Here is a 115,343-nt window from a genome sequence, read left to right on the forward strand (position 1 = left end):
ACGTATAGGGTGTGACGCCTGCCCGGTGCCGGAAGGTTAATTGATGGGGTTAGCTTCGGCGAAGCTCTTGATCGAAGCCCCGGTAAACGGCGGCCGTAACTATAACGGTCCTAAGGTAGCGAAATTCCTTGTCGGGTAAGTTCCGACCTGCACGAATGGCGTAACGATGGCCACGCTGTCTCCACCAGAGACTCAGTGAAATTGAAATCGCTGTTAAGATGCAGTGTACCCGCGGCTAGACGGAAAGACCCCGTGAACCTTTACTACAGCTTTGCACTGAACTTTGAGCCTACTTGTGTAGGATAGGTGGGAGGCTTTGAAGCTGTGACGCCAGTTGCAGTGGAGCCGTCCTTGAAATACCACCCTGGTATGTTTGAGGTTCTAACTCTGGTCCGTAATCCGGATCGAGGACAGTGTATGGTGGGTAGTTTGACTGGGGCGGTCTCCTCCCAAAGAGTAACGGAGGAGTACGAAGGTGCACTCAGCATGGTCGGAAATCATGCAATGAGCATAATGGTATAAGTGCGCTTGACTGCGAGTCAGACATGACGAGCAGGTACGAAAGTAGGTCATAGTGATCCGGTGGTTCTGTATGGAAGGGCCATCGCTCAACGGATAAAAGGTACTCCGGGGATAACAGGCTGATACCGCCCAAGAGTTCACATCGACGGCGGTGTTTGGCACCTCGATGTCGGCTCATCACATCCTGGGGCTGAAGCCGGTCCCAAGGGTATGGCTGTTCGCCATTTAAAGTGGTACGCGAGCTGGGTTTAGAACGTCGTGAGACAGTTCGGTCCCTATCTGCCGTGGGCGTTGGAAATTTGAGAAGAGTTGCTCCTAGTACGAGAGGACCGGAGTGAACGAACCTCTGGTGTTCGGGTTGTCACGCCAGTGGCATTGCCCGGTAGCTATGTTCGGACGGGATAACCGCTGAAAGCATCTAAGCGGGAAGCCTCCTTCAAGATTAGATTTCCCTGACTCCTTGAGAGTCCTAAAGGGCCGTGGAAGACTACCACGTTGATAGGCTGGGTGTGGAAGCGTTGTGAGGCGTTGAGCTAACCAGTACTAATTGCCCGTGCGGCTTGACCATACAACAGAGATGGTTACTAACGATTACTGATTGATCGAATGAGAGGTCAGTGGATTGTGAGCCGAGAGACGCAGAGATCGATTGATCGACTTGCGGTGTATTACTACAGAATGTTTCGCCGACTTATTTGGGGTTATCGCCGGTCCGTAGTGACCGAGGCAAACAAGCGATAACAGGCAGCGCAGGGCACTAAGCCCATAAGACCAGACCAACCCAAGCCAGTTTGCCTGACGACAATAGAGTTGTGGAACCACCTGATCCCTTGCCGAACTCAGAAGTGAAACGCAACATCGCCGATGGTAGTGTGGGGTTTCCCCATGTGAGAGTAGGTCATCGTCAGGCTTCTATCCCAAAAGCCCTGATCGCTAACGCGGTCAGGGCTTTTTCTTGTGCGTAAAAAAGGGCCTCCCATTTGGGTCGCCCTTTTTTGTTCTGGGTTGGCTAAATTGCTGCCACTACTTCGCAGCACAAGATTTTCCGTGCCAAACAAAAAAGCCCTGAGCGCGTTAGCGATCAGGGCTTTTTTGTTTGTTTGGTACCAGAGGCCGGACTCGAACCGGCACACCCGTTAAGGCGGGGGATTTTGAATCCCCTGTGTCTACCAATTTCACCACTCTGGCAGTATCGCGAGCACATTTTGAAGTGTGTTCGGAGAGGACGATGATTATAGCGATGGGCCAGTTGCGGTCAACCGGATTTGGCTGTGAGAGTGGTTTCCGTTACTCTTCGCGGCCGATGAATAACCACCTAGACTGAACTGATGCAACGCCAGGATTTCTATTTCGATTTACCGGAATCGCTGATTGCCAAAGCGCCTACCGAAGAGCGTCGGGGCAGCAGGTTGCTGTGCCTGGACGGCGTGAGTGGCGATTTGGCCCACCGCCAGTTCGCTGACCTGCCCGACCTCGTGGAACCAGGTGATCTGCTTGTATTCAATGATACGCGGGTGATCCCAGCGCGGCTTTTCGCGCAAAAGCCCAGCGGTGGAAAACTGGAGATATTGATCGAGCGGGTGCTGGATGAGTATCGCGCACTGGCGCATATCCGGTCGAGCAAGTCCCCCAAGCCCGGCACTGACATCCTGTTGGAAGATGGCACCGTATTGAAGATGGTTGCACGCCACGACGCCTTGTTTGAGCTGGAATTTCCTCAGGAAGGCGCGCTCGCAGTACTGGATCGCCTCGGGCATATGCCTTTGCCTCCATATATCGATCGCGCTGATACGGATAGCGACAAGGAGCGCTATCAGACGGTATATAGCCGCAACGCAGGAGCAGTTGCGGCTCCCACGGCGGGGCTGCATTTCGATGATGAGATGATTGCGTCACTCCGGGACAAAGGCGTTGATACGGCGTTTGTTACATTGCATGTGGGTGCCGGTACATTCCAGCCTGTCCGTGTGGATGACATCCATACCCACAAGATGCATACCGAAATCCTGAATGTGCCCGAGTCCGTGTGCCGCGCAGTCGCGGCGTGTAAAGACCGCGGGGGGCGGGTGATTGCCGTTGGCACAACCAGTGTCCGGGCTCTGGAAAGTGCGGCGGCGTCCGGTGAGCTGAAACCGACACAGGGCGAAACGGATATATTCATCTATCCCGGCTATTCCTTCAAAGTGGTAGACCGTCTGATTACCAACTTCCATTTGCCAGAATCCACGCTACTTATGTTGGTGAGTGCCTTTGCCGGGTATCGCAATACCATGCGGGCCTACGCGGCGGCCGTGGAAAACAAATACCGGTTCTTCAGCTATGGCGATGCCATGCTGATCGAACGGAATCCGGCGGTAGATCCTGCCGAGGTCGGTAGCAAGTAACTTATCATCTGCGTTAATAGCGCATGTAATGACACTGTACGAGGAGATCGCCTTGAGCCGCGCGTGTTTTATGAAGTTTGAATTGGACACTACGGACGGCAAAGCCCGCCGCGGGCGGCTGCATTTTCCTCGCGGCGTAGTGGAGACTCCGGCGTTCATGCCGGTAGGCACTTACGGTACCGTGAAAGGGATGCTGCCGCGGGATGTGGAGGAGATCGGTGCTCATATTATTCTGGGCAATACGTTCCACCTGATGCTGCGCCCGGGGACCGAGGTCATCAAGGAGCACGGAGACCTGCATGAATTTATGCAGTGGCAGGGCCCGATTCTCACGGACTCCGGTGGTTTTCAGGTGTTCAGTCTGGGCAAGATGCGCAAGATCAGTGAAGAGGGTGTTTCCTTCAAGTCTCCTGTCGATGGCAGCCCCGTATTCGTCGGGCCGGAAGAGTCCATGCAGGTGCAGCGAGATCTGGGCTCGGACGTGGTGATGATTTTTGACGAGTGTACGCCCTATCCGGCAACTCCGGACGAGGCGCGCAAGTCCATGGAACTGTCGCTGCGCTGGGCCAAGCGCTCCAAAGAAGCCCATGGAGACAGTCCTTCGGCTCTGTTTGGCATCGTGCAGGGGGGGATGTACCCGGAACTGAGGGATATCTCTCTGGCGGGGCTCACGGATATCGGCTTCGACGGGTATGCCATTGGCGGGCTGTCTGTGGGTGAGCCGAAAGAGGAGATGATCAAGGTGCTCGACCACCTTGCGCATCGGATGCCCGAGGATAAACCCCGCTACTTGATGGGAGTCGGTAAGCCCGAAGACCTGGTGGAAGGGGTCCGTCGCGGCGTGGATATGTTTGATTGTGTGATGCCCACACGGAATGCGCGTAATGGACACCTGTTCACGTTCGCTGGCGTGGTCAAAATCCGCAACGCCAAGCACCGTCATGACACCGGGCCGCTGGAGGAGGGGTGTGACTGCTATACCTGCGAAAACTTCTCCCGCAGTTACCTCCACCATCTGGACAAATGCGGTGAAATCCTCGGCTCCCAGTTGAACACGATCCACAACCTCCGCCACTACCAGCGGCTGATGCAGCAGTTGCGTGATGCCATTGAGGCCGGTGGGCTGGACGCGTATGTGGCGTCCTTCTATGAAGGTTTGGGGCGGGAGGTGCCACCCCTGGGGTAAACGGGGTTAGTGCTGATTTGTGCCACCTGTCTATCCCCGTATAATCAGCCCCCAAATTTGGATCCCTGTGCCCGCTGGCTTGTAATCACCCGGTCGCGTCCGCATATCGTCAGTTATCGAAAAAAATGTGCCCGTGGAGCGGGCCATTCCAACAATGAGAACAGCATGAATCGCTTCCCCCTCTGGAAATATCTCCTGATCCTGATCATTACCGGGTTGGGGCTGTTGTACGCAGCGCCGAATCTGTATCCCCCCGACCCCGCTGTACAGGTGTCCGGCCAGTCCAGCGCCCTGAAAATTGATCAAAATGTGCTCAGTGAAGTGCAAAAGGCACTGGACGACGCCGGTATCGCCTATTTTGGCGGTGAGGTGCAGGACAAGTCGGTGTTGATTCGTCTGAAGGCCATTGAAGAGCAGTTGCCGGCCAAGCGGGCTATCCAGGAGGCTCTTGGGCACAGTGACTATGTCGTGGCACTGAACCTCGCGCCCACGACACCGGAGTGGCTGCAGAGCATGGGGGCGAGCCCGATGAAGCTTGGCCTGGACCTCGCCGGCGGTGTGCACTTCCTGATGGAAGTGGATACAAACTCCATCGTGAAAACAAACATGGAAGGCTATGTCTCCGACGTGAAGTCCAAGCTGCGGGCCGCCAAGGCGCGCTATCGCGGTGTGGACCTCAAGGACGACCGTGAGATCGTTGCCAAATTCCGTGACGAGGAGCTTCGCAGCCTGGGTATGCGCACCCTGCGCAAAGAGTTTCCCACCCTGCAGCTCAATGAAGCGGGCAGTGGCAGCAATCTTGAGATTCGCGCGACCCTTGCCGAGCAGGAGATCAAGCAGCTGGAAGATTATGCGGTCACCCAGAACCTCACTACGCTGAGAAACCGGGTAAACGAGCTGGGGGTTGCGGAACCGATCGTGCAGCGCCAGGGGCGCAACCGTATTGTGGTCGAACTGCCGGGCGTCCAGGATACCGCTGAAGCAAAGCGTATTATCGGTAAAACGGCGAACCTTGAGTACCGCATGGAAGCCAAATCCGATGCGCTGGTGACCAGCAAAGAGTACTTCGAGTACCGGGATGAGCAGGAGCGCGCCGCTTACGGTGGTGCCTGGCTCGAGCGCAAGATCATCATCTCCGGTGAGCGCGTCACCGATGCCCGGGTCGGCTACGACGAGAGTGGTTTCCCCCAGGTGAATATCACCCTGGATTCCCGCGGCGGTGAAATGATGCACCGCGCGACCTGGAAGAATGTCGGGCGCCGCATGGGCACGCTGTTTGTAGAGAGTCGCTTCACTCCTGAAAAGCAGGTTGATGCCGAAGGGAACGAGGTAATTGTCCAGAAGCGTACCGATGACAAGAAGATCATCAGCCTTGCCACCGTGCAGAGCCCGCTCGGCCGGCAGTTCCGTACCACCGGGCTGGGTAGCCCCGCTGAGGCCCAGGAGCTGGCACTGCTGCTGCGCTCCGGCGCCCTGGCGGCACCCATGTATTTCGTGGAAGAGCGCGTAATTGGCCCGTCCCTCGGCGCGGACAATATCAAGGTCGGGGTTACCTCGGTTCAGATCGGCCTGCTCGCAGTGGTCATCTGTATGCTGGTTTTCTACCGGGTATTTGGCCTGGCTGCAAACATCGCACTGGCGGTCAACCTGATTCTGCTGGTAGCGGTGATGTCCATTCTCGGCGCAACCCTGACCCTGCCAGGTATTGCCGGTATGGTGCTGACCATCGGTATGGCGGTGGACGCCAACGTGCTGATTTTCTCGCGAATACGTGAGGAGCTGCGCAACGGGCTGCCGCCCCAGTCGGCGATCAACGCGGGTTTCGACAACGCTTACAGCGCGATCGTGGATGCAAATATCACTACCCTGATCGTGGCAGTAATCCTGTACGCGATTGGCTCCGGTCCGGTCCAGGGCTTTGCGGTGACACTGTCCATCGGCATTCTCACCTCCATGTTCAGTGCCATTATGGGTACGCGGGCATTGATCAACTTGTTCTACGGCGGCCGCCGTGTTCAGAAACTGTGGATTTAAGGGGACGGTGATGAGCAATACCAAAGAAGAAAACGGAAAAATCACCGAGTACATGGGCAAGCGCGTGTACGACTTCATGCGCTGGCGCAAACTGGCTGCCGCGGCATCCCTGATACTGGTGGTCGCTTCGATTGCGGCACTGGCCATCAATGGCCTGAAGCTGGGGCTGGACTTTACCGGCGGTACCCAGATTGAAGTGGGTTACCAGAATGCACCGAAAATTGAAGATGTTCGCAATCAGCTGACTGACGCCGGGTTCGAGGGCGCTGCTGTGGTGCGCTTTGGGTCCGATAGCGAAGTGTTGATCAAGCTGCCGCCGGAAGTCGCCGAAGAACAGACGCAGCAGAATGCGCGTGACGCCGAGGCGACCAATTCCATTGGTGACAAGGTGGTCGGTGTGCTACGTCAGCACAGCGACGGCCAGGTCGATCTGCGCCGGGTCGAAATGGTTGGTCCGCAGATTGGTGAAGAGCTGCGGGATGACGGCGGCCTCGGTATGCTGTTTGCGCTGGCCGTGGTGATGGCGTACGTGGCGTTGCGCTTCCAGTATAAATTTGCGGTTGGTGCCGTGGTGGCCCTGATCCACGACGTGATTATCGTGCTCGGCTTTTTCGCAATCTTGCGCCTGGACTTCGATCTCACCGTACTGGCGGCGGTGCTGGCGGTGATCGGTTACTCGATCAACGACACCATCGTGGTGTATGACCGGGTGCGGGAGAATTTCCGCAAGGTGCGTCAGGCGGATCCCGCCGAAGTGATCAACATTTCCATGAGTCAGACCCTGAGCCGGACGTTCATGACCTCGTTCACCACCTTGCTGGTGCTCTGGGCATTGCAGTTCTTTGGCGGCGAGCTGATCCACAACTTCTCGCTGGCGCTGATCGTCGGTGTGATCATCGGTACCTTCTCATCGGTGTACGTGGCAGCCAATATTCTGATGGCCATGAATACCACGAAAGAAGACCTGATGCCGCCTGTGAAAGAGGGTGCAGAACTGGATGAAATGCCCTGATTATAGGGACTCTGACAGGCATAAAAAAAGGCGGGTTCTACCCGCCTTTTTTGTGCCTTCAGGTCTCGCCTGAACGTGTAGCGCTCGTCTGCCCGCGTGGTGCCACAGCGGTTGGTGCCAAGTGGCTGGCGTCCCTGTGGGGGGCTGGATGCGACTTTTACGCGCGAGGCTTTTTCCCGAGGGTGATGTGCTTGGGGCCGGAAGTGTTGGTCTGGCCGCTGACGCCTTTAGGTACTTGCTCGATCTCTCCGCCATTGGCGAGGAAAGCCTGAATCTGGGCTTCGATTGCTTCGCGTGACTCGGTTGATACAGTTTCCTTCCCGCGTTTCGCGCTGGATGCTTTTTTAGCCACTATTCTGTCCACTTTTATGTATGAGCGGTACATATTACCGCAATTTGTGCAAAAAATCACCCGCCATCGAGTTCCTCTTTCAGGGGAGGGGGAAATCGACGGTTCCCGCGTCGCTATAGCGCTGGCGTGGGGTATTGCCAGAAACCAAAAAAGCCTGCAAATACAGGCTCTTAGGGCGAATTGACGGTGTTGCAAAGAGGGCGGTCTGGTCAAGTAAGGCCGCCGATGACAGGGGTTTCTCACCGTCTCCGAGGGGGATATGTTTCAGCTGACCAGTCGGTCCCGCCTAAGTTGCCGAGCCTGCTTCAGCCTGTGTCGAACCGTGCCTGCGCGCGGCGCCATGGATGCAACGTGTCCCGGGGCGGGTCTTGGCCTGTGCCGATCCGGTGTTACTGGCCAGGGCCTTTATTGCGCTTAACGCGCGCGTTGTTCTCGGTGAAATACTCCCCGAGGTATCGCGCGTAATTGATGCCCTCGGCACTGACAAAACTGCCACTGGCCTCCTCCCCGCCCGACCAGGTATGTCCCACGCCGTTTAGCCACAGCATGGAAACGCGTCCATCCTGCCACAGGGTTTCCGTTGCCGTGCGGCTACCTTCGCTGAGGGTATTGGTGTCGGGAAGCTGAGTTACGCCGTAAACCCCGGCCATCCCTTCGGCATTCTGGGTGTTGTAACAATCGTCCACGACGGTGTCGCTCGAACCGTGGGCGATGGAGGCGAGCTGGGTGTCGAAATGGCTCGCCTGGTCGCCAGCGTAACTTTTGCAGCGACTGGTGACATCGGCAATTTCACAGGAGCCAATAGCGCCACTGGCACTGGTGCCGATACTCGGGCCGGCACTGATGCCCATGCCGGCGAACACGTCGGGTGCGATACAGGCCGTGGTATTGGCGAACACCGCGCCGGACGACAGGCCGGCAATGTACACCTGGTCCGGGTCGATGTTGCGGTTGGCGTCGCCACTCATGGCGTTGGCCAGGTCAATCAGGTTTTTGTAGTCGCCGGAAGAGCGGGACTTGGCGCCCTGCCAGTAGGACCAGCAGCTGAAGCCTGCCTTGTTCATGGCATCCGGCACTGCGACCACCATGCCAAACTCTTCCGCAGCATCTTCCAGGTTGGCGGTCAAATAGGCATCGATGGACTGGGTGCAGCCGTGCAGAACCACCAGTAAGGATTGACCGCTACCGATGGGGGAGGTGCTGTCGGGTGTGTATACATGCACCTTGTTGAACCCGCCGATAGACTCATTCTGCTGCCAGCTGCCAGCTTGGGAGAGGCCGGCGCTCATGAAAATCGCCGCACCCAAGCTCGCGCCCAGGAGCTTGCGCTTTTGAGCCATGATCATGGTTTCCACCGTTATTTTTATCGAAAAGGCTGCAGCCTAGCGAGGAGGCTTTATCGTGGGTATGCGACCTAAGTATTAGGGGGGCGGCGGTAAAATTTCAGGTCAATGGGGCCCTTCAGCCTGCGGCGGGATCGTCGCCAGCAGACAGGTCTTGCTCTTCGGAGGCGGGCACCTGAAGAGGCCAGCCACCAAGGTCGCGCCAGCGATTGACGATACCGCAGAACAGCTCTGCGGTTTTCTCCGCGTCGTATTCCGCCGAGTGTGCGCTGCTGTTGTCGAACGTGATACCTGCGGTCTGGCAGGCCTTGGCGAGTACGGTCTGGCCGTAGGCCAGGCCCGCGAGCGTTGCGGTATCCATACAGGAAAAGGGGTGGAAGGGATTGCGCTTGAGTCCGCAGCGCTCCACCGCGGCATTGATAAAGCCGAGGTCGAAGTGGGCGTTGTGGGCCACCATGATTGCGCGTGTACAGCTGTGGGTTTTGATCGCGCTGCGGATCTTGCGGAACATTTCCGGGAGGGCGATTTCTTCGGGCCAGGCGTCGCGATCGGGAGACTCCAGGTCGACGCCGATAAAATCCAGCGCCGACTGCTCAATATTCGCACCCTCGAAGGGCTCGATATGAAAGCTGTGGGTCTCCTCCGCAAACAGGGTCCCGTCTTCATCCATATTCAGGATGACAGCGGACACCTCCAGCAGGGCGTCGGTACGGGCGTTGAAGCCGGCCGTTTCGAGGTCCAGTACCACGGGAAGAAAGCCGCGGAATCGCTGTGCCAAGAGACTTTTGGGGCCGGAGGGCTCTTCTGCTGGGGTCACGGAATATCCTGGTGTCTGCGTATCGGTCAATTAATTATCGGCGGTTAGCTGAGGCACTGCTTGTGCACACGGCACTCAGGCCAGGCGCCAGTTCAATGTTTCGCCTGCCGCAAGAGGGATCAGCGAGTCAGGCCCCATCTGCAGTCCGGAGGGGAGTGTCCAGGGTTCCCTCACCAGGGTGATGGTACCGGTGTTGCGGGGTAAACCGTAGAAGTCCGGACCAAACTCACTGGCGAAGCCCTCCAGGCGTTCCAACTTTCCTGCCTGCTCGAAGGCTTCCGCATAGAGTTCGATGGCGCTGAACGCGGTGTAGCAGCCGGCACAGCCGCACGCGGTTTCTTTCTTGCCCTGGGTGTGAGGTGCAGAATCCGTGCCGAGGAAAAACTTCGGACTGCCACTGGTCGCCGCCTCGATCAATGCCGACTGATGGTAACCGCGTTTTAGGATCGGCAGGCAGTAGAAGTGAGGGCGGATTCCACCCACCAGCATGTGATTGCGATTGTACAGCAGGTGGTGGGCAGTGATGGTTGCGGCGACACCGTCCCGCGCGTTGGCGACAAATTCCGCCGCATGCGCGGTAGTGATGTGCTCAAGCACGATCTTCAGGCTCGGGAAGTCACCGACTACGGGCCCCAGGATGTTCTCGATAAACACCCGCTCGCGGTCAAAGATATCAATATCGCTGGTGGTTACTTCCCCGTGCAGCAATAGCTTCATGCCGCAGGATTGCATGGCCTCCAGCGCGGGGTAGATATTGGTGATATCGGTAACACCGGAATCGGAGTTGGTCGTGGCGCCTGCCGGATACAGTTTGGCGGCGACCACGCCGGCCGCGTGGGCCTGCTGTACCACTTCGGGCGTGGTGTTGTCGGTCAGGTAAATCACCATCAGGGGGGTAAAGTCGCCATTCTCTGGCACTTCCGCCTCAATGCGCGCCTTGTAGGCGAGAGCGGCTTCGGCATTCACCACCGGTGGCACCAGGTTGGGCATGATGATGGCGCGCCGAAACTGCCTGGCGGCGTCGCCGACGGTGCGAGCAAGCGCTGCCCCGTCGCGTAAATGAATGTGCCAGTCGTCAGGTGCGCGCAGGGTAATTTGCTGCTTGGAGTCCACCGAATATCTCCTCCCGGATTGATCGCGGCGCCGATGCTACCCGAAGCGCCAATAAATTGCGAAAACTGCGGTGAGTGCCTCATTGTTCGCCGGATTGAATGTAAAGTAGACAGAGGCTGCTGTCTGCTTTTTGGGCAATTTTCCGACTCATTGTCTGGTGCTAGTCGTACGCGCTTCTAGGCGCTACAATCGCGCCCCGAAAAAAGCGGGCGATCCGCAATTCCTGGGCACAAATCCAAAATAACCCCCCCAGACCGAGACTTTTTACAGGTGCGCAGCCCCGCTACGGTGCTGGCGTCCCCGTATTGACGGCTTGCCCGAGCATACGGGCCCACTATACAGAGGATAGTAATGAGTAAGATCGATAAGGTGGTATTGGCGTATTCCGGTGGGCTCGATACTTCGGTGATCGTCCGCTGGCTCCAGGATACCTATGGTTGTGAGGTTGTTACCTTTACCGCCGATATCGGTCAGGGTGAGGAGGTGGAACCCGCGCGCGCCAAGGCGGAAGCCCTGGGTGTCAAAGAGATCTATATTGACGATCTGCGCGAAGAGTTCGTGCGCGACTTCGTGTTCCCGATGTTCCGCGCCAATACCATCTACGAAGGGGAGTACCTGCTGGGCACCTCCATCGCCCGTCCCCTGATTGCCAAGCGCCTGATCGAAATTGCCAACGAGACCGGCGCCGATGCCATCTCCCACGGCGCTACCGGTAAAGGTAACGACCAGGTGCGCTTTGAGCTGGGCGCCTATGCGCTGAAGCCCGGAATCCAGGTTATCGCGCCGTGGCGCGAGTGGGACCTGAATTCCCGCGAAAAGTTGATGGAGTACTGCGAGCAGCACAAGATCCCCGTGGACTTTTCCAACAAGAAGAAAAAGTCCCCTTACTCCATGGATGCCAACCTGCTGCACATCTCCTACGAGGGTGGCGTTCTTGAAGAGCCCTGGGCCGAGGCCGAAGAAGACATGTGGCGCTGGAGTGTCAGCCCAGAGGCCGCACCGGACAAACCCACCTACATCACCCTGCAGTATGAGAAAGGCGATCCGGTTGCCATCGATGGCGAGCGACTGAGCCCTGCGACCCTGCTGGAAAAACTCAACAAGCTGGGTGGTGCCAATGGTATCGGCCGCCTGGATATCGTAGAAAACCGCTATGTAGGCATGAAGTCCCGCGGCTGTTACGAAACGCCTGGTGGCACCATCCTGATGAAAGCGCACCGTGCGATCGAGTCCATCACCCTGGATCGCGAAGTGGCCCACCTGAAAGATGAGCTGATGCCGCGTTACGCAAAGCTCATTTACAACGGATACTGGTGGTCCCCGGAGCGTGAAATGCTGCAGGCGGCGATTGATCAGTCCCAATCTGTGGTAAACGGGGAAGTGCGCCTGAAGCTCTACAAAGGCAGCGTGTCCGCAGTGGGGCGTCGCTCTGAAGACAGCCTTTTTGATGAAAAAATCGCCACGTTTGAGGACGATGCCGGTGCCTACAATCAGAAGGACGCCGAAGGTTTCATCAAACTGAACGCCTTGCGTCTGCGGATTGCCGCGGGTAAAGGCCGAGACTTGATCTAAATCAGCCAGTAACGACGATAGAAGCGTTTAAATCGTCGTTTCTGTGCCCTCCCGGTCTAACGTGAAGGGTATAGCCGCTATTGTATTGGCGGGTTCTTCGCGCTTGACGGAAACGAATCTTAAAAAGCAACGGAAGTTACACAATGACGACAACGGTGGCAGAGGCCGGCAAGTTGCCGGACTATGACTACAACATCGTGCGCCAGTTCACCATCATGTCGGTGGTCTGGGGCATTGTTGGAATGGGCGTCGGCGTTCTGATCGCCGCACAGTTGGCCTGGCCGGCACTGAATGATCTCTGGCAGCCGTTTACGCATTTCGGGCGTCTGCGTCCACTGCATACCAATGCGGTGATTTTCGCTTTCGGCGGCAGTGTACTGTTCGCGACCTCCTATTATGTGGTCCAGCGCACCTGTCAGACGCGCCTGTGGGGTGGCTGGCTGATCCCGTTTACCTTCTGGGGCTGGCAGGTCGTCATCATTGCCGCGGCGATCACCCTGCCGCAGGGCCTTACCTCCAGTAAAGAGTACGCGGAGCTGGAGTGGCCGATTGATATCCTGATCGCGCTGGTCTGGATAGCCTACGCACTGGTGTTCTTTGGCACCATCGTCAAGCGCCGCACTTCGCACATTTATGTCGCCAACTGGTTCTTCGGCGCCTACATCATCACCATTGCGGTGCTGCATATCGTCAACAACCTGGCGATCCCGGTCAGTGCGTTCAAGTCCTACTCGGTGTACGCCGGGACCACGGATGCGATGATCCAGTGGTGGTATGGCCACAACGCGGTGGGCTTCTTCCTGACTGCGGCCTTCCTCGGCATCATGTACTACTTCGTGCCCAAGCAGGCAGGGCGTCCGGTGTATTCCTACCAGCTGTCCATCGTGCACTTCTGGGCACTGATCTCCATCTACGTCTGGGCCGGTGGCCACCACCTGCACTATTCCGCGCTGCCAGACTGGACCCAGAGCCTCGCGATGATCATGTCCATCATCCTGCTGGCGCCCTCCTGGGGCGGCATGATCAACGGCATCATGACCCTGTCCGGTGCCTGGCACAAACTGCGTACCGACCCGACCCTGCGCTTTCTGGTTGTGTCCCTGTCGTTCTACGGCATGTCCACCTTCGAAGGGCCGATGATGTCCATCAAGACGGTGAACGCGCTGTCGCACAACACCGACTGGACTGTGGGCCACGTGCATTCCGGTGCGCTGGGCTGGGTTGCGATGATCTCTATCGGCGCCCTCTACCACCTGGTGCCGGTTCTGTGGAACCGCAAGGAAATGTTCAGCGTGAAGCTGATCAATGCGCACTTCTGGCTGGCTACCATCGGCACGGTGCTGTACATCGCCTCCATGTGGGTGAATGGTATTACCCAGGGTCTCATGTGGCGCGCCTTTAACGCTGACGGCACTCTGACTTACAGCTTTGTGGAAAGTGTGATTGCCAGCCACCCGGGCTACGTTGTCCGCTGGATCGGTGGCGCTTTCTTCCTGATCGGTATGTTCCTGATGGCGTATAACGTGTTCCGCACTGTCACCGATGAGCCGACAGAGGGCGAAGTGCGCCACGACGAAAACCTGCCGATTGCGAAGAATGCTTAAGGGGAATCGATCGTGAAGAATCATGACATCGTAGAAAAGAACATCGGTTTGATGATCGTTCTGGTCGTTATCGCGATCAGCTTTGGCGCCCTGGTGGAAATCGTTCCCCAGTTTTTTGTCACGAACAATAAAGAGCCCATCGCCGGCCTCAAGCCGCTGGGCCCCGTCGAGCTGGAGGGGCGTGATATCTATATCCGTGAGGGCTGTCATGTGTGCCATACACAGATGGTGCGCCCACTGCGTGCGGAAGTAGAGCGTTACGGTCACTATTCCATGGCGCAGGAGCACGTTTACGAGCACCCGTTCCTGTGGGGCTCCAAGCGTACTGGCCCGGATCTGGCGCGTGTGGGCGGTCGTTACTCCGACGAGTGGCACCGGTCGCACCTTTACAATCCGCGAAACGTGGTGCCGGAATCCATCATGCCGTCATACCCCTGGCTGTTTGATAATGTGGTGAACGGTGAGCATACCGCGGCAAAAATGCGCGCAATGCGTGCCGTGGGTGTTCCCTATACCGACGAAGATATCGCTAACGCCAGCAAGCCGTTTATCGGTGGTCGTGTTACCGAGATTGATGCGCTGGTCGCTTATCTGCAGCAGCTGGGCACTCTTGTTCAGCAGAAACGTTAAGGGCAGGGCGCAGCTTGGATATCGACATTTTGCGGCAGATTGGCGTGGTGCTTGGCTCCATAGCCTTTCTGGCAATTTGCTGGTGGGCCTTCTCCCCCAAGCGCAAAAAGCGCTTCGAGGAAGACGCCAAATTGCCATTTGCCGACGAGCAAGAAACTTCTGACAAGGCCGCTCGTGAGAGCGAAACCAGTACCGGCGAAAAGGCCGGTGAGAAACAGGAACAGGGGCAGGACAAATGAGTACATTCTGGAGTGTTTGGGTAATTGTGCTCACCCTCGCCAATCTCGCATTGGTAACTTGGGTTCTTTTCGCCAACCGCAAAGTTGCGGTGGACGACCAGGAAGATCCGGAAAACCGCACTACCGGCCATATCTACGATGGCATTGAGGAGTACGACAACCCACTGCCCAAGTGGTGGTTCCTGTTGTTCGTACTGACACTGGTGTTTTCCGCCATTTATCTGGTGATTTACCCGGGCATGGGTAACTTCAAGGGCGTCGGTGGTTGGACGTCTGTTGGTGCATTGAAGGCCGACCAGGCCAAGGCGCAGGCGGAGTTCAAGGAAACCTTCGGGCAGTACGTGGACATGCCGATCCAGAATATTGCCGAGAGCCGCGAAGCGCTGAAAATGGGCGCGCGGATTTTCGCCAACAACTGCGCGGTGTGTCACGGTGCCGATGGCGGCGGCAACTACGGTTTCCCGAACCTGACCGACAGCGATTGGTTGTATGGCGGCACGCCGGAAAAAATCCTGGAAACGCTGCACAACGGCCGTCAGGGGTTGATGCCACCGCAAGGGCCGGTCATCGGAGAAGAAGGTGTTCGCAACACCGCGGAGTACGTTCTGAGTCTGAATGGGCTGGAGCACGATGCGGCGATGGCGGCCGAGGGGCAGAAAGTTTTCGGTACCGTTTGTATGGCGTGTCACGGAATGGATGCCAAGGGCAACCAGGCGCTGGGTGCGCCTAACCTTACCGACAACATCTGGCTCTACGGTGGAAACCGCGAGGAGATCCAGCACACCATCCGCGGTGGTCGTAGCAATAATATGCCGTCGCAGAAAGACAAACTGCGCGAAGACAAGATCCGTCTTGTCGCCGCCTATGTCTACAGTCTGTCTCGTCAGGAAGACGTGCAGCAATAATCGGGATTAGCGCAAGACTGATTGCGCTGATTCAGGAAATGGGTGGCGGTCTCGTGCCGCCACCCAGATCGCCGGGAAGGGCACCGCAGGGAAGAATAACAAGCCTCATTGCATGGTCACTGCAGTTACCGTCCCGAGCACGTTTTCGGGTAAGTGAGGTTTTGTGAGCGATAGAATTCCAACCCGTGAAGAGCAGGAAGGTGATGGCGAAGTTCGCTATCGCATGCTCTACGAGTCTGAAGACAAGGTTTATATCCGCCATATTCGGGGTGTCTATACCCGGATCCGGAAGTACACCGGCCTGCCGTTGTTGCTGGCATTTTTCTTTATCCCCTGGCTGAATATCGATGGCCACCAGGCGGTGCACTTCGACCTGCCCGCGCGCCAGTTTCATATCTTCTGGACAACCTTCGGTCCCCAGGATGGCTTTCTGCTTGCCTGGCTCCTGATCATAGCCGCGTTTGCGCTGTTTGCGATCACCACCTGGCTTGGGCGTGTCTGGTGTGGTTTCACCTGCCCGCAAACCGTCTGGACCCTGATGTTTATCTGGGCCGAGCGGGTATGCGAGGGCGACCGCAGCAAGCGTATGAAGCTCGACGCCGCGCCCTGGAGCGTTGAGAAAGTCGTGCGCAAAGGTGGTACCCACGCCATCTGGCTGATTATTTCCCTCGCAACCGCACTGGCGTTTGTTGGCTATTTTTACGGCATCCGCGACCTGGTGCTGGATCTTGCCACCTTTAGCGCGCACCCTCAGGGGGCTTTCTGGGTGGCATTTTTCACCTTTGCGACCTACATGAACGCTGGCTTCCTGCGCGAGCAGGTATGCAAGTACATGTGTCCATACGCGCGCTTCCAGTCGGTGATGTACGACAAGGACACCCTTGCGGTGTACTACGATGCGCGGCGGGGCGAGGCGCGTGGTCCACGCAAGAAAAATGTCGATTACAAGTCCCAGGGCATGGGTGACTGCATTGACTGTTACTGGTGTGTCCAGGTCTGCCCAGTGGATATCGATATCCGCGATGGCATGCAGTACGAGTGCATCAACTGCGGGCTGTGTGTGGACGCCTGCAACAGTGTGATGGACAAGATGGAGTACCCCCGCGGGCTGATTCGTTTTACGTCCGAGGACGAGCTGGAAACCGGTAAAACCCAGTTCGCGCGGCCGCGGTTGTTCGGTTACGCGGCGGTGCTGCTGCTGATGTTTGGCCTGTTTACGCAGCAGGTACTTACCCGTTCCCCGGTTCAGGTCGAAGTGCAGCGGGATCGCGGTGCGCGAATGTACCGGCTTTCCCAGGGCTTGGTGCAGAATGTGTATACGGTCAAAATCAACAACATGGACCAGAAGCCGCACCAGTTCAGCATCGCTATCGAGGGTAATCCGGATTACGACTATTCGCTGCGCATGCAGAGGGGCATCCAGTTGAGCCCCGGCGAGATATACTCCGTCCCCATTCGGGTGAGTGTGCCCAAAGCGCAGCTCAAGGATTACAAGCACGATATCGAGATTGTGATCCGGGCAAAGGACGCACCAGAACTTGAAGACCGTCACAAGACGGTGTTTATTGGCCCCAAATAGATGGTTGAACAGTCAGTGACACGCAGAGTTGAAAAGAAGGCGCCGGGCCCCTGGTATCGTGAACCCTGGTTCTGGATGGTGATGTCGCCACTGATACTGGTGGTGGTTGTCTCAATGACGATGGTTTCCATTGCCGTGCGTCACGGCGACGATGTGGTGAGTGATACCTACTACAAAGACAGCCGTATGTATCACTACAGCGCCGAGCAGGATCAGCGTGCCAGGGCGTTGAACCTGGCGGGAATGCTGCTGTTTTCTCCCCAGGACAAAACCATCTCGCTCGACCTGCGTGGCGACATAGAATTTCCCGAGAAGCTGCTGCTGACGCTGAGTCACCCGGTAGAGGCGGATATGGATGAGCACGTCGTGCTGGAGCAGATTTCCATTGGCCGGTATCGCGGTAACGTGGACGCGCCGTTGCAGCACCGCTGGTACCTCGAGGTGATGCCGGAACTCGATCCGGAAGAGTTTCGCAATGCGCCATGGCGTCTCAAAGGCGAGATCGATTTCAACCTAGGCAACGGAGTGCCCCTGAAGCCTATCGAGCCGTGAGGCCATGACAGACCCGCTCACCTCCGCACCACCAACCCGCGCTCCCGCCTGTTCAGTCAGCAGTGCCGCAGACTGCTTTCACTGCGGCCTGCCTGTCGCCGAGGGCAGCCAGTACTCGGTACTGATCGACGGCGTCCGGCAGCCCATGTGCTGCCCCGGGTGCGAAGCGGTGGCCGGCGCCATCGTCGCCGGAGGGCTGGACAATTTTTATCGCTTCCGTGAACAGAGCAGTGAACGCCCGGATTCGGGCGTGCAAAACAATCGCTGGAGCGCTTACGACCTGCCCGAAGTACAGGGTGAATTCGTGCGTGATTTCGAGGACGCGAAGGCGGGCGCGGAGTCGGGGGTACGGTTGCGGGTCGCGAGCCTTCTGGTCAGCGGCATAACCTGTGCCGCCTGTGTCTGGCTGATTGAAAAGCATCTGGCGCGTCTCGCCGGCGTGGAGCGGGTCTCTGTCAACGCCAGTACCCACCGGGCGCAGGTGGTTTTCGACCCGGAGCAGGTTCCCCTCAGTCTTCTGTTTTCCTCTCTGGCGTCCATTGGCTATCGCCCGGCGCCGGCTACTGCTGCCAACAGTGAGCGGCTAATCCAGCAGGAACGCCGCGCGGCGATGCGCCGCCTGGGTGTGGCCGGGCTCGGCACCATGCAGGTGATGATGTTTGCCATCGCCCTGTATTTCGGCGGCAGTAAAGGGATCGACAGCCAGTTCGAACAGTTTTTCCGTTGGGTATCACTGGTGGTGGCGACACCGGTGGTGTGTTACGCGGCGCAACCGTTCTTTGCCGCGGCCTGGCGCGCCCTGCGCAGTGGGCAACTGGTGATGGATGTCCCCGTTTCGCTCGCCATTGGCCTCGCCTATGGTGCCAGTGTTTACGCCACGGTATTTGAGACCGGAGAGGTCTACTTCGAATCGGTTTCCATGTTCACCTTTTTCCTGTTGCTTGGGCGTTCTGTGGAAATGCGTGCGCGCCACCGGGCCGGGTTGGCCAGTGGTGGACTGGCGCAGCTATTGCCGCTGGCGGCAACGCGCCTTAAGCAGGGAACGGACGCGCTCGAGTCCGTGCCGGTAACGGCATTGGCGGTGGGCGACCGAATACTGCTGCGTCCTGGGGATACCATTCCTGCAGACGGCGCCGTGATTGATGGCGCCAGTGGTGTGGATGAATCGATTCTTACTGGCGAATCCGCGCTGCAACAAAAGGAGCAGGGGAGCCCGGTGTTTGCCGGCAGCGTCAACGGTGACTCCTCACTTACCGTGCGCGTGATTGCGGCGGGCAGTAGCACCCGCTTGTCGGCGATCGAAAAGCTGGTAGAGCAGGCGCAGCTGGACAAACCGACCCAGGTGGCGCTGGCGGACCGGTTGGCAGGGCGGTTTATTGCCGCAGTGCTGTGTATCGCGGCGGCCGCTTTCGTATTCTGGTGGCAGCAGGCGCCGGAAAGGGCGTTCTGGGTGGCGCTGTCTGTGCTGGTGGTGACCTGTCCCTGTGCGTTGTCGCTGGCGACGCCCGCTGCACTGGCAGCGGCGACGCTGCGACTGCAACAGTTGGGCCTGTTGGTGGCGCGCGGGCACGTACTGGAAACCCTGCCGCGGCTGACGCGGGTGATCTTCGACAAGACCGGTACCCTGACAGAGGGCGAGCCCCGTCTGCGCGCCATTCACCGGCTGCGTGAGGACGTGGGCGAGGGCGAGGTGCGGGATATCGCTGCGGCCCTTGAAAGCCACAACAATCACCCGCTGGCCCGGGCATTCCGCGCCTGGTTCGGCAATCGCTCGGTACGGGATTTACGCTCGGTCACCGGGCGCGGCGTGGCCGGCACCTGCGGGGAAACCGCTTACCGTCTGGGACGGCCGGATTTTGTCTGCGAGCTGTCCACCGGTTCCGGGCAGTCAGCGCCGGCCTCCCTCCAGCCACCGCAGGTCTCTGGAGAAGAGGGACAGTGGTTATTGCTGGGGGACAGCGATGGCCCTGTCGCCTGGTTGTGCCTGGGTGACGAGATGCGGCAAAGCGCCGTGGAAGCCGTTGCTGGCCTGCGGCGACAGGGGTTGGAGGCAGAGCTTCTGAGCGGCGACCAGTCGGCGGAGGTTCCGCGTCTGGCGGCGGCCAGTGGCATCACCGAGTTTCACGGGGGGGCATCACCGGAGCAGAAGCTGTCCCGCCTGCGCACCCTGCAGTCCGGGGGGCAGCGGCTGCTGATGGTGGGCGACGGAATCAATGATGTTCCGGTGTTGTCGGGCGCGGATGTGTCGGTGGCCATGATGTCGGCGGCCGACCTGGCACAGTCCCGTGCAGACGCGATCTTGTTGCAGGGCGACCTGCGCGCCCTCCCCAGGGCCTTTGAATTGGCGCAAAAGTGCCGCACAATTATTCGCCAGAATCTGGCCTGGGCTGTTCTCTACAATGCGCTGGCGCTACCGCTGGCGTTTCTCGGCCTGGTGCCGCCCTGGGCGGCGGCCATTGGCATGTCGCTGAGTTCGCTACTGGTGGTGGTTAACGCCCTGCGCCTGTCTCGCTGGCAGCCGTCGATATAAACCGCCAGCGACTGAATATTCCGAAATAGGTTTTCTGAGGTAATAAGTGGACAGTATTTTTCTACTGGTTCCCATCGTCATTTTCTTTGTCGCCTGCGCGGTGAAGCTGTTCTTCTGGGCGGTGAATAGCGGCCAGTACGATGACCTCGAGACCGAGGGACGCCGAATCCTGTTCGATGAGGATGAGCCGCGGCGCCCCAAAGAAGGTGAGCAATCGCGGTGTTCTTCCGGTGAGGATGACGCCGGGGAGTCCCGCTAATGGCTGACTGGGGCACTTTGGGTGCGGCACTCGCCATCGGTTTTTTTGGCAGTAGCCATTGTATCGGCATGTGCGGCGGGATCTCTGGAGCCCTGGGGCTTGCGGTACCCGGCCAGAAGCCTGCGTGGCCGCGCCTGATCGGCTATTCCACTGGCCGCGTGGCCAGTTATGCCGTGATGGGATTGCTGGTGGGTTTTCTGGGGGCTTACCTGGCCACGGATATTGCCGCGGGCCTGGCGCCGCTGCGCGTGATTGCGGGCTTGATGCTGATCGCCATGGCCCTCTACCTGGCCGATTGGTGGCGTGGCCTGGTGTGGCTCGAGCGCGGTGGTGCTGTGTTGTGGAGAGGGCTGCAGCCCTTGTCGCGCAAACTGCTGCCGGTAAATTCGACCCCGCAGGCCATCGCCCTGGGCGCGCTGTGGGGGTGGCTGCCGTGTGGCCTGGTATACAGCGCGCTGGCATTCGCCCTCGCGCAGGGCAGTGGCCCGCAGGCAGCCCTCGCCATGCTCGCTTTTGGTCTCGGAACCGTACCCGCGGTACTGGCTACCGGAGCGGCTGCCGCTCGCCTGCGCACCCTGGTGCAGAAGCCCGGGGTTCGCCTTGGTATGGCGCTGCTGGTATGTGTTTTTGGCGTCTGGACCCTGTGGGGCGCGGCCGGGCACGGGGCGCACGGCTCGCATGCGAACCACAAGTCCGGGGGCGGAACTGGCGCGCATGAAGCACACCCTGCCGACCACTCTAGTCACATGCACGACGCCCGTCCCACCGATCACCCGGTGCCGAACTCTGCGATTGAGCCGTCACACAGTGAAGGCGGAGATTCCACCGCAGCTGAGGGTGGCTCCGGTGATGTGCAGGGTCATGACTCTCGCCATATGCAGCACTCCCAGCACGGAGACCGGCCGCCCGGCGAACAACAAAACAGCCATCACCAACACGCCCATCACCAGCATGGTTCCGAGTCTGGGGCAGAGCATGGTCACGAAGGTTCACCGGCAGTTGAGGAAACGGGCGCCGGGACTGAGGACTGATTCCCGTCGCCGGGTATTGTGCCTCGACGCATCGTGGCAGCCACGCATGGATAGGGGTAAACTGGCGCAATTCTGACCTCTGGTCTGACCACCTTGGTTGTGATTGAGTGGCGGCCGGCAAGTCGTGTTGTACCAGTTGGACTCAGTATGAAAAAAATAAAAAACAGATCGGCCGGTGCCAACCGGTCTACCGGCATGGCCCGAAACAAATCCGCCAATCGAGCGGCGGCTCAACCCGCAGCGGGCGTCAACTGTCCCGCGGCGCCCACGAGTGTCTGGATCAACCTGTTCGCCCTGGCCGTTTCCCTGGGGGCAGTGATCTGGCTGCGCGAGTATGGCCAGCACCTGGCGGTGAAAACACAGTCGCTTGTGGTGGTTGCGGTGGCGCTGGCGCTGCCAATCATCCTGCTCGAATGGCTGTTTCTCAAACCCTACCGCAACCCGTCCGCTGGGCTCGATTTCCGCCGGAAGAACCACAGCCTGCGCCGCACCGCGGTAAAACTGCTCGGCTTTTACCTGTCGGTAGGCACCGTGGCATTTGTGTACTGGCTGTTTCCGGAGTACCACGGTTCCTTCTACGACAACTACTTCTCGGTAGTGCGGGCAGTGCTGCCCTGGTGGATGCTGCTGGCAGTACCGTATTTTTACCTGCTCGATGGGGCCATGACAGAGCCCAAAGACAGCTACTGGCAGTTGGGCAGCTGGGTGCTGGGGCAGCGTAAGGGGGTGTCGGGCAAGGCGATAGGCCAGTTGTACCTGGGGTGGCTGGTGAAGCTTTTCTTCCTGCCACTGATGTTCGTCTATCTGGGCAACAACCTGAATACCCTACTGAACTTTGATCTTGAGCGTCTGTTTGGCAGTTTCAAGGCGGTGTTTGATTTCACGTTCAATTTTCTTTTTTACATCGACCTGCTGTTCGTCACGGTAGGGTATGTGTGCACCCTGCGCTTGTTTGACTCCCACATTCGCACGGCGGAGCCGAGCTTCCTCGGTTGGGGCGTGGCGCTGATCGGCTACCAGCCGTTCTGGAGCCTGTTCTCCGGTACCTATCTGAAATACGACGACGCGCCCGCCTGGGGCTACTGGTTCTGGGATACGCCGGCGATGTACGGCATCTGGGGTACCGGCATCCTGCTGCTGATCGCCATCTATGTGTGGGCGAGTATCCCGTTCGGTATCCGCTTCTCGAACCTCACGCACCGCGGAATTCTCACCAATGGCCCATACCGTTTCACCAAGCATCCGGCGTATATCAGCAAAAACATCTCCTGGTGGATGATTTCGATGCCGTTCATGGTCAGTGCCAGTGGCCCCGAGGCGTTGCGGCACTCGCTGTTGCTGCTGATGGTGAATTTCATCTATTTCATGCGTGCGCGTACGGAAGAGCGGCACCTTTCCTGGGACCCGACCTATGTAAGTTACGCACGGTATATCGAGCAACGTGGCACCTTTGCCTTCCTCGGGCGTTGGTTCCCGGTGCTGCGCTTTGGCCACGGGCGCCTGTTCAATCGTGGCGATGATGTCGCGCCGCCCGCACCATTGGTGTCTGGCGCTTCAACCGCACAACCGAATGCGACCGGTCCGGCCGGCGCCTGAGGTCGCTGAGTGATGGCCTGGGAGCAACTGCGATGCGGGACGGTTTAGTGAGCTCGGGCTCGATGGCGATGAAGCTGCGGCACTGGTGGCAGTTTACGGTTGCAGACCTGCGCGGGCCGCGAGGATTTCGCGGGACGCTGCTCGACCGGATCCCGGCCGGGGCGAAGCGGGTTGATCGCCGCTGGTGGATCTACGCCGCACTTTATCTATTGATCGCCGTGGGTATCTGGCTTCGGGTGGAGCATATTTTTTCCCACAACCCGATGGACCACATCTGGAGCGATCCGCAGCGCCACTGGGAGCAGGGCACGGAAACCCTGCGGCGCGACCCAATGACAATGACAGACCCGGTGATGTACCAGGTCTATATCGGTGTGCTCGCCAAGCTGACGCTGGGTGAGCCATTTCTCGTCGCGCTCTACACGGCACTTCTCGCCTGCCTGACGCCGTGGATCTGGTACCGGTTTGCACGGGAACTGATGCCGGGTCGCCTGCAGGCCACAGCGGTCTGGGCTGCGCTGTCGCTACTGCCTTCATGGATAGCGATCTACAGCTATTTCATGCAGGAGACGCTGTTGCTACCGTTGCTGGGAGCATCCCTTTATGCCAGCTGGCGATGTCGGCGCAAACAGACGCTGTCGAGCTTCCTGCTGATGGTGACGCTGTGGACATTCGCCGGGTTGACGCGTGGTATAGCGATTCCACTGGCGGCAGTAGTGACAACCTGGCTATGGCTGGTACAGCCACGCAAACTCGCCAAGGCAGGCTATAGCCTGGCATTGCTGGCGCTGCTGATGGGGCCGCTGGCCTACCGTAGCCACGCGGCCATGCATATGATCTCCCCCCACGGTATCGGACAGCTGGTAGCGCTGTACCTGCGTTCCGGCAAGCGGGAAATTCATGTTCACTACAGCCGCGAGGGGGCGCAGTGGAATTACTGGTTTGGCTCTCCGTCTACCGGTGAAAAACCGTTGGCGCCTCTCAGTGACTGGACCACTGAACGCGATGGCCAGGTACATGCACGTATCCATATCGAAAACGGCGCTGAGGACTGGGCCAAGGCGCTGGCGCGTTATCCGCTGACACTGGAGCGGTACCTCTCCCTGACCAGGGAAAACCTGATCTATCTTTTCTTCGGATCGTCCTGGCCTGACAACAACCGCGAGCGCCTGCTCGAAAAGATCAGTCACCACAGCCGCTGGTTGTGGGCGCCACTCACCCTGCTGTTGTTGATTGGTACCGCGCTGTACTGGCGCCGACTGCAGGGGGCGCGTCTGTTTGCGGTGGTGCTTGGCACCTGGGTGGTGGTGCAGGGAGTGCTTCCCATTGCCGTCAACGAAGGGCGCTATCGTAAACCGGCGGAGGGCATGCTGCTGGTGCAGGCACTGCTGGTCGCCGCCGCCGTGAGACGGCGCTCTGCTGCCAGCGGCAGGCGAGGTATGCGGGATAGTTTCGATGAGCCCGCCGATGCTCCTTTCGCCATACACACCCCAAATGGGCAGGCTGTGCCACCGGTTTTAACCCAAGTGGAAGTCAGCAGGGAGCAGCGGGAAAAAGACGATGCGCTTGCCTGAGCGAGTAAATAAACTGTTTTCCCGTGCTGCTCGCTTTGCCGCCGTGGGCGGTATCGCCACCGCGATACAGTATGTTTTTCTGGTCCTGTTGGTCGAAGTGGCCGGTACTTTCGAGATATTTGCCTCGGCCCTGTCGTTTACGTTGTCTGCGCTGGTTAATTACCTGCTGAATTATTACCTGACCTTTGGCGGCAGCGTGGCGCATCGCCAGTCACTGCCCAGGTTTACTGTCGTTGCCGTCGTCGGGCTCGCCATCAATACCCTGTGTTTTTCACTGGCTCTGACGTTGCTGCCCTACTTGTTGGCACAGGTGATTGCCACACTGGTCACGCTGGTCAGTAATTTTCTGCTGCATCAATTCTGGATATACCGGGAGCCCGAATGGAATCCTTGACGGAACAGGCCGTACCCACATTGGCGATCGTTGTTCCCTGTTACAACGAAGAAGATGTGATCGCCGATACCACCGCGGAACTGCTGGCAACCCTGGACGAGCTCGCAGCCCGAGACCGCATTGGGGCGGATTCGAAAATTTACTACGTCGACGATGGCAGCCGCGACGCCACCTGGCCGATGCTGCAAAAGCTGGCGAGCGATAACAAGCGCATCGTGGCGGTGGCACTTTCGTGCAACCGCGGGCACCAGAATGCGCTCTATGCGGGGCTTTCGCAGACGTCGGAAGACATGGTGGTGAGTATCGACGCGGACCTGCAGGATGGGCCGGACAATATTGCCGCCATGATTGATGCGTTTCGTGAGGGGCACGAGGTGGTGTTCGGGGTGCGTAAGAAGCGGGATACGGATACCTGGTTCAAGCGAATGACCGCCGAGGGGTACTATCGGCTCATGCAGGCCCTGGGGGTGGATCTGGTATTCAACCACGCGGACTTCCGCCTGATGTCGCGTCGCGCGGTGGATACCCTGCTGCAATACCCGGAGACCAACCTGTTTTTGCGCGGCATGGTGCGCGAACTGGGGTTCTCTTCAACTACGGTATGTTACGCGCGCCGTCCGCGACTGGCGGGGGAGAGCAAGTACCCGCTGCGGCGTATGTTGTCGCTGGCGTGGAAGGGTGTTACTGCCTTTTCTATTGCTCCGCTGCGGGCCATTACCCTGTTGGGACTCATCGCTGGCGGTATCGCACTGGGGCTGATTGTCTGGGTGTTGATCGTGAAGTTGCTGTCCAACAGCGTGGTGCCCGGCTGGGCATCGATCATGGTGCCGGTACTGTTTATTGGCAGTGTGCAGCTGTTGTGTCTTGGAGTGATTGGCGAATACCTCGGCAAGATCTACGAAGAGGTCAAGCGCCGCCCGCGTTTTCACTTGCGCGAGGTGGTTGGTGGTGAAGCGCGCGGACATGAAGACGCTCGCACGCACCATTCTCCACTTGAGATCTCAACCGTGCAGGTAAGGTCTCCGCGCGGCTGCGTCAAGGATTCGCTGGAGTAGTCGGCAGCGGGTAGCCGGCTTACGAATCTGGCAGTAACCGAAGGGAGAGGTCGATCGCCCGCAGGTGTTTGGTCAGGCTGCCGCTGGAAATGTAATCCACCGCCAGTCCGGAAAGCTGCTCCAGTCGCTCTTCGTTCACGCTGCCGGATATCTCGATTTTCGCACGGCCCTGGGCCAGCTTGAGCGCCTCCGCCGTCATCTTGTCGGTAAATTCATCCAGCATGATTACATCGGCGCCGGCATCCAGTGCCTGGGTCAGCTCATCGATACTTTCCACCTCAACCTCCACCAGGGCACCGGGTTTGATCTGCCGTGCCTGGCTAATGGCGCTTTCGATACCTCCGGCCGCGGCGATATGGTTTTCCTTGATCAGAAAGGCGTCGTAGAGGCCGATCCGGTGGTTGGAGCAGCCACCACAGAGCACCGCGTATTTCTGTGCAGTGCGCAGGCCGGGGATGGTTTTACGGGTATCCAGGATCTTGATGTCGGAATTTTTGGCCAGTGCGGCGTAGCTGGCGGCTGTGGTGGCGGTACCCGATAGCGTCTGAACGAAATTCAGCGCGCAGCGCTCGCCGGTAAGGATGGTCCTCGCATTGCCGGACAGTTCAAACAGAGTGCTGTCTGCACGCACGTGTTCGCCGTCTTCAACCTGCCACGTCACCTTCATGGCTGGATCCAGCTGACGAAACACTTCTTCCACCCAGGCCTTGCCGCAGAATACGCAATCTTCCCGGGTGATGACCCTGGCCCTGGCCTCGCGCTCGGGTGGGATCAGCTGCGCAGTAATATCGCCGTCGCCAACATCTTCGGCCAGTGCCTCGCGCACGGCGCGCTTTATATCCTGTAGCAGGTTGGGGATGTTGGCTGTGGACGGCTTCATCGGGGAACCTCGGTGGTGGTGTTGCGCCCGGGTCCTGAGCGCCGCTTCTGGGGTGCGAATACTAGCAAAATGTAGCGCGGTGTCAGCAAGCTTGCCGAGCTGATCGGGCAGGGGCGGCACTTTCGGAGGCTCGTATCACCGGGCAAAACGGCGCTGGCCTTACCTGGCGCCGATTGATGAACGAACTGCCTGTGACGATCGTCGCAAATATATCTGCGCCACTCACGATACGGTTGTGCTATTGGATCGGGAGTCCGTAGAATCTACCGTCGACCAATATCGATCGGTTCGTGTACGGCTTTCCCGGTGGCGCATTGCCCGGGAGTCAGGTTTACCCCGCGTACCAGAACAACAAATAACAGGGTTCGCAAATGGTTTCCCAGGGCCATTTGCGGTTGCATCACCCGGCAGCCCACTTGCATCCGCAATGACAAGGCTGCCGGACAAGGCTATATGGCAATGAAAGACTCCGATAATGTGGTATCCCTGCAGGGTGTGTACAAGGAGCGGAGGGAAGCAAAGCGCGCTTCCAGCCTGCCGGCATCCGTCACCGCGGTAAGAGATAAGGCGCAGGCACTGCTCGCAGAGCAGGCCAAACTGCTATTCGCCAAGGTGGATGACTCACTGTTTGCGATGGCCGAGAAGGCGCATGGCCAGGACGAGCAGGATGGCCTGTTTCAGGCGCTGCGCTTGTTGCGTGTAGAACGACGCAAGGTTGTCGAGCGGTTCGCTGACAATATCGGCCAGGCCTTTCATGTGCGCGAAACTTCCGCTGACGAAAAGGATGATCCTTATTCGGCGGACAACCTGTCGCTGGTGCACAACGACGATCTGGAGCAGCTGGTGGCCGTGGACACCATGGTCGCGAGTGCGAAGCGGGACTTCGCCGAGCCCCTGACCGAAATCTCCCTGCGCCTGAATACCCTGCTTTCGGTAAAAATTTACGACAAGAACAACCCCGTCGGTCCGGATGCCATCTGCGATGCCTTCGTGGAAGCCTGCCGTCCGCTGGAAATGCACGTTCGTGCGCGCCTCACCTTGCTGAAAAAGTTCGAGCAGCATGTCATGGCGAACCTGGGCAATGTTTATGACCATTGCAACGATCTTTTGGTTGAGCATGGAGTTCTGCCATCGCTGAAGCAGCAACGTCGTGCGGCGCGCCAGCAGCGTCCGGTTCCCCAGGGGCCGACTCCGCAAAGCCCCGGCGCGCAGGGTGGCCAGCCTTCAGGCTCCACGCAGGCTACCTATTCCTCCGCTGGTTCCACTCCTGCGAGTGGGCACGGACTGGTACCACTCGGCTCGGGTGTGGCCCCCATGCCGGCACATGACCTGCTTTCCCACCTTGGAGCGCTGCAGAGCCACCTTCCGAATAGCTACGAAGGTGGTGAGATTCAACTGTTGAATATCAACAGCCTTCTGCAGCAGCGCCTGGTGGACGTGCGTCAGTCTGCATCGCTGACAAAGATGGACAGTGACATCATCAAACTGGTGGAAATGCTGTTCTCCTTTATTCTCGAAGACCGCAACCTCGCTGAGCCAATCAAAACCCAACTTGGCCGCCTGCAGTTGCCGCTGTTGAAGGTGGCTATCGCAGACAAGTCGTTTTTCAGCAAGGGCGGGCATCCGGCGCGTAAATTGCTGAATGAACTGGCGGATGCCGCTACCGGTTGGCAGGCCAAAGACCGCTATGAATCAGATCCGCTGTTCAAGAAAACCAGCGAAGTGGTCGCCAGAGTCCTGTCTGAGTTCGACCAGGACATCAATATATTCTCGACGCTGCTCGAATCATTCCGTGAATTTATTCTGCGTGAACGCAAGCGTGCGGAAAAACTGGAGCGGCGGATTGTTGATGAGGCCGACGGTAAAGCGAAAACCCAGGCGGCAAGAGCCCGGGTGGCTGCGGTTATGGACGCTCTGATGGCGGAGCGCGATCTCCCCCCGGTTGTGTCTGAATGGCTGGAGAAAGTCTGGTCCAATATGCTGTTCCTGACCTGTATCAAGGAAGGAACGGATAGCGAAAGCTGGAGTCGCGACGTGCGCACTGCGCGGGACCTGGTGTGGAGTGTGCATGCGCCCATGCCGGATAGCCGTAAGCAATTGCTGGGCCTGTTGCCGACCCTGCAGGAGCGACTGAAGGCGGGCGTCGAGGCTGTCTCGCTCAATACGTTTGACGCGCGACGCATGTTCACTGGCCTGAAAGAGGTGTACCGGGAGCGATTTGCGCTGGCGCAGCGCATTACCGAGGAGCGCAGTCGCAAGGCGCGCGATGAAGTGCGCGAAGAAGTCCGGAGTAAACAGGCCGAGGCGGTCACTTCGCAGGTGGAACGCCCCGCTGCCGAGCGTGCAATTCCTGAGGATACAGCTGCAGAGCAGGTCCAGCGTGCGGAGCCGGTGGTTGAACTGCCCCAGATGGAAGAGCTGGAGCAGGTGGTTGCTGAGGCTGAACTTGCGGTGGAGGCCTCCGGTGACGTGGAAGCGCTGCCCGAAAATGACTTGCACTGGCAGCAGACCTTCCGCCTTGCCCAGGGCAGCTGGTTTGAACTCAAGCGTGGTGACGAGGAGCAGTTCCGCTGTCGTCTCGCTGCAGTTATCAAGGATATCGACCAGTTCATTTTCGTGAACCGTAACGGTGCCAAAGTAGCGGAGTTTACCCGCATCGAGCTCGCGCATGCGCTGCGCAATGCGCAGTTGATGCCGCTGGACGATGGCATGTTGTTCGAGCGTGCGCTGCAGTCGGTTATCGGCACGGTGCGCAAGTCGCGTGGCGAAATGAGCTAGCGCCGCCGTTGGGTGCGGTTCTGCCATTCGCGCAGAACCTGCCCACTGAAGTTTTGCCGGCAAAAACGTGATTTTGTCAGCTAAATCCCTCTTTCGGCGGTAAATTAACCTTGCCGCCGACTGTTCCCCGCAGACGCCCACCTACCTGTCCCGCCCTACCTGACATTTCGTTAAATTCCTACTTTTTTTCAGCGCGATTGGCCCTATTTGGCACTTGCGTGTCGCATTTATTTGCAGGATATTGAGTAATAGTTCTAATTTTTTGCGGTAACCGAGGTGATTGACTCGCTAGTTGTTCTTTTTTTGAGCGAATCGATGCGGTAACGGGTAGCAAGGCAAGGTTCCTGAAGCCGTGCAACACAATTGACTGTGCCAATCTGTTTCTGGTCGCCCCCGTTTTGGATTTCGTGGGCGCCGGCGCAGGCAATCCCGTAGGGCGTACTCTCTGAATCGATGCCAGGAGGGCAAAGAGCAGTGAACAAGGACGATATGGATCAGAATAAAAACGAATTATTTGTTATTACTGGCGGTGCTTCGAATGGGAAAACGCGTGAGTCGGCTTCTCGCCCCGGAGCCTCAAGGCAACTATCCAAAACCGTGAATCTTGTAAATCAGAAAGCAATCCAGTGGCTGCAGTCGCGGGCGGAAGAGGTATTTGCTCAGGTCGACGATTCCCTGTTCACAATGGCCGAAAAGGCGCACCAACAGGAAGAGCAGGATAGGCTATTTCATGCCATCCGCGCCCTGCGGGTGGAGCTCGGTGATCTCGTCGACGGTTTTTGTGATGGTGTGGAAGAGCGCTTCCGCGAACCGCGCAATGATCATCCGGATGAAGAGGGACTGGTCAGTGAAGCTTCCCTGAAGAGCCTTTCACTGTTGAATGATGAGGACCTGGAGCAGCAGGTCGCCATTCGCACCATGATTTCCAACGTCAAGCGTGACCATGCCGAGTCCATCGCCGCGCTGTCGCTGCGCCTGGATACTCTGCTCCCCTGCAAAGTCTACGATGACAACCTGCCCCTGGGTCCCGCCGCGATTTGTGCGGCCTTCGCCGATGCGCTTGAAGACGTAGACATTGCGCTTCACGCCCGCATGACGGTGTTCAAGAAATTTGAACTGCACCTGGTGAACAGGCTGGGTGAACTGTATGACAGCTGTAATGGATTGCTGATCGAGCAGGGTGTTTTGCCCACCATCGAAGACCCGCTTCGCCATCGCAACCGCCCTGGCAGGCGCCCGTCGCGACAGGCTAGCCCCGGCTGGCAAGGCGAAGGCGCGCAGGCGCAGATGTCCCCAGATGGAGATGGCCAGGCTTTTCAGGCTCCCGGTGTCGCGGGAAACCCTGGGGGCGGCTACGGCACCGCTGCTATGGCTGGCGCGGGCACAGGAGGAATGGCGTCCAACGGTAATTTCGCTCCAGGGCTGATGCCCGTCGGTTCCGGCGCAGCACCGATGGCGACGCCGGCTCTGTTTCAGCAGCTGGGGCAGTTCCAGATGTCATTGCCGGTGCAATCTGCGCCGGCGGGACAGCTGATCAATGTAACCGAACTGCTGCAAGAGCACCTGAAAGCCAGCAACCAGAGCGCCTCGCTGCACGAGCTGGACAGCGAAGTAATCCGCCTGGTGGATATGCTGTTTTCCTTCATGCTGGAAGATCGCAACCTGGCGGAGCCCATCAAGGCCCAGCTGATCCGCCTGCAGCTGCCCATGCTCAAGCTGGCCGTTGCCGACAAGGCATTTTTCAGCAAAGGCGGGCATCCCGCGCGGCGATTGCTGAACGAGATGGCCGACGCGGCCATCGGCTGGCAGCCGGGCGAAAACTACCTGAATGATCCGCTGTACCGGGAAGTCAGCGCCATCGTGGATGGTGTGCTGGCAGAATATGACGACGATGATCAGGTGTTCGCCCGCCTGCTGGAGTCCTTCCGGGAGTTTTCAGTACGCGAGCGTAAGCGCGCGGCAGTGATGGAGCGGCGCACGATTGACGAGGCCCAGGGTGCGGCCAGGGTCGAAGCGGCCAAGGCCCGGGTGGCTGCCGTATTCGATGCCCTGACTGCAGAGCGCAAATTGCCGAAGATCGTGCATGAATGGCTGACTCGGGTGTGGAGCAGCATACTCTTCCGCACATGCCTCAAAGAGGGCACCGGCAGTGGCCTGTGGCGTCAGAATGTGCTCACCGCCAGGGACCTGATCTGGAGTGTTGTGGCACCGATGCCAGAGAGCAGTGTCAAGATGCGCCACCTGCTGCCGGATCTCAGAAAGCGCCTGCAGGAGGGAGCGCAATCCCTCGCCTTGAGCGCCGGGGATCAACAGCGTCTTCTGGGCGGATTGGATGTCTTGTATCGCGAGCGCCAGAAGCTCAGTGAGCGCGTCGAATCCGAGCGGGAGCGCCGCACCCGGGAGCGATTGGTGCAGGAACTGCGGCGGGAGGCGGACAATGTTGTGTCCATCCCGGTCGCCGAAGGTATGGAGCTGGAAGTGCTGGACGAGGAGCCCGGCGCGCCAGTGGATGAGGTCCGCGACCTTCCCGCCAACGTGAAGGCGCTGCCCGAAGTGGACGAAATCCAGGAGGTGGTTGCCAAGGCTGCAGTGGGTGACACCGCGAGCGCGAAGGCGGTGCCGCAGGACGACGACCACTGGCAACAGACCTACCATCTTAAAGACAGCTGGTTTTTGTTGCGCCACCCGGAAAAACTCCCGATGCGATGCCGCTTGGCAGCTATCATCAAGGACCTCGACCAGTTCATGTTTGTGAACCGCCAGGGCGCCAAGGTGGGTGTATACTCACGCCAGGAACTGGCCCAGGCACTGCGCAACGAGGAGATGATGCCTCTGGAGCAGGGGCCACTGTTTGAGCGGGCTCTGGAGTATGTGGTCGGTAACTGCGGTGAGAGCAAAATCGCAATCAGCGTCTGAGTCCGTACGGAACAGCCATAGCGTCAGATGAAAAGCCGGGGGAATCCCGGCTTTTCCGTATCTGCCTTTTGCGTAAATGGTGTCGGGCGTGGTGGAATACCCATTATTGGACGCGGCTATTGGCAGTTACTTCTTCGCTTCCATAAAATACCGGTCTGCTCAATTCCTTTGGGGTCGCGTTTGTGAAATATCAGGTTCAATCAGGGTGGCTGTCCGGCGTGCGCCGGGTGCCCAGTCCGCATTGCAACAGTCGTCCCGACGATGCGGATGTGGATCTGTTGGTGATTCACAGTATCAGCCTGCCGCCGGGGCAGTATGGCGGCTCCTACATCGACGAGTTTTTTCTCGGGCACCTGGATATCGATGCCCACCCTTATTTTTCTGAAATCGGTACCCTGCAGGTTTCCGCTCATTTTTTGATCGATCGAAATGGTCGGGTCACGCAGTATGTCCCGATCAACGAGCGTGCCTGGCATGCGGGGCAGTCGGCATTCTGCGGGCGCGAGAACTGCAATGATTTCTCCATCGGTATTGAACTTGAAGGGCTGGACACAGACACCTATACCCCGGCCCAGTATCAATCCCTGGCCGAGGTAACGGTCGCTATCATGGAAGCTTACCCCTCGATCGATCGTTCACGCATCGCTGCACATTCCGATATTGCGCCCGGCAGAAAGCTGGATCCCGGGCCCGGGTTTGACTGGGATTTGTATTTTGAGGAGCTGGACCGGGTAAAGGGGGAGTCCCGCGAAGCCTGAAGGCACCTGTTACGGCTATCGATCGGTGGGGTTGGTTAACAACTCCGCAATAATAAATTGAAAACAAATTGGGGGGCGCTATGGCGCTTTTGATTGTGCTGTTGGCATTGGCGCTGGTGCAGGTATGGGGTTCGGGCGGCCCGCTGCACCGGGATGGCTGGTTTGTCCGCTGGATGGGCTTTATCTATAGCCGCGGGCTGGTTCAGGGAAAGCCGGGTATCGGTTTTGGGCTAGTGGTACTGCTGCCGGTGATGGGAGCGGCTATTTTACTGGCGATTGCAGACGCTGCGCTTGGTTGGTTGGGCGTGTTACTGGTGAGCGTGCCGGTGCTGCTATACAGCTTTGGGCGGGGTAACTTTAATGATTCCCTGGCAGGCTACCTGCGTGCCTGGTATCAGGGAAATCTGGACGACGCGAAAAAAGCCGCAGAGCCATTGCTGGAGCCCGCCGATATCGAGCGTGCACAGAGTATTTCGGATGGCCAGGCATTGCACGGGCTGGTTTTCAAAGCTGCGGCCTACCGCGCTTTTGAGCGGTTGTTTGCCGTTCTTTTCTGGTTTTTGCTGTTGGGCATTCCGGGCGCGATGCTGTACCGGCTCAGCCACCTGGCAAAAACGGCGCTCAGCACTGAAGCGCTCTCTCTGGAAGCCACCACGACGCCGGGCAGCGATGGCGACCGTGCCCTGGCGACGCGCTGGCTGTGGCTGATTGAGTGGCTGCCGGTGCGGGCGATTGGGTTTACCCTGGCGATAGTGGGTAATTTTGCCGGATGCTATCGGGCCTGGCGCGATCACCTGACGTGTAAGGATAGTGGTACCGAGGAGGTGCTGGAGTACTACCTCGAGGGGGCTCTGGGCGGTATCGACAGCAGTGAATGCAGCGCCGGTGTGGCGGTGAGCGAAGGGCAGCGCCTGTGTGGTGCGGAAATTGAGGGTATGCAGGCATTGCTGTCGCGCGCACTGCTGATGTGGGTGACACTTATGGCCCTTTACGGTCTCTTTGCCAGCTAATCTGGATACGGTATATCCGGGTTCAACTCCTTTCTTTTCAATGATACTCGCGCCAAGGCGGTGGTTGTGTGAAAGACGCCAGCTTCGACACTTCATTTAGCAGGTTGGACCTGCCCTCGGCCGCCGATGTGTTTGCGGCTGCCGAGCGTATCTCGGGCCGTATACATCGCACACCGCTGATGACCTCGTCCGGTCTTAACCAGCTGCTGGGCGCTGACCTGTATTTCAAGTGTGAACATCTGCAAAAGGTCGGGGCTTTCAAGGCGCGGGGGGCTGCCAATGCGGTACTGCAGTTACCCGCCGGCACTGACCTGGTGGCGACACATTCCTCCGGCAACCACGGTGCCGCACTGGCGTGGGCCGCCGCCGAGCAAGGGCTGCGCTGCAAGGTGGTGATGCCGGAGAATGCGCCGCAGGTCAAGAAGTCCGCAGTCGCGGCCTATGGTGCAGAAATCGTATTCTGTGAGCCGACGCTACAGGCCCGGGAGTCCACTCTGGAGGCGCTGGTGCAGACTTCCGGTGCCCACGTTGTTCCGCCATTTGACGATGCGCGGATTATTGCCGGGCAGGGCACCGTAGTCCCGGAAATTGTTGCGCAGTGCCGGGAGCGGGGCTTTGCGCCGGACCTCATTGTTGCTCCGGTAGGCGGCGGTGGTCTTCTTGCCGGGGTTGGGCTGGCGGTCTCTGCGCTCGCTCCCGATATGAAAGTGTTGGGGGCGGAGCCTGCTGGGGCCGACGATGCACAGCGTTCGTTTCGCAGTGGAGTCCGTGTTACCGAGCAGGTGCCGAACACGATTGCGGATGGCTTGCGGACAACACTGGGGGAGAGAAACTTCCTGCTGATCCGCGACCATGTGAATGACGTGGTGACGGTTACCGAGGACGCGATTCGCCAGGCGCTGGAATACCTGTGGCAACGAACCAAGCAGTTCGTTGAGCCGTCTGCAGCCGTTGGGCTGGCGGCGGTGATGGCGCACCCGGCCCGGTTTCGCAACAAGCGGGTTGTCGTGGTGCTGACCGGAGGGAATATGGATATTGGGGCCGCAGCGAAACTTGTCGCCGGTAGCCTATAGAGTGTCGAGCGGCGTTTGAGCCCGCGGGAAACCAAAGAACAGGAAATGGGAGTGATGAACAGGGACATGGCGCGGAACAGGATGTACAGCGAGGTTGCAGGTGCGGTCAGGCGGCCTGCTACACTGTTGGCTGCACTCTGGGTGTCGATCGTTTTGACGATGATTTCCACAGTGGCTGCCCCAAATGCGCGTGCAGAAACCTTCCAGTTGGCGTCCAACACGCTGGAGGACGGTGGCCGCATGGCCAGGGCGCAGTTGTTCTACGGGTTCGGCTGCAGTGGCGAAAACATTTCCCCCGAGCTCCACTGGCAGGGGGCACCGCAAGGTACCCGTAGCTTTGCGGTCGTGATGCATGATCCGGATGCCCCCACGGGCAGTGGTTGGTGGCACTGGGTTGTCTTCAATATTCCCGCGGACGTGACGTCCCTTCCCGAGGGTGCGGGTGACCCCAAGTCGGGCCTGATCCCTGAGGCAATACAGAGCCGCACCGATTTTGGGAGCCCCGGGTACGGAGGTGCCTGTCCCCCAGAGGGACATGGCGATCACCGCTATCAATTCCGGGTATATGCACTCAAAGTGGACCAGTTGAAGCTGGATCAAGCTACGCCAGCGGCCATGGTGGCGTATCAAATTAATGCCAATAAACTGGCGGAAGCACAGCTGGAAGTGAAATACGGTCGTTAACCCCGGGTTCTCCCGGGATTGACTCCAGGCAAGCCAATAAAAGGAAGCAAAGCCTGCCCATGCAAGAGCAAAAGCAAAAGGTGACTTGGGGAGAAGCGCTCAAGGTTTACTCCCGGCCGAAAGTGCTGGCGATGTTTTTTCTGGGTTTTTCCGCCGGTTTGCCATTTCTGTTGGTATTTTCGACATTGGCCGCGTGGCTCACCGATTATGGTGTGAGCCGGACCACAATCGGTTTCTTTGCCCTGGTTGGCCTTACTTATTCAATCAAGTTTGCCTGGGCGCCGGTTATCGACCACCTGCGTATTCCGTTCTTTACCGGCAAGCTGGGAAAACGCCGCAGCTGGCTGCTTTTGTCGCAACTGGGAATTGCCCTTTGTCTGCTTTCTCTTGCCAATCTGAATCCACAGCTTGCCCTGACGAAAATTGCCCTGATATCCGTGGCGGTTGCCTTTTGCGCCGCGTCTCAGGATGTCGTGGTTGATGCGTTTCGGATTGAATCCGCCAGTGAAGAGCTCCAAGGCGCCATGGCTGCCAATTATGTATTCGGGTACCGGGTGGCGTTGCTGGTAGCCGGTGGGGGGGCATTGTACATTGCCGACATCGCGGACTGGTCGACCTCGTACCTCAGTATGGCGGCGCTGATGGGGGTGGGTATTATCACCACTCTACTGGTTGCCGAACCGGATCATGCCAAGGCAGCAGAGTTGGCCAAGCCGTTTGAACGTGCCTGGATAGAGCGCATCTGGGGTTCCGGTGAGCACAGTGGCCTCAAAGAGTGGTTTGTAAAAGCGGTCGTCTGCCCAGTCATTGATTTCTTCAAACGCAATGGTCGCTTCGCACTGATCCTGTTGTTGCTGATCGGTATTTATCGCATCAGTGACCTTGCCATGGGCGTAATGGCTAACCCGTTTTACCTGGATCTGGGCTTTTCGAAAACAGACATTTTTCAGATCGTTAAGGTCTTTGGTTTCTTCTTTTCAATTCTCGGGGCTTACCTCGGTGGGTTGCTCGTCGTTCACTACGGTATTTTGCGCCCGTTGATCCTCGGTGCAGTGATGGTTGCGGCGACCAATCTTCTATTTGCATATATGGCCCAGATCGGGCCGGAAAAGAACTGGCTGGCTATCGTGATCAGCGCCGATAACATCAGCGCCGGAATTTCCAATACGGTGTTCATCGCCTACCTGTCGAGCCTGGTCAATCAGGAATACACGGCTACCCAATATGCGCTGTTCAGCTCTCTGATGACACTGCCAGGCAAGTTTATCAGTGCGTTCTCCGGGATCGTGGTGGATACACAGGGGTACTCCATGTTTTTCACCTATGCCGCGGTTCTCGGGATACCGGCGATCCTGTTGGCGGTGTATGTCTGGTGGCGAGATCGCCGCACGACAGCGGAAGGTGAACCGACGACCAGTTAGTAGCACCGCGTCACGGCTGCCAGCGAAATCGTTCCAGGTCGACCTTGCCGCGCACCAGAGTTATCCCCTCGTCCTCCAGTCTGCGTTTCTGTCTCTGGTATCCCGGTTCCGGGATAGAAATCCTCCCCTGCGCATTGACGACCCGGTGCCAGGGAAGCTTGGTGTCTTTGGGGAGCTTCCTCAGGGTCTGGCCAACCAGTCTCGCCGCCCGAGGTAGCCCCGCCAGTTCTGCCAGTCCGCCGTAGGTAACGACTCGTCCCGGTGGGACGTGGGCAAGTGCAAGGCAGATGCGACTTGTGGCATCATGCCCCTCTATTTTTTCATGCTGTAGATGACTCAATTGTAAATCCGGTCTCGCCATGCTTTTTGGTTTATGGGTCGGTTTTCAGTAATAAATCCAGGCTATCGAAAGGTTGTTTCGTGCTTTCTGCTGTACCCAGTACTTTTTCTTTCCGTATTCTCTCGAGTTGGCGCGCTGCGCCCAGGTTCATTGGCGGCCTGGTCGCCGCGGCTCTCGCTGTATCCGCGTCCTATGCCGGCGCCGGTGTATTGAGCCTTACCAACGGTGACCGTATATACGGGGAACTGGTGGTTGTTGAACGGGACAATGTAATCTGGAAGTCAGAAACCTTCGGAGATATTACCGTAGCCAAAGAGAAAATCCTCTCACTGGAGACTGATAAGGACCTGAAGATCGCCGGCCGGGATGAACCCTGCGCGCTTGCGGGTCACCGCCGCCAGCAGTGGGAGCTGTACTGTGACGAAGGCTCCGGTTGGGTGATGGACTTTCCGGCGATTGATCGTGCAGAGCCTTACATCAACTTCGTCGGTAACCCGGTCATCTTCCGCGGCAATGTCGCGGCCTCTGGTGTTTTTGAAGAGGGCAACCGCGAGCGTGAAGACTGGGATATCAACACCAACTTCGACGTGCGCCACGGTGACTTCCACCATCTGATCGGCACCCAGTACCAGAACCAGAACAGTACCGAAGTGGACGATCTGGAAAAATACCGGCTGAGCTACGACCTGCGCTGGATTTTTGCCGAGAAGTGGTTTGCCGCCGGCAACAGCTCTTTGTTGCACGAAGAGGCGCGCAATCTTGATCTCGGCTCCACCGTCGGTCTCGGCCTCGGTTACCTGTTTTTTGATACCGATAAATCAGCCTTTTCCATCCAGGGCGGTGTGAGTAGCCTGAAAGAAGATTATATTGACCCGAGCCTGAGCGAAGATCCCAGCAAGCGCTACGCTGCGGGCCGGACGGCGTGGGACTTCCGGTATAAGTTCAATCTTGGGCCAGAGGTTTATTACAACCAGGAACTGCTGCAATCCCTGGATCGCAGTGAGGACTACCAGAGCAATGCGGAAATTGGTGTTCGCACACCGCTGGTAAAAGGCGTCCTTATGGAAGTCAAATACGCGTGGCAGTACGACAACACGCCGTCTCTGGACAGCGAAAAAGAAGACACCAAACTGACCATCGGCGTTGGTTACTCCTGGTAGCACACAGCCGGTTTTCACCTGACAGATTAAATTTTTGAGGTATTCATGCAGGTTACAGACAGCGTTATCGCGATCACGGGTGCCGGCCAGGGTTTGGGCCGGAGCATGGCCGAGTATCTTGCCGGGCGCGGTGCGCGTCTCGCGCTGATCGATGTCAATCAGGAGCTGCTCGACCAAAGCGTCGCGGCCTGTAGTGGCCTAGGTGCGGAAGCACGCAGCTATGTGATCAATGTTGCCGACGAGGAAGCGGTTGATAACGGCTTTGCCCAGATCGTCGCCGACTTTGGCGGGCTGGATGTACTGGTCAATAACGCCGGCATCATGCGCGATGGCATGTTGCTCAAAGTCAAAGACGGCAAGGTTGCCGAGCGTATGTCGCTGGCCCAGTGGCAATCGGTGATCGACGTAAACCTGACGGGCGTGTTCCTGTGCACGCGAGCCGCCGCTGCCGCCATGGCGGAAAAAGGCACTGGTGGCGTGATCGTCAATATCTCCAGCGTCTCCCGTGCCGGCAATATGGGGCAGACCAACTATTCGGCGTCGAAAGCCGGTGTGGCCACCATGACCGTTACCTGGGCGCGGGAATTGGCACGTTATGGTATCCGGGTCGCGGCCATTGCGCCGGGCTTTATTGGTACCGACATGGTGGCGCAGATGCGCCCGGAAATTCTCGAAGGGCTGGTGAAGCAGGTCCCGCTGCGCCGTATCGGCGAGCCGGACGAGATTGCCAGCACCGTTGCTTTCATTATCGACAACGACTATCTCACGGGGCGGGTAGTGGAAATCGACGGCGGCGCGCGCATGTAGGCCGATCAGGTCCGGCGATCATTGAAAAGGCGAGCCCACGGGCTCGCCTTTTACGTTTCTGGTCGCTGAATCTGTCCGTCCGCTATCAATTCGCCGGGTGCGCTCTCATACTACGCGCTCCACACCGCCCTCCAGCTTCCTCGAGAATATCCACTGCCAGAGCTGGATATGCCGTGCGCGGAAAGCGCCGGCGCAAGACAGCAGGTAGTATCGCCACATGCGATAAAACTGCCGGTCAAACTTTTCCGCAAACCTGTCCCAGTGGTTTTCAAAGTTCCGGTGCCACGCCATGAGTGTCTTGTCGTAGTCGCAGCCGAAATTATGCAGATCTTCCTCGATTAACAGCTGTTCCGCGCTGTCGCAGATCTGACCGGTCGAGGGCAGCTCACCGTTGGGGAAAATGTATTTTTCGATCCAGGCATCGGTGGTTGAGCGGCGTTGGTTCTTGCCGATGGTATGTAGTAGCAGACGCCCATTGTCCTTCAGGCATCGCCGGGCTACCTGCATGAACGTGCGGTGATTCTTGCGGCCAACGTGTTCGAACATACCGACGCTGGCGATACGGTCGAAGGGCTCGTCGAGCGAGCGGTAATCCCTAAGGTGCACGGTAATCGGCAGTTGAGCATAGCGCTCCTCGATATAACGGCACTGCTCACGGGAAACACTTACACCCACGCACTCCACCCCATAATGCTCTGCGGCATAGCTCACCAGGCTGCCCCAGCCACAGCCGATATCCAGTAAGCGCATGCCGGGCTTGAGGTCCAGTTTGCGACAAATCAGGTCCAGCTTGGCAGCCTGAGCCTGTTCCAGGTCCTTCGCCTCTCGCCAGTAACCACAACTGTATGTCATGCGACTGTCGAGCATGCATTGATAGAAATCGTTGCCGAGGTCGTAATGTCGCTCCGCCACCTGAAATGCCCGGCTGCGGCTCTGCAGGTTGACCAGATACGATCGGGCGATACGCCAGAGGTTACGGAGTGGCTGGATTCTGGTGTGCAGGTCCGCGCGAAGGAGATGGAAGAAAAACTGGTCCAGCGCCGGCACTGACCAGTCACCGCGCATGTAGGTCTCGCCGAGGCCGAGGCTGCCCCTGGCGACGATTTCATCGAGCGCACGATTGCGGTGTAGCTGCATGTCCCACGGGCGACTGCCATTGATACGCACATCGGCGGTGGCGAGAAGGTCATCGAGAAAATGCCGCGAACGGGCAATGCTGGCGGTATGCGGCGAACTGCTGTTGCTGTCCATATTGGGCTCCCGGGTAGCTGACGCCGATTTGCGCGTCACATTGGAGAGTGGCTACACTGCGAACCTGAATCCTGCCTGCGGCGGTTGCCGCTTCAGGTCTTTCAACAACTGCTTTATAAGCATTGTTTTGTACAACATCGTCAGTAATCATAATGGAAAAGATCAGTTTTGCCCGAGTGGTGGGTGACATTGGCTGATCCCAACTGCGGAGCCTCCCATGCGCCCATTGCTCATCCTGTTCATCGTCATGCCGATTCTGGAGATGTGGGTTCTGATCAGTGTCGGGCAGCAGATTGGCGCGCTCCCCACGATAGGCCTGGTATTGCTGACCGCCGTTGTTGGCCTCGCGTTGTTGCGCCGGCAGGGGATTTCCACCGTCATGCGTGCGCAACAGAAGATGCAGGCCGGGGAAATGCCCGCGCGGGAAATGGCCGAGGGTATCTTTCTTGCGGTAGGTGGAGCGCTACTGCTGACCCCGGGCTTTGTCACCGACGCCATCGGCTTCGCGTGCCTGATTCCGGGGCTGCGGCAGCTGATCCTCGGCAAGCTGCTGAGCCGGGTCGTGGTGATCCAGACCTCGAGCTACGGTCGGTATACCGGGGCTGGCCAGCATCCGGGGCAGGGGCCCCAGCCGGATCGCCAGCCCGGCGCACACGATGTGATCGAAGGGGATTACGAGCGTGAAGACCGCAAAGACCGTGACTGAGCTCCATGCAGCTGTATAAAAAACAGCCGCGTCTGCCGGTGCCCATTCCTCGCCACCGGCTTCCATCAATCTCACTCCAATCTCCCTTCACTTTTTTCACCTCCCGCTGTTGAAATCCATATTCGCGCCCTCAGATAGGGTTCACATCTGGTTTTTGCCCAGCTTCCTTACGGGGATGCGGGCAGGCTCCCGGGCCACAAGGGCCCAAGCCACTTGTTATTGCAACCCTAAATAACTCAATGGAGAGCAAATCCATGAAAATTCGTCCTTTACACGACCGCGTCGTAGTACGCCGTAAGGAAGAAGAAGCGAAATCCGCTGGCGGTATCGTGCTGCCGGGCGCTGCGAAAGAAAAGCCGAATCAGGGCGAAGTGGTTGCCGTTGGCGAAGGCAAATTGCTGGATAACGGCGATGTGCGCGCACTGTCTGTCAAAGTCGGTGACACCGTGGTATTCGGCCGTTATGCCGACAGCAACACCCTCAAGATGGACGGCGAAGAGCTGATCATCATGAGCGAAGGCGACATCTACGGTGTACTGGAGGGCTAAGGCCCCGGTACAGGACAACCACGAGCAGAATTGAGGAATAAAAGACCATGGCTGCAAAAGACGTTAAATTTGGTGACGACGCTCGCCAGAAAATGCTGAACGGCGTAAACATCCTGGCCGACGCAGTAAAAACCACCCTGGGCCCCAAAGGCCGTAACGTGGTACTGGACAAGTCCTTTGGCGCACCGACCGTCACCAAAGACGGGGTATCTGTCGCCAAAGAGATCGAACTGAAAGACAAGTTCGAAAACATGGGTGCCCAGATGGTGAAAGAGGTTGCCTCCAAGGCTTCCGACACCGCAGGTGACGGCACCACCACTGCGACCGTACTGGCCCAGGCCATCGTGACCGAAGGCCTCAAGTCCGTAGCGGCTGGCTTCAACCCGATGGACCTCAAGCGCGGCATCGACAAAGCGGTTACTGCTGCCGTTGCACACATCGCCAGTCTGGCGACCCCCTGTGCCGACAGCAAGTCTATCGCCCAGGTAGGCACCATCTCTGCGAACAGCGACGAGCACGTTGGCACCATCATCGCCGAAGCGATGGAGAAGGTGGGCAAAGAAGGTGTGATCACCGTTGAAGAAGGCCAGTCCCTGGAAAATGAACTGGACGTTGTAGAAGGTATGCAGTTCGACCGCGGCTACCTGTCTCCGTACTTCATCACCAACCAGGAAAACATGACTGCGGAGCTGGACAGCCCGTTCATCCTGCTGGTTGATAAAAAGATCTCCAACATTCGCGATCTGCTGCCGCTGCTGGAGCAGGTAGCCAAGGCTTCCAAGCCGCTGCTGATTGTCGCCGAAGACGTGGAAGGCGAAGCGCTGGCCACTCTGGTTGTAAACAGCATGCGCGGAATCGTGAAAGTAGCTGCGGTGAAGGCTCCCGGCTTCGGCGACCGTCGTAAAGCCATGCTGCAGGACATTGCCATCCTGACCGGCGGCACCGTGATTTCCGAAGAAGTTGGCCTGGAACTGGAAGCTACCACCCTGGAACACCTGGGCACCGCCAAGCGCGTGACCCTGTCCAAAGAAAACACCGTGATCGTTGATGGCGCTGGTGATGTCGGCGACATCGAAGCGCGTGTTAAGCAGATCCGTGCCCAGATCGAAGAATCTTCTTCCGACTACGATAAAGAGAAACTGCAAGAGCGCGTAGCCAAGCTGGCTGGTGGTGTTGCGGTAATCAAAGTTGGCGCTGCCACCGAAGTCGAAATGAAAGAAAAGAAAGCCCGCGTAGAAGACGCCCTGCATGCTACCCGTGCTGCAGTAGAAGAAGGCGTGGTTCCTGGCGGTGGTACCGCGCTGGTTCGTGCTACCCAGGCGATCTCCGTCACTGGCGACAACGAAGACCAGAACCACGGTATTGCCGCTGCATTGCGTGCGATGGAAATGCCGCTGCGTCAGATCGTTACCAATGCCGGTGACGAAGCTTCCGTTGTTGTAGACAAAGTGAAGCAGGGTAAAGGCAACTTCGGTTACAACGCTGGTACAGGTGAATACGGCGATATGCTGGAAATGGGTATCCTCGACCCCGCCAAAGTAACCCGCTCTGCACTGCAGGCGGCCGCCTCTATCGCTGGCCTGATGATCACCACCGAAGCCATGGTTGCAGACATTCCGGAAGACAAGCCGGCTGCACCTGACATGGGTGGCATGGGCGGAATGGGTGGCATGGGCGGCATGATGTAAGCCGGCCTACCAGCCAATCCAATAAAAAACCCCGCTTCGGCGGGGTTTTTTTATGTCTTGCCAGCTATCACCAGCTATCAAATATACAGGCAGCTAAGACGCGATCCGATAAACCGGTGTGGACTCTCTTATGCTATTGCCAGGATCAAGAGTATCCATAGGGCTGAGTACGCCCTTACTTCCCCGGTTTACCACATGGGTATAGATTTCTGTGATGCTAATATCTGAATGCCCCAATAATTCTTGAATGGTCCGAAGGTCGTATCCTGACTCCAGCAAATGGGTGGCAAAGCTATGCCGAAAAGCATGGGCCCGTGCGGGCTTGTGAATACCTGCAGCCTTCACAGCACGCCGAATCTGCTTTGCCAGAGCGGTTGGATGTAGATGATGCCGCCGGACCACTCCCGTGCGCGGGCAAGGGCCAACCTGGGAAGCGGGGAACAAGTACTGCCACGCTAGCTCCTTTGCGGCATTTGGGAACTTGCGCGCTAGCGCATCAGGGAGGTAAACCTCGCCAACGCCATCTGCCACGTCCTGCTCATGAAGAATACGCACACGCTCGATTTGCCGCCGTATATCCGGAACGAGGCCCTGTGGCAAAATCGTTGTGCGATCTTTGTTTCCTTTACCTGCTCGAACAAAAATATTATTGCTGTCGAAGTCCAGGTCCTTGACTCGCAAAGACAACAGTTCCGCCGAACGAAGCCCTCCACCGTAAAGTAACTGCACGCGTAACCGTGCGGCACCGGACAAGTGGCAAAGAATAGATGCAATTTCTGCACGGCTATATACAACTGGTAATCGTCGTGGCCGCCTCGCCTGGGTAAAAGACAGTCCGCTTAAGTCCTTATTTAGGAAGCGCGTAAACAGATAAACCAGAGCATTAAGCACAATGCGCTGTGTCCCCACCGAGCAATCACGAACCTCAGAGAGGTGCGTTAAAAAGTGCTCGACCTCTGGTGCCCCCATCTCCTGAGGATGTCGCTTCTGATGGAAAAGAATAAAACGCTTAATCCAATGGATGTAAGTTCGCTCAGTCGTATAAGCCAGCCCCGCATCTCGCATGTGTAACCGGAGCTTGTCTAAAAAACGAACGGGTCGTGTGGGAATCCTTTGCCTGATATTGTCCATTTTGCAACCAGCTTAACTGTTTTTATATACAGTAGTGGTCTGTATTTAATGAGTCAATACCGGATTCAGAAGCCTATGGCTTGTGTGCACGGAATAAAGTAGTCTAAGTTATTGATTCTAAAAGGCTTGGAAAAATAACTCAGAGCTAAAAAAATATCGAAAACAAAAGCCATAGGCTTTTTTTACTCGAGAACGTATTTTTTCGAATTACGTAAGCGTTTGATATCTATAGGATTTCTAGATGGCAAGGTTTTTGGCGCCAGTGTACACAAGCCCCGAACAATAGAAGCCTATGGCGTGTGAATAAAACTGTTAGGCGGAAAAATGTGCTTAGCAATGTACCTTTTTACAAATAGCTTACTTCCAGAGTCCAAGTGGAGCGAAGCCTACCCAAAAATGTGGCTGCAGAGAGTTGAGTTACAAAAAGACAAAGCTGTACTTCGCTGGCCTCACGGTCAAAATCACGCTTATTATGTCGGTGGGTATGAGGGATGCGGATGCGGTTGGCGAGCTATTTCTTACTGTGATGAGCCGGAAGAGATTGTACTTAAGAAAAAAGATCGCGAATCACTTCTCTTGTTGATTAAAGAGTTAGATCTTGAATCAACTTGGTTGGTTGTATGTTGGGAGGGGGACCAAGGTGAGCCCTTAGATGGTGTGGAATTGATAAGCATGGCTAATATTTCGGATGCCGAGTTTGAATTCCAAGAGTTACACCGCTATGAAATCGCCTAACAATCAGCGGCAGAGCGACAGCCAACGCTACGCACCTTTTGTGTTACTCGCTGTCGCTCAAACATTAACACAAAAAGTGCTCCGCGCTGGCTGCGCCTGCGCTGGGCGTTATATGAGTACGGATAGATGAAGATACTCAACCGATGTGTAAAAGACTTGACAATGGAAAATCCAAAGCAAGCTGTCTTGCTTCAAGCTGTTTGCTTTATTGGTTTCTGCACAGTAGTTCACTTTTTACTGTCAGTTCTGAATGACCATGACCCTAGTATAATTTTAATTGGAATCTATATTGTTGGGTCATTCTTAGCTGCTGCGCTTAAGGTTTTAATGGACCGGAGCGCCGTTGAATCCGGAGAAAACCCATTCATATAACAATGCCAGGCAGTATGCTACGGGCCTTCGGCCCTTCGCGGGACAGCTTACCTTGTGCACGTTTTGCGCGGGTCGCTGCGCTCCCATTTTTGCGCAAAACGTGCACAAGGTAAGCTGCCCCTGCTGGCGGCGTTAGGCATACGTGAGACTCATGAGATATCTCCTGTTTCTGTATTTTCTATTTTTTGGTACTCCAGTTATAGCTTGTATCGCCGATCCAAGCTCAACGATAGCTGTGGAGCCAAAACGATTCTTAGAAAAGTATGAAATCGTATTTTTCGGAAAAATTGTTTCTTTTGAAGAGGTGGGAGAAAATCATCAAATAATTACATTCGAGGTGCAAAAATCATTTAAAGGCCCTTCTGAAGACTATTTCATGGTGGAAAATAAAATTACTAGTACATGCTCAGACTGGATTGATGAAAATATCAGTCATTATTATGTATTTGGAAACGATTCGGGTTCTCCTAAAGTTATCCAAATCTCGGATTTTGCGTCATTTGTTCCAGCGCCAATGGCCAAAGAATATGGCATGGAGTTGCGGTGAAATGCCTAACAAGGCCGGGCAGTTTGCTCCGGGCCTTCGGCCCTCCGCGGGACAGCTTACCTTGTGCACGTTTTGCGCAGATCGCTGCGCTCCCATTTTTGCGCAAAACGCGCACAAGGTAAGCTGCCCCTGCCGGCGGCGTTATGAGCTAATCGAGCATGCTTAGAAGAAAATGCCCCAATTGCTCTAAGGAATCACTGAAAGTGCCGGTGTTGAGCAACAATTATATTTGCGCGGAGTGTGTATCAATATTCCATCAGCCATGGTGGGCAAACATGCTGGAGGCAGTGGTCGCTTCAACGCTTGGCACAGCTGCATTTCTTTACCTGTTGTTTAACTTTAGCTGGATAGGGCTTGCGGCTGTATTCTTAGCGTTGCCGCTTGTAGTGGATCAGCTTTTTAGGAGATTTGGCCCCATCAAATTGGGTGGAGTAAGAGGTGTGCTCCGTAAGCGCTCATAACAAGGCCGGGCAATTTGCTCCGGGCCTGCGGCCCTCCGCGGGACAGCTTACCTTGTGCACGTTTTGCGCAGGTCGCTGCGCTCCCATTTTTGCGCAAAACGCGCACAAGGTAAGCTGCCCCTGCCGGCGGCGTTAATGGTCGTCTGCACGTAAACCTTCACAAGGAAATTCTATGATTAATAGGTGCCCGGATAACTGTAATGGAGGAAAATCCGATCGCCAAAATGAGGTGACGGCGGCTCAAATTACGAAATTTCAGAGTCAGCTCAGTTGGAAATATCAAAATCTCCAGGCAAAGCCTACAGGTGTAATTACTGTGGTTGTGTATATCTAAGTGAAATTTCTGGTAAGAAAAAATTAGGCGACTTAGATGGCGGAGTCACAGGTATGGGATGGGTTTCAACCAATTACCCGTAGTTTGTGCCTCGGCAACCATTAACAAACGCAGGCAGGTTGCTCCGGCCCTCCGGGCCTCCGCGGGACGCCCAACGCTATGCACATTTTGTGCGGGTCGCTGCGCTCCCAGTTTCGCACAAAATGTGCATAGCATTGGTCTCCCCTGCTGCGGGCGTTAAGCTACGATGAAAAAAATACTACAAGCATTAATTTGTACATCAATAATATTGTTCTTCGGTTGCGCAGAGGACTTAGTGATTGAAGTTGAGCCACGCTATGGTTTCACTTTTGCTCCAGCAACTCACCTTACGGAAAATGACGAAATTTCAATCGAAATTTTAAGGCTTGGCAAGGAAGAAAGGCTCCGGTTCCATAAATGCGGTCCAGATTGTAATACGGCTGTTGAAGTTTCATCAGTTGGTGTAGAAAGCGTAAAAGGGAGCAATATAGTAACTTTTCATGCAAATGAAAATGGTAAATACTATTTCTGGTTAAACAATACCAAAGCCAAAGAACAGAAATCAGCTGTGAAAGTTAAGCGTGTAAAAAATACTTTAAAAGGCGCATTTCTCGAATTTGAATCAGGCTCGGAGATATTCATAATCCGAGGCAAAGCTTAACAAACGCAAGCAGGATGCTCCGGCCCTTCGGGCCTCCGCGGGACGCCCAACGCTATGCACATTTTGTGCGCGTCGCTGCGCTCCTAATTTCGCACAAAACGTGCACAGCATTGGTCGCCCCTGTTGCGGGCGTTATGCCATGAAGCCATGAAAGTAGAAAATATTGATCATCTAAATATTTCCGGGCCAGAGAATCTCATTGAGGAGGTCCGGGAATTTTACGAAGAGATTTTGGGCCTTAAAGTAGGTAAGCGACCCAGCTTCAGGCGCGCGGGGTATTGGCTTTATGCTTCAGAAAAAGCAATCATTCACTTAACTGTGTCTGAAGTTGATAGATCTGGCTCAAATACCTATTTAGATCACTTCGCATTCCGAGTATCTGGGCTTCCTTCGGCCAAAAAATGGTTAGATGAAAAAGGTATTGAATACAAGCAATCGATAGTCCCTGAAATGGATCAAGTGCAACTTTTTCTTTCAGATCCCGCTGGTAACGGGGTAGAGCTTAACTTCGTAGGGGAGCCCGCGGCATAACAAACAGCGGCAGAGCGACAGCCAACGCTACGCACTTTTTGTGTTACTCGCTGGCGCTCAAACATTAACACAAAAAGCGCTCCGCGCTGGCTGCGCCTGCGCTGGGCGTTAAATCTCTATGAATAAATTTGAAGAATTCGTTCCAGAGCTATCCAAGTGGAATAGTGGGGATGGCATTTCTCTGGGAAACTGGATTACTTGCATAGGTAGGTATGATCATTTTCTCGGTTACTTGGAACTTGTCTGGCCAAGATTTATCGTCGAGGATGATACTGTATTTGTTGATAGCCTTTGGGATAAATCAAGGTTTGAATATCTTGCTTTAAATCGTCCCAAAAAGTCTGACATTCAAAAATGCCTTAATATAATTGACATAGCAGGCCTCTTCTTAAACGCAAAAGAGGAAGTGACAGATGAATTTCTATTGTATTTGGCGTGTGCAGTGAGACAAGCTTGGGAGGCGAAATTAAAGAGCGATTTCCCGAACAGGAATTTTCAAGTGGTTATGGAGAACTTCCTCGAAGACCCAGATGATAGTGAGCTAAACGTATATTTCTATGAAGCCGAGATTTAACAAAGCCAGGCAGCGTGCTTCGGGCCTTCGGCCCTCCGCGGGACAGCTTACCTTGTGCACATTTCGCGCAGGTCGCTACGCTCCCATTTTCGCGCAAAACGCGCACAAGGCAATCTGCCCCTGCTGGCGGCGTTATGTGCAGGAAATCCGAGAATGAATAGGGTCATTTTTTTCGTCCTCATTTTGATGTCATTTGGTGTGAATGCGCTTTCTATTAGCTGTGATAACGGGCCAAAAATAGACAGAAATCAACTGTCTGACGCGGTAAAGAACTGGCATGTATCTAGAGAGCAGACAGAAGAAGATGGAATCTGGCTAGTATTTGACGGGGAAATTCAAACTAAGATAAGTGGCTTGGTTATAGCAGAGGCTCTCGCCAACATTACTGACGGCCTGTCTACCGAATACAGCTTTAATTTGGCTGTTCATGAGGCTGGCGACGTATCTTTTACAAGCTTCGTTGCTCGAGAGAGCAACTATAAAAACATAAGCATAATCCTACGTTACTCCGAAGAAGGGGCATGTCCTAGTAAAATGGCGTTTTACCAAGGGCAGGTTACCGCGCTGTGAGGCAGCACATAACAAAGCCGGGCAATATGCTTCGGGCCTGCGGCCCTCCGCGGGACAGCTTACCTTGTGCACATTTTGCGCAGGTCGCTACGCTCCCATTTTTGCACAAAACGCGCACAAGGTAAGCTGCCCCTGCCGGCGGCGTTATGTTTCGGTAGCAGAAAGCCAAGGAAAGCAAAATGTTCAGCTATAAAAATCTCAGAAGCGAAAACCTGAAACCGCTACTTGTAGTCGTCAAAATTTTGCATTTCATTTCCATTGCTGTACTTGCTTTAGTCCCGATCTGCATTATTCCTGGAATGTATATAGGTTTCTCCGTGCCATATATACTTTCTTTTGCCGTCTACGCAGCTTTTGGGATCATTTTGGCCGGGTTGCTAGCGTCGCTGGTAGCATTCGAAGAGAGTTATCGTCAAAGAACTGTACATTTAGAGGGTGCGCGGAGAGATCAAACATAACAATCACGGGCAGTGAAGCTCCGGCCCTTCGGGCCTCCGCGGGACAGCTTACCTTATGCACGTTTTGCGCGGTCGCTTCGCTCCCATTTTCGCGCAAATCGCGCATAAGGTAAGCCGCCCCTGCCGTGGGCGTTAAGTTTCGTCACATGAATAACTATGCGATTGAAGCAGATTATTATTTTTATGGAATCAAGCTAGGGATTCTTGATCCAGAATTAGCTATATCTTGGGCCTACAAAATAATTGAAAAAGAAGATAATCCCTCAGGAGAAATCATAGAAGTCGCGTTGAGTAAGCCTAGGGGGCCTAACGGAATTATGTCAGCCCTGCGTGAAGTTGAAGGTGAGCGTGATTCTCAACGTTCCGGATCCATGCTACTTTCAGAACTCCTCCGGCGCCTAGATAATGGTGCGTCGCCAACATCAATATCAACAAATGCGCTAAGCGTTGTTAGAGAAAGCAAATTTCCAGAAGAAACTGTTTTACAATTCAATGTTGTCGATGACGATGTTTTGCTCGCTGAGCAAGGAATTTACTCTGATTTAGAGCAAACTTACAAAGCGTTAAGGGATTTACTGCGGAAGCCCCAGCTCTGAAAAACTTAACAAGGCCGGGCAGTTTGCTCCGGGCCTGCGGCCCTCCGCGGGACAGCTTACCTTGTGCACCTTTTGCGCGGGTCGCTACGCTCCCATTTTCGCGCAAAATGCGCACAAGGTAAGCTGCCCCTGCCGGCGGCGTTAGTGATTCTATGAGTACAAAGTTATCTATCATACTTTTCACAATTTTGGCTCTTTCTCTATCAGGCAATGTATACCTGTATTCGAGCATGAGTAGCTTTAGAGAGGCATGGATAAATCAATTTATAACTACTGGCGAGATTGAAACGATTCTGAAAGCTTCACAGGGCGACTTCTCCCTGGAGGCACTACATAAAGTTTCAACGGAAAAGTTCGGCAGTGGCAACGTACACATAGTTGATCTAAAAGATAAGGATGCTGAGTTCGGATCTGATAGAGTGGCTTTGGGGGTAAATGACACTCTCATTTTCTTCAAGGACGGAATTTACTATGGTAGTAAGTCTAACCTCCGAAATCACTAACAATCAGCGGCAGAGCGACAGCCAACGCTACGCACCTTTTGTGTTTCTCGCTGGCGCTCAAACATTAACACAAAATGCGCTCCGCGCTGGCTGCGCCTGCGCTGGGCGTTATGAGTAAAATGAAGAAACTGCTATTCGCACTAGGATCTTTACTGTTCGCTCATCAGGTCTTGGCAACAAGTCTTAAGGTTCCAGTTGAGTATCCAGAATACGCGATTCAGAATTGTATTGAAGGTATCGTAAAATTTAGATACACCATTTCAATAGAAAATAAGCCCGAGAAGATCCAAATATTGGATGCCAACCCAAAAGGAATTTTTGAGGAAGCAACCATTAAAAATGTTTCTCGGTGGCACGTTGAAGGTGAGGTTGGCACCGTTCAGGAGAGCCAGTTAACGTATAAGTTGGCGAGTGACCAGGGCTGCAACTCATAACAATCACAGGCAGTATGCTACGGCCCTTCGGGCCTTCGCGGGACGTCTTACTTTGTGCACATTTTGCGCAGGTCGCTACGCTCCCATTTTTGCGCAAAATGTGCACAAAGTAAGCCGCCCCTGCTGTGGGCGTTATGTTCCCGAGTTACCCATGAGGAGAAAAATATCAAAAACGCAGTTAAGTATTTTGGGGTAGTACTATTCGGTGCAATGCTATCTGGATGTCTGTTAGAGCCCCATACTTCTGAGAAGTGGGAGTATAAAAGAATCGTTATAGATCCTCTTAATCGAAAGAGCCCGCTTCATCAGTTAGACCTTGCAAACATCGATGCTGATGAGCTAATTACCTTGTATCATCAAAGGCTAAATGATCTGGGTGCGGAAGGCTGGGAGCTTGTCCATGTCACCGAAGGCGAAGTACATTTCTTTAAACGGCGCCTGGAGTAAGTCCAGAACATAACAATCACGGGCAGTGAAGCTCCGGCCCTTCGGGCCTCCGCGGGACGTCTTACCTTATGCACGTTTTGCGCGGTCGCTTCGCTCCCATTTTCGCGCAAATCGCACATAAGCTAAGCCGCCCCTGCCGTGGGCGTTAACTGTAAAGTAGCCAGAATGAATAAATATATAGTTGCTCTTTTAATGATGCTGATTTTCGTTAACGTCAATGCGGCAATTCCCAGGGAGAAGGAGGTTCCAGGGGTTAAGGAAAATCTCTCTATCCCGGTTCCGGATGGTGAAAGTTTTTCAAACGTGAGGGCGCTTTGGCTGCAACAAGTACAAGAAAAATGTAACTTTAAAGAGTTTAAGATTATTCGGTATGCGGAGCGGCACGAGATGTATGGAGATGCACTTTCACTGAATCCGGCAACCGGAAAGTACGAGGCTCCAAAGTTCCCGGCGTCAGTTTCAGGAATTTACCAGTGCCTCGAAAACAGTTAACAATGCCAGGCAGGCTCGCCAAACCCCTTCGGGGTTGGGCTGGACGTCCTACTTTGTGCACTTTGTTACGCGGGTCGCTTCGCTCCCATTATCGCGCAACAAGGCGCACAAAGTAGGCCGCCCCTGCTGGCGGCGTTAGGGCTATTTCCAAAGGTAGAGCAAAAGGAGATTGATATGGCGAGTATGATTTATAAAGGTCCACAAGGGCGTATCACAAGAAAGGTATTTTTATATTTTGGCGCGATTCCATTCTTTGGAATCATGGCAATCTCAAGTTTTGTGGGCGCCGCAGTAGGATTGAGTGACAAAGAAATTTCCAGAATGCTCGTTTTTATGGTTCTGGTGTTTATCTATCCATGGGCGATGGTTTGCGTTAAGAGATTCCATGATGTTGGATTTCCTGGCTGGGCCTTCGCGGCAATGCTAATCCCATACTTAAACACAATCACGCTTATCTTCCTTGCTTGTTATCCAGGAGACAAAGGAGAGAATAAGTACGGCCCAGATCCCAAGAAGCCTAGGGTTGGCAAACCAGAAGAGGCATGATCCCTAACAATCACAGGCAGTTTGCTACGGCCCTTCGGGCCTCCGCGGGACGGCCTACGCTACGCTACGCTACGCTTCGGCCGCCCCTGCTGTGGGCGTTAAGTGTCAGTAATGTCAGAGCAAGAAATAGCATTTTTACTGGTCGGCTTATTTGTGCTCCTGTGTGTTGCGTTTTACGCTCACAAAAAGAGAAGTAAGCCTTGTGAAAAGTGTGGCGACGGAATGTTTCTTGCCAAGCTTGAAGATCCAGCTGGTATCAATGTAAAACCCAAAATCACTCTGTCGCTATATGCTGGCCCCAGAAAGTACAAAGAAACATGGCAGTGTAAAAATTGTGGAGAGCAAAAGGTTGTGAAGTACTGGGGAAGTTAGTGCGTGCCAGACCCAACACTTAACAAACGCAAGCAAGATGCTCCGGCCCTTCGGGCCTCCGCGGGACGCCCAACGCTATGCACATTTTGTGCGGGTCGCTGCGCTCCCAGTTTCGCACAAAATGTGCATAGCATTGGTCGCCCCTGTTGCGGGCGTTATGAGCCCTTGAAATGAAAACTTATGCAGCGTTAATACTTAGCTTTTTCTCCGCGCTAGCACAGGCTACTGATGCTATGAGAGCGGTTGGTTCCGTTCTTGAAGAAAGGGAGATAAATCTGGCTGCTGGTGAGGAAAGTACAGTTCCGCCTTGCACAAGATGGGTGCTTAAAAATGCACATAATCTTGATGAGTCGTCTTGGTTCAAAATTGATGGCAAAGTGAGAATCGTGTCAACTGCCAGAGAATTTCAAGATGTATATTACACCGCAGAAGGCAGCTTTAAGCTCATTCCTGGTATGGTGCTCGGGCCACAAATGGCCTTGCTAGAGCCTGGAACTAACGTAATCGCATTCTCACAACAGCCCAGTGAAGCATTCTGGTTTGTTGAGCAAAAGCTATATATGGGCATTGGCAAGCGCTGTGCCAATTCCAGCTCATAACAAATGCAAGCAGGATGCTCCGGCCCTGCGGGCCTCCGCGGGACGCCCAACGCTATGCACATTGTGTGCAGGTCGCTGCGCGCCCACTTTCGCACAAAATGTGCATAGCATTGGTCGCCCCTGTTGCGGGCGTTAAGTGATCACCATGGATCTAGCAATTGGAGTTATCTTTCTAGCGGTTTCGGGATACTACTGGTATGTCCATTTCCGCTTCTGGAAGCTATTGAAATCAGAGGCACCGGAGGTATACAAGAAGCACTCTAATTTCTCTCCAATACGATATGTGGGTGGTTTTGCATGGCTTGATTATGCTCTCCAACGAAAGTACCTAGAGTTAAAAAATAATAGAATTACTGATGCCGGCGAGCTTCTATGTCGGGTTCATCTAGGGCTTGGTACATTCGTAGGGTATTGCTTGCTAGCAATAGCATTTGGCGGAGTTGCGTGGTTGATATATAGCCTTGTGGTATAAATCACTTAACAAACGCAAGCAGAATGCTACGGCCCTTTCGGGCCTCCGCGGGACGCCCAACGCTATGCACATTTTGTGCGGTCGCTGCGCTCCCAATTTCGCACAAAACGTGCATAGCATTGGTCGCCCCTGTTGCGGGCGTTACATTTCTCAATGAGTATTCTCAAGATACATAGAGCTGCTGCCTGGATATGTTTGGGGCTATTCCCGATTGGTTTTTTAATCGGTGGTTGGGAGGATTCCTATGAGCAGACTCAAAAAGGGATTAAATATATGTTCATGGTGGGAGGCATATACCTCCCATTTTACTGTGCAAGAGTGATCCATCTAGGCAGAATGCCATTAATTGGCTATCCAAGTACTGTTTTGGAAAAGCAAAGAGATCCGGTACTATTTTGGTTCCTAATAGGTCTGTATATTTTCACCGCCATCGTTGGCGTAACCACGCCACTTCGGTGAAATGTAACAAGCGCAAGCAGGAATGCTCCGGCCCTTTGGGCCTGCGCGGGACGCCCAACGCTGTGCACCTTTTGCGCGGTCGCTGCGCTCCCATCATCGCGCAAAACGCGCACAACATTGGTCGCCCCTGTTGCGGGCGTTAGCTTTTTATCGAGGAATAACGAATGGATTCATTCATTGCACCAATACCAAAAATTCACTTTGACGCTGGACAATCCCTCCTCAACGAAAAGGATTGGATTGCTTTGGGAACGGATGCGTGGGAGTTAATGAAAGAATTTGAAGTCGGTGCAAATGTACTAATTTATGTGTCTCATGACCAGGCAGATCCTGTTTTTACACATAGAGCGGAGTTTTTTGGGCTTATTGATAACCCTGTAGACATGAAGAAGGCTGAAGTTGAGGGTTACCGGCCAAATACAGCTGTAGGAGAACCTTGGGTGTGTTACTGGCGTATCGGGAAAGTTGAAAAGTTGGTGGAACCAATCCCATTTGGCAGTGTTCAGTTAAAGTCGGGAAGGTATCTTACATCATACCCTCGGGGGCCAATGGCAACCAAAAGCTAACAAGCAGCGGCAGAGCGACAGCCAACGCTACGCACCTTTTGTGTTACTCGCTGGCGCTCGAACATTAACACAAAAGGCGCTCCGCGCTGGCTGCGCCTGCGCTTGGCGTTATGTTGCCAATACGTGAAGAGTAGCAATTCCCATGCGATTTTTACTTTTAAGCCTTCCGATATTATTGGCCACAGCATGTGCACACGACTTACATGGAAACTTTCAGTCTCATATGAGTAGCGGAGTTGGAGAAAGCATTGACGACCCTCACAACTGGGCAAGAAAAGACCGATTTGTGAGAGCTATAGAGCTGCCAGGAGGAAACATTGAAAACGAGTACAAGTTTCGAGGCAGCTGTAGATACTTTTATGAGTATGAGCCATCCTCTCGGGTGATTGTTGGGTGGCGTTTTGAAGGCAAAGAGGTAGATTGTGCTATTGCCCCATAGCTCCGCTTACAACATAACAAACGCAAGCAGGATGCTACGGTCCTGCGGGCCTCCGCGGGACGCCCAACGCTATGCACATTTTGTGCTGGTCGCTGCGCTCCCAGTTTCGCACAAAATGTGCATAGCATTGGTCGCCCCTGTTGCGGGCGTTAAGTGTCAGTAATGTCAGAGCAAGAAATAGCATTTTTACTGGTCGGCTTATTTGTGCTCCTGTGTGTTGCGTTTTACGCTCACAAAAAGAGAAGTAAGCCTTGTGAAAAGTGTGGCGACGGAATGTTTCTTGCCAAGCTTGAAGATCCAGCTGGTATCAATGTAAAACCCAAAATCACTCTGTCGCTATATGCTGGCCCCAGAAAGTACAAAGAAACATGGCAGTGTAAAAATTGTGGAGAGCAAAAGGTTGTGAAGTACTGGGGAAGTTAGTGCGTGCCAGACCCAACACTTAACAAACGCAAGCAAGATGCTCCGGCCCTTCGGGCCTCCGCGGGACGCCCAACGCTATGCACATTTTGTGCGGGTCGCTGCGCTCCCAGTTTCGCACAAAATGTGCATAGCATTGGTCGCCCCTGTTGCGGGCGTTAAGCATCATATGAAAATGAGCCACGAGGAATACATCGAGAAGCAACGTAAGCGTGCTGCGGAAGTTGCAAGCGGAATGCTAGATGGATCTATTCATTATTTAGAGGGAGCAATTGAATTGTCTTCGTTAAGATTTGAGGTTGGCTTACCTGACGATGACAGAGATTTCCTAGCATTTGCCGGTGTGTCTTCAGAGATTGACCATTTACCTATTGGTGCGCCAAGGCAGTACTGGTCAAAGGATGCTCTGGAACGGCACGAGCTAGAGATACAGCAAACTATTAAGTGGGCAATGGAAGTCTCATTGTCAGAATGTAAATCTATCGTTGCAAGGTTCAATGCTTAACAAACGCAGTCAGTGCGACATTTATTCCGGCGCTTTTTGTATGCCAATCGCTACGCTGGCATACAAATACCACCTACATAAATGCTCCTGCTGCGGGCGTTAGCAATACGAGTGAAGCGAAGTTTCTTTGCGCTGAGTAATATGAGCAGAGTTGAAAAAATAAAAAGTTACTGCTGTATTGGCCTATTTTCTTCTGTCGAGGAAGCTGAGAGTGGTGATGAAGTTATTGTTAAATTCACCGGTTCATTCCAGGGCGATTCAGCCTGGTACATTGAGGTTCCAGAAAGGGTGATTGGCGGAGGGAATCTCATCTCATATTGTCCTTGGTGCGGCACTAAGCTTCCTAAATCGCCATATGGAGCGAGAGGACCCGTAGATTGAGTGCCACCAAATTGCTAACAATCACAGGCAGTAAAGCTCCGGCCCTTCGGACCTCCGCGGGACGTCTTACCTTGTGCACCTATTGCGCGGGTCGCTACGCTCCCATTTTCGCGCAAGAGGCGCACAAGGTAAGCCGCCCCTGCTGTGGGCGTTACATTTTAAGATCATGATCATAGAAACTAAATTAGAAGAAAAAGATTGGAAGGTCTTTAGTCACTACATCCGGGCCAAAGCATTGGAAGATGCCAAGTCTTGGATTGATTCCCCTTTGTTCAATGTTTTCATTTGGCTGATGATTGCGGTCGTAATTTTGGGTGTTACACGGCCCGAGATGGGGTTGCACTGGCAGTCGGCAGCATTCTCCGCTGTCGTCTGCGCAGTTCTATTCTTCTCGATATATTCTAAAGAAGTTAAATTTCTAAAAAATCTACTACCGACTGCAGATAACTCAATCTATGAAAAGCGAGTAATAGAGGTGTCGGAGAGCGGCATTAGAAGTAAAAATTGTAAACATGATGTTTTTCTCAGCTGGGATAATTTTACTTCCATAGAATACGAGCGCGGATTGATAATGTTTTTTATAAGCCGGGCGAACGCAATTGTAATACCAGAAGCACAGGTGCCAGAACCCATGGAGCTCGTGGAGAAAGTTCGTGCCCTCGTCAAAATGTAACAAGGCCGGGCAGTTTGCTACGGGCCTACGGCCCTCCGCGGGACAGCTTACCTTGTGCGCGTTTTGCGCAGGTCGCTACGCTCCCATTTTTGCGCAAAACGCGCACAAGGTAAGCTGCCCCTGCCGGCGGCGTTATGTGATCATTGGAGCAGTCAGTGATATCTAATGTTATTTCTTTAATTGCTCTATTGGGTGCAAGTGATGACGGTAATACTCTCAGCTGTCTTGAGTGGATTTCCGCCACAGAAAGAGGGCAAGAGTATGCACATGTTTACACACCATGTGTGTTGGAGGCCGAAGCGGGTGACTCACAGGTCGAATACTTTGTAGGGGTATCTCTTCTGTTTTCTGGCAACGAAGATGAGGCGCTAAATCTACTAACACGGTCAAGTCAAGGAAGCTACGCACCTAGTCATTTCGCACTTTCAGAAATATATAAAAAACGCGGTAACCTTGAGAAATCTGAGTATCACTTACGGCAATGCTTGAGCATTGGTCTACCAGCCCAGTGCGGTGGATAAACACATAACAAGCGCAAGCAATACGCTACGGCCTTACAGGCCTCCGCGGGACGCCCAACGCTATGCACCTTTGGTGCGGGTCGCTGTGCTCCCAGTTTCGCACCAAAGGTGCATAGCATTGGTCGCCCCTGTTGCGGGCGTTAAGTGTCATCATGGAAATCGAAGAAATATCGAAAATTGAGATACTGGAAAACGGGGAGATGTTTGTCGTACTCGCAAGCGGGGGAAAGCCGATGTATCAATATGTATATCGTGAGGCGGCCGAAGTTTATTGGGACAACGAAATAATGGGATTCAAAGCTCCCACTCCGAGAAAGTGGAGCCATTCGGTTTGGTTTAGGCACATTGTCAGTGTTGTAGCTTCTGGATTGGGCGTAGATTTAAAGCTGTCGAGTGCAACAAGCTGGGTTAATGTACCAGAAAAAACAAAGGCCGAAATTTGCGCTGTGTCAAACACTTAACAAGGCCGGGCAGTTTGCTCCGGGCCTTCGGCCCTTCGCGGGACAGCTTACCTTGTGCACGTTTTGCGCAGGTCGCTGCGCTCCCATTTTTGCGCAAAACGCGCACAAGGTAAGCTGCCCCTGCCGGCTGCGTTAAGCAATCACAAGAAATAGATGCTGAAAGATACACCAGAGAAAGATAGAGCTTATTTAAGGGTGGTTCCTGCCATTCTTATGCTCACCGCAGTAGTCAAGAAGAGCTATGACTCAGAACTATGGGCGGGGATAGGTTTGGTGGTTATTTTCTATCTGCTTCTAGAGTTGGTATATCACTGGGTCAAAATAGATAATTGGGTAAGCTCTTTACTTATTGTCGCTGTATGGATTTGGCCTGTTTATGATTGGTCAAGCTCATTTTACCAAGACATTGTGTCCGCTCTTTGGCCGCCAATCGTCGTAGTTTTTATCTTAGGGCGCCTGATAGGTTGGTGGCTAACATACAGCGCAGTCCGGCACCGAAGCAAAGATGCTTAACAAACACAGGCAGCAAGGCTCCGGCCCTTCGGGCCTCCGCGGGACGTCTTACCTTATGCACGTTTTGCGCGGTCGCTTCGCTCCCATTTTCGCGCAAAACGCGCATAAGGTAAGCCGCCCCTGCTGTGGGCGTTACGTGTCACAAGGAATCGAATGAATCTTCTCTTCGTATGTAGTGAAAATAGATTAAGAAGTCCAACTGGCGAGGAGGTGTTTTCAAAATATGAAAACATTAATGCTATAGGGTGTGGAACAAATTCTGATGCTGAAACCACAGTTAGCGGTGATTTGATTGAGTGGGCGAATATAATATTCGTAATGGAGAAGTCTCACCGGAATAAGGTGTCAAAAAAGTTTAAAGACCTTCTCAAAGATAAAAAGCTGGTATGTTTAGATATTCCCGATAATTACGATCGTATGGACCCCGTTCTTATCAGGTTATTGGAGAATAAGGTATCTAGGCATGTTCGCCTTCGGTAAACACGTAACAAAACAATCAACGCCCGCCAGCAAGCTGGCTCGGACCTCCGTTTCGGCGCTTCGCGCCTACACTGCGGCCCGTTATTGTAGGCGTTAAATGCCCAAGTTATCCGAAGAGCATATGAGCCAAGAACACCGAATAGAATTAGTAGAAAATTATGTATGTACAGTGTCCGTGGCCGGTAACTGCGGTGGCTATTTCATGTGGCAAAAAGGGCTGACAGAACAAACCGGTTCAAAAGACGGCATCTACTTCGAGTACAATGATCAAATTAATGGCGGGTACAATACAGCATCTCATTGCGTTGTAGAGAGTACTGGCTTGCGAGTTACGTTAGTTAGCACAGAAATTATATTTTTGGAATTTCCGAAAAATTTTAGTCAGCTTAAGGAGCTGGCAACCGCGCTAAAGATGGTATATGCAGAGTGCGAGGGTGCTTTAGAGTTCAGCATTTAACAAAGCCAGGCAGTTTGCTGCGGGCCTTCGGCCCTCCGCGGGACAGCTTACCTTGTGCACGTTTTGCGCGGGTCGCTGCGCTCCCATTATCGCGCAAAACGCGCACAAGGTAAGCTGCCCCTGCTGGCGGCGTTAAGGCAATGAAAACACAGCAACTGTGGTACTACATTACATTTTCAAGTCTGGCTGTAGTCTTGCTAATTAGTGCGTACTTTCTACATCTAGAGAGAGACTTCGTATCAGACCATAGAACTTTCAAAGGCTACATCGTGAATGATGAAGAGCTTTCGGGCTTCTTTGAATGTGGCGGAAAAATAGGAGTTAGTTTCACAGATGCGGGGAAAACAGGTATTTACAAAGAATATTCAGCTCGCAAGGTGAAGCTCCGAGAACCTATCTATGTAGAGGTTGTAGGTCGTATTACCGATGACGGAGGCTCGGGCTGGGGTATGGCTGGAGAACCTTGGGATCAAAACTTGGAAATTTTTGAGCTTCACCGTGTTGAAAGGCTGCTGCCTGTCGCTTGTGGCGCTCGCCCACCGATAGAGCTAGAAACAACATATGAGGGATAGCCTTAACAAGGTGCGGCAGCCGACGTCTTACTTTGTGCACTTTTTGCACGGTCGCTACGCTCCTATTTTCGTGCAAAAAGCACACAAAGCAAGCCGCGGCTGCGCACGGCGTTAAGTTTCCATGAGCAAGAAGCGTACTACTTTCGAAATAATCGGTGATCGGTACTTGGATACCCAGTTTGAATCCGAATACATCAATCAACTTGAAGTCGAATTGAAGCTGCGTGGAGTAACCGGTACAAAGCGGTTAATTTTAGAATATTTGGCGGCATCGAGCTTGTGGTGGAATGTTCTATGGTGGGAATGGGTTAGCCTTAACGAACTTGATGTAAAGCTAGGTTGGAAGCAAAATTTTGTTGTTTTTGGTTCTATCAGCTTGGCGGTTTGGTTTTTTCTTGGCTTTACCGCTGCAGTGGCAGCATTCATTGTGGTTCACATTGCTACAACGTGCCTCGGGTTCCTGCTGCGGCGAGGTACAGTAAAAACTTAACAAAGCCAGGCAGTAAAGCTCCGGGCCTCCGGCCCTCCGCGGGACAGCTTACCTTGTGCGCATTTTGCGCGGGTCGCTGCGCTCCTATTTTCGCGCAAAAAGCGCACAAGGTAAGCCGCCCCTGCTGGCGGCGTTAGGCTCCATGGATGAAAGTCATAGTTTTTACGATTACTCTACTTGTTTCGATTGCTTCGAACGCGACAACAACCATTTGGCGAGACTGTACCAAGAGTCTTTATGCCTTCCCTCTTGGTTTAAGCGAGAGTCGAGAAGTAGTAGAAATTTTAGATTACGAGTACGTGAAAAATTATATGAGGAGGAAAAACCAAGAGCGAGATGTTGCTATTAAAGAGCGAGGAGCGTTTCCCCTAAATAAAGTCTCAATAGAAAACTTAAGTGAGTCTGAATTGAAGGATCTCGCAAAAGCAGGCATTGAGTATGCCGGTAGGACAAAAAATATTCAGGAAATGCCATATTTTAAAAATATTGAGTCTGCAGATTCTGTAGTTGCTGGCCGTTCATATATTTTACTTGCTGAATTTATAGAAGCAGGCAAAGAAGTTGCTTCTGAAATAGACTATCCTGCTGAATTAATGAGCGCTAGTTTTACAACATGTGAAATAGATCATCAACTTACGTCGAAGATTTTTAGTCGAACTTTGCAAAGAATGGTTGAGCAGAAGGCGCATCGTGAAAAATAAGCCTAACAATTTGCTGCAGCCGACGTCGTACTTTATGCACTTTTTGCGCGGCCGCTACGCGTCCACTGTTGCGCAAAAAGTGCATAAAGTAAGCCGCCGCTGAGCAAGGCGTTAGGCACACAAATGCAGTCACCAATAATGCGATACATCTTTACTCTTACATTCTCGGTGATTGGGGCCTTTGGTCTTATGGCCTGGTATACATTTGATGGAGACGTTCCAGAAGGCCTTACCCCGTACGAAGGAAGCGTTACTTCCACAAAAGCTTTTGCAACTAGAAATAGTTACTCGGTTCAGTTCTCTCTATCCGGGAGCTCCAGGATTTTTTTGTACCCTAGTATTCTTCCCCATCCGCAAGGCATAAAAAGCAAGTTGGATTCATCAAGCAAGGTTTTTCTATTAGCCAAAGATGGTAATGTGTGGTCGCTAGAAATTGACGGGATCAAAGTGCTAACAGAGGAAGAGTCACTGTCAGCTAGAGATTCTAATAGCAGGATAGGATTGTGGTTTGGGCTAGTTTCTCTAGGTTTTGCAAGCTACCTGCAGCTAAGGAAAACGAGGTGCAGGTAAATGCCTAACAAGCAGCGGCAGAGCGACAGCCAACGCTATGCGCATTTTGTGTTACTCGCTGGCGCTCAAACATTAACACAAAATGTGCTCCGCGCTGGCTGCGCCTGCGCTGGGCGTTAAGCATAATGAGAATGTCGCAGCCGATTCATGCGTTAGTAGGGTGGTTTTCGACCTTTGCCGTGGTCGTATTGCTGGTATTTATTGGGCTGGATTTACTGGAACCGCTAGACATACATATCAATGAGTATGTATTTCTTGGGCTTGCAACAATAATTGCCCTCGTATATTGCTGGATGTTTGATAAATTTGTTCCCGCGAAGTGTTCAAATTCGGGATGTGGGGAGTTAATGTCTTACTGCATTAGCCGAGGCCAGTTCACTGCATCTTATAAATGTAAGTCTTGTGGGTGCTATATAGAGTCTCCTTTTCGGAGAGCGAAGTAGATTGCTTAACAAAGCCAGGCAGTACAGCTACGGGCCTTCGGCCCTCCGCGGGACAGCTTACCTTGTGCACGTTTTGCACGGGTCGCTGCGCTCCCAGTTTCGTGCAAAGCGCGCACAAGATAAGCTGCCCCTGCTGGCGGCGTTATGTTGCCAATACGTGAAGAGTAGCAATTCCCATGCGATTTTTACTTTTAAGCCTTCCGATATTATTGGCCACAGCATGTGCACACGACTTACATGGAAACTTTCAGTCTCATATGAGTAGCGGAGTTGGAGAAAGCATTGACGACCCTCACAACTGGGCAAGAAAAGACCGATTTGTGAGAGCTATAGAGCTGCCAGGAGGAAACATTGAAAACGAGTACAAGTTTCGAGGCAGCTGTAGATACTTTTATGAGTATGAGCCATCCTCTCGGGTGATTGTTGGGTGGCGTTTTGAAGGCAAAGAGGTAGATTGTGCTATTGCCCCATAGCTCCGCTTACAACATAACAAACGCAAGCAGGATGCTACGGTCCTGCGGGCCTCCGCGGGACGCCCAACGCTATGCACATTTTGTGCTGGTCGCTGCGCTCCCAGTTTCGCACAAAATGTGCATAGCATTGGTCGCCCCTGTTGCGGGCGTTAGGAATACTGGCAATGTTTCGCTCTGAGATGGAATCTCTAGATAAAATTATCATCGAGCTATCTAAGCCTCTAAGTAGTGATGATTGCGCACACTCATGGACTGAAGAATCTAGAGTGGCAATTCTCAAGTACTTTCAAGAAACTAGATCCGAAATCAAAGCTGGAAATAAATGTCCTGCGATTAAGGGGCTTGTTCGAGGTCTGGATGCATGGGGAGTATCAAGCGGAAGTCTTTGGGAGCAATGTATGGCTGCTAACCATCAGTTACGGGTCACGGGCCATGCGGAGTAATGTATTCCTAACAATCACAGGCAGTAAAGCTGCGGCCCTTCGGGCCTCCGCGGGACGGCTTACGCTGCGCTTCAGCCGCCCCTGCTGTGGGCGTTAACTGTCAGTGTTACTGAAACAATGTAGGTAGAATGGAAGTTCAAGAATTTGAGTTACAAGTAAGTTCACTGAGAATAGCCGTATTGGCTTTCCTCATGATATCGCCTGTAATCTACTCGTCGTTTTTGGCGGCACTAAAAATCGAGCCAGATTTTAGAGCTGAGTATGTTCTTTGGTCTGCCATGAAGACGTACGGGGTATGGTTCATAATTTTTCTGGTGCTTATTTTTACACCTGCATTACTTTGGGGGCTGGAAGGAAAGATCAGTGAGCGTGTATTTATTCAGCTAACGCATCCGCAAAGTATCTTTACAACGTTCTTTAATTATTTCTTGGGCTTAATCGCAATTTGCGCATCAATTCTCGTTCCAATATGGGAGCTTCGTAGGTGCGAAAATCAGCGTGTATAAAAACAGTTAACAAACGCAAGCAGGATGCTCCGGCCCTTCGTGCCTCCGCGGGACGCCCAACGCTATGCACATTTTGTGCGGGTCGCTGCGCTCCCAGTTTCGCACAAAATGTGCATAGCATTGGTCGCCCCTGTTGCGGGCGTTAACTAAGAAAAGTCGCATGATCCAAAGAATAATAATTCTCTCTTTAATTGTTCCGGCATTTTCATTCGCGCATGAACTCCCGGATATCTCCAAAGAGTGGAATCATCGCGTAGAAAAGTTTCAAGAATACGTGGTGAGCAATAATTGCTCAGATGCGATTGAAGAGTCGAAGGTGCTACTGGAAATAGACCCAGCAAGCACTGAAGCTATGTTTTACTTGTACTACTCCAGTAAGAAATGTGGAAGTGAGTTACCTGAATGGCTCGGCGAGCCATCTAGCTGGCCGAATGGCGCAGTTGAGGAACGGTACTACATTGGTCTGGCCCAGACACTTGGCAGTGAAAAAGTTAACAAAGCCAGGCAGTAAAGCTCCGGGCCTTCGGCCCTCCGCGGGACAGCTTACCTTGTGCACATTTTGCGCGGGTCGCTGCGCTCCCAGTTTCGCGTAAAAGGCGCACAAGGTAAGCTGCCCCTGCTGGCGGCGTTATACGTAATCCATGGAATACATCGCAATAACTACATCTACAGCTTCTTGGGAACTTTCCGAAGAAGAATTTTCCTCTGATGAATATCAACGGAGATTGGATGAATACATACAAAAGCAAAGGGAATTGGCATCAGAGTATGGAATGAACCATCACTGGACTGATTCTCAGTTTATCCGAAAGTCAAAATATGGCATTGTAAAATGCTCGAAATGCAATGATTGGACTATGGATCGTGTGGCCAATCCGTGTAGAGAAGACAATGTTGAAGCAATAAAAGACGGTGCATTTTTTGAAGGTAGTATTTTGTGTTGTGAGTGTTTGCCGGAGGGGCACCGATGGTCTTCGTAGCAACGTATAACAATCGTAGGCACAGGGATAAATTCTCCGCTGCGCTCCAAATTTCCCCGTGCTACGGGCGTTAAGCATTTGAGAAATTATGCAAAGTATTAACCAAGACCAAGAGATTTTAGAAAAAGAGTTCGAAGGGGACTCTGATCGAGCCGCCGCAATTGTGGGCGCATCATACTTAGATGAACTACTAAAAGAGCTTCTGATTCAATTTATGGTTGACGATTCCAGCCAAAATAACAAAGCTCTTTTTTCCGGTACTGGCCCAATAAGCAGCTTTAGTGCGCGAATTAATTTGGCGTATCGCTTTGGTGCAATTTCGAAATTTGAAAAAAAGACTCTGCACGGTATTCGCGGCATACGCAACGAATTTGCGCATAAGCTATCCGGAGCTTCATTTCAAGAGGAAAGTATTAGGCAGCGCTCCATAAACTTATCCATCCCACGTGAACTGTTAATGCCAAAACATATTCCCATTCCAGGCACTCTGGATGAGAAAGTTCCACTTCCAAAAATTATAAAAGCTAGCGAAGATGATCCTCGTGCTATTTATCAAGAAGCAGTGATTCATATCGCTCAACTACTGCGGTCGAGGCAAATCTATTGTTCATTAAATAAGGTTCAAGAGTGTGAAGATTATAAATCAGCCACTGAACCCGCTCAGCAAGTTGCCGAAAAATTCAAAAACCTTATGGAAAGGCACAAAGCATTAGTTCAAAAACTGCAAGATAAAGACCCTTCCATACTAGATAAAGATCCATCAATACTAGAAGATCTAAAAAAAGATATAGAATTTAACGATGTAATGTTACGGACTCATAAATTTATTGTGGAGCAATCCAAAAAGGCGCACGAGCAAGGGAATTATGCTTAACAAAGCGCTGCAGAGGGACGGCTTACTTTGCGCACTTTATGCGCAGTCGCTTCACTCCATCTTTGCGCATAAACCGCACAAAGTAAGCCGCCCCTGAGCGCGGCGTTATATGAGTACGGATAGATGAAGATACTCAACCGATGTGTAAAAGACTTGACAATGGAAAATCCAAAGCAAGCTGTCTTGCTTCAAGCTGTTTGCTTTATTGGTTTCTGCACAGTAGTTCACTTTTTACTGTCAGTTCTGAATGACCATGACCCTAGTATAATTTTAATTGGAATCTATATTGTTGGGTCATTCTTAGCTGCTGCGCTTAAGGTTTTAATGGACCGGAGCGCCGTTGAATCCGGAGAGAACCCATTCATATAACAATGCCAGGCAGTATGCTACGGGCCTTCGGCCCTTCGCGGGACAGCTTACCTTGTGCACGTTGTGCGCGGGTCGCTGCGCTCCCATTTTTGCGCAAAACGTGCACAAGGTAAGCTGCCCCTGCTGGCGGCGTTATGTTTTGAGGCTCCCTAAGTGAGCAAAAGAAAAGTAGTAATACTTACAATTTTTCACTTCGTCGCTGTTTGCCTACTTTGGGCCGGCGCGCTCGTTGTAGCACTCGGCTTTGGTTTTGAAGAAAATTGGGGCGTATTGGAGTACTCGGCAACCGGATTTATAGCTTCTGGATTGGCCATAATGGCTCTACCAACTTGGGTTATCGCTAGTTTTGGCCCTCCTGATTGGGCCTACATTCCTCTAGTCAGCTTGCAGCTTGTCATTAGCTACTTAGAGGTAAAAATTGCTTGTAAGGTTTGGTCCTGGTGGCAGTCCCGTGAAAAAACATAACCAGGCCAGGCAGTACGCTCCGGCGCTGCGCGCCTCCGCAGGACGGCCTGCGCAATGCGCTTCGCGCAAAAAGCGCTACGGCCGCCTCTGCTGGCAACGTTAGGCAAATGTATGAAATATTCTGAGAACAGAAAAAGTCACAATAGCCTGAAGGTGATCTCAAAAATTCTTAATGAATGGGATCCATTGGGCGTCTCAAAATATGTTGCAGACGAATATGATATGTATATAGGTGGGCTCATATATGAGCTTGATCGAGGCTGCAATGTTAAGGAAATGTCAGAGATCCTAGACGGTATAGTTAGAGGTCGTATGGGTGTTCGCCCCAATTCCGATTCAAACTATATAGCAGCTTCAAAGCTTCTTGAGCACTGGAGAAAATTTGAAATCGCATCCGAATAGATGCCTAACAATCACAGGCAGTAGTGCTCCGGCCCTTCGGGCCTCCGCGGGACAGCTTACCTTGTGCACTTTATACGCAGGTCGCTTCGCTCCCATTTTTGCGCATAAAGCGCACAAGGTAAGCCGCCCCTGCTGTGGGCGTTACGTGCTAAGGGATCATCGTGTCATCTGACGATTGGTACAGAAATAAAGATTGGAACGAATCTATCGAAGAGCATTTCTACTCGAAATTGAACCGAGCAAGAACTCAACGAGATCAGTATTTGGTAATCCAAGCCCTCACTTTAGCTGACAAGCATCCGGAGGTGTCAATTCGTTTGGTTGGTGAGTACTTTGAGTCAAGAAAAAACCAATCTGACGACGTTCGCGCTTTGTTAGCAAAAGCAAATGCATTTGTCGCGCTAGATGATATCGAGAGCTGCATTTCCACCTTTAAAGAGATGCTTGAGCGAGAAAGAGAATTTCCAAATCACCAGACTGGGGTGTACCTAGATTATCCATATCTGGTGGCAACTCAGAAAATAGAACATGAGTACGCCAATGCACTTGATGTACTGAATGAGCATTTTGATAGACTCACGTTTCCTTTGGAATATTTTAAATGGCATGCTTCTAAGGCATTAATAAAAAATGATGGTTCAGAAGCTAAAAAGGCACTTGATGCGGCAAAAGTTAAGAAATCTGGATTTCGCTTTCATCAAGATGTTGGTTTGGTGGGTAAAGAACATGAAAAAACAATCAAACATCTGTGCAAAATCAGCACGTAACAAGTGGCTGCTAGGGACTGCATTACGCTGCGCTCCATGCAGCCCCAGAGCCAGGCGTTATGCGGCATAAAGAATGAAGAACGTGGCATTTGGAATTTTCGCTACATTGTTCGTACCGTGTGCGTTGGCATGTGAGTATCCTGTACCTACAATAATCCCGCCAACCTCTCCTGAGGGGAGTTTCCAGTATATCTATCCAGAAACCGGACCAAATTATGAAAAAATCGCAGGTAGCGCTAACCTGGCAGTAGTAAAAATACTGAAAGTGGCTGGTGAAAAAGACTATCCAGACGTTGTGATTGTTGAATTACTACATGGCTGGGGATATCAAAGCGGTAGGTATATGAAGTACCTGAATCCAAAAACCTCGTGTGGTAGCACCAAAGTTGCGGAAGTCGGTTGGTATGCCGCTGTAATAGAGCGGGGAAAAATTGCTAATTTGGTTCCCTATAAAAATGTTGAGCCATATCTTAAGCAGCGGGGGAGGCCCGAGTATGTATACTCCGCAATCGGACTCCGAGGCGGCAGCGCATAACAATGCGCAGCAAAGGGACGGCTTACTTTATGCACGTTTTCCGCTGGTCGCTGCGCTACTATTTTCGCGCAAAACGCGCATAAAGTAAGCCGCCCCTGTGCGCGGCGTTAGGCATTCAAATGAATTCAGTGTTTCTGGCAAGGTGTATAGCCTCGGTCGAAGTAATCGCGGCACTAATTTGGCCGGGCGTTTATCTGCAAGGGTGGTATGCCAGGGAGCACTTATTCGAAAATGGTTGGCTGCTGCTATTCGCCTTTTCTGGCGCAGTCTTCCTTTCAGCTCCACTTCTATCTTTGGTGGGTGCATTTTATAAAAAGCGTTGGGCTTGCCTTACATTAATGATTTTTCCGGTAATAGCGTTCTTATATGGAATATCAGCGATCCCTTACATATCACACGTGGCGCCAATCGGAATTCTTCGAACATTTGCGTTATTGGTAATTAACGGGGGGCTTATCGTTATACTGGTGGCAGTATACCGACAGTGGAGGCGGGAAAATGCCTAACAAACGCAAGCAGGATACTACGGCCCTTCGGGCCTCCGCGGGACGCCCAACGCTATGCACATCTTGTGCGGGTCGCTACACTCCCAGTTTCGCACAAAATGTGCAAAGCATTGGTCGCCCCTGTTGCGGGCGTTATGTGATTCGGAGACTATCTAGTGATTTACGGTTTATGCGGTATTGTCTTTTTCGTTTGGGTAATCTTCTTCGGGGGAGCTAGCCGATTGGAGAATACGTTCGTCGGTTACTTTGAGTTCGGCCCAGCTGGAGAGAAAGCCATCTATATAAAAATGATATCTTGGATCGGCCTGGTATTTTCTGTGGGAGTCCTGTTTTTTGGCAGTTCTAGCTAGGCATGAGCGAGTACCACATAACAAACGCAAGCAGGATGCTACGGCCCTTCGGGCCTCCGCGGGACGCCCAACGCTATGCACATTTTGTGCGGGTCGCTGCGCTCCCAGTTTCGCACAAAACGTGCATAGCATTGGTCGCCCCGGTTGCGGGCGTTATAAACCAAAGTCACAAGAATAAAGAGGTACTTCAATGAATATAAGTTTGACGGTCATCGGGCAATTCATAACCATATTTGCGGTAGTGATAGCTGCTGTCAGCTACTACCTTGGTAGACGTAAAACCGAGACTCCAGTATTAGCTGCGTTGCTTGGAGCAGTGTTCTCTATCATTCCAATTTTTGGTCTAGTTTATGTTGTTTTTTTAATGTTCAAAAAAGACCTGCCGCGAGATAGTGAGACTCCAGCGTAATTCGGTTTATAACAAGGCGAGGCATTTCGTTTCGGCCCAGCGGGCCTTCGCCGGACAGCTTACTTTGTGCACTTTATGCGCAGGTCGCTTCGCTCCCATTTTTGCGCATAAAGCGCCTAAAGCAAGCTGCCGCTGCTCGCGGCGTTACATTTCTCAATGAGTATTCTCAAGATACATAGAGCTGCTGCCTGGATATGTTTGGGGCTATTCCCGATTGGTTTTTTAATCGGTGGTTGGGAGGATTCCTATGAGCAGACTCAAAAAGGGATTAAATATATGTTCATGGTGGGAGGCATATACCTCCCATTTTACTGTGCAAGAGTGATCCATCTAGGCAGAATGCCATTAATTGGCTATCCAAGTACTGTTTTGGAAAAGCAAAGAGATCCGGTACTATTTTGGTTCCTAATAGGTCTGTATATTTTCACCGCCATCGTTGGCGTAACCACGCCACTTCGGTGAAATGTAACAAGCGCAAGCAGGAATGCTCCGGCCCTTTGGGCCTGCGCGGGACGCCCAACGCTGTGCACCTTTTGCGCGGTCGCTGCGCTCCCATCATCGCGCAAAACGCGCACAACATTGGTCGCCCCTGTTGCGGGCGTTAAGTGTCAGATCAAGTTATGAGCGAAATACTGGTAGTTGCAGTGGTTATTTCGGAATTTATTTCGCTCTATTTGATCGGTAGGTTGTGGCGCTCAAACGAATATCCTTTGATCAAAATTCTGGTTTCGTTGATTGCGTTCATTCCAGTTTTAGGTCCGCTGCTGTATGTTTTCGTAACGGATAGCACTCCGCCACAACCTACTGAAAACCAGAACCGTAAAGGGTATGGCGGGTACACTCAGAAATGGATCAATGAGAGGGGATTCTGGAAAAGAGCCATCCAGGAGCGAGAAAACAAGTCCAAAGAATGTGCCAAGAACACTTAACAATCACAGGCAGTGAAGCTCCGGCCCTTCGGGCCTCCGCGGGACGTCTTACCTTATGCACGTTTTGCGCGGTCGCTTCGCTCCCATTTTCGCGCAAAAAGCGCATAAGGTAAGCCGCCCCTGCTGTGGGCGTTAAGCTTCAATCGAATATGGAGGAGGAAATATGGGAAAAACGGAAGAAGAAATTTTAGAAAGCGGAGAAAACCTCGTCAAAAAGTCTAGACTATTTTTGCAGTGGGGATCTGTGGCAGCGCTTTCAAGTATTGGGGCTGTTTTCGTTCTAATTTTTATCGGGTCTTCTTTAACCGACGTTCGATTCAATGAAATCCTTTATGAACATCTAGCGGCTGCCATAGGTGTGCCGCTTTCAGCTTTAACCGCGCTTGCATTAGTTATGGCTCTCGAAAATGTTGCAGGCAATATAGAGCTTGAAACCTTTGGTCTAAAATTTAAAGGCGCGTCGGGTCCCATAATAATGTGGGTCATCTGCTTTTTGGCTCTTGTAGCAGGCATCAAAGCATTATGGTAAAAAAGCTTAACAAGGCTGTCATAGGGACATTTTTTGCTACGTTCCGTTTTGGGGTGGCTTCGCCATTTTACCCCAAAACTCCACTACACAAAAAATGCCCAATACAGCGGCGTTAAGTGTCAGTACCTATGAAATCAATTGGAACAATAATAATCGTAGCTCTGCTTGTTTTTTCAGCTACTACGCTCGCTCAAGCTAATTGTATATCCGAAGCTTCTGCGCACCGTTCAGTTGAGGTAAAAATTGAAAGTAGTGCTTCGTGTACAAAATTGAATTGCACTAATGTAAAAGCAAGAAATATCCAGTCAGCATTGGCCATCTGCCATCAAACAGAAAAAGACTTCAATTTCTGTGGCTGGCATGAAAAAGGTAGGATTCGACACGTAGAAATGTTTCAGCCTGAAGATGGTGTCTATGAGGTGAGCATCGAGAAATGCCACACTTAACAATCACGGGCAGTGAAGCTCCGGCCCTTCGGGCCTCCGCGGGACGGCTTACCTTATGCACGTTTTGCGCGGTTCGCTTCGCTCTCAACTTCGCGCAAATCGCGCATAAGGTAAGCCGCCCCTGCCGTGGGCGTTAGCAATCTTTAGAGAGCAAGGATGTTCAAATTATTTAAAATCACTACGCTAGCTATATTTTCCCTTGCTGGGATCTATATCTTGGGCTTTGAGTTGGGCAGGGGGCTTGGGAATCCCCAAGTGTTCGAGGAAAACTACGTACTTTTATTGGGTATTTTGTGTAGCGTAATCTTCGCGGTTTCTTGGCTTGTATCAGAGGTCCGTCGGGGCTCTAAAGCAGCTGAAATGTAAGCGCCAGCCTATGTACAGATATCCAATTGCTAACAAGGCCAGGCAGGATGCTCCGGGCCTTCGGCCCTCCGCGGGACAGCTTACCTTGTGCACATTTTGCGCGGGTCGCTACGCTCCTATTTTTGCGCAAAAAGCGCACAAGGTAAGCTGCCCCTGCTGGCGGCGTTAGGGGGTCTAATGAACGATCTCGATGTCTTAAACAAGATTGCGTCGAATCTCACCGAAAGAAAAGGCGCTGCAGTACTAAGTGATTTTGACGTGCTCGTAAGTAACATCCAGTTCGTACACCACGCATTGAGCACAGCTACGGGCCATCTCAAGGCCGGCCAAGACAGTCTCTCTGAGTCATTAGGCCACGACGTAGAAATAAGCTCACCTTACAAGGCTGGCGAAAATCTAGAAGCCTTTCCTAAAATTGTCAGGAGCCTACTTGGCAATGGTCGCGCAATCATTGACCGGGTAGTGACTGAGACAAAGCCAGATAGCTATGAGAGCAGAAATAGGGGTGACTTTTCCAACATCCCTAAAAAGACTTTCAATGACTACAGCAATCTACTGACCCTTTCTAGGCAGCTTATTGATAGCCTTACTGCCGATGCGTATCAGTTATTTTTGCTCGATCCAAAATCATTTAACTACCACGTCCTTGTTTCGCTAAATAGCTTCAACAAGTTCGCCACAAAATCTCTGACCCAAGCTCTGTTTAATTCGGAAATACTTTCCGCATTACAAGAATTTGAGCAACTCAACTACAACCAATGGGCCTCTTCACACATCACAAGCTGCGCTCATACCAGCTTCGGAAAGAAAGTCGACTTTCTTCTTACCTCTATCCCAAACAACAACGTCCCACCCAGTCTCGCCGATGACTTGAAGAATCTGTTCAAATTTTCTTCTGAGTTTGCCCATATTGGCTACGTATCCACTTTTTTTACTAGCGCCCCTCATGCAGAGATTGTCCTCGGCAGTAGCTATGGGCCGATATTGCCAAGCACCGAGAATTTTAGCGAGCTAAAGTACGAGATTCTTAAAACAGTTTGTGATTTTCTGTCACATCTGTACATTCCGGCAATTGTTAGCTGCGCAAATAAGCTACTCAATTCCACCCAAGCTCAGAGCGCAGCTTCAGAGTTGCAGTCGGCATCGGAAAATCTGATTCGCGCAATCAAGACTAGGAACTCAACTTACTTCTTTTTCATAAAAGATGGCCTCATTGGTTCAAGTGAGATTATTCCACTAACCTGCATGTGCCGAACAAAGCGTCAATGGGAACCTCCACATCACGACTATGAGCTGTACTGCAAGTCCTGCGGCAGCGGGTTCCATCTAATGTCAATACAAGGTGAGGGCTACGTTTTTACCAGCGCCGGTCCAATTAAGATCATTGGCTCAAAAGTTCCTGACATCAACGACATGAGTCAAGAGGAGCGCGACCGGCTTATGCAGGCTTGGGCGGAGAGGATGAGCGCCGGTACGCCCCCCTAACAATTCGTTCAAGCCGATGCCGCTTCGCGGCACGGCTTAACTCAGGCGTTAAGTGTCCTTTAAGGAGTTACCGTGGGAAGGAAGTATCGTAGAAGAAAGAGCGCCGGTGCATCAATTTTAAGAGACACTTCTTCTATTGCGGCATCTGGAGCTCCCTTAAAGGTGTTTTTGTTTGGAGTTGTGGGCTTTCTTGGTTTGTACTTTGGATTTCCGCTTTTCCTTGAGGGTGTTATCGCCAGCAATGGCGAAAAAGGGCTCATGGGTGGAGTGGCTACAATCATTGAGCGCAGGATAATATGGTCTGAAAGGCTCGGGATTGCTGTCTTTTTACTTTGTACCGGGTTCGCTTTGTTTCGAAGATTTAGCGATCGAAAAATCGGAAAACAATCACAGAAGATCTCCGTGGTCGTAGCTAAGGCCGCATCCAGGAGCATCGAGAAAAACACTTAACAATCACAGGCAGTGAAGCTACGGCCCTTCGGGCCTCCGCGGGACGTCTTACCTCGTGCACATTTTGCGCGGGTCGCTACGCTCCCATTTTCGCGCAAAATGCGCACAAGGTAATCCGCCCCTGCTGTGGGCGTTATGTGTAAGCCACTATGGAAGCATTGAATAAAAAATTGGCGCTAGTCCTTTGGTCTGAAGATGAAAATGGAGAAGAGGATGTAGCAGTCTTCTCAGGAATTCTTGTTTCCAGAGATGGAGTGTACTTTCTAGAAAAATGTGACAGTAAAAATCCAGAACTCCTGGCGGAGTGGCTTGAACGAATCAGGCCGGTTAGTGAGGATTTAAAGGAGACTTTGTTAGGTTGTGATTACCAGCTAGCGCTATCTGTCGGCAAAGTAAAAGGCGGCCAAAGTATGGAAAGCTTTGGTGGATTGAAATGGCCGGAATGAATACACATAACAAGCCAATCAACTCCGCGCCTGCGGCGCCGGACAGCTTACACTTCGCTTTTCTGCGTTTCAGCTGCCGGTTATTGGGACGTTAAGTGTCAGTAATGTCAGAGCAAGAAATAGCATTTTTACTGGTCGGCTTATTTGTGCTCCTGTGTGTTGCGTTTTACGCTCACAAAAAGAGAAGTAAGCCTTGTGAAAAGTGTGGCGACGGAATGTTTCTTGCCAAGCTTGAAGATCCAGCTGGTATCAATGTAAAACCCAAAATCACTCTGTCGCTATATGCTGGCCCCAGAAAGTACAAAGAAACATGGCAGTGTAAAAATTGTGGAGAGCAAAAGGTTGTGAAGTACTGGGGAAGTTAGTGCGTGCCAGACCCAACACTTAACAAACGCAAGCAAGATGCTCCGGCCCTTCGGGCCTCCGCGGGACGCCCAACGCTATGCACATTTTGTGCGGGTCGCTGCGCTCCCAGTTTCGCACAAAATGTGCATAGCATTGGTCGCCCCTGTTGCGGGCGTTAAGCGAGAATAATAATATGAGCGATGAATCAATATACTTAGAAGCAACAGAAGAGTTTGAGGGACCTAATAGGTGCCCAGCATTGTGGGCCAAAGCATTGGCTTTGTGTGATGGAGAGCATGATCGCGCAAAATTTCAGTACGTAAGATTGAAGGTTGAAAAATTATCTGATTCGGCAGTAGAAAAAGGGAATGAACCTATTCGTCCTGATAGCGCTGATTTAAATGAATATAATAGTGAAGAAACGTCACAAAAAGATGTCTATCAAAGTGATCCCGTAAATCGATTGTGGATAAGTGAGAAAGGCGAAAAATATACATACGCCAAAATCTTTGATGGAGAAATCGGTTTAGCAAAAATATATTGGGTATATGGCGTTCTTGTAGGGTTTGCCGCGAGTATAATAATTTCTTCTCTAAACAGTACCAGAGAGATGGCCGCCCTGTTATTTATATATGCAATTTATGAAACGCTGGTTCTAGTGGGAACTTGGAGGTCGGCAAGTCACTATGGTGGCCCAAAGCTATGGGCAATTCTGGCGAAATTATCAGTTTTTGTTAGGTGGTGTGGCGTATTATTCGCAGCCATTACTTTGTTCAAACTATGGTCCGCTTAACAAGCAGCGGCAGGGCGACAGCCAACGCTGGGCGTTAAGCCACATGAGGAAGTGATGAGAAAGTATTTATTTATCGTATTTTTCATGCCTTCCATAGCTCTCGCATGCTTACCTTGTAAAGAGCGAGATCTACAGATTAAGAAGTATCCGGTTTTCCTTTTTGAAGATACGAGTAAATTTGATGTCAAAGCAGTCGAGGGCTTGGCTAAGTTAGAAATTGGGGCTGATGGAAAAGTAACGTCCGTTGAGCTTATAAGCAAAAATTCTGACACGGTTCCAGATTCAGTTCTTCTTAAAGTAATTTCAAAAACTGAGTTTGTGCCCAGGTTAGAAAATTGCAAATTGGTAGATGTGAGTAACTATGAGTTTCAGTTCTCTATCGAGGTGTAGCGGCTTAACAAAGCAATGCAGCCGACGTCTTACCTTGTGCACTTTTTGTACGTCGCTGCGCTCCCATTTTCGTGCAAAAAGCACACAAAGTAAGCCGCGTCTGATTGCGGCGTTAAATGTATGAATGAGACATTGAGATATCTAATATTTTTCATGTTGACAACACCTGCACTTGGGTGGGCAGCTGATTGTGATAAGGCCAAGATTTCATATTTGCTTGAAACAGCGGCAGCGCAAGAAAATATCTACGCTGTCCAATTTGCACTAGATCTTGGTGCTAATCCAAACGGCGTAACAGAAGCAATATCCATTAAGTGTTTTGCAGGTATGCCAACAGCTTCACCTGTAATGCACGCGGCTTCTCACGAAGATACAGGCATTCTAAAGTTATTGCTAAAAAATGGTGCTTCGGCAAATGTAGGTTGCTGCGATTCCTCAGCTCTACAAATAGCAAATGAAAACAAAAACCCAGAAGCAGCGAAATTACTTAAAGAGTATGGCGCAAACTACTAACACATTTAACAAGGCCATTAACTTCGCGCCTATCGGCGCCGGACAGCCTACGCTGCGCTCCGGCTGCCGGTTGTGGCGGCGTTATGCATAGGTCAGATATGAGACGCTTTTTACTGGCATCTGGAGTATTTTTTTTATCGCAGCTCTGTTTTGCTGATATGGATTTTAAGATAGCTCTCGTTCGAGACAGCATCTTTTTAAACGGGGTGGAGACTACATTAGAGTCAATTGAAAGAAAATTGGAAGCTCCATCAAGCCGTATATATCTGTATTTTGAGGATGGCGATGAAGTTGCTTACGTTTCTGTAATCCTTTACGCAACTGAAAACGATCACGAAATATACTTGTCGGAGAATAAAGATTTCTCTGCTGTGTTTCCCCTAGAAGGCGAAAAAATAGAGGGTGCCAAGTAATGCATAACAAGGCCGGGCAATTTGCTCCAGGCCTGCGGCCCTCCGCGGGACAGCTTACCTTGTGCACGTTTTGCGCAGGTCGCTGCGCTCCCATTTTTGCGCAAAACGTGCACAAGGTAAGCTGCCCCTGCCGGCAGCGTTAGGTGACCTAATTTCCCACTGAAAGTAGACACCCTGTATAGTTAGTTTTCGGCCTAACATGGAGGTGTATCATGGGTAAGAAGAAGGTGTGGTAAAAATACTTGATCGGCGGCTCTGTTTTCCGTTTCTGCGCTGTAGCCCTCTGTTTATTACCGGGATCCAGGGGCGCTAAAGCGCCTCCACCACGACCGGCACCCCATTCAATGCAGCATTTCCGGATACCTCATCTACAAGATGATCGTCCGTGAGGTCGTTTTTATTAATGCCGGGATTCGTTTTCGCCACCCTCAGCTGAACGCCATCCAGGTCGTGTCCCCACCCATGCGGTAAGCATACCGAGCCCGGCATTATGCTATCGGTGATCTCAACCACTACATTGAGCTGGCCAACGCGCGACCGGACTTTCGCTTTGCTGCCATTTTCCAATTTCAGCGCCTCGGCATCCATAGGATGGATATACAGGCCGCAGCGGTCTTTGCCTTTGACCAGGCGCTTGCTGTTATGCATCCACGAATTATTGGTGCGCAGATCGCGGCGGCCGATCAGTTTTAGCTCTGGCTTTTCATGTAGTGAGGCTGCGTATTCTTTCAGTCGCTCCAGGTCGCTAATAAAAGGAGCCGGCATCATGTGGATTTTCCTGTCTTCGGTGAACAAGAATTCAGGAAGGCAGGGCTGGAGGGGGCCGAGGTTCAGGCCATGGGGGTATTCCTTGAGTTTCTCCAGGGTCAAACCCTCATCGTGGTGTGTCACTTCCTGGCCGTTGTACTCGTCAAAGCTTTCAGCGTAGGGGCCCGAGCGCAGTGCATAGTCCAGCACTGTTGTGAGCGGCAAAGGCTGTTTGCTGGTTTCTCCGGTTTTGATCCGTGTTATGCGACGGATGAGGCCATTCATGATGTCCCAGTCGGAGCGTGTGCCTTCCTCATGGGGAAATAGTGGCTCAGAGAACTTCGCGACGTTATGCACCGAGAGCAGGTTGAACACCAGGTCATATTGCTCGTGTTCCAATGGTCCCGTGGGCGGCAGGATGATATCGGCGTGACGGGAGGTTTCGTTCAGGTAGAAATCCAGCGACACCATGAAGTCCAATCCGCTCAGGCCCTGTTCCATCAGGCGGCCATTGGGCGTGGACAACCCGGGATTGCCGGCAATGCAGATGAAGCCCCGTACTTGTCCCTCGCCTGGGGTGGTCATTTCTTCTGCCATTGTGGTCGCCGGCAGTTCCCGGTTGAATTCCGGAAGGCCGCGTACGCGGCTGTGGTAGGTGGCGAAGCTGCCCGCCTGACTGGGTTTTACACCGGAGTCCACAGCGGGCTTGGTAAACATCATGCCGCCGCGGCTATCCAGATTGCCGGTGATAATATTCAGCACATTGATCAGGTAGTGATTCAGGGCGCCGAAGGCTTGCGCCGAGATACCCATACGTCCGTAGCAGATGGCTTTATCGGCTGCTGCGTACTCTTCTGCGATGCGCTCGATCTCTGATTCCGGAATGCCCGTAATCTGCGAGATTTCCGACATGGGGAAGAGGTTGAAGGTGTCCAGTAATTCGCCCCAGTGGTCCATCATGCCTTGCAGGCGCCCGGGCTTGTACAGTTCGTTGCTGATGACATGCTGGATCAGGCCAATCAGGAAGAATGCGTCGGTTGTGGGGCGAATGAAGTGGTGTTCCTGCGCATACATCGCTGTTTCGTTTCTGCGTGGGTCGATCAGAACCAGTTTCCCGCCGCGCTTATGAATGCCTTCCAGTCGCTTTAGAATATCCCCGCCGGACATCAAGCTGCCATTGGACGCTGCGGGGTTGGCTCCCAGCATCAGCATATAGTCGGTGTGGTCGATGTCGGGGATGGTAAATGCCTGCGCGTGCCCAAACATCAGATGAGAGCACAGTTGGTGCGGCATCTGGTCAAGGGACGCTGCAGTAAAGATGTTTCGAGTATTCAGTGCTTTGCGCAGCTTGTTCGAGGCCATCAGCAGGCCCAGGTTGTGGGACGTCGGGTTACCCCAGTAGCCGGCGACGGCATCGTCACCGTAGTTTTTCTGTACCCTCGCCAACCCTTCTGCCGCATAGTCCAGGGCTTCGTCCCAGCTGACTTCAAGCCACTGGCCATCGACCTTGCGAAGGGGCTTTTTCAAGCGGTCCGGGTCGTTGTGCAGGTCCTGCAATGAATAGCCTTTCGGGCAGATATGGCCCCAGCTGTGCTGGTCCTTATCATCACCTGAGATCGCTATGATCTTGCTACCACGGTATTGTATTTCAATGCCGCACATGGCTTCACACAAGGTACAGCTGCGGTAGTGTGTTTTAACCGGCAGTTTTTCTTCTGCTGCGGCTTCTGTTTCGGCGGCTTCGCGCGCATTACGAATGATCCGTAACATATTGCGCACACTGGTTTCTTTACGGCGAGGGCGCCCGTCCTTATGGCCATTGTTCTGTTCGTGTTTATCCAGCAATCGCCAGTCAGAGTAATTTATATACTCGACGTTACGTTCCGAAAGAATGGCTGCAACATCCTGTTCGATAGGATCGAGTGTTTCAGGAAGCGTGGAGGTCAGTTGCGTTACGGTTTCTGTTGCGCAGTGTTTGTTCGAGCCGATAACGCCGCTGGCGCCACGCTTGATCCAGCCGGCGACATATTCGTTGCCATCTTCGGGGTTCACCCGCGCGCTGTTGTTGCTAATAACGCCGCGGCGCTCATCAAATGGCAGGCCTTCTACAGGCTCCCCGCGATAGCCGGTAGCGTTGATGATCAAACCCACATCAAGAGTGTGCTGTTCCCCTGTCGGTATTGCATTGATTCGTCGCCCATTACGCTCCAGCCGGGTGCGCACAAACCGGAGTTGCTTGCTACCTGCGGATTCCTCGATGGACTCGGGGCTGCTCAGGAACATTAGGCGAATACGCCTGGTGGCCGGGTTTTTACTCAGTGGGCGCTGTGCGATGTCGCGTAGCAGTGCAATGTTTTGGCGGGCCTCACTAAACTCCGGTTTGCTCAGGTCTGCTTCTGATTCGGCATCCAGATCGAGGTCGGACGGGTCGACGACAATATCCAGGCTTTCAATGCCGACAAGCTGCTCCAGTTCCTTTGGGGTGAACGCTGCCTGTGCCACACCGCGACGGGCCAGCAGGCACACCTCCTTGATTCCGCTGTCACGCAGAGCCATCAGGGATTGATCGGCGATATCGGTTTTGGCCAGGTCGGCATGGGGCAGTGTCAGAATCCGCGCGATATCCAGTGCAACGTTACCAACGCCGATGATGGCCGCGCGATGGGCTGACAGGTCGGGTGAAAGGGCCTGGTGATCCGGATGGCCGTTGTACCAACCGACAAATTCCGACGAGCCGAAGATATTGCCCAGATCTGCGCCGGGAATTGTCAGTGCACGGCTTTTTGAACCGCCGGTTGCGTATACAACGGCATGATAGAGCGACTTCAGCTCCTTGGTGGAGAGGTCCTGGCCAATTTTCACGTTGCCGAAAAAGCGGACCTGCGGGCTTTCGGCAATGCGTTCAAAGCTGGCGCTTACGGACTTTATGCGGGGGTGGTCTGGTGCTACGCCATAGCGGACCAACCCAAAGGGTGTCGGCAGTTTTTCAAAAATATCCACGGTAGCGGTGGGCATGGATTTCAGAATGGCTTCCGCGGTGTAGAACCCGGAAGGGCCGGCGCCTACCACCGCAAAGTGGCCACCCGCGGCGGCGTGTTCACTGGCCGCGGCCTGCTGGTGAACGCTCTCACGTATTGCCGGCAGCTCTCTCGCCATTTCCGCATTCATGGTGATGTATTGCTGCTGCCCTGCGGGCACGGCGCTCTCGGGGAAAATTGCGCGCTCGGGGCATTCGGTCAGGCACGCATTACAGTCGATACAGGCCTCGGGATCGATATAGAGCATATCGTCGCCCTGGCGAAAGGCTTCTACGGGGCAGACATCCACACAGTTGGTGTGTTTGTGGTTGATACAGGCCTCGGTAACGACGTACGCCATGGTGCGGTTCCCTCAAACGCTTCCGGTGAGTGATTATTCTGGTTCGATGGGGATAGTAGGCACTCGGCGCCGGGATGTATTGACAGTTTTCGCGCATTGACATTTTGTGCCATGCGCCAAATACTCGATGTCATGTCAGCACCCGTGGTCATGCCTACAAGTTTTATTGCCGTATTGCAGCGCTATGTCGCCGCAAGGCAGCTGCCTGCCGTCGATTTACAGGCCCGTATGGCGGCTTACCAGACCAGGAATGCAATGGCTAACCGGGAGTTTGATCAGCTGCTGGGCGCGATACACCGGTTGGACCCGGTTCCTGGGCTGGGGATAAAAATCGGGCAGATGATCGAGCCGAAAGACTTTGGCATCGTTGGGTACCTGCTTGCGTCGTGCAGTAACCTGGTGCAGGCGTTAACACGCTATGGGCGATACCAGGCCCTGGTGTCATCAGCGTTGAGCACGCAGGTGGAAGTGGGCAGTGACGCCATTCGGCACCGCTGGCAATTGCACGATGTGGACACGGTCAGTTCTTACGAATTCAGTACCGCAGTGTTTGTCCGCCTGTATCAAAGCCTGATTGGAAAGCCCGTCGCTCCCGTCAAAGTGGGACTGCCATTTGCTGAGCCGCAGAATGCCGACGTATATGAAACCCTGTTTGATTGTCCCGTAGAGTTTGGTACCGAAAGCCTGGTGGTTGATGTTCCCGCCAAGGTGATGTGGATGACCATCTCAACGAGTGATCCCTACATGCGGAAGATTTTCGACCGACAGGCGGAAGCCATGTTGGATGCGGAGGCAAAAGCTAAAGGCGAGGTGCTCCCGGGAAGCGTCGAGGACTTTTTTGAAAGTTTGCAGCGGCACCTGTTAATGGCGATGAAAGATGGCGACACCTCGGCCAAGACGGTGGCGGCGCAGATGGGCTACTCACTGCGCAGTTTTTACCGGCTATTGGCATCCGAGGGGTACAGTTACCGCAGTATTGTTGCGGGATTGAGGCGACGCCTGGCCAAAAAATATTTGCAGGACGAGTCCCTTTCCTATGCCGATGTGGCAATGCTGTTGGGGTATTCGGAGCAGAGTGCGTTTGCCCGCGCATTCAAGGACTGGATGGGCATGACGCCGGGGGAGTACCGCAGGCAGTTGTAATATTGCCAGCCGCGGTGACGGTGTGCGGTGGGGTTAGCCTGCAATATCGAAAACAAAAAAGCCCCGATCTTTTGCAAGATCGGGGCTTTTTGTATATGGCGCACTCGGAAGGATTCGAACCTTCGACCGCTCGGTTCGTAGCCGAGTACTCTATCCAGCTGAGCTACGAGTGCGTTGTTGTGGTTGCGAACTATAGTGACTTGCCTTCGCTTCGTCAAGTCTTTTTTAAAGGTTTTTTTCAAAAACTCTTTAAAAATCCGCAAGTTACCGAGCTTGGTGGCTGTCCGCAGATGCCCGCTTCAACTCGATAGGGCGCGCATTCTGCCGTGCTGCTTCGGTCTTTGCAAGTACTTTTTTGGGCTTTTTTGAGGCCCCGTTTCGCGCCATGGTCCACCGGTCGGATATGCCGGGTTGGTGCACGGATTTGCGGTACCAACTGCCCCGGTAGCCCCGGTCAGGCCGCGTTTATGTCCGTGTGCGGAAAGTCGGCGTGGTGGCTGTCGGCAGGTTGCATCTGCTCGGCAAAGGCCTGTTCGAGCAGTTCCCGGTCCCGGTGGCGCTTGATCCGCTCGAAAAAAATGGTGGCCTCCGGGTAGCTCAGCTTGAGGTAGGCGAGCCACTGCTTGATCCGGTTGCCCAGGTACTTGGCGGGGTAGAGGTCCTGGGTGGTCGAGTAATAGTCGTAAAGCAGGGCGGCGACCTGGTGCCACTGGAGCGGCTGGTAGTCGCGGCCGTCACTCAGGGCCTGTATCTGCAGCCCGATGTCTGGACGCGCCAGCAGGCTGCGACCGAACATAAAGGCGTCACAACCGGTTACTTCGCGGCAGCGTTTGAAGTCGTCCAGTGTCCACAGGTCACCATTGGCGATCACTCTTATGCCCAGCTGTTCGCGAATTTCACCGATGTATTCCCAGTAAGCCGGTGGCCGGTAGCCATCGACCTTGGAGCGTGCGTGGACAGCGAGCTCCGAGGCTCCGCCGGCCTCGGCGGCGCGGGCGTTGTCGAGGTAGCTGCTGCGGTCCTGGTAACCCAACCGGATCTTGGCGGATACCGGGATCTCTGCAGGCACGGCATTGCGCACCGCGGCCACGATGTCCTCAACCCGTGACGGGGACTGCAGCAGGCAGGCACCACCGTCGCTGTTATTGACGGACTTTGCCGGGCAGCCGAAGTTCAGGTCGATGGATTTTGCGCCCACCTCAACCGCTTTGGCGGCGTTGTAGGCCATGGCCTTCGGGTTGCCACCGAGCAACTGGAGCTTGACCGGCGTGCCATTCGGGGTGGTTGCGCCCTGGTCGAGCTCCGGGCACAGCCGGGTAAAGACCCGCCGCGGCAGTCGGGTGTGCGTGACCCGGACAAACTCAGTGACGCAAATGTCCACGCCGCCAATACGGGAAAGCAGGGCGCGCACATGGTGATCGATGACCCCTTCCATTGGCGCCTGATAGATCGTCGGGCGCACCGGCGTTGCCTGTGCTGGCTTGCTCTGTCTCGGGTACTGCGGGTGTTGCATGGGCTTCTAGCGGAGTATGGCTTGGTTAGGGCCGGGTATTGTACGAAATTCCGGATCGCACTGTGCAATTATTCGGCAGTGGGGTCCGTCTGGGCTGAGTGGTTGAAATTGGTAGCGAAAATGGAGGAAATCATCGGTATCTGGCGGGTTCTTGGTTGCTTCTGTAACTAATAAGTGTTTGATTTCTAAGGGTTCTTGTATTGATAATATCGCCCGCAAAATCGGAACAGATCGATAAAAATCAAATAGCGAGGGAATACAAGTGCAAGAGTCACTGATGCAGCAAGGTCTGGATATCACGCTGTTCGGCATGGGGATTGTATTTACTTTTCTGCTGGTTCTGGTGATCTGCACCACTGTCATGTCCCGCGTTATCACGCGTTTCTTTCCAGAGGCTGAGCCCGCTGTGGCACCGGCTGTTTCCGCCGGCGCTGCCGGCGACGAACGCCTGAAGAAAATTATCAAGGCTGCGATCGAGCAGCACCGGAACAGGCGCGGCTAGCTGCGCGCCGCGAAAATAATTCATGCATTTTAGAGCGGCTCTGCGGATGCGCGTGTGACTCGAGTGAGTTCGCCCAGTAACCCAGCCAGTTCTCCGACTTTTCAAAATTAACATTCCAAGAGAGACGACCCATGACTGAGGTTAAAAAGCCATTGGGGATTACTGATGTAGTCCTGCGCGACGCCCACCAGTCGCTATTCGCCACCCGCCTGCGGCTCGACGACATGCTGCCGATAGCCGAGAAGTTGGACAAAGTGGGTTTCTGGTCTCTGGAGTCCTGGGGCGGCGCAACCTTTGATGCCTGTATTCGTTACCTGGGAGAGGACCCCTGGGATCGCATTCGCGAACTGAAAAAGGCCATGCCCAACACGCCGCAACAGATGTTGTTCCGCGGCCAGAATATTCTCGGTTACCGTCACTACGCCGACGATGTGGTGGAAAAGTTTGTTGAGCGTGCGGCCACCAATGGTGTGGATGTGTTCCGCGTGTTCGACGCCATGAACGACATGCGCAACCTGCAAACGGCGCTGGCCGCCGTGAAAAAGCAGGGTAAACACGCACAGGGCACCATCTCCTACACCGTGAGTCCTGTCCATAACATGGATCTGTGGGTGGACCTCGGTCGTCAGATTGAGGACATGGGGGCCGACTCGATTGCCATCAAGGATATGGCCGGGTTGCTGCGTCCTTACGAGGGCTACGAGCTGGTCAAGCGCTTGAAAGAAGCGGTGGATATTCCCATCCATATGCAGTGCCACGCGACTACCGGTCTATCCACTGCCACGGCACTGAAGTGTGTGGAAGCGGGCATCGACAATATCGATACCGCGATTTCCTCCATGTCCATGACCTACGGTCACAGTCCCACAGAGGCCGTGGTGGCGATTCTGGAAGGCACCGACCGCGATACCGGGCTCGACATCAACCTGCTGGAAGAAATTGCCGCGTATTTCCGTGACGTCCGCAAAAAATACGCGAAGTTCGAGGGTTCCCTGCGCGGTATCGACTCGCGCATCCTGGTCGCACAGGTGCCCGGTGGCATGCTCACCAATATGGAAAGCCAGCTGCGCGAGCAGGGCGCCGGCGACCGCCTCGACGAAGTGCTGGAAGAAATCCCCCGCGTACGCAAAGACCTGGGTTATCTGCCGCTGGTAACGCCTACCTCCCAGATCGTGGGTACGCAGTCGGTACTGAATGTACTGACCGGTGAGCGTTACAAATCCATTTCCAAGGAAACCGCCGCGGTACTCAAGGGTGAGTACGGTGCGACGCCCGCAGAAGTGAACAAAGAATTGCAGGACAAGGTGCTCGATGGTGGCGAACCCGTAACCTGTCGCCCCGCAGACCTGCTGGCGCCCGAGCTGGACAAGTTGGCGGCGGAGCTGCAGCAAAAGGCGGCGGAAGACGATATCGAAATCACAGCGGGTGAGGGCGAAATCGACGACGTATTGACCTACGCGCTGTTCCCGCAAATTGGCCTCAAGTTCCTGAAGAACCGGGACAACCCGGATGCCTTTGAGCCGGTACCCACGGGCAATGAATCCTCCGAAGTGAAAAATGACGACGGGGAATACGTATACACGGTTTCCGTGGAAGGCGAGAGCTACACGGTTACCGTTGCCGATGGTGGCGACGTTACCGGAATGGTCAGGGTGGGTGGCGAAGCTGCGTCTGCGGGTAGTGCTGCTCCAGCACCGGCTGGCTCTCTCCCTGCTGAAGGCTCTGGCGAGCCGGTCAAGGCGCCGCTGGCCGGCAACATCTTCAAGGTGCTGGTGAAGCCCGGTGACCAGGTGACCGAAGGTCAGAACATCGTGATCCTGGAGGCCATGAAGATGGAGACTGCAGTGAGCGCACCGCGCGCCGGTAGCGTGACCGGTGTCACCATCAAGGAAGGCGATTCCGTGGCGGTGGGCGATGCCCTGCTGACCATCGCTTAACGGGGGCGCTTGTGGAAAACATAACAAATCTCTGGCTCTCGTCCGGCGCCAACCAGATCACGATCGGGCAGTTCTCCATGATGGTGGTCTGTCTGGGGCTTCTGTTTCTCGCCATACGCAAAAACTTCGAGCCGCTGTTGCTGGTGCCCATCGGCTTCGGTGGCATCCTGGCGAACATCCCGGGTGCCAACCTGGCGGTGCCTGCGGTGGAAGCGGCCATTTACTCCGGCGACGCCGGCGTAATGACGCAACTTGCGCAGGCGCTCGGCCTCGGCGGTTTTGAATCCATCGAAGGCCTGAAGGCGGCGTTGGAAAGTGCACCCGCAGCGGCGCATGAACGTGCGGCCCAGGTGGCAGCGGATGCGGGCTTTAACAACGGCATGCTGTACAACTTTTACAGTGTTGCCATTGCCTCCGGGGTAGCCCCGCTGGTGATCTTCATGGGGGTGGGCGCGATGACCGATTTCGGTCCGCTGCTGGCGAACCCGCGCACCCTGTTCCTGGGCGCTGCGGCACAGTTCGGTATTTTTGCCACGGTGCTGGGTGCAGTGGGAATGTCGGCGGCTGGCATCATGGACTTCTCCATCGCCGACGCTGCGGCGATCGGTATTATCGGTGGTGCAGATGGGCCCACGGCGATTTATGTATCCAGCCTGCTGGCGCCGGACCTGCTTGGTGCCATTGCCGTCGCCGCCTATTCGTATATGGCGCTGGTGCCCTTGATCCAGCCGCCGATCATGCGCGCACTGACCACCGAGCAGGAGCGCAAGATCGAGATGGTGCAGCTGCGCCCGGTGAGCAAGCGCGAGAAAATCGTGTTCCCGCTGGTACTGCTGATTCTGGTGGCCCTGTTCCTGCCGGATGCGGCACCGCTGCTGGGTATGTTCTGTTTCGGTAACCTGATGCGCGAGTGTGGTGTGGTAACGCGTCTGTCGGATACCGCGCAGAATGCGTTGATCAATATCACCACCATATTCCTCGGGCTGTCGGTTGGCTCCAAGCTGGCCGCGGACAAGTTTCTGGACCCGAAGACCCTGGGCATTTTGGCGCTGGGTATCGCGGCCTTTGCCATTGGTACCGCGGCTGGTGTGTTGATGGCCAAGCTGCTGAATACTATGAGCAAAAACAAGATCAACCCGCTGATCGGCTCCGCGGGCGTCTCCGCGGTGCCGATGGCGGCGCGGGTCTCCAACAAGCTGGGGCTCGAGGCCAATCCGCACAACTTCCTGCTGATGCATGCCATGGGCCCGAACGTGGCCGGTGTGATCGGCTCGGCGGTGGCGGCGGGTGTGATGATCACCATGGTGCGTGCGATGACCGGTTGATCGGTTGCCTGCGCTTCTGAAACCCCGCTCCGGCGGGGTTTTTTATGCCTATCGTCAAGTGGCGACCAGATGGTCTGTTTTTGCGCTGGGTGAGGGGGCCCGCTGCAGCGCTCCGTGCTAATATGGCCGCCGTTTTGATAACAGGCGGCACGTTGTTCGGTGCCGCAAAGGAGAGGTTATGTCCTGGTTGGGAGCGGGTATTGGCGCGGGCATTGGCATGATGTTCGGCGGTCCGATCGGTGCCGCACTGGGCGCCTGGGTGGGCAGTTCCTTTGGTTCCGGGCTCAAGAAACTTGGTGAGGCCGGAGTCACGCTGAATCGCGAGGGCGCGCAGACTGTATTTATCGTCGCGCTGTTTTCCATGCTGGCCAAAATGGCGAAAGCGGATGGTCAGGTTTCCAAGGCGGAAATTCAGCTGGTTGATGACTTTATCAACAACAACCTGCGCCTGAATGCGGAGGATCGCCAGCAGGCGATCAAGATTTTCCAGAACGCCAAGGATGACCAGTTCAGCATCTACGACTATGCGCAGCAGTACCGCCAGCTGATCCGCAACCAGGCGATGCGGGAAATGGTATACCGGCTGCTGTTCGCGGTGGCGTTTGCCGACGGTGAGTTGCACCCGGCCGAGGAGCAGATCTTGCGCAGAATCCCCGAAGCGCTGGGGCTGCACGAGTCTATCTTTACCGCGATGTTCAATGAATTCGGGCACCGCAGTCCTGGTGCCAGCGGCGCCAGTCTGCAGGCCCACTACGATATTCTGGAGTGCAGCCCGGACGCGAGCGACAAGGAAGTAAAACTTGCTTACCGACGCAAGGCCGCCGAGTTTCACCCGGATAAAATTGCCTCCAAGGGGCTTCCGGAAGAGTTTATGCGCCACGCGGAAGACCAGATGAAAAGCATCACCGTGGCGTACGACACCATTGTCGCCGCGCGCAAGCGCCAGACCGCGGTCGACCAGGCCTGATTTCAGGAGTTTATTTATGTCCCTTGCAGTGCAGCTTCAGCAAAAACTCACCGACGCGTTCAGCCCTTCGCATATCGAAGTGGATTGCGAGAGCCATATGCACAATGTGCCCGCCGGTTCCGAGATGCATTTTCGTGTGGTGCTGGTGAGCGAAGCGTTTGCCGGTATCCGCAAGGTGCAGCGGCATCAGAAAGTGTACGCGGCGCTGGCCGATGAAATGGCCGGCCCGATACACGCGCTGGCGCTGCACCTGTACACCGCAGAAGAGTGGGCCGGACAGGCGCCAGCAAGCCCCCAGTGTATGGGTGGCAGCAAGGCGGACGCCGGTTAACCAGAGACGCCATCGGGTATCATGCGGCCAATTGAGTGGCGCTGAGCCCTATCGTTACAAACCCGCTACAAACCCGGTACAAATCCAGTAGCAAGCACAGAATTCAGGAGTGACAGTGGAAGGCTTTATTGTCGACGTTACCGCCGAGAACGCCCAGCAAGTATTGATCGATGAGTCCATGAAGCGCCCGGTGGTGGTGGATGTATGGGCGGAGTGGTGTGAGCCCTGTAAGCAGCTGATGCCGGTGCTGGAAAAAATCGCCAACGAATATGCGGGGCAGTTCCTGCTCGCCAAGCTCAACGCCGATACTGAACAGGCGCTGGCGGGGCAGCTCGGCGTACGCAGCCTGCCCACGGTCATGGTGCTGAAAGACGGCCAGCCGGTGGACGGCTTTGCCGGTGCCCAGCCGGAGAAGCAGATTCGCGAAATGCTGGAAAAATACCTGCCAAAACCCTGGGACCTGCAATTGCAGCAGGCCCAGAAACTGGTGGGCGAGGGCAGTCTGGACGAGGCGCTGCCGCTGCTGCGCCAGGCCTACGGGGATTCCGGTGAGCGTGCCGACATTGCCAAACAGTACGCCGCGGTTTTGCTGGAGAAAAACCGCTCCAAGGACGCCGAAGAGGTGCTGGGCAAGATTCTGCTGGCGGATCAGGATGCGGACTACCAGCAGCTGATGGCGCAGCTGGAACTGAAACAGCAGGCGGCGGATTCGCCGGAAATCAAGGCGTTGCAGCAGGCGTTGGCCGCCAACCCGGACGATAGTGAATCTGCCTACAAGCTGGCGGTGCAGCTCAGCCAGGCGGATCGTCACGAAGAGGCGCTGGAAATCCTGCTGGGACTGCTGCGCAAGGATATGGGCTTTGCCGATGGCGCCGCCAAGCAGGCGTACCTGGACATCGTCAAGGCGCTGGGCGCCGGTGACCCGGTAGCGACCACTTACCAGCGCAAGCTGATGACACTGTTGTTCTGATTACCCGTTCGACCAGAAACGAAGCCAAACCCGGGCCGATCATGTTCAAACTCTGTGTATACATTCCCGAGTCGCATCTGGAGCCGGTCAAGCAGGCGCTGTTTGCGGCCGGTGCCGGGCGCATCGGTGATTACGACAGCTGCTGCTGGCAAGTGCCAGGCACCGGCCAGTTCCGGCCACTGGACGGCAGCAAGCCATTTATCGGCCAGCAGGGGGAAGTGGAAACGGTTGCAGAGTACCGGGTAGAAACCGTCTGTGCAGACGAGGTAGTGGATGCGGTGCTGGCCGCCATGCGCAGCGCCCACCCCTATGAGGAGCCCGCGTTCGACCTGTGGAAGCTGGACGAACGCTGCGGCTAGTGGGCTCGACAGGTTTTTTCCGAAAGGTTAGAGCTTGCGCTCGATCACGCCGCGGTGCAGGCTGTAATTTCCTTTCTCGCGGTCGTTGAAGTAATGCTTCAGCGTCTGTGTCATCACCGGAAAAGCCATCTCCTCCCAGGGGATGTCCTTTTCGTCAAACAGCTCGACTTCCAGTGACTCCGGCCCCGGGCCGAAGTTTGTATCGGTCAGTTCGCCGCGGTAGATCAGGTATACCTGATTGATGTGGGGAATGTCGTATACGGAGAAGAGTTCGTCGACGCGCATGTTCGCGCGCGCTTCCTCCCAGGACTCACGCAGCGCACCCTGTTCGCTGGTTTCCCCGTTTTCCATAAACCCCGCCGGTAAAGTCCACAGCCCGTAGCGGGGTTCGATGGCGCGTTTACACAACAGAACCTGGTCGCCCAGATAAGGCAGCGTACCGACAATAACCCGCGGGTTGACATAGTGGATGGCGCCGCAGTCCCGGCAGAGGTGGCGGGGGCGGTCGTCCCCGGTGGGGATCTCGAATACGACCGTGTGGCCGCAGTGGCTGCAAAATTTCATGGCGCAAGTATACCCGCGGAAGGAGCCAGCGCCAGTCCGCCTTCTATCATTGGATATTAGATAATTCTGGCTGTTGGCCATGGCTGTGCGGAGTTGGCGCGCTTCAAGTCAGAATGGCGGGGAGACGGATCGATATACCTGCTGGTGAGCCATTTGCCGCCGAACAGCGTATAGTAAGTTTATCGCTGGGCCGTTTTTTTACAGGCGCGGGATCGGCGACAGAGTAATACGAAAATGTTGAAGACGATTGAACAGAAGTTTGCGGCAGTGAAAGAAAAGCTGCAGGAGCGCGTACCGCGAGGCCCTGATCTGCATGGTCACGCGGCGGTTTTACTCGCGCTGACGGATGAGCCCGACCCCCAGGTCATTTTGACCCTGCGCTCCCAGCAGCTTTCCAGTCACTCTGGCGAGGTATCCCTCCCCGGCGGCCGCTGGGACGAGACCGATTCTTCGCTGGAGTTCACCGCGCTGCGGGAGACCCACGAGGAAATCGGCCTTCCCTCCGACCAGGTGCGTGTACTCGGTCCTTTGTGGACCCGCACCACCCGCTGGCAGGTTCAGGTCACTCCGTGGCTTGGCATTGTTCCCGCGGATGCCGAACTCACGCCCAATCCCGGTGAGCTCGACGCCATTTTTCGCGTGCCGCTCGCTTACTTTCTGGATGATCCGCGCATCCGCACCGACCGTATCACCATCGACCAGCGCCGTATCTACCTGCCGGCTTACGAGTACGAGGGGTTTGAAATCTGGGGCTTTACCGCCGGTGTATTGACGGAGTTTCTGGTGCGGGTACTGGATGCACCTATCGGAAGGCGCGATGACGTGCCGGTCAGGGCATTGAGCTGAGCGCGCGTAGCGCAGAGTAAGCTCGGGTATACTGCGCGCCTGTTTTTCCGAGATTGACCATGCCAAGACCGAAGTCCGCTGTCGCACTGGAGGATGTCCACTGGGGCGCCCTCAAAACCCTGTTTCCCTACCTGCTGGAATTCAAGCGCCCGGTGCTGCTGGCACTGTTGTGCCTCGTTGGCGCCAAGGCTGCCAGCGTAGGCCTGCCGTTTCTGCTCAAACATATTGTCGATGACCTGGACCGCGCCGGCGGCACGGCGGCGGCCATTGCCCTGCCACTGGGGCTGCTGCTGGCCTACGGCTTCGTGCGGTTTTCCTCGGTACTGTTCGGCGAACTGCGGGATACCATTTTCGGCCGGGTGACCGAGCGCGCCCAGCGCCGGGTGGGGCTGGAAGTCTTTCGGCACCTGCATCGCCTGGACCTGGACTATCACCTGAACCGCCGCACCGGCGGCCTGTCGCGGGATATTGAGCGCGGCAATTCCGGCATCGGTTTCCTGATGCGCTTTATGGTTTTCAACATCGTGCCCACCCTGGTGGAAATCCTGATGGTGGTGGGGTTGCTGTGGTGGAACTACAACGCCAGCTTTGCACTGCTGGTGCTGGGCGCGGTGGCGGTTTATATCGGCTTTTCGGTAGTGGCCACCGAATGGCGTACCCACTTTGTGCGGGCACTCAACCAGGCGGAATCCCAGAGCAGTAGCCGTGCGGTCGACAGCCTGCTGAACTACGAAACCGTCAAATACTTCGGCAACGAAAAGCACGAGGCGGATCACTACGATCGTGAGCTGGCCGTATGGGAGCGCGCGCGCCGCAAGAATCGCCTGTCGTTATTCGGACTCAATGCCGGGCAGGCACTGATCATTGCAGCGGCCATGTGTGGCGCCATGGTGATGGCCGCGGTCAATGTCACCAGGGGCACCATGACCATTGGTGATTTTGTTTTGATCAATGCGGTGATGATGCAGATCTTTATCCCGCTGAACTTCCTCGGCTTCGTGTACCGGGAAATGAAAGGTGCCCTGGCCAACATCGAAAAGATGTTTTCCATCCTCGATGTAAAACCGGCCATCGAAGACCGGCGGGATGCGGGTAACTTGGTTGTCGAGCACGGCGCCATCGAATTCCGCGAGGTGCACTTCGGCTACAACCCGGACCGGCAGATTCTCAAAGGTGTGAGTTTCAGTGTTGAGCCCCGGCAAAAGGTCGCGATCGTCGGCGCCAGTGGCGCGGGCAAGTCGACGCTGTTCAAGCTGCTGTTTCGTTTTTACGACGCCGATGATGGCAGCGTGCTGGTGGATGGCCAGGATATTCGTGGGGTCAGCCAGGATTCCCTGCGCCGCTGTATCGGTGTGGTCCCGCAGGACACCGTGCTGTTCAACCAGTCGATCCTCGAGAACGTGCGCTACGGCCGTGTCGATGCCACAGACGAGGAAGTGATGGAGGCCATCCGCCACGCACAGCTGGACGGGTTTATCGCGCAGTTGCCGGAAGGGGTTCACACCACGGTAGGGGAGCGCGGCCTGAAGCTGTCCGGTGGGGAAAAGCAGCGTGTCGCCATCGCCCGCGCGATACTCAAGCGTCCGCCCATTATGGTATTTGATGAAGCCACCTCCAGCCTGGATAGCCACGCGGAGCAGGGTATCCTGCGCGCGCTACAGGAGATTTCCCGGGAGCAGACCACGCTGGTCATCGCCCACCGCCTGTCGACGGTGGTGGATGCGGATAGGATTCTGGTGATGGAGCAGGGCAGTGTGGTTGAGCAGGGCAGTCATGCTGAGCTGGTGGCCGCCGATGGGCATTACGCGGCGCTGTGGCGGATGCAGCAGCGTGAGCGTGCGCTGGACGCGGTGCCCATCTCCTCCTGACATTGTTTTAGATCCCGCTCGCGGCGTGTTTTGTCGCTTCCTGCGGAAATCGCGCCGCGCAAATTCCTGAGATTGCCCATACTTGCAGTCGAATATCCGGCGCCTTGTGTACAGCGCCGGATTGCTGGACATCTCCTGAGGCCGCATTTAATGTGGTTTGCAAGGCTCAGGCCGTCTTCAATAACAAAAGACCAATACAACAGATCAAACCATAAACAGGCAGGAATCTGAATGAAAACTGCACTCTTCGCCGCGTCTGCACTGGCGCTTGCCGTGATTGCCGGCTGTTCTTCTGACGAAAAATCCAACGCCAACCCGGATGCTTCCGCGCCCGCACAAAGCACCGCACAGCAGGCGGCCGACCCCGCGCAGCAATCAACCCAGGCGCAACCGGCTACCGGTCCCCAGGCCGGTGGTATCGCCAAGGGCGTGGATCCGTCGCGCTTTGATATTTACGCACCGGTTGAGCTGAATGCCGATCTGTCGTCGCTGTCTGAAAACCAGCGCAAGATGATCGGCCTGTTGATCGAGGCCAGCCAGATTATGGACCAGCTGTTCTGGCTGCAGTCCTATGGCCCCGCGCAGGAATTGCTGAGCGGTATCGACGATAGCGCCGCACGCACCTTCGCCGATATCAACTACGGCCCGTGGGACCGCCTGAACGACAACAAGCCGTTTATCGAAGGTTATGGCGACAAGCCGCTGGGTGCCGAGTTTTACCCGGAAGACATGACCAAGAATGAATTTGAATCCTGGGAGCAGCCGGGCAAAGACGGGCAATATTCTCTGGTTCGCCGCGATGGCGATGGCAACCTGAAACTGGTGCCGTACCACGAGGCCTACAAGGCCGAGCTGGAAAAAGCGGCCGCGCTGCTGCGCGAGGCATCCGCCCTGGCGGAGGACAAGGACTTTGCCGGCTACCTGAAGCTGCGCGCGGACGCACTGATGGACGACCAGTTCCGCGACAGCGACATGGCGTGGATGGATATGAAGGACAACCGCATCGATGTAGTGATCGGCCCGATCGAAAACTACGAAGACCAGTTGTTTGCCTACCGCACCGCCTACGAGTCCTATGTACTGCTGAAGGACATGGAGTGGAGCGAAAAGCTGGCCAAGTTCGCCGCCTTCCTGCCGGAATTGCAGCGTGGACTGCCTGTAGATGACAAGTACAAGGCGGAAACCCCGGGAACCGATTCCGATCTTAACGCCTACGATGTGCTGTATTACGCGGGCCACAGCAACGCCGGTTCCAAGACCATCGCGATCAACCTGCCGAACGACGAAGAAGTTCAGCTCAAAAAGGGCACTCGCCGGCTGCAGCTGAAAAATGCAATGCGCGCGAAGTTCGACCAGATCATGCTGCCCATCAGTGGTGTACTGATCGCGGAAGACCAGCGCAAGCACATCACGTTCGATGCCTTCTTCGCCAACACCATGTTCCACGAAGTGGCCCACGGCCTTGGCATTAAGAAAACCGTCACCGATGGCAGCAATGTTCGCCAGGTTTTGAAAGAAACTTCCTCGGCGCTGGAAGAGGGCAAAGCGGATATCCTCGGCCTTTACATGATCACCAAGCTGCACGAGAAGGGTGAACTGGAAGAGGGCGAGCTGATGGACAACTACGTCACCTTCCTCGCTGGTATCTTCCGCAGTGTGCGCTTCGGTGCCGCCAGTGCCCACGGCAAGGCGAACATGATGCGCTTCAACTTCTTCAAGCAGGAAGGTGCGTTTACCCGCGATGACGCCACCGGCCAGTACAGTGTGGACTTCGACAAGATGCAGGCGGCCATGACCAAGCTGTCCAACCTGATCCTGACTATTCAGGGCGATGGTAACTACGGCAAGGCAAAAGACCTGCTGGATAATATGGGGGTGGTCGGCAGTGAGTTGCAGGCAGATCTGGATCGCCTCTCCGAGGCCAACATCCCGGTGGATGTAACGTTTATACAGGGTAAGGAAGTTCTGGGTATCAAGTAACCTGGCCCACCACTGCGCGTTCCGGCAATGCGCCGGAACATTCGAAAAGCCCGAAAATCACGGTGCCACTTGAGGTGGGCCGGGGTTTTCGGGCTTTTTGACATTCCCGGGTTGTTCACGGCGTACTGCTGGCGAGGCGTTACGTGGTAGCCCTCTGCCAGACCGCTTGGTTTGCGCAATATAGCCAGTTCCGAATCTGACTAGTCTATTCCCATTTCCCGCCATACCATGGCCTTCATTCAAGTAATCAGTGAACGCAAGTAACCAGTGAACTCAAGTAACCAGTGAACCCCGTGCAACCGGATCCCGAACTCTGCCACAGCGCCCGTCTCGCTCGCGACAAGCGGTTTGACGGCCGCTTCTACACGGCGGTGAAAACCACCGGCATTTTTTGCCGACCCATCTGTCCGGCACGCCCGCCGCTGGAAAAGAATGTCGAATACTTCGCCACGGCGGCGGAGGCCACTGCGGCCGGGTATCGTCCCTGTCTGCGCTGCAGGCCGGATGCCGCCCCGGGGAGCGCTGCGTGGGGGCTGGTGTCCACTACCGTGCAGCGGGCAATGAACCTGATGCGTCGCGAGCGCGAGGCACAATCCATCGAGCAGTTGGCGGACCGGTTGGGAATCAGCAGCCGCTATCTGCGAAAGCTGTTTGCGGAGCATGTGGGGTTGAGCCCGCTGCAGGTATGGCAGACCGAGCGCGCGCTTTTTGCGTTTGGCCTGTTGCGCGATACCGGTTTGCCCATCGCGGATGTCGCATTCGCGTCTGGTTTCAACAGCCTGCGCCGCTTCAACGGCGTGTTCAAGGACATTTACCGGCGCACGCCGACGGAAGTGCGGCGTGAGCAGGCTGGCCGTACCAGCAAAACTGCCGACAGTGGCGCGGAGCCTGTGCGCATGTACCTCAGTTACCGGCCGCCGCTGGACTGGCCGCAGTTGCTTGAATTCTTTGCGGCCCGAACCCTGCCGGGTATCGAACAGGTGGTGATGGGGGAAGACCCGGAACAGGGTCTCTACCAGCGCACCTTTGAGCTGGAAGGGCAGCGAGGCTTGCTGCGGGTACGCCATCAACCGCACAAGGATCGACTGGAAGTGGAGGTCTTTGCCAGCCGCAGCGGTGCCGTGCTGTATCAGGTGCGGGAAAGGCTGCGGCGCCTGTTTGACCTGGACGCTGACAGCGAGGAAATTCGCAATCACCTGGCTGCGGACCCGCTGCTGGCTGAGGTTCTCACGCACAGCCAGGCGCCGCGCCTGCCCGGGGCCTGGGATCCATTTGAATACGCGTTGCGGGCGATTCTCGGCCAGCAGATCTCTGTGGCAGCGGCCACCACCATTGCCGGGCGTGTGGCCCACGCGTACGGTGCCTCCTTCGCCGGTGCGGATGGCGTGGACTACTGGCTGTTCCCTACGGCCGAACAATTATCCGAGGCGGATTTCTCTGGCATCGGCGTCACCCGCGCCCGTGCAAATACCTTGCGTACCTTTGTCGCCGCCACCCTCAGCGGTGAGATCGATTTCGATGCGCCGGACCTGGAAACCTGGTGCCGGCAGATGACGGCGCTGCCGGGTATCGGTGACTGGACCGCACAGTACACGGCCATGCGCGGGCTCTCCCTGCCCGATGCATTCCCGGCATCCGACCTCGGTGTGCTGATTGCCCTGGGCTCTGGCGATAAAAAGGCCACGCCGAAGCAGGCGCTGGCCCGGGCTGAAAACTGGCGCCCGTGGCGCGCCTACGCTGCGCTGTTGTTGTGGCAATCCCTGAAATTGAGGCAATCACGATGATCTACTACGAAATCTACCCATCCAGTTTTGGTGAGGTGGGGATTGCCGCCAGCGAAAACGCCCTGGAGGCCGTCGACCTGCAATCCGGCCAGCGCCCGCTGGTCCCGCGCGAGCACTGGGAGCGTCGCGCCACCGAACTGACGGATCGTGCGGCCGAGCAGCTGCAGGCGTATTTCAAGGGCGAGCGGGAGGTGTTTGACCTGCCGTTGCACGCGGGTGGCACGCCGTTCCAGCAATCCGTGTGGCGTGCGCTGTGTGCCATTCCCTACGGAGAAACCCGCAGTTATCGGGAGCTGGCCGAGGCCATCGGCAACCCCAAGGCGGTGCGGGCGGTCGCGCGGGCCAACGGAGCCAACCCGCTGTCCATCGTGGTGCCGTGCCACCGGGTCATTGGTGCGGATGGCACCCTGACCGGCTATGCAGGCGGGCTGGAGATGAAGGCCCGGTTACTGGCGCTGGAGGGCGCATTGATCGGCTGAACATGCCCGGCTGGTCACGGTCTTTCGGGGTGGTATTCACTGCCTTTGGGCTGGATAATGGCCGGCTGATTTTCACTGACTATTACCCTGACCAGAATCCCGAGCGGAGGCCAGATGTTGTACAGATTGGGCGACAAACAGCCGCAGCTTGAAGGCGAGGGCCACTATGTGGCGCCGGGTGCCTGTGTCATCGGCCATGTGCTGATGAAGCCCCACAGTTCTGTGTGGTTCAACGCGGTGATCCGCGGTGACAATGACCTGATCACCATCGGTGAGCGGGCAAATATCCAGGATGGTTCGGTGTTGCATGCCGACCCGGGTGTTCCGCTGCTGGTGGGTACCGGGGTCACCGTGGGCCACAAGGTGACGCTGCACGGCTGCCAGATCGGAGATTACTCGCTGGTGGGCATGAATGCGGTAGTGTTGAACGGCGCCAGGATCGGCAAGTGCTGCATCATCGGGGCGAATGCGCTGGTTACAGAGAATGCGGAGATCCCGGATTATTCGCTGGTGCTGGGTAGCCCGGGCAAGGTAGTAAAGACCCTCGACGAATCCACGTTTGAGCTGCTGAAGGCGAGCAGTGAGATTTATGTGGCCAACGGCAAGCGGTTTGCGGAAGAGCTTGTGCCGGTGAACGGTGAGAGTGATGACTGAGAGCGACTGGAGCCGGGTAAAAAATCAAGAGCCGGAACCCGGGTTTGAGTTTCCGGTGAAGTCGCCCTGTGTTTCCGTTTGTGCGCTGAATCGCGATGATATCTGTGAGGGGTGTTTTCGTTCCGGGGCTGAGATCAGTCAGTGGGGGCGGATGTCTAATGCCGAGAAAAAACAGGTATTGAGTCGGTGCAATGAGCGGGCTGTGGAAATGAAGCGGGTTTGGTGGTCCGATTGACCCACCTTCTACAGTTGCAGTGATCCTCGGCAAGCGTTTTATTCTCGTTACGTGGCGGCAGAGCACCGGGTGCAGGTTTTCGGGACCGCTGTAGACCCATCCCTGGGCGCTGCGGCGCAAACATCCTGTTTGCGACGCTCCCGAAAACCTGCACCCGGTGCTCTGCCTTCGCGTTTGGCGGTATTACTCCGTCAGAAATTATTGGGTACCAAGCCGGCTAGCAACTTGGGCTTACGAAGCAAAAAATTGCCAGAATTGCACTAAGCACCGAGGGGCGGTAAGCCCTTCCGGGACCTTCACCGACAGGGATGTCGGTGCAGAGCTACAGGGATGTATTCACCGCGTGTCCCGGAAGGGCTTACCGCCCCTCGGTGCGTACCCGGATCAGAGCTCTACAAAAAACCTCCGGGCCAAAATTAAATAGAACAGAATATGACCCAACCCTTCGTACATTTAAGAATCCACACTGAATATTCCCTGATCGATGGCCTGGTGCGTATCAAGCCGCTGATCAGTCGTGTTGCCGAGCTGGAAATGCCGGCGGTGGCGATTACCGATCAGACGAATTTTTACGGCCAGGTAAAGTTTTACAAGGGCTGCATGGGTGCGGGTATCAAGCCCATCACGGGCGCCGACTTCTGGTTGAAAGAAGGTGGTGAGGAGCAGCCGACACTGCTGACCCTTTACGCCATGAATACCACTGGCTACCGCAATATCACCGAGCTGATTTCCCGCGCGTGGATGGAAGGCCAGTATCACGGGCATGCGTTTGTTGAGCGGGCGTGGATTGAGCAGGCATCGGAAGGGGTGCTGATGCTGTCCGGTGCCAAGTACGGTGATGTTGGGCGCGCGCTGATTGCCAATCGACAGTCGCAGGCCGAAACGCTCGCGCAGGAGTGGGAGCGAATTTTCCCGGGGCGTTATTACCTGGAGCTGCAGCGTACCGGTCGCCCGGGTGATGAAGAGTACCTGCATGCCGCGGCCGCACTGGCGGGGAAACTGAACCTGCCGGTGGTGGCGACCAACGATGTGCGCTTTCTTGAAGACAGTGAGTTCGAGGCGCATGAGGTACGTGTGTGTATCCGCGAAGGCCGGGCGCTGGACGACCCGCGCCGCGAGCGCCGCTATTCCTCGGAGCAGTTTCTGCGCAGCCCGGAAGAGATGCAGGAGCTGTTCAGGGATATTCCTGAAGCACTGCAGAATACCGTGGAGATTGCCCGTCGCTGTTCCTCGCCCATTCAGCTGGGCAAATACTTCCTGCCGCAGTTCCCGATCCCGGAAGGGATGACGGAAAACGAGTTTTTCGAAAAGGTTTCCTTCGACGGCCTCTACGAGCGACTGGAGTTTATTCTCGACAAGTCCGCCCCGGATTACGAAGCGCGCAAAAAGGAATATGAAGATCGCCTGCGCTTCGAGCTGGATATCGTTATCCAGATGGGATTCCCCGGATACTTCCTGATCGTAATGGACTTTATCCAGTGGGCGAAGGACCACGACATTCCGGTCGGCCCCGGGCGGGGTTCCGGTGCCGGCTCGTTGATTGCCTATTCGCAAAAGATCACCGATCTCGACCCGCTGCAGTACGACCTGCTGTTCGAACGTTTCCTGAACCCGGAGCGGGTATCCATGCCCGACTTCGACGTCGACTTCTGTATGGAGAAGCGCGACCGCGTGATCAGCTACGTAGCCGATAACTACGGCCGCAACGCGGTAAGCCAGATCATCACCTTCGGTACCATGGCCGCCAAGGCGGTGGTGCGGGACGTGGCGCGGGTGCAGGGCAAGTCGTATGGCCTCGCGGACAAACTCTCGAAAATGATTCCGCCGGATCCAGGCATGACCCTGGAAAAGGCGTTCGAGCAGGAAGAGGTGCTGCGGGAGTTCCTCGAGAACGACGAAGAGGGCCAGGAAATCTGGGAAATGGCCCTGCAGCTGGAAGGTGTGGCCCGAAACGTGGGCAAGCACGCGGGTGGCGTGGTGATCGCCCCCACCAAACTCACCGATTTTGCGCCGCTCTATTGTGATGAGACCGGTGCCGGCCTGGTTACCCAGTTCGACAAGAACGACGTGGAAGACGCGGGCCTGGTGAAGTTCGACTTCCTCGGTCTGCGGACCCTGACCATCATCGACTGGGCCAAGGCAATGGTGGACGAGCAGCGCGCGCGGGAGGGCAAGGAGCCGCTCGTGATCGAGGCGCTGCCGCTGGACGATGCCGAAACCTTCAAGATGATCAAGCGCGCCGAAACCACGGCGGTATTCCAGCTGGAATCCCGCGGTATGAAGGACCTGATCAAGCGCCTGCAGCCGGATAACCTCGAGGACATGATCGCCCTGGTGGCCCTGTTCCGTCCAGGCCCGCTGCAGTCCGGCATGGTGGACGACTTCATCAACCGGAAACACGGGCGCGCCCAGGTGGCCTACCCGGATGCCAAGTACCAGCACGAAAAACTGAAGCCGATCCTGGAGCCCACCTACGGGGTAATTGTTTACCAGGAACAGGTAATGCAGATTGCCCAGGAGCTGGCAGGCTATACCCTCGGTGGCGCAGATATGCTGCGTCGCGCCATGGGTAAGAAAAAGCCCGAGGAAATGGCCAAGCAGCGGGCCACCTTTGAAGAGGGCGCCAAGGAGCAGGGCGTAGACCCCGACCTGGCAATCAAGATCTTCGACCTGGTGGAAAAGTTCGCCGGTTACGGCTTTAACAAATCCCACTCCGCTGCCTACGCACTGGTCTCCTACCAGACCGCATGGCTGAAGGCGCACTACCCGGCCCAGTTTATGGCCGCCACCATGTCTTCGGACATGGACAAAACCGATAAGGTCGTGACCTTTATCGAAGAGTGCCGGGCCATGAAGCTGGACCTGGTGCCGCCGGATGTAAACCTCGGCAGTTACCAGTTCTCCGTGGATGTGGACAACCGCATCATTTACGGACTCGGTGCCATCAAGGGCCTGGGCGAAGGCCCGATCGACAACATTATTGCCGAGCGCGAGCAGGGCGGCCCGTTCACCGATCTGTTCGACTTCTGCTCGCGGATCGACCCGCGCAAGGTGAACAAGCGTGCGCTCGAAGCGCTGGTGCGCTCCGGCGCCCTCGACAGCATCGGCCCGGATACCACCGGCGTGGATGGCCTGGATTACTCCCGTGCGGTGCTGTTCAACGCGCTGGACGAGGCGGTGAAATCGGCCGAGCAGCAGAGCAAGAACGACAGCGCGGGCATGATGGACCTGTTCGGCGAGGTGGTGCGCTCCTCGTCCGACGGTGACGTCTACGAAGATTTCCGCAATGCCCGTCCGTGGGGTATTCGTGAGCGCCTTGAGGGTGAAAAGAATACCCTCGGCCTGTACCTGACGGGCCACCCAATCGATGAGTATGAGGAAGAACTCAAGCATCTGGTGAAGGCGCGTATCGCCGACCTCAAGCCCGGCCGTGAAAACCAGAAGGTGGCGGGCCTGGTTGTTGGGATGCGGGTGATGAAGACCAAGCGCGGGGATACCATGGCGATCGTCACGCTCGACGACCGCAGTGCGCGGATCGAGGCGGCGGTGTTCAGCGAGGCGTTCGGTGAGCACCGTGAAAAGCTGGTGAAGGATTCGCTGCTGGTGCTGGAAGGTTCCATCTCTCACGATGATTACAGCGGCGGCCTCAAGATGAGCGTGAACAGTGTGTCCACGCTGGATGACCTGCGCAGTGGCAGCGTGATCGGGGTGACCCTGAAAATCGACAGTGCCCAGGCGCTGCCGAAGATGGGGCAGCGTCTCAGTGCCTGCCTGCGGCCTTATATTGGCGGCAGCTGCCCGATCCTGGTGGAAGTCGAGCGCAGCGACGCCCGCGGTACCTTCCGCCTCGCCGATACGTGGAAAGTTGAGCCAAATGATCAGCTCATCCAGTCCCTGCGTGAGTTGGTGGGGCGTGAGCGGGTGCAGCTCAACTACAATCAACGGCAGTAATCAGGAGCCAATGGGTGCGAAATGGCCGGAACTGGTTCTCGCCAGCAGCTGTTTGTATCCGCGCTAGCGGCCTCGCCACCAATAGGGGCAATTTGGACATTGGGGTTATCGGTAAGTGCGGTGTGCACTCGACTGCTTGGTCCTATCCCGGTAAGCTAGCCGCCATTTTCAGTAGACGAGGCCTGTTTGCGACCGTTTGGGGTGTTTTGGTCGCATTTTCCAACATTTGGCAGGCCCATAGAATTATCAAGGCGCGAATTAAATGAACTTCAGTTTTCTCGAGTTTGAACAGCCGATTGCGGAACTGGAAAGCAAGATCAAGGAGCTCCAGCACGTAGGGGACGACAACGACCTCAACATCGCTGAAGAGATCACCCGACTGCGGGAGAAGAGCGAAAAGCTCACCGAGTCCCTCTATTCCGACCTCTCTCCGTGGCAGATCGTTCAGGTGGCGCGTCATCCACAGCGCCCCTACGCCAGGGACTACATTGAGCGTATCTTCACCGACTGGGACGAGCTTCACGGCGACCGCCACTTTGGTGACGACAAGGCGATCATTGCCGGTATCGGCCGTCTGGAAGGCCGTCCGGTGGCGGTGATCGGGGAAGAGAAAGGGCGCACGGTCAACGAAAAGGTAAAGCGTAACTTCGGTATGCCGAAGCCCGAGGGTTACCGCAAGGCCCAGCGCATCATGGAGATGGCCGAGCGCTTCAAGATGCCGGTACTGACCCTGATCGACACCCCGGGGGCGTACCCGGGTATCGACAGTGAGGAGCGCGGTATCTCCGAGGCGATTGCCAAAAACCTGGCGGTAATGTCCCGCCTGCGTACGCCGATCATCTGCACCGTTATCGGTGAGGGCTCTTCCGGCGGTGCCCTGGCCATCGGCGTCGGTGACCAGCTGAACATGCTGCAGTACTCCACCTACTTTGTGATCTCGCCGGAAGGCTGCGCCAATATCATCTGGAAGACCGTGGAGAAGGCGCCGCTGGCCGCCGAGGCCATGGGTGTGACTTCCAGCGTGCTGGAAGAGCTGGGCATCGTGGATGAGACTCTGCCGGAACCCCTGGGCGGCGCCCACCGCGATCCGGACCTGATGGCGGCGCGCCTGCGGGATCGCCTGTCCGAACAGCTGGACAAGCTGACCGCGGTACCGCTGGATGAATTGCTGGAGAAGCGTTACCAGCGTCTGATGAGCTACGGTAACGTAACTGGCTGATCTCCCTCTCTCCTAACGATGCGTCGACGGCACCCAGGTCGTCGACGCACTCGAATACCACTTTCCCGCTGTACCAAATCCGCCTCTGGCTTCTCAGTTTCAATCATATCCGAGTGATTTTCCCACTTTTCTTTGCCGTGAAGTGAACAGCTTTTCTGGCCTGTATTTCCACCTGATTGTGTGTGGGAATTCCGAATCCGTCGCTTAAATTCCTTCATTTCTCCCAATTCCCGCACTGCTCAAGGTGGGATGCCGCACTGTACCCAAAGCATATTAATTTATCGTCGCAGCAATCCGGTCGCAGGTGATCGCCGGAATATGACAATCGAAAGATAAAAATAATCAGCGATAAACAGGAAATGCATGATGAGTAAAACCAAATCAATGCGACACCTTCAAGGTGCCCTCGCAGGGCGACTTGTGGCTGTGGCATCTCTCCTTTGTGTCTGTTCGTGGCCAGTTCTGGCAGCAGAGAATCTCGCTCTGAATAAAACGGCGTTGGCGAGTAGTGAAATACAGTCAGCATCATTTGCTTTTGACGGCAATCAGAATACCCGTTGGGAAAGCGCGCACCAGGTGGATCCGAGCAGTCTGACGGTGGATTTGCTGGATACCTTTCAGCTGGAGAGCGTGACGATTCACTGGGAAGCCGCGAATGCCGCGGAGTACATCATCGAAGGCAGTTCGAATGGCGTGAACTGGACGCAGATCGCGAGCTATAGCGGTGGCGTATTTGGCAACCGGACGGATGTTCTCCCATTGTCTGGAAACTACCGCTTTGTGCGCATGAACGCTTTGCAGCGCAGTGCAGGAAATAACTGGGGTTATTCGATCTGGGAAATGGAAGTGCAGGGCACGGAGGTTGTCAGTGAGCCGCCACCGGCCCCGGAAGATAACCTTGCCCTGCTCGGTACGGCGAGCGCCAGTTCTGGTAATGCCTCCCAGGCGATTGACGACAATGGTGGTACACGCTGGGAGAGCGATCACGGTGTGGATCCTTCCTGGATAGCGGTTGATCTCGGGGCGAACTATGCACTGTCGCAAGTGGTTCTGGATTGGGAGGCGGCAAACGCCAAGCGTTATGATCTGCAGGGATCTGTGGACGGGGTGAACTGGCACACGCTGCAGACCGTTACCGACGGCCAGTTCGGCAGTCGCAGTGACACACTGAATATCAGTGGCAGCTACCGCTATGTGAGGATGCTCGGTTCCGAACGCAGCGATGGCAACCAGTGGGGGTATTCGATTTGGGAATTCCAGGTCTATGCAAGCTCAGGCGAAATTGATCCGCCACCGGACGTGGATCCGCCTGCAGACCTGCCACCCCCCGATTTCTCCAACCTCAGTTACGACACCCTGTTCGATGTTGTCTACAGTCCCGAGACGGCGCAGGAATGGTATGTGAAGCCCGATGGTACGATTGTGACCATCGCTTCCGGGCGCGCCCGCTCGCGGCACGAGTCAGAAGATATTTTCTATATCTTCCCCACACACTATTTTGAACACCGCACTTTTGAAATTGAAATCCACGACCACACTCCGGCGGGGGAAAACCTGTTGGAGGTCTTCTATCACCCCGAATACGCCAACTATGTACCGCCCGGATGTCGTTCGTCCTATAGCAATGTCTGGCGTGCGGATTTCAATAACAACGCTGGCATGGATGAAAAGCTTCAGCAAGCCGCGCCCGATGGCACCGGCGAACGCTGGGTGTGTCGCATTCAACGGGATGCCCATAACGGTGATGATGGTGTCATGCGCGTTGGCGAGTGGATGGAATTTGAATTGCAGCAGTTTCTGGGGCGCTTTGAGGGCGACCCGAATGTGCGTGGACAAGCGGTCTATTACACGGATACCTACCGTATAAAGCTCGGTCAGCCGGGGCTGTTCATGGTGAGGGACGAAGCGCTGGACGCACAGTTGCGCAGTGGTGGTCGTGCATCTGCACCCTATGTGCGTGCCGGCGACGCAGTACCTGCCGCAGAAGTGATTTCGGTAAATGCTGACAGTACTGTCACCTACAAAGTGGCGAGTAACGGTAAATGGACACAGAAAGACAACCCCACCGGTGAGGTCGTGACCTATCCCATTCTCGACGGGATCGATGTCTACGACAATTACGTGGTGGGCAGTGGCGTCGCCGACTGGACAACCTTTATGCGCGAGGGGCTGAATACGCAATGGGAAACGCACAATGCCTTTATGCAGGGGCGTCGGGTCTTCCACACGCGTTTTGACACGGGCATTCACGAGGAAGCTGGCAACCCGGACTTCCCCGAGCTTGCCAGCATGGCTAACGGCCTGCTGGTGAAAAATTCCTGTTTTGGTTGTCACATTAACAACGGCCGTGGTCTTGCGCCGCGGGATAATCAGCCGTTGGATACGTTGGTGACGAAAGTATCCAGCGGCTATTTCGATGCGCTGGGCCAGCCTGAGGCACATAGTTACTACGGCAGGGTACTGCAGGGCACATCGCTAAATGCTGCTATTCCTGCCGAAGCGACCGTTGTTGTGAATTACACGGCAAAAAATGGCACCTTTGGCGATGGCACGCCGTTCTTGTTACGCGAGCCGCATTACACCGTCGATAGGCTGGATGATGCGGGAGGCGCCACGCCGTTTATTTCACCGCGCATGCCGCAAAACATCACTGGGCTCGGCTTGTTAGAGGCGGTACCGGAAAGTGTCATTCTGGCGTGGCAGGATCCCGATGACAGTAACAATGACGGGATATCGGGGCGTGCAAACATAGTGAACTCTCCGTCTGCGGGAGAGCAGCAAATAGGCCGCTTTGGCTGGAAGGCCACCTCGTCCAGCCTGCGCGATTTCGCCGCCGAAGCGCTCAGTACGGATATTGGAGTCACCACATCGGTGTTGCCAAACCCTGCCTGTGGCAGGCAGCAAACCGCCTGTCAGCAAAACGCCGGGCAGGGCGCCGAGCTGAGTGACCTGCGCCTGGACGAGCTGGTGGTTTACCTGCAGGCACTGGGCGCGCCTTCACGTCGCCCGGATGAGGTCAACCAGCCCGCGGTGATTGCCGGAGAGCAGCATTTTAACAATCTGGGTTGTGCGTCGTGCCACCGGCCTTCTATGGAAACCGGGCACCGTCATGACCTTGCCGAGCTGCGCGGCAACACCATTCGTCCCTATACCGATTTACTGTTACATGACATGGGTGACGACCTCGCGGACAGCTTGACCGCATCCCCGGCCCTGAACCGGGAGTGGCGTACGCCACCGCTCTGGGGCCTGGGCATGCTGGAAGCGGTCAGCGGTCACACCAGTTTACTGCACGATGGGCGGGCCCGTTCCATCGAGGAAGCGATACTGTGGCACGGCGGGGAAGCGGAAAACAGTCAGGCCGGATACCGGGCGCTCGGTGCCGGGCAGCGCGGCGAGCTGATTGCCTTTTTGCGTTCTTTATAATCGCGTCGTAATCAATGTGGGTGGGCGTCTTCGGGGACACGTGGTGTGCGGTCTCCGCGGGCGCCTTGTCTGATCACAGGCGCAGAATGTCCCGGTACTGGGCCACCTTTACATTGAAATTCGTGTTGTCCTGCAGGTAAAGCCGGAAGCAATCTGACGCGTCCGGTTCCCCGTGCACCAGCTGGATTTCCGTGCCGGCCTCGAGTGCCGATTGTTTGAGCCAGTCGCCCAGTTCGCGGTAATCGGCGTGCGCAGACAGCCCCTCCAGAACTTCAATATGTGCCTTGCAGGGCACGTACTCCCCGTGAATTTTTACACTCTGGGCGCCGGCCAGTAAGCGTGCGCCGCGGGTGCCGCCGGCCTGATAGCCGGTGAACAATACGGTCGCGCGGTGGTCGGGGAGCAGGCGTTTCATGTGGTGGAGCACGCGGCCGCCGGTGGCCATGCCGCTGCCGGCAATGATGATGTGCGGATACTGAATATTCTCCAGTGCTTTCGACTGTTCTACGTCGCGGGTGTACTGGATACCGGTACACATGAATTTACAGGTATCGGTATTCAGGCGGTGCTGGTCGGGATAGCGGGTGTAAATTTCCGAGGCGTCGATCGCCATGGGGCTGTCGAGAAACACCGGCAACTGGGGAATGCGCTGGTCGCGCATCAGGTTCAGCAGCAAGTATTGCAGCGTCTGCGCGCGGCCCACTGCGAAACTGGGGATCAACAGGATACCGCCGCGATTGACGACCTCATTGACGATGTCCGCCAGCTGTTGCCAGTGATCCACCTGAGGGTGCCGGCGATCACCATAAGTGGACTCAAGCAATAGCAGGTCCAGTGCCGGCAGCGGTCGCGGTGGATGCATGATGAGGTCGTCGGGGCGCCCGACGTCACCGGAAAAGCCCACACGCTTGCCTTCGGCGCTCAGTACGGCACTGCCGGCGCCGAGTATATGCCCGGCCGGTTGTAAGTACAGGCTGGCCCCACCGATCCGGATCGGCTCGTCAAAATCGACCGACTGAAACAGTTCCAGGCTGCGCTCCGCGGTGTCGCCGTTGTAGAGCGGCTCCGGGTGCGCATGTTTGCCGATCTTGTGGCGCTGGTAAAAGCGCGCATCTTCTTCCTGTATATGCCCTGAGTCGGGTAACAAAATGGAGCAGAGGTCGCGGGTTGCGTGATGGCAGTACACCGGCCCGCGGTAGCCCAGCTGATACAGCCTGGGAATATAGCCGGAGTGATCGAGGTGTGCGTGTGTGAGGACGATGCCACTCAGCCGGCGGTAGTCGAACATGGGCGTTTCCCAGTTTCGCTCGCGCAGCCATTTGTAGCCCTGAAACATCCCGCAGTCGACCAGAAACTCGGTCTTGCCGCCATCCAGGCTGACAAGAAACTTGGAGCCGGTAACCGTGCCGGTGCCGCCGAGGAAGGTGATGTTCATTCCGGATAGTCTCCTTTTTCGGGCGCTCCGCCACGGTGTTCCCTGAGCAGGGCTTTTACTGCCGGAATCAACACGGGTGACAGGTCGAAGGCCCCGTATTGGCCGGGGATACTGTTACTGGTGGCGAGTCGATCGGCCCCTGCCTGCAATATCTTGCGGTCGGCATCTTCTGCGAACACGCCGTGCACAGCGGCACAGACGATACTGCCCGCGCCGGCACGCTTTAGCGCCGCAGTGGTTTCCAGTACGGTATGTCCGCTGGAAATTACGTCATCGACAATCAGTACCGCAGATCGTCTGATTTGCGCATCCTCGGGCAATGTAACCGTGACACTCCGGTCGCCGTGACGTTGTTTTTTGCCGACGATATACGGTCGCCCGGTTGCGTGTGCCAGCGCGGATACCCACTGTTGGCTCTCCGCGTCGGGCCCAACCAGGAGGAACTCTTCGGGCTGCGCTTCTATCCACGTCTGCATCGCCGGCATACCCGAAAGAGCGTGTGCCGGGATGGAGTAGATTTCAGCGAGGCTGTGATAGCGATGGAGGTGCGGGTCCACGGTCAGCAGCCAATTCACCGCATCGGAGATCAGGCCTGCAAAAATACGAGAGGTCACGGCCTCGCCAGGCTGGAACGCCTTGTCCTGGCGCATGTAGCAGAGATACGGTGCCACCAGGCCTATGCTGGCCGCGCCCAGTGCGCGTAGGGTATGGGCGAGAAACAGCAGTGGCAGTAGCTTTTCATCCGGCTGGCTCAGGTTCGCCAGCAGCACACAGTGCCGTTCATGCACTGGCGACCTTACCCGCAGGTAGGATTCCCCATCGGGGAAGTGGCGCATTTCCAGCTCGCCGTGCACGGCATGGATTCCCTTGCCGAGGGGGGCAGACAGGGGCAGTGTCGCCGCGAGGGAAAAAAGCAGCGGTGCGCTCAAGTCAGTTGCTCCACGTTTGATAGTGGCAAATCCATCGGCGCAATATTGAACAGGTCCCGATTCTGGTGGTAATACTCCCTGGCGTAGGCCAGCTCGCCGGACGTCTCGGCGTAAAGGGTCGCGACAGGCTGGTGCTCGCTGATCATGTCGCCAACCTTCACCCGTAAACGCAGTCCCGCTTCCGGCGACGAGGGCGCGCCGGCTACCTTGGCCAGACGCGCCAGGCGCCGGTTGTCCATGCTGCGCAGGCGACCAGCGTACGTGCTGCGCAATTCGATGTGATGGCTTGCAACGGGTATGTCACGCAAGCCTCCCTGAGCGTCACAGATTTTGCGAAACTGCTGCCAGGCCTGTCCTGACTGGAGGATCTCCCTGGCCTGTTGCTGCGCCTGATCTCTATCTGCACCTGTGGCCATGCACAAGAGTTCACCGGCGAGGAATACGGCGCGCTCGGTGAGGTCTGCGGGGGCATGCGCTTCGTTTCGCAACACGCTGAGTACATCGCGGGCTTCCTCTGCCGGACCGATACCATTGCCAATAGCCTGTGTGCCATCGGTGACGACACAGCGCACGTTCAGGCCAAGCCCCGAGGCAACATTGCGAAACAGCAGCGCGAGTTTCTCTGCCTGTTCCTGGTCACGTACTTTTGCGGTGGGGCCGACCGGGATGTCGATGAGCACGTGGGTGGAGCCCGCCGCCATTTTCTTTGAAAGTACCGAGGCGACCAGTTGTCCCTCGCTGTCGAGGTTGAGGGCGCGCTCAATTCGGATCAGCAGATCGTCCGTGGGGCTTAAGCCCACTTCGCCACCGGCCGCCAGACAAGCACCGGTGCGGGTAATCACTTTGCGCAACTTTTCCAGTGGAAGGTCGACATCGGTGAGCACCTCCATGGTGTCGGCGGTGCCGGCTGGCGAAGTAATGGCGCGGGAAGATGTTTTAGGAATGACCAGTCCGGCGGCACTGGCAATCGATACCACGATGGGGGTGGTGCGGTTCCCCGGCAGTCCGCCGATGCAGTGTTTGTCGAACACCCGCTCGACCTCGGGCCAGTACAGGCGATTGCCGTTACTGACCATCGTGGTTGTGAGCGCAATGGTTTCCGAGCAATTCAGCCGGCCGCCGGCGCAGGCGGTGAGGAAGCCCGCAATTTCGATGTCCGAATAGAGTCGATTACCGATATCGCGAATAATGCTGCTCATCTCGGTAGCATTGAGGCTGTGGCCGTATATTTTCTTGCGCAGTGCGCTGAGTGAGTACACCTGTGGGACGTGAAGTACCAGGATTTCCTGGTCTGTCTGCAGGTTGAGAAATTCCCACGCGCTCTCGGAAAATCCGATCTTTCCGAGCGGCAATATTTCCTCGGCGACGGTATTCAATGTGGCAATCAGTGTGCGCTCGCCGGCCTTGATCTGCAGGCGGGTGTTCGCGGTATAGCCCTCGGCGCGGCAGATCGCACAGTCTTTGCGCATGTAAACGAGGGCTTCCTCGTGGGTGTCTATCCCCATTCTGTAGGCATGCAACGGCAGTGGGTGTGCCATATATCGCTACCTGATCCTATTGGTCATGGCCCTTGTGCCACTCATTTCGGGGCTGAAATTGCCGACGGCGCTTGTTTGTTCGGCTCTGCGGTCTGGTCGGGATTGCGGGTGTGGTTATGCAAGTATAGGCCGGTGCGCATTGCGGATGGCCTGCAGGCTCGCACCGGCTACCGGTGTCCTCAAATAACCAGTTCGGGGCCCGTGACTACTGGGTTTGGGCCTGTCCTGGGGGTAGACTTCCCATGGCTGAAAATCCGACCAGACCGGGTCGCCTTTGCAGCCGAAAATTTGCGTGCTGCGGCACCACCACCGAACAACCATCACCGATTGACGAGGTCTGCCTTGGCGGAACTGGGAGAAGTTTTCACTCTGGTATCCAGCCAGACCTCGAGCCTGACACTGGCGCTGTTGCTGCTGGTGTGTGTGGTGAGTGCGTTTATCTCTGCGGTAACCGGAGGTGCCGGGGGCATCCTGATGTTTGCCGCCCTCAACGTGGTGATTCCCCTGCGCATGCTGGTGCCCATCCACGGCGCGGTACAGCTGCTCAACAACCTCGCCCGTATCGCCTATGTGCGCGAGCATATCCGCTGGGACCAGTGCATCCCGTTTTTCATCGGCTGCACCCTCGGTTCGGCCGCCATGACACTGGGCCTCGCCAACCTCGAGTGGCAGCAGTTGCCGCTGATACTTCTTGCCGGGCTGATTTTCTACACCGTATTCAAGCCGAAAAGGCTGCCGGAAATCCGCCTGAAGCCGCGCAATTTTTTCTGGGTGGGCATCGCCACTGGAACCCTCGGTATCATTGCCGGCGCGGTCGATCCACTGCTGGCCGCATTTTTCGTACGCAAGGATATGAGCCCGAAGGAAATCGTGGCGAACAAATCCGTGATGCAGGCCTGGTGCCATGCGCTGAAAGTGCCTGCATTCATCTACCTTGGCTTTGCCTTTTCCGATCACCTGGGGCTGATTCTGCTGCTCACTGTAGCGGCCGTCATCGGCACCCGCATCGGAATCGCATTGCTGAATCGCATCGACAGCGAACTGTTTTTCAACCTGATGCGTGCCGCACTGCTGGTGGCCGGAGCCCGCATCGTTTACCAGTTGTTCGCAGCATAAGCCAGTTGCTGGCACAAAGAAGCAGGTACTCCCAATGGCCGATTATCAGATCATCAATCCGTACAACGGCGAACAGATCGAAGCCTATGACTTCCACACCCGCGAGCAAGTGGCCGAGGCCATAGACCTGCTGGTGCAGGGCCGCGGCGTCCAGCAGGCCACGCCGGCGTTCGAACGCTCCAATATCCTGCTCAAGCTCGCCCAGCTGATGCTGGAGCGCAAAGAGGATCTGGCCCGCCTGATCACCGAAGAAACCGGCAAAACCATCAGCGACAGCCGGGTGGAAATCGACCGCGCTTATAACACCGCACTGGCCAGCGCCATGGAAGCGCGTAACATCAATGGCGAAGCGCTGGACTCCGACGCCTTCCCGCCGATGCGTGAAAAAATTGGTGTTGTACTGTGGAAACCCCTGGGCACCGTTCTGTGTATCACCCCGTTCAACTTCCCGATCAATATCGCGGTACACAAAATCGGCCCCGCCTTCGCCGCTGGCAACACCATCCTGTTCAAGCCCGGCCCACAGAACAAGCGCTCCGCCGAGCTGCTGGTAGAACTCTGCTACGCCGCCGGTATGGACAAGTCCGTACTGCAAATGCTGGTTCCGGATATCGAAGCCACCAGCTACGCCGTCAGCCATCCGCAGATCCAGGCGGTCAACTTCACCGGCGGCACCGCTGCGGCCAACGCCATCGCCGCGAACGCCGGCTACAAGAAAATGCTGTTTGAGCTGGGCGGCAACGACCCGCTTATCGTCATGCCCGATGCCGATCTCGACGCCGCCGTCACCGCCACCATCAACCAGCGCTTCGCCACCGCCGGCCAGCGCTGCACCGCGGCCAAACGCCTGTTCGTCCACAGCGACGTCTTCGACGCTTTTGCGGAAAAACTGGTAGCCGCCACCGCAAAATTGAAAGTCGGTGACCCGGCGGAAGACGACACCTTCGTCGGCCCGTTGATCCACACCGCCGCCGCCGACGAAGTGGAAGCGCGCATCGAATCCGCGGTAAAGGCGGGCGCCCGCGTCCTGTTCGGCCACCAGCGCCAGGGCAATATTCTGTGGCCTACTATCCTCGACAATGTGGCCGACGATGCCGAGCTGGTTGCCGAAGAAACCTTCGGCCCGGTGGTACCGTTGCGCAAGTTCGATGACGAGGGCGAACTGGTGTCCCTGATCAACAGCTCCCCGTTTGGTTTGCAGGCAGGCGTATTTACCCAGAACCTTGCGCTGGCCAAGCGTCTGTACAACCAGCTGGACGTGGGCCTGCTTGCGGTCAACGACGGCCCCGGCTTCCGCGCCGAGCATTTTCCGTTTGGTGGTGTGAAGGAGAGTGGCGTGGGCAGAGAAGGGGTCAGCTACGCGATTCGTGAAATGAGTTACCAGAAAACGCTGGTGATCTAAATTTACTGTTTCGAAGTCGAGTGTATTGAATCGAAGGAGTCGACGCCGGGTATTGGTTCGCAAGACCTTCCGCGAGAGGGACCTCGCGGAAGAGCCCCCATGGATGGGTTCACGGCGTGTCTTGCGAACCAATACCCGGTGGCGGCACCGCCACTTAACCAGCTTTAAAGCTCAGACCATAAGACCAGCAAAGCGCCACAATTCCCAACCTGCGCCTCCGCTCCTGTTCAAATTAAATTCCTTCCCCTATACTCGCCGCCACTTGTCGGAGTGCCTTCGGGCTGAGATCGCAGTAGCGAGATCCGTTGAACCTGATCGGGGTAACCCCCGCGTAGGAAACAAGATCTGAATTCGCTTTAATTTTGAGCAGTATGCACGCCCGTGTCGCGGTGCTGCCCGCTCAGAACCTGCCTTCCATAGCCGCTCATTCCCGTAGTTGTACCCCGCAAGTCATCCGAAAAATCAAGGATCACAACGCAAGGGGTCAGCATGTCTCAGGTCGCCGAGCCGCAGAATAAAGCCGATAAGCAAAGCCGCGCACAGCAGCAGGAAAGTGCCAAAGAATTTCTGGATAACCTTACCGCCCAGCAATTCCCCAACTCCCGTAAAGTCTACCTGGAAGGGGAAAACACTGGCGTCAAAGTCGGCGTACGCGAAATCTGCCTCGGCCAGAGCCTTGTCGGCGGCGACGAGCAAAACCCCGTATTTGAGCCCAACGAGCCCCTGCAGGTCTACGACACCGCCGGCCCAT

Annotated in this window: 110 protein-coding genes, 2 tRNA genes, 2 rRNA genes and 1 riboswitch (2 of these 115 cut by a window edge); of the genes, 98 read left to right on the forward strand and 16 right to left on the reverse strand. The window is 55.1% G+C overall.

The window, feature by feature from the left end:
• Together GTQ55_RS05790 and rrf are read left to right on the forward strand one after the other, a co-directional pair.
• Positions 1–1,090, forward strand: a 23S ribosomal RNA gene (locus tag GTQ55_RS05790); it begins 1,793 nt to the left of the window's first position.
• A 226-nt stretch (positions 1,091–1,316) separates the two neighbouring features.
• Positions 1,317–1,432 (forward strand): 5S ribosomal RNA (rrf, locus tag GTQ55_RS05795).
• Between the two features lie 191 nt (positions 1,433–1,623).
• On the opposite strand, the gene GTQ55_RS05800 is transcribed toward rrf, so the two are convergent.
• A tRNA-Leu gene (locus GTQ55_RS05800) sits at positions 1,624–1,710 on the reverse strand.
• 140 nt (positions 1,711–1,850) lie between these two features.
• Here GTQ55_RS05800 and queA point away from each other — a divergent pair.
• The 4 genes from queA to secF all read left to right on the forward strand — a co-directional run bounded on the left by queA (position 1,851) and on the right by secF (position 7,138).
• Positions 1,851–2,906 carry a tRNA preQ1(34) S-adenosylmethionine ribosyltransferase-isomerase QueA gene (gene queA, locus GTQ55_RS05805; RefSeq protein ID WP_161857880.1) on the forward strand — a complete coding sequence of 352 codons (1,056 nt, stop codon included), beginning with the start codon at positions 1,851–1,853 and terminating at the stop codon, positions 2,904–2,906.
• 70 nt (positions 2,907–2,976) lie between these two features.
• The gene (tgt, locus tag GTQ55_RS05810) at positions 2,977–4,092 is read left to right on the forward strand and encodes a tRNA guanosine(34) transglycosylase Tgt (protein ID WP_183946724.1); all 1,116 of its coding nucleotides are present in this window, start codon (positions 2,977–2,979) and stop codon (positions 4,090–4,092) included.
• A 165-nt stretch (positions 4,093–4,257) separates the two neighbouring features.
• The gene (secD, locus tag GTQ55_RS05815; protein WP_161857881.1) at positions 4,258–6,126 is read left to right on the forward strand and encodes a protein translocase subunit SecD; all 1,869 of its coding nucleotides are present in this window, start codon (positions 4,258–4,260) and stop codon (positions 6,124–6,126) included.
• A gap of 10 nt (positions 6,127–6,136) precedes the next feature.
• Complete coding sequence (gene secF, locus GTQ55_RS05820; RefSeq protein ID WP_161857882.1) at positions 6,137–7,138, forward strand: protein translocase subunit SecF; 1,002 nt, start codon at positions 6,137–6,139, stop codon at positions 7,136–7,138.
• A gap of 157 nt (positions 7,139–7,295) precedes the next feature.
• Here the strand turns inward: secF and GTQ55_RS05825 are convergent, their stop codons facing one another.
• From GTQ55_RS05825 to pyrC, 4 genes are all read right to left on the reverse strand, one after another.
• Positions 7,296–7,490: a hypothetical protein gene (locus GTQ55_RS05825; RefSeq protein WP_183946723.1), complete on the reverse strand. Its 195-nt coding sequence runs from the start codon at positions 7,488–7,490 to the stop codon at positions 7,296–7,298.
• A gap of 389 nt (positions 7,491–7,879) precedes the next feature.
• Positions 7,880–8,836: an extracellular catalytic domain type 1 short-chain-length polyhydroxyalkanoate depolymerase gene (locus GTQ55_RS05830; protein ID WP_161857883.1), complete on the reverse strand. Its 957-nt coding sequence runs from the start codon at positions 8,834–8,836 to the stop codon at positions 7,880–7,882.
• Between the two features lie 115 nt (positions 8,837–8,951).
• Entirely contained in the window at positions 8,952–9,650 is a 699-nt protein-coding gene (gene rnt, locus GTQ55_RS05835) for a ribonuclease T (RefSeq protein WP_161857884.1), read from the reverse strand.
• A gap of 75 nt (positions 9,651–9,725) precedes the next feature.
• Positions 9,726–10,763 carry a dihydroorotase gene (gene pyrC / locus GTQ55_RS05840; protein ID WP_161857885.1) on the reverse strand — a complete coding sequence of 346 codons (1,038 nt, stop codon included), beginning with the start codon at positions 10,761–10,763 and terminating at the stop codon, positions 9,726–9,728.
• Positions 10,764–11,114: 351 nt separating this feature from the next.
• Here pyrC and GTQ55_RS05845 point away from each other — a divergent pair, with 351 nt between their 5' ends.
• From GTQ55_RS05845 to GTQ55_RS05910, 14 genes are all read left to right on the forward strand, one after another.
• Positions 11,115–12,335: an argininosuccinate synthase gene (locus GTQ55_RS05845; RefSeq protein WP_161857886.1), complete on the forward strand. Its 1,221-nt coding sequence runs from the start codon at positions 11,115–11,117 to the stop codon at positions 12,333–12,335.
• Between the two features lie 143 nt (positions 12,336–12,478).
• Positions 12,479–13,939 (forward strand): cytochrome-c oxidase, cbb3-type subunit I, encoded by a 1,461-nt coding sequence (gene ccoN, locus GTQ55_RS05850; RefSeq protein WP_161857887.1) that lies wholly within the window; start codon positions 12,479–12,481, stop codon positions 13,937–13,939.
• Positions 13,940–13,951: 12 nt separating this feature from the next.
• Positions 13,952–14,569 carry a cytochrome-c oxidase, cbb3-type subunit II gene (ccoO, locus tag GTQ55_RS05855; RefSeq protein ID WP_161857888.1) on the forward strand — a complete coding sequence of 206 codons (618 nt, stop codon included), beginning with the start codon at positions 13,952–13,954 and terminating at the stop codon, positions 14,567–14,569.
• 14 nt (positions 14,570–14,583) lie between these two features.
• Complete coding sequence (locus tag GTQ55_RS05860; RefSeq protein WP_161857889.1) at positions 14,584–14,808, forward strand: cbb3-type cytochrome oxidase subunit 3; 225 nt, start codon at positions 14,584–14,586, stop codon at positions 14,806–14,808.
• Complete coding sequence (gene ccoP, locus GTQ55_RS05865) at positions 14,805–15,713, forward strand: cytochrome-c oxidase, cbb3-type subunit III (protein WP_183946722.1); 909 nt, start codon at positions 14,805–14,807, stop codon at positions 15,711–15,713. Before GTQ55_RS05860 ends, ccoP begins: the two co-directional genes overlap by 4 nt.
• A gap of 163 nt (positions 15,714–15,876) precedes the next feature.
• Positions 15,877–17,292 (forward strand): cytochrome c oxidase accessory protein CcoG, encoded by a 1,416-nt coding sequence (gene ccoG, locus GTQ55_RS05870; protein ID WP_161857890.1) that lies wholly within the window; start codon positions 15,877–15,879, stop codon positions 17,290–17,292.
• A gap of 15 nt (positions 17,293–17,307) precedes the next feature.
• Positions 17,308–17,844: a FixH family protein gene (locus tag GTQ55_RS05875; RefSeq protein WP_237567844.1), complete on the forward strand. Its 537-nt coding sequence runs from the start codon at positions 17,308–17,310 to the stop codon at positions 17,842–17,844.
• 4 nt (positions 17,845–17,848) lie between these two features.
• Complete coding sequence (locus GTQ55_RS05880) at positions 17,849–20,374, forward strand: heavy metal translocating P-type ATPase (RefSeq protein WP_161857892.1); 2,526 nt, start codon at positions 17,849–17,851, stop codon at positions 20,372–20,374.
• Between the two features lie 46 nt (positions 20,375–20,420).
• A complete protein-coding gene (gene ccoS, locus GTQ55_RS05885; RefSeq protein ID WP_161857893.1) occupies positions 20,421–20,633 on the forward strand; it encodes a cbb3-type cytochrome oxidase assembly protein CcoS in 213 nt (70 codons plus the stop codon).
• Positions 20,633–21,664, forward strand: coding sequence for an urease accessory protein UreH domain-containing protein (locus tag GTQ55_RS05890; RefSeq protein ID WP_237567845.1), 1,032 nt, complete (start codon positions 20,633–20,635; stop codon positions 21,662–21,664). The genes ccoS and GTQ55_RS05890 overlap by 1 nt, the downstream gene beginning before the upstream one ends.
• A gap of 147 nt (positions 21,665–21,811) precedes the next feature.
• Complete coding sequence (locus GTQ55_RS05895; protein ID WP_237567846.1) at positions 21,812–23,260, forward strand: isoprenylcysteine carboxylmethyltransferase family protein; 1,449 nt, start codon at positions 21,812–21,814, stop codon at positions 23,258–23,260.
• Between the two features lie 32 nt (positions 23,261–23,292).
• The gene (locus GTQ55_RS05900) at positions 23,293–24,834 is read left to right on the forward strand and encodes an ArnT family glycosyltransferase (protein WP_221296403.1); all 1,542 of its coding nucleotides are present in this window, start codon (positions 23,293–23,295) and stop codon (positions 24,832–24,834) included.
• Positions 24,827–25,228 carry a GtrA family protein gene (locus tag GTQ55_RS05905; protein WP_161857894.1) on the forward strand — a complete coding sequence of 134 codons (402 nt, stop codon included), beginning with the start codon at positions 24,827–24,829 and terminating at the stop codon, positions 25,226–25,228. The genes GTQ55_RS05900 and GTQ55_RS05905 overlap by 8 nt, the downstream gene beginning before the upstream one ends.
• Positions 25,216–26,283, forward strand: coding sequence for a glycosyltransferase family 2 protein (locus GTQ55_RS05910; protein ID WP_161857895.1), 1,068 nt, complete (start codon positions 25,216–25,218; stop codon positions 26,281–26,283). The genes GTQ55_RS05905 and GTQ55_RS05910 overlap by 13 nt, the downstream gene beginning before the upstream one ends.
• Positions 26,284–26,302: 19 nt before the next feature.
• Here GTQ55_RS05910 and nadC read toward each other — a convergent pair whose 3' ends face one another.
• Complete coding sequence (gene nadC, locus GTQ55_RS05915) at positions 26,303–27,163, reverse strand: carboxylating nicotinate-nucleotide diphosphorylase (protein WP_161857896.1); 861 nt, start codon at positions 27,161–27,163, stop codon at positions 26,303–26,305.
• Between the two features lie 459 nt (positions 27,164–27,622).
• On the opposite strand from nadC, the gene GTQ55_RS05920 reads away from it, so the two are divergent.
• From GTQ55_RS05920 to GTQ55_RS05950, 7 genes are all read left to right on the forward strand, one after another.
• Positions 27,623–29,941: a DUF1631 domain-containing protein gene (locus GTQ55_RS05920; protein ID WP_161857897.1), complete on the forward strand. Its 2,319-nt coding sequence runs from the start codon at positions 27,623–27,625 to the stop codon at positions 29,939–29,941.
• A gap of 597 nt (positions 29,942–30,538) precedes the next feature.
• Entirely contained in the window at positions 30,539–32,857 is a 2,319-nt protein-coding gene (locus tag GTQ55_RS05925) for a DUF1631 domain-containing protein (RefSeq protein WP_237567847.1), read from the forward strand.
• A gap of 182 nt (positions 32,858–33,039) precedes the next feature.
• A complete protein-coding gene (gene ampD, locus GTQ55_RS05930) occupies positions 33,040–33,615 on the forward strand; it encodes a 1,6-anhydro-N-acetylmuramyl-L-alanine amidase AmpD (protein ID WP_161857899.1) in 576 nt (191 codons plus the stop codon).
• Positions 33,616–33,695: 80 nt separating this feature from the next.
• The gene (gene ampE, locus GTQ55_RS05935; RefSeq protein WP_161857900.1) at positions 33,696–34,625 is read left to right on the forward strand and encodes a regulatory signaling modulator protein AmpE; all 930 of its coding nucleotides are present in this window, start codon (positions 33,696–33,698) and stop codon (positions 34,623–34,625) included.
• Between the two features lie 68 nt (positions 34,626–34,693).
• Positions 34,694–35,698 (forward strand): threonine ammonia-lyase, encoded by a 1,005-nt coding sequence (locus GTQ55_RS05940; RefSeq protein WP_237567848.1) that lies wholly within the window; start codon positions 34,694–34,696, stop codon positions 35,696–35,698.
• Positions 35,699–35,869: 171 nt separating this feature from the next.
• Positions 35,870–36,382 (forward strand): YbhB/YbcL family Raf kinase inhibitor-like protein, encoded by a 513-nt coding sequence (locus tag GTQ55_RS05945; protein WP_272927891.1) that lies wholly within the window; start codon positions 35,870–35,872, stop codon positions 36,380–36,382.
• A 59-nt stretch (positions 36,383–36,441) separates the two neighbouring features.
• Positions 36,442–37,803: an AmpG family muropeptide MFS transporter gene (locus tag GTQ55_RS05950; RefSeq protein WP_161857902.1), complete on the forward strand. Its 1,362-nt coding sequence runs from the start codon at positions 36,442–36,444 to the stop codon at positions 37,801–37,803.
• A 10-nt stretch (positions 37,804–37,813) separates the two neighbouring features.
• Here GTQ55_RS05950 and GTQ55_RS05955 read toward each other — a convergent pair whose 3' ends face one another.
• Positions 37,814–38,143 (reverse strand): MGMT family protein, encoded by a 330-nt coding sequence (locus GTQ55_RS05955; protein WP_237567849.1) that lies wholly within the window; start codon positions 38,141–38,143, stop codon positions 37,814–37,816.
• A gap of 80 nt (positions 38,144–38,223) precedes the next feature.
• Here GTQ55_RS05955 and GTQ55_RS05960 point away from each other — a divergent pair, with 80 nt between their 5' ends.
• Together GTQ55_RS05960 and GTQ55_RS05965 are read left to right on the forward strand one after the other, a co-directional pair.
• Positions 38,224–39,303 (forward strand): DUF481 domain-containing protein, encoded by a 1,080-nt coding sequence (locus tag GTQ55_RS05960; RefSeq protein ID WP_161857904.1) that lies wholly within the window; start codon positions 38,224–38,226, stop codon positions 39,301–39,303.
• 45 nt (positions 39,304–39,348) lie between these two features.
• Entirely contained in the window at positions 39,349–40,110 is a 762-nt protein-coding gene (locus GTQ55_RS05965) for an SDR family oxidoreductase (RefSeq protein WP_161857905.1), read from the forward strand.
• Positions 40,111–40,215: 105 nt separating this feature from the next.
• Here GTQ55_RS05965 and cfa read toward each other — a convergent pair whose 3' ends face one another.
• Entirely contained in the window at positions 40,216–41,277 is a 1,062-nt protein-coding gene (gene cfa, locus GTQ55_RS05970) for a cyclopropane fatty acyl phospholipid synthase (RefSeq protein ID WP_375791550.1), read from the reverse strand.
• A 301-nt stretch (positions 41,278–41,578) separates the two neighbouring features.
• Here cfa and GTQ55_RS05975 point away from each other — a divergent pair, with 301 nt between their 5' ends.
• The 3 genes from GTQ55_RS05975 to groL all read left to right on the forward strand — a co-directional run bounded on the left by GTQ55_RS05975 (position 41,579) and on the right by groL (position 44,303).
• The gene (locus tag GTQ55_RS05975; RefSeq protein ID WP_161857907.1) at positions 41,579–42,067 is read left to right on the forward strand and encodes an FxsA family protein; all 489 of its coding nucleotides are present in this window, start codon (positions 41,579–41,581) and stop codon (positions 42,065–42,067) included.
• Positions 42,068–42,321: 254 nt separating this feature from the next.
• Positions 42,322–42,615 (forward strand): co-chaperone GroES, encoded by a 294-nt coding sequence (locus GTQ55_RS05980; RefSeq protein WP_161857908.1) that lies wholly within the window; start codon positions 42,322–42,324, stop codon positions 42,613–42,615.
• Between the two features lie 47 nt (positions 42,616–42,662).
• Positions 42,663–44,303, forward strand: coding sequence for a chaperonin GroEL (groL, locus tag GTQ55_RS05985; RefSeq protein ID WP_161857909.1), 1,641 nt, complete (start codon positions 42,663–42,665; stop codon positions 44,301–44,303).
• A gap of 93 nt (positions 44,304–44,396) precedes the next feature.
• Here groL and GTQ55_RS05990 read toward each other — a convergent pair whose 3' ends face one another.
• Positions 44,397–45,434, reverse strand: coding sequence for an integron integrase (locus GTQ55_RS05990; protein ID WP_161857910.1), 1,038 nt, complete (start codon positions 45,432–45,434; stop codon positions 44,397–44,399).
• Between the two features lie 336 nt (positions 45,435–45,770).
• Here GTQ55_RS05990 and GTQ55_RS05995 point away from each other — a divergent pair, with 336 nt between their 5' ends.
• From GTQ55_RS05995 to GTQ55_RS06200, 45 genes are all read left to right on the forward strand, one after another.
• A complete protein-coding gene (locus GTQ55_RS05995) occupies positions 45,771–46,169 on the forward strand; it encodes a hypothetical protein (protein ID WP_161857911.1) in 399 nt (132 codons plus the stop codon).
• Positions 46,170–46,692: 523 nt separating this feature from the next.
• Positions 46,693–47,088, forward strand: a complete 396-nt coding sequence (locus tag GTQ55_RS06000) for a hypothetical protein (protein ID WP_161857912.1) — start codon at positions 46,693–46,695, stop codon at positions 47,086–47,088.
• A 1,111-nt stretch (positions 47,089–48,199) separates the two neighbouring features.
• Positions 48,200–48,565 (forward strand): hypothetical protein, encoded by a 366-nt coding sequence (locus GTQ55_RS06005; RefSeq protein WP_183946725.1) that lies wholly within the window; start codon positions 48,200–48,202, stop codon positions 48,563–48,565.
• A gap of 147 nt (positions 48,566–48,712) precedes the next feature.
• Positions 48,713–49,096, forward strand: a complete 384-nt coding sequence (locus GTQ55_RS06010; protein ID WP_161857914.1) for a VOC family protein — start codon at positions 48,713–48,715, stop codon at positions 49,094–49,096.
• A 118-nt stretch (positions 49,097–49,214) separates the two neighbouring features.
• Positions 49,215–49,670 carry a hypothetical protein gene (locus tag GTQ55_RS06015; protein ID WP_161857915.1) on the forward strand — a complete coding sequence of 152 codons (456 nt, stop codon included), beginning with the start codon at positions 49,215–49,217 and terminating at the stop codon, positions 49,668–49,670.
• A 153-nt stretch (positions 49,671–49,823) separates the two neighbouring features.
• A complete protein-coding gene (locus GTQ55_RS06020; protein ID WP_161857916.1) occupies positions 49,824–50,240 on the forward strand; it encodes a hypothetical protein in 417 nt (138 codons plus the stop codon).
• Between the two features lie 179 nt (positions 50,241–50,419).
• Positions 50,420–50,698, forward strand: coding sequence for a hypothetical protein (locus tag GTQ55_RS06025; protein ID WP_161857917.1), 279 nt, complete (start codon positions 50,420–50,422; stop codon positions 50,696–50,698).
• A 146-nt stretch (positions 50,699–50,844) separates the two neighbouring features.
• Positions 50,845–51,294: a hypothetical protein gene (locus GTQ55_RS06030; RefSeq protein ID WP_161857918.1), complete on the forward strand. Its 450-nt coding sequence runs from the start codon at positions 50,845–50,847 to the stop codon at positions 51,292–51,294.
• Between the two features lie 577 nt (positions 51,295–51,871).
• Positions 51,872–52,231, forward strand: coding sequence for an energy transducer TonB (locus GTQ55_RS06035; protein WP_161857919.1), 360 nt, complete (start codon positions 51,872–51,874; stop codon positions 52,229–52,231).
• A gap of 612 nt (positions 52,232–52,843) precedes the next feature.
• The gene (locus GTQ55_RS06040) at positions 52,844–53,170 is read left to right on the forward strand and encodes a hypothetical protein (protein ID WP_161857920.1); all 327 of its coding nucleotides are present in this window, start codon (positions 52,844–52,846) and stop codon (positions 53,168–53,170) included.
• A gap of 174 nt (positions 53,171–53,344) precedes the next feature.
• The gene (locus tag GTQ55_RS06045) at positions 53,345–53,716 is read left to right on the forward strand and encodes a DUF805 domain-containing protein (RefSeq protein ID WP_161857921.1); all 372 of its coding nucleotides are present in this window, start codon (positions 53,345–53,347) and stop codon (positions 53,714–53,716) included.
• Positions 53,717–53,827: 111 nt separating this feature from the next.
• Positions 53,828–54,088 carry a hypothetical protein gene (locus GTQ55_RS06050; RefSeq protein WP_161857922.1) on the forward strand — a complete coding sequence of 87 codons (261 nt, stop codon included), beginning with the start codon at positions 53,828–53,830 and terminating at the stop codon, positions 54,086–54,088.
• Positions 54,089–54,258: 170 nt separating this feature from the next.
• On the forward strand, positions 54,259–54,687 hold the full coding sequence (locus GTQ55_RS06055; RefSeq protein WP_161857923.1) for a hypothetical protein: 429 nt from the start codon (positions 54,259–54,261) through the stop codon (positions 54,685–54,687).
• Between the two features lie 1,095 nt (positions 54,688–55,782).
• Entirely contained in the window at positions 55,783–56,184 is a 402-nt protein-coding gene (locus tag GTQ55_RS06065; RefSeq protein WP_161857925.1) for a hypothetical protein, read from the forward strand.
• Positions 56,185–56,785: 601 nt separating this feature from the next.
• The gene (locus GTQ55_RS06070; protein ID WP_161857922.1) at positions 56,786–57,046 is read left to right on the forward strand and encodes a hypothetical protein; all 261 of its coding nucleotides are present in this window, start codon (positions 56,786–56,788) and stop codon (positions 57,044–57,046) included.
• A gap of 172 nt (positions 57,047–57,218) precedes the next feature.
• On the forward strand, positions 57,219–57,548 hold the full coding sequence (locus tag GTQ55_RS06075) for a DUF2489 domain-containing protein (RefSeq protein ID WP_237567850.1): 330 nt from the start codon (positions 57,219–57,221) through the stop codon (positions 57,546–57,548).
• A gap of 454 nt (positions 57,549–58,002) precedes the next feature.
• On the forward strand, positions 58,003–58,602 hold the full coding sequence (locus GTQ55_RS06080; RefSeq protein ID WP_161857927.1) for a YcxB family protein: 600 nt from the start codon (positions 58,003–58,005) through the stop codon (positions 58,600–58,602).
• Positions 58,603–59,275: 673 nt separating this feature from the next.
• Positions 59,276–59,584, forward strand: coding sequence for a hypothetical protein (locus tag GTQ55_RS06085; RefSeq protein WP_161857928.1), 309 nt, complete (start codon positions 59,276–59,278; stop codon positions 59,582–59,584).
• A 153-nt stretch (positions 59,585–59,737) separates the two neighbouring features.
• A complete protein-coding gene (locus tag GTQ55_RS06090; protein ID WP_161857929.1) occupies positions 59,738–60,097 on the forward strand; it encodes a hypothetical protein in 360 nt (119 codons plus the stop codon).
• A 153-nt stretch (positions 60,098–60,250) separates the two neighbouring features.
• The gene (locus tag GTQ55_RS06095; RefSeq protein ID WP_161857930.1) at positions 60,251–60,577 is read left to right on the forward strand and encodes a low molecular weight protein tyrosine phosphatase family protein; all 327 of its coding nucleotides are present in this window, start codon (positions 60,251–60,253) and stop codon (positions 60,575–60,577) included.
• 121 nt (positions 60,578–60,698) lie between these two features.
• The gene (locus GTQ55_RS06100) at positions 60,699–61,034 is read left to right on the forward strand and encodes a hypothetical protein (protein ID WP_161857931.1); all 336 of its coding nucleotides are present in this window, start codon (positions 60,699–60,701) and stop codon (positions 61,032–61,034) included.
• Between the two features lie 140 nt (positions 61,035–61,174).
• Positions 61,175–61,606: a hypothetical protein gene (locus GTQ55_RS06105; RefSeq protein ID WP_161857932.1), complete on the forward strand. Its 432-nt coding sequence runs from the start codon at positions 61,175–61,177 to the stop codon at positions 61,604–61,606.
• A gap of 121 nt (positions 61,607–61,727) precedes the next feature.
• Positions 61,728–62,096 (forward strand): hypothetical protein, encoded by a 369-nt coding sequence (locus GTQ55_RS06110; protein ID WP_161857933.1) that lies wholly within the window; start codon positions 61,728–61,730, stop codon positions 62,094–62,096.
• A gap of 146 nt (positions 62,097–62,242) precedes the next feature.
• Entirely contained in the window at positions 62,243–62,797 is a 555-nt protein-coding gene (locus GTQ55_RS06115; RefSeq protein ID WP_161857934.1) for a hypothetical protein, read from the forward strand.
• 2,057 nt (positions 62,798–64,854) lie between these two features.
• Complete coding sequence (locus tag GTQ55_RS17900; protein ID WP_237567851.1) at positions 64,855–65,232, forward strand: hypothetical protein; 378 nt, start codon at positions 64,855–64,857, stop codon at positions 65,230–65,232.
• A gap of 160 nt (positions 65,233–65,392) precedes the next feature.
• Positions 65,393–65,743, forward strand: coding sequence for a hypothetical protein (locus GTQ55_RS06120; RefSeq protein ID WP_161857935.1), 351 nt, complete (start codon positions 65,393–65,395; stop codon positions 65,741–65,743).
• Between the two features lie 130 nt (positions 65,744–65,873).
• Positions 65,874–66,212, forward strand: coding sequence for a hypothetical protein (locus GTQ55_RS17905; RefSeq protein ID WP_237567852.1), 339 nt, complete (start codon positions 65,874–65,876; stop codon positions 66,210–66,212).
• 88 nt (positions 66,213–66,300) lie between these two features.
• Positions 66,301–67,086, forward strand: coding sequence for a hypothetical protein (locus tag GTQ55_RS06125; RefSeq protein ID WP_161857936.1), 786 nt, complete (start codon positions 66,301–66,303; stop codon positions 67,084–67,086).
• 522 nt (positions 67,087–67,608) lie between these two features.
• Positions 67,609–67,920 (forward strand): hypothetical protein, encoded by a 312-nt coding sequence (locus GTQ55_RS06130; protein WP_161857937.1) that lies wholly within the window; start codon positions 67,609–67,611, stop codon positions 67,918–67,920.
• Positions 67,921–68,031: 111 nt separating this feature from the next.
• Complete coding sequence (locus GTQ55_RS06135; protein ID WP_161857938.1) at positions 68,032–68,322, forward strand: hypothetical protein; 291 nt, start codon at positions 68,032–68,034, stop codon at positions 68,320–68,322.
• A gap of 161 nt (positions 68,323–68,483) precedes the next feature.
• Positions 68,484–69,089, forward strand: coding sequence for a hypothetical protein (locus GTQ55_RS06140; protein WP_161857939.1), 606 nt, complete (start codon positions 68,484–68,486; stop codon positions 69,087–69,089).
• Between the two features lie 73 nt (positions 69,090–69,162).
• Entirely contained in the window at positions 69,163–69,624 is a 462-nt protein-coding gene (locus GTQ55_RS06145) for a hypothetical protein (protein WP_161857940.1), read from the forward strand.
• 1,046 nt (positions 69,625–70,670) lie between these two features.
• Entirely contained in the window at positions 70,671–70,889 is a 219-nt protein-coding gene (locus GTQ55_RS06150; RefSeq protein ID WP_161857941.1) for a hypothetical protein, read from the forward strand.
• A gap of 156 nt (positions 70,890–71,045) precedes the next feature.
• Positions 71,046–71,351, forward strand: coding sequence for a hypothetical protein (locus GTQ55_RS17910; RefSeq protein ID WP_161857924.1), 306 nt, complete (start codon positions 71,046–71,048; stop codon positions 71,349–71,351).
• A gap of 158 nt (positions 71,352–71,509) precedes the next feature.
• Positions 71,510–71,818 carry a hypothetical protein gene (locus tag GTQ55_RS06155; protein WP_161857942.1) on the forward strand — a complete coding sequence of 103 codons (309 nt, stop codon included), beginning with the start codon at positions 71,510–71,512 and terminating at the stop codon, positions 71,816–71,818.
• A 163-nt stretch (positions 71,819–71,981) separates the two neighbouring features.
• Positions 71,982–72,347 (forward strand): hypothetical protein, encoded by a 366-nt coding sequence (locus GTQ55_RS06160; protein WP_161857943.1) that lies wholly within the window; start codon positions 71,982–71,984, stop codon positions 72,345–72,347.
• 128 nt (positions 72,348–72,475) lie between these two features.
• Complete coding sequence (locus GTQ55_RS17915; protein WP_237567853.1) at positions 72,476–72,793, forward strand: hypothetical protein; 318 nt, start codon at positions 72,476–72,478, stop codon at positions 72,791–72,793.
• A gap of 543 nt (positions 72,794–73,336) precedes the next feature.
• Positions 73,337–74,644 (forward strand): hypothetical protein, encoded by a 1,308-nt coding sequence (locus tag GTQ55_RS06165; RefSeq protein ID WP_161857944.1) that lies wholly within the window; start codon positions 73,337–73,339, stop codon positions 74,642–74,644.
• A gap of 72 nt (positions 74,645–74,716) precedes the next feature.
• Entirely contained in the window at positions 74,717–75,094 is a 378-nt protein-coding gene (locus GTQ55_RS06170; protein ID WP_161857945.1) for a hypothetical protein, read from the forward strand.
• Between the two features lie 149 nt (positions 75,095–75,243).
• Positions 75,244–75,540 (forward strand): hypothetical protein, encoded by a 297-nt coding sequence (locus GTQ55_RS06175; RefSeq protein WP_161857946.1) that lies wholly within the window; start codon positions 75,244–75,246, stop codon positions 75,538–75,540.
• Positions 75,541–75,644: 104 nt separating this feature from the next.
• Positions 75,645–75,905 carry a hypothetical protein gene (locus GTQ55_RS06180; protein ID WP_161857922.1) on the forward strand — a complete coding sequence of 87 codons (261 nt, stop codon included), beginning with the start codon at positions 75,645–75,647 and terminating at the stop codon, positions 75,903–75,905.
• A gap of 173 nt (positions 75,906–76,078) precedes the next feature.
• Complete coding sequence (locus GTQ55_RS06185; protein WP_161857947.1) at positions 76,079–76,678, forward strand: hypothetical protein; 600 nt, start codon at positions 76,079–76,081, stop codon at positions 76,676–76,678.
• Between the two features lie 54 nt (positions 76,679–76,732).
• The gene (locus tag GTQ55_RS06190; protein ID WP_161857948.1) at positions 76,733–77,068 is read left to right on the forward strand and encodes a hypothetical protein; all 336 of its coding nucleotides are present in this window, start codon (positions 76,733–76,735) and stop codon (positions 77,066–77,068) included.
• 120 nt (positions 77,069–77,188) lie between these two features.
• On the forward strand, positions 77,189–77,581 hold the full coding sequence (locus GTQ55_RS06195) for an ankyrin repeat domain-containing protein (protein WP_161857949.1): 393 nt from the start codon (positions 77,189–77,191) through the stop codon (positions 77,579–77,581).
• A gap of 83 nt (positions 77,582–77,664) precedes the next feature.
• A complete protein-coding gene (locus tag GTQ55_RS06200; RefSeq protein WP_161857950.1) occupies positions 77,665–77,994 on the forward strand; it encodes a hypothetical protein in 330 nt (109 codons plus the stop codon).
• Positions 77,995–78,303: 309 nt separating this feature from the next.
• Here the strand turns inward: GTQ55_RS06200 and GTQ55_RS06205 are convergent, their stop codons facing one another.
• Positions 78,304–82,119: a molybdopterin-dependent oxidoreductase gene (locus tag GTQ55_RS06205; RefSeq protein ID WP_183946716.1), complete on the reverse strand. Its 3,816-nt coding sequence runs from the start codon at positions 82,117–82,119 to the stop codon at positions 78,304–78,306.
• A 150-nt stretch (positions 82,120–82,269) separates the two neighbouring features.
• Between GTQ55_RS06205 and GTQ55_RS06210 the strand changes: the two genes are divergently transcribed.
• Positions 82,270–83,262 carry an AraC family transcriptional regulator gene (locus GTQ55_RS06210; RefSeq protein WP_161857951.1) on the forward strand — a complete coding sequence of 331 codons (993 nt, stop codon included), beginning with the start codon at positions 82,270–82,272 and terminating at the stop codon, positions 83,260–83,262.
• A gap of 96 nt (positions 83,263–83,358) precedes the next feature.
• Here the strand turns inward: GTQ55_RS06210 and GTQ55_RS06215 are convergent.
• Positions 83,359–83,435: transfer RNA gene (locus GTQ55_RS06215), tRNA-Arg, on the reverse strand.
• A gap of 281 nt (positions 83,436–83,716) precedes the next feature.
• The gene (locus tag GTQ55_RS06220) at positions 83,717–84,697 is read right to left on the reverse strand and encodes a tRNA dihydrouridine synthase (RefSeq protein ID WP_183946718.1); all 981 of its coding nucleotides are present in this window, start codon (positions 84,695–84,697) and stop codon (positions 83,717–83,719) included.
• A 355-nt stretch (positions 84,698–85,052) separates the two neighbouring features.
• Here GTQ55_RS06220 and GTQ55_RS06225 point away from each other — a divergent pair, with 355 nt between their 5' ends.
• The 7 genes from GTQ55_RS06225 to GTQ55_RS06255 all read left to right on the forward strand — a co-directional run bounded on the left by GTQ55_RS06225 (position 85,053) and on the right by GTQ55_RS06255 (position 91,166).
• Complete coding sequence (locus tag GTQ55_RS06225; protein WP_161857953.1) at positions 85,053–85,277, forward strand: OadG family protein; 225 nt, start codon at positions 85,053–85,055, stop codon at positions 85,275–85,277.
• A gap of 131 nt (positions 85,278–85,408) precedes the next feature.
• Positions 85,409–87,214, forward strand: coding sequence for a sodium-extruding oxaloacetate decarboxylase subunit alpha (gene oadA, locus GTQ55_RS06230; protein WP_161857954.1), 1,806 nt, complete (start codon positions 85,409–85,411; stop codon positions 87,212–87,214).
• Positions 87,215–87,291: 77 nt separating this feature from the next.
• The gene (locus tag GTQ55_RS06235; protein WP_221296391.1) at positions 87,292–88,539 is read left to right on the forward strand and encodes a sodium ion-translocating decarboxylase subunit beta; all 1,248 of its coding nucleotides are present in this window, start codon (positions 87,292–87,294) and stop codon (positions 88,537–88,539) included.
• Positions 88,540–88,717: 178 nt separating this feature from the next.
• Positions 88,718–89,506, forward strand: a complete 789-nt coding sequence (gene djlA / locus GTQ55_RS06240; RefSeq protein ID WP_161857956.1) for a co-chaperone DjlA — start codon at positions 88,718–88,720, stop codon at positions 89,504–89,506.
• A 16-nt stretch (positions 89,507–89,522) separates the two neighbouring features.
• Complete coding sequence (locus GTQ55_RS06245; protein ID WP_161857957.1) at positions 89,523–89,837, forward strand: BolA family protein; 315 nt, start codon at positions 89,523–89,525, stop codon at positions 89,835–89,837.
• A 115-nt stretch (positions 89,838–89,952) separates the two neighbouring features.
• A complete protein-coding gene (trxA, locus tag GTQ55_RS06250; protein WP_161857958.1) occupies positions 89,953–90,807 on the forward strand; it encodes a thioredoxin in 855 nt (284 codons plus the stop codon).
• Between the two features lie 41 nt (positions 90,808–90,848).
• Entirely contained in the window at positions 90,849–91,166 is a 318-nt protein-coding gene (locus GTQ55_RS06255; protein ID WP_161857959.1) for a YqfO family protein, read from the forward strand.
• A gap of 27 nt (positions 91,167–91,193) precedes the next feature.
• On the opposite strand, the gene GTQ55_RS06260 is transcribed toward GTQ55_RS06255, so the two are convergent.
• The gene (locus GTQ55_RS06260) at positions 91,194–91,730 is read right to left on the reverse strand and encodes an NUDIX hydrolase (protein ID WP_161857960.1); all 537 of its coding nucleotides are present in this window, start codon (positions 91,728–91,730) and stop codon (positions 91,194–91,196) included.
• Positions 91,731–91,964: 234 nt separating this feature from the next.
• Here GTQ55_RS06260 and GTQ55_RS06265 point away from each other — a divergent pair, with 234 nt between their 5' ends.
• The 10 genes from GTQ55_RS06265 to GTQ55_RS06310 all read left to right on the forward strand — a co-directional run bounded on the left by GTQ55_RS06265 (position 91,965) and on the right by GTQ55_RS06310 (position 108,172).
• Entirely contained in the window at positions 91,965–92,576 is a 612-nt protein-coding gene (locus GTQ55_RS06265; protein ID WP_161857961.1) for an NUDIX hydrolase, read from the forward strand.
• A gap of 59 nt (positions 92,577–92,635) precedes the next feature.
• Entirely contained in the window at positions 92,636–94,444 is a 1,809-nt protein-coding gene (locus GTQ55_RS06270; protein WP_161857962.1) for an ABCB family ABC transporter ATP-binding protein/permease, read from the forward strand.
• 231 nt (positions 94,445–94,675) lie between these two features.
• Positions 94,676–96,424, forward strand: coding sequence for a dipeptidyl-peptidase 3 family protein (locus GTQ55_RS06275; RefSeq protein ID WP_161857963.1), 1,749 nt, complete (start codon positions 94,676–94,678; stop codon positions 96,422–96,424).
• Positions 96,425–96,708: 284 nt separating this feature from the next.
• The gene (locus tag GTQ55_RS06280; protein WP_237567854.1) at positions 96,709–98,208 is read left to right on the forward strand and encodes a DNA-3-methyladenine glycosylase 2 family protein; all 1,500 of its coding nucleotides are present in this window, start codon (positions 96,709–96,711) and stop codon (positions 98,206–98,208) included.
• Complete coding sequence (locus tag GTQ55_RS06285; protein ID WP_161857965.1) at positions 98,205–98,687, forward strand: methylated-DNA--[protein]-cysteine S-methyltransferase; 483 nt, start codon at positions 98,205–98,207, stop codon at positions 98,685–98,687. Before GTQ55_RS06280 ends, GTQ55_RS06285 begins: the two co-directional genes overlap by 4 nt.
• Positions 98,688–98,801: 114 nt before the next feature.
• On the forward strand, positions 98,802–99,341 hold the full coding sequence (locus GTQ55_RS06290; protein ID WP_161857966.1) for a gamma carbonic anhydrase family protein: 540 nt from the start codon (positions 98,802–98,804) through the stop codon (positions 99,339–99,341).
• A complete protein-coding gene (locus GTQ55_RS06295; protein WP_161857967.1) occupies positions 99,334–99,576 on the forward strand; it encodes a DUF1289 domain-containing protein in 243 nt (80 codons plus the stop codon). Before GTQ55_RS06290 ends, GTQ55_RS06295 begins: the two co-directional genes overlap by 8 nt.
• Before the next feature lie 432 nt (positions 99,577–100,008).
• Positions 100,009–103,527 carry a DNA polymerase III subunit alpha gene (gene dnaE / locus GTQ55_RS06300; protein WP_161857968.1) on the forward strand — a complete coding sequence of 1,173 codons (3,519 nt, stop codon included), beginning with the start codon at positions 100,009–100,011 and terminating at the stop codon, positions 103,525–103,527.
• Between the two features lie 262 nt (positions 103,528–103,789).
• On the forward strand, positions 103,790–104,746 hold the full coding sequence (locus tag GTQ55_RS06305; protein WP_161857969.1) for an acetyl-CoA carboxylase carboxyltransferase subunit alpha: 957 nt from the start codon (positions 103,790–103,792) through the stop codon (positions 104,744–104,746).
• 384 nt (positions 104,747–105,130) lie between these two features.
• Positions 105,131–108,172 (forward strand): di-heme oxidoredictase family protein, encoded by a 3,042-nt coding sequence (locus GTQ55_RS06310; RefSeq protein WP_237567855.1) that lies wholly within the window; start codon positions 105,131–105,133, stop codon positions 108,170–108,172.
• Between the two features lie 73 nt (positions 108,173–108,245).
• Here the strand turns inward: GTQ55_RS06310 and GTQ55_RS06315 are convergent, their stop codons facing one another.
• From GTQ55_RS06315 to GTQ55_RS06325, 3 genes are read right to left on the reverse strand one after another with little or no spacing between them, the layout of a single operon-like run.
• A complete protein-coding gene (locus GTQ55_RS06315; RefSeq protein ID WP_161857971.1) occupies positions 108,246–109,607 on the reverse strand; it encodes an MBL fold metallo-hydrolase RNA specificity domain-containing protein in 1,362 nt (453 codons plus the stop codon).
• The gene (locus tag GTQ55_RS06320) at positions 109,604–110,536 is read right to left on the reverse strand and encodes a ribose-phosphate diphosphokinase (RefSeq protein WP_221296386.1); all 933 of its coding nucleotides are present in this window, start codon (positions 110,534–110,536) and stop codon (positions 109,604–109,606) included. The genes GTQ55_RS06315 and GTQ55_RS06320 overlap by 4 nt, the downstream gene beginning before the upstream one ends.
• Positions 110,533–112,074: a thymidine phosphorylase family protein gene (locus GTQ55_RS06325; protein WP_161857972.1), complete on the reverse strand. Its 1,542-nt coding sequence runs from the start codon at positions 112,072–112,074 to the stop codon at positions 110,533–110,535. Before GTQ55_RS06325 ends, GTQ55_RS06320 begins: the two co-directional genes overlap by 4 nt.
• A gap of 342 nt (positions 112,075–112,416) precedes the next feature.
• On the opposite strand from GTQ55_RS06325, the gene GTQ55_RS06330 reads away from it, so the two are divergent.
• From GTQ55_RS06330 to thiC, 3 genes are all read left to right on the forward strand, one after another.
• The gene (locus GTQ55_RS06330) at positions 112,417–113,190 is read left to right on the forward strand and encodes a sulfite exporter TauE/SafE family protein (RefSeq protein ID WP_161857973.1); all 774 of its coding nucleotides are present in this window, start codon (positions 112,417–112,419) and stop codon (positions 113,188–113,190) included.
• A gap of 34 nt (positions 113,191–113,224) precedes the next feature.
• A complete protein-coding gene (gene safD, locus GTQ55_RS06335; protein WP_161857974.1) occupies positions 113,225–114,592 on the forward strand; it encodes a sulfoacetaldehyde dehydrogenase SafD in 1,368 nt (455 codons plus the stop codon).
• A gap of 256 nt (positions 114,593–114,848) precedes the next feature.
• Positions 114,849–114,947, forward strand: a riboswitch (TPP riboswitch).
• Between the two features lie 134 nt (positions 114,948–115,081).
• A protein-coding gene (gene thiC, locus GTQ55_RS06340) for a phosphomethylpyrimidine synthase ThiC (protein ID WP_161857975.1) crosses the window boundary here: on the forward strand, positions 115,082–115,343 show its start. 1,661 nt of this gene lie beyond the right edge of the window; the window shows 262 of its 1,923 coding nt (coding positions 1–262); the start codon lies at positions 115,082–115,084; its stop codon lies off the right edge, out of view.

Source organism: Microbulbifer hydrolyticus, from assembly GCF_009931115.1.
In the GTDB taxonomy this organism is placed as follows: Bacteria; Pseudomonadota; Gammaproteobacteria; order Pseudomonadales; family Cellvibrionaceae; genus Microbulbifer; species Microbulbifer hydrolyticus.

Bases quoted from the DNA above. Each gene is read 5' to 3' on its own strand.
- queA (WP_161857880.1), top strand. From the start codon at position 1,851: ATGCAACGCCAGGATTTCTATTTCGATTTACCGGAATCGCTGATTGCC.
- tgt (WP_183946724.1), top strand. From the start codon at position 2,977: ATGAAGTTTGAATTGGACACTACGGACGGCAAAGCCCGCCGCGGGCGG.
- secD (WP_161857881.1), top strand. From the start codon at position 4,258: ATGAATCGCTTCCCCCTCTGGAAATATCTCCTGATCCTGATCATTACC.
- secF (WP_161857882.1), top strand. From the start codon at position 6,137: ATGAGCAATACCAAAGAAGAAAACGGAAAAATCACCGAGTACATGGGC.
- GTQ55_RS05830 (WP_161857883.1), bottom strand. From the start codon at position 8,836: ATGATCATGGCTCAAAAGCGCAAGCTCCTGGGCGCGAGCTTGGGTGCG.
- GTQ55_RS05845 (WP_161857886.1), top strand. From the start codon at position 11,115: ATGAGTAAGATCGATAAGGTGGTATTGGCGTATTCCGGTGGGCTCGAT.
- ccoN (WP_161857887.1), top strand. From the start codon at position 12,479: ATGACGACAACGGTGGCAGAGGCCGGCAAGTTGCCGGACTATGACTAC.
- ccoP (WP_183946722.1), top strand. From the start codon at position 14,805: ATGAGTACATTCTGGAGTGTTTGGGTAATTGTGCTCACCCTCGCCAAT.
- GTQ55_RS05880 (WP_161857892.1), top strand. From the start codon at position 17,849: ATGACAGACCCGCTCACCTCCGCACCACCAACCCGCGCTCCCGCCTGT.
- GTQ55_RS05890 (WP_237567845.1), top strand. From the start codon at position 20,633: ATGGCTGACTGGGGCACTTTGGGTGCGGCACTCGCCATCGGTTTTTTT.
- GTQ55_RS05895 (WP_237567846.1), top strand. From the start codon at position 21,812: ATGAAAAAAATAAAAAACAGATCGGCCGGTGCCAACCGGTCTACCGGC.
- GTQ55_RS05900 (WP_221296403.1), top strand. From the start codon at position 23,293: ATGCGGGACGGTTTAGTGAGCTCGGGCTCGATGGCGATGAAGCTGCGG.
- GTQ55_RS05910 (WP_161857895.1), top strand. From the start codon at position 25,216: ATGGAATCCTTGACGGAACAGGCCGTACCCACATTGGCGATCGTTGTT.
- nadC (WP_161857896.1), bottom strand. From the start codon at position 27,163: ATGAAGCCGTCCACAGCCAACATCCCCAACCTGCTACAGGATATAAAG.
- GTQ55_RS05920 (WP_161857897.1), top strand. From the start codon at position 27,623: ATGAAAGACTCCGATAATGTGGTATCCCTGCAGGGTGTGTACAAGGAG.
- ampE (WP_161857900.1), top strand. From the start codon at position 33,696: ATGGCGCTTTTGATTGTGCTGTTGGCATTGGCGCTGGTGCAGGTATGG.
- GTQ55_RS05950 (WP_161857902.1), top strand. From the start codon at position 36,442: ATGCAAGAGCAAAAGCAAAAGGTGACTTGGGGAGAAGCGCTCAAGGTT.
- GTQ55_RS05965 (WP_161857905.1), top strand. From the start codon at position 39,349: ATGCAGGTTACAGACAGCGTTATCGCGATCACGGGTGCCGGCCAGGGT.
- GTQ55_RS05975 (WP_161857907.1), top strand. From the start codon at position 41,579: ATGCGCCCATTGCTCATCCTGTTCATCGTCATGCCGATTCTGGAGATG.
- GTQ55_RS05980 (WP_161857908.1), top strand. From the start codon at position 42,322: ATGAAAATTCGTCCTTTACACGACCGCGTCGTAGTACGCCGTAAGGAA.
- groL (WP_161857909.1), top strand. From the start codon at position 42,663: ATGGCTGCAAAAGACGTTAAATTTGGTGACGACGCTCGCCAGAAAATG.
- GTQ55_RS05990 (WP_161857910.1), bottom strand. From the start codon at position 45,434: ATGGACAATATCAGGCAAAGGATTCCCACACGACCCGTTCGTTTTTTA.
- GTQ55_RS05995 (WP_161857911.1), top strand. From the start codon at position 45,771: ATGTACCTTTTTACAAATAGCTTACTTCCAGAGTCCAAGTGGAGCGAA.
- GTQ55_RS06000 (WP_161857912.1), top strand. From the start codon at position 46,693: ATGAGATATCTCCTGTTTCTGTATTTTCTATTTTTTGGTACTCCAGTT.
- GTQ55_RS06010 (WP_161857914.1), top strand. From the start codon at position 48,713: ATGAAAGTAGAAAATATTGATCATCTAAATATTTCCGGGCCAGAGAAT.
- GTQ55_RS06015 (WP_161857915.1), top strand. From the start codon at position 49,215: ATGAATAAATTTGAAGAATTCGTTCCAGAGCTATCCAAGTGGAATAGT.
- GTQ55_RS06020 (WP_161857916.1), top strand. From the start codon at position 49,824: ATGAATAGGGTCATTTTTTTCGTCCTCATTTTGATGTCATTTGGTGTG.
- GTQ55_RS06025 (WP_161857917.1), top strand. From the start codon at position 50,420: ATGTTCAGCTATAAAAATCTCAGAAGCGAAAACCTGAAACCGCTACTT.
- GTQ55_RS06030 (WP_161857918.1), top strand. From the start codon at position 50,845: ATGAATAACTATGCGATTGAAGCAGATTATTATTTTTATGGAATCAAG.
- GTQ55_RS06035 (WP_161857919.1), top strand. From the start codon at position 51,872: ATGCGCTCCGCGCTGGCTGCGCCTGCGCTGGGCGTTATGAGTAAAATG.
- GTQ55_RS06040 (WP_161857920.1), top strand. From the start codon at position 52,844: ATGAATAAATATATAGTTGCTCTTTTAATGATGCTGATTTTCGTTAAC.
- GTQ55_RS06045 (WP_161857921.1), top strand. From the start codon at position 53,345: ATGGCGAGTATGATTTATAAAGGTCCACAAGGGCGTATCACAAGAAAG.
- GTQ55_RS06050 (WP_161857922.1), top strand. From the start codon at position 53,828: ATGTCAGAGCAAGAAATAGCATTTTTACTGGTCGGCTTATTTGTGCTC.
- GTQ55_RS06055 (WP_161857923.1), top strand. From the start codon at position 54,259: ATGAAAACTTATGCAGCGTTAATACTTAGCTTTTTCTCCGCGCTAGCA.
- GTQ55_RS06065 (WP_161857925.1), top strand. From the start codon at position 55,783: ATGGATTCATTCATTGCACCAATACCAAAAATTCACTTTGACGCTGGA.
- GTQ55_RS06070 (WP_161857922.1), top strand. From the start codon at position 56,786: ATGTCAGAGCAAGAAATAGCATTTTTACTGGTCGGCTTATTTGTGCTC.
- GTQ55_RS06075 (WP_237567850.1), top strand. From the start codon at position 57,219: ATGAGCCACGAGGAATACATCGAGAAGCAACGTAAGCGTGCTGCGGAA.
- GTQ55_RS06085 (WP_161857928.1), top strand. From the start codon at position 59,276: ATGGAAATCGAAGAAATATCGAAAATTGAGATACTGGAAAACGGGGAG.
- GTQ55_RS06090 (WP_161857929.1), top strand. From the start codon at position 59,738: ATGCTGAAAGATACACCAGAGAAAGATAGAGCTTATTTAAGGGTGGTT.
- GTQ55_RS06095 (WP_161857930.1), top strand. From the start codon at position 60,251: ATGAATCTTCTCTTCGTATGTAGTGAAAATAGATTAAGAAGTCCAACT.
- GTQ55_RS06100 (WP_161857931.1), top strand. From the start codon at position 60,699: ATGAGCCAAGAACACCGAATAGAATTAGTAGAAAATTATGTATGTACA.
- GTQ55_RS06105 (WP_161857932.1), top strand. From the start codon at position 61,175: ATGAAAACACAGCAACTGTGGTACTACATTACATTTTCAAGTCTGGCT.
- GTQ55_RS06110 (WP_161857933.1), top strand. From the start codon at position 61,728: ATGAGCAAGAAGCGTACTACTTTCGAAATAATCGGTGATCGGTACTTG.
- GTQ55_RS06115 (WP_161857934.1), top strand. From the start codon at position 62,243: ATGAAAGTCATAGTTTTTACGATTACTCTACTTGTTTCGATTGCTTCG.
- GTQ55_RS17900 (WP_237567851.1), top strand. From the start codon at position 64,855: ATGGAAGTTCAAGAATTTGAGTTACAAGTAAGTTCACTGAGAATAGCC.
- GTQ55_RS06120 (WP_161857935.1), top strand. From the start codon at position 65,393: ATGATCCAAAGAATAATAATTCTCTCTTTAATTGTTCCGGCATTTTCA.
- GTQ55_RS17905 (WP_237567852.1), top strand. From the start codon at position 65,874: ATGGAATACATCGCAATAACTACATCTACAGCTTCTTGGGAACTTTCC.
- GTQ55_RS06125 (WP_161857936.1), top strand. From the start codon at position 66,301: ATGCAAAGTATTAACCAAGACCAAGAGATTTTAGAAAAAGAGTTCGAA.
- GTQ55_RS06135 (WP_161857938.1), top strand. From the start codon at position 68,032: ATGAAATATTCTGAGAACAGAAAAAGTCACAATAGCCTGAAGGTGATC.
- GTQ55_RS06145 (WP_161857940.1), top strand. From the start codon at position 69,163: ATGAAGAACGTGGCATTTGGAATTTTCGCTACATTGTTCGTACCGTGT.
- GTQ55_RS06150 (WP_161857941.1), top strand. From the start codon at position 70,671: ATGAATATAAGTTTGACGGTCATCGGGCAATTCATAACCATATTTGCG.
- GTQ55_RS17910 (WP_161857924.1), top strand. From the start codon at position 71,046: ATGAGTATTCTCAAGATACATAGAGCTGCTGCCTGGATATGTTTGGGG.
- GTQ55_RS06155 (WP_161857942.1), top strand. From the start codon at position 71,510: ATGAGCGAAATACTGGTAGTTGCAGTGGTTATTTCGGAATTTATTTCG.
- GTQ55_RS06160 (WP_161857943.1), top strand. From the start codon at position 71,982: ATGGGAAAAACGGAAGAAGAAATTTTAGAAAGCGGAGAAAACCTCGTC.
- GTQ55_RS17915 (WP_237567853.1), top strand. From the start codon at position 72,476: ATGAAATCAATTGGAACAATAATAATCGTAGCTCTGCTTGTTTTTTCA.
- GTQ55_RS06165 (WP_161857944.1), top strand. From the start codon at position 73,337: ATGAACGATCTCGATGTCTTAAACAAGATTGCGTCGAATCTCACCGAA.
- GTQ55_RS06175 (WP_161857946.1), top strand. From the start codon at position 75,244: ATGGAAGCATTGAATAAAAAATTGGCGCTAGTCCTTTGGTCTGAAGAT.
- GTQ55_RS06180 (WP_161857922.1), top strand. From the start codon at position 75,645: ATGTCAGAGCAAGAAATAGCATTTTTACTGGTCGGCTTATTTGTGCTC.
- GTQ55_RS06185 (WP_161857947.1), top strand. From the start codon at position 76,079: ATGAGCGATGAATCAATATACTTAGAAGCAACAGAAGAGTTTGAGGGA.
- GTQ55_RS06190 (WP_161857948.1), top strand. From the start codon at position 76,733: ATGAGAAAGTATTTATTTATCGTATTTTTCATGCCTTCCATAGCTCTC.
- GTQ55_RS06195 (WP_161857949.1), top strand. From the start codon at position 77,189: ATGAATGAGACATTGAGATATCTAATATTTTTCATGTTGACAACACCT.
- GTQ55_RS06200 (WP_161857950.1), top strand. From the start codon at position 77,665: ATGCATAGGTCAGATATGAGACGCTTTTTACTGGCATCTGGAGTATTT.
- GTQ55_RS06205 (WP_183946716.1), bottom strand. From the start codon at position 82,119: ATGGCGTACGTCGTTACCGAGGCCTGTATCAACCACAAACACACCAAC.
- GTQ55_RS06210 (WP_161857951.1), top strand. From the start codon at position 82,270: ATGCCTACAAGTTTTATTGCCGTATTGCAGCGCTATGTCGCCGCAAGG.
- GTQ55_RS06220 (WP_183946718.1), bottom strand. From the start codon at position 84,697: ATGGAAGGGGTCATCGATCACCATGTGCGCGCCCTGCTTTCCCGTATT.
- GTQ55_RS06225 (WP_161857953.1), top strand. From the start codon at position 85,053: ATGCAGCAAGGTCTGGATATCACGCTGTTCGGCATGGGGATTGTATTT.
- oadA (WP_161857954.1), top strand. From the start codon at position 85,409: ATGACTGAGGTTAAAAAGCCATTGGGGATTACTGATGTAGTCCTGCGC.
- GTQ55_RS06235 (WP_221296391.1), top strand. From the start codon at position 87,292: ATGATGGTGGTCTGTCTGGGGCTTCTGTTTCTCGCCATACGCAAAAAC.
- djlA (WP_161857956.1), top strand. From the start codon at position 88,718: ATGTCCTGGTTGGGAGCGGGTATTGGCGCGGGCATTGGCATGATGTTC.
- GTQ55_RS06245 (WP_161857957.1), top strand. From the start codon at position 89,523: ATGTCCCTTGCAGTGCAGCTTCAGCAAAAACTCACCGACGCGTTCAGC.
- GTQ55_RS06255 (WP_161857959.1), top strand. From the start codon at position 90,849: ATGTTCAAACTCTGTGTATACATTCCCGAGTCGCATCTGGAGCCGGTC.
- GTQ55_RS06260 (WP_161857960.1), bottom strand. From the start codon at position 91,730: ATGAAATTTTGCAGCCACTGCGGCCACACGGTCGTATTCGAGATCCCC.
- GTQ55_RS06265 (WP_161857961.1), top strand. From the start codon at position 91,965: ATGTTGAAGACGATTGAACAGAAGTTTGCGGCAGTGAAAGAAAAGCTG.
- GTQ55_RS06270 (WP_161857962.1), top strand. From the start codon at position 92,636: ATGCCAAGACCGAAGTCCGCTGTCGCACTGGAGGATGTCCACTGGGGC.
- GTQ55_RS06275 (WP_161857963.1), top strand. From the start codon at position 94,676: ATGAAAACTGCACTCTTCGCCGCGTCTGCACTGGCGCTTGCCGTGATT.
- GTQ55_RS06285 (WP_161857965.1), top strand. From the start codon at position 98,205: ATGATCTACTACGAAATCTACCCATCCAGTTTTGGTGAGGTGGGGATT.
- GTQ55_RS06290 (WP_161857966.1), top strand. From the start codon at position 98,802: ATGTTGTACAGATTGGGCGACAAACAGCCGCAGCTTGAAGGCGAGGGC.
- GTQ55_RS06295 (WP_161857967.1), top strand. From the start codon at position 99,334: ATGACTGAGAGCGACTGGAGCCGGGTAAAAAATCAAGAGCCGGAACCC.
- dnaE (WP_161857968.1), top strand. From the start codon at position 100,009: ATGACCCAACCCTTCGTACATTTAAGAATCCACACTGAATATTCCCTG.
- GTQ55_RS06305 (WP_161857969.1), top strand. From the start codon at position 103,790: ATGAACTTCAGTTTTCTCGAGTTTGAACAGCCGATTGCGGAACTGGAA.
- GTQ55_RS06310 (WP_237567855.1), top strand. From the start codon at position 105,131: ATGCGACACCTTCAAGGTGCCCTCGCAGGGCGACTTGTGGCTGTGGCA.
- GTQ55_RS06315 (WP_161857971.1), bottom strand. From the start codon at position 109,607: ATGAACATCACCTTCCTCGGCGGCACCGGCACGGTTACCGGCTCCAAG.
- GTQ55_RS06325 (WP_161857972.1), bottom strand. From the start codon at position 112,074: ATGGCACACCCACTGCCGTTGCATGCCTACAGAATGGGGATAGACACC.
- safD (WP_161857974.1), top strand. From the start codon at position 113,225: ATGGCCGATTATCAGATCATCAATCCGTACAACGGCGAACAGATCGAA.